92 protein-coding genes and 1 tRNA gene are annotated in these 115,343 nt (G+C 54.9%); 46 read left to right on the plus strand and 47 right to left on the minus strand.

From position 1 onward, the window contains the following. Positions 1-169: 169 nt before the first annotated feature. From ABD971_RS05730 to ABD971_RS05770, 9 genes are all read left to right on the plus strand, one after another. Positions 170-970 (plus strand): HEAT repeat domain-containing protein, encoded by an 801-nt coding sequence (locus tag ABD971_RS05730; RefSeq protein ID WP_345320279.1) that lies wholly within the window; start codon positions 170-172, stop codon positions 968-970. Positions 971-1,643: 673 nt separating this feature from the next. Continuing rightward, complete coding sequence (locus ABD971_RS05735) at positions 1,644-1,994, plus strand: hypothetical protein (protein WP_345320281.1); 351 nt, start codon at positions 1,644-1,646, stop codon at positions 1,992-1,994. Positions 1,995-2,152: 158 nt separating this feature from the next. Continuing rightward, complete coding sequence (locus ABD971_RS05740) at positions 2,153-2,623, plus strand: DUF7919 family protein (RefSeq protein ID WP_345320283.1); 471 nt, start codon at positions 2,153-2,155, stop codon at positions 2,621-2,623. 243 nt (positions 2,624-2,866) lie between these two features. After that, positions 2,867-3,109 (plus strand): hypothetical protein, encoded by a 243-nt coding sequence (locus ABD971_RS05745; protein WP_345320285.1) that lies wholly within the window; start codon positions 2,867-2,869, stop codon positions 3,107-3,109. A gap of 518 nt (positions 3,110-3,627) precedes the next feature. Further along, complete coding sequence (locus tag ABD971_RS05750) at positions 3,628-4,458, plus strand: hypothetical protein (protein WP_345320287.1); 831 nt, start codon at positions 3,628-3,630, stop codon at positions 4,456-4,458. 238 nt (positions 4,459-4,696) lie between these two features. Beyond that, positions 4,697-4,963, plus strand: coding sequence for a hypothetical protein (locus tag ABD971_RS05755; RefSeq protein ID WP_345320288.1), 267 nt, complete (start codon positions 4,697-4,699; stop codon positions 4,961-4,963). Continuing rightward, positions 4,960-5,247 carry a hypothetical protein gene (locus ABD971_RS05760; RefSeq protein ID WP_345320290.1) on the plus strand — a complete coding sequence of 96 codons (288 nt, stop codon included), beginning with the start codon at positions 4,960-4,962 and terminating at the stop codon, positions 5,245-5,247. Before ABD971_RS05755 ends, ABD971_RS05760 begins: the two co-directional genes overlap by 4 nt. Positions 5,248-5,799: 552 nt before the next feature. After that, positions 5,800-6,156, plus strand: a complete 357-nt coding sequence (locus tag ABD971_RS05765; RefSeq protein ID WP_339942164.1) for a hypothetical protein — start codon at positions 5,800-5,802, stop codon at positions 6,154-6,156. Positions 6,157-6,734: 578 nt separating this feature from the next. Continuing rightward, positions 6,735-7,064, plus strand: coding sequence for a hypothetical protein (locus tag ABD971_RS05770; protein ID WP_345320293.1), 330 nt, complete (start codon positions 6,735-6,737; stop codon positions 7,062-7,064). Between the two features lie 2,847 nt (positions 7,065-9,911). Here the strand turns inward: ABD971_RS05770 and ABD971_RS05775 are convergent. From ABD971_RS05775 to tatA, 3 genes are all read right to left on the minus strand, one after another. Beyond that, positions 9,912-9,985 (minus strand) — tRNA-Val (locus ABD971_RS05775). 237 nt (positions 9,986-10,222) lie between these two features. Further along, positions 10,223-10,492, minus strand: coding sequence for a Sec-independent protein translocase subunit TatA/TatB (locus ABD971_RS05780; RefSeq protein WP_339946825.1), 270 nt, complete (start codon positions 10,490-10,492; stop codon positions 10,223-10,225). A 1-nt stretch (position 10,493) separates the two neighbouring features. Further along, entirely contained in the window at positions 10,494-10,721 is a 228-nt protein-coding gene (gene tatA / locus ABD971_RS05785; protein ID WP_372722771.1) for a twin-arginine translocase TatA/TatE family subunit, read from the minus strand. 276 nt (positions 10,722-10,997) lie between these two features. Here tatA and ABD971_RS05790 point away from each other — a divergent pair, with 276 nt between their 5' ends. After that, positions 10,998-11,972 (plus strand): AEC family transporter, encoded by a 975-nt coding sequence (locus ABD971_RS05790; protein WP_339946827.1) that lies wholly within the window; start codon positions 10,998-11,000, stop codon positions 11,970-11,972. A 609-nt stretch (positions 11,973-12,581) separates the two neighbouring features. Here the strand turns inward: ABD971_RS05790 and ABD971_RS05795 are convergent. Further along, entirely contained in the window at positions 12,582-13,334 is a 753-nt protein-coding gene (locus ABD971_RS05795) for a gamma-glutamyl-gamma-aminobutyrate hydrolase family protein (protein WP_339946828.1), read from the minus strand. A gap of 361 nt (positions 13,335-13,695) precedes the next feature. Here ABD971_RS05795 and ABD971_RS05800 point away from each other — a divergent pair, with 361 nt between their 5' ends. The 3 genes from ABD971_RS05800 to ABD971_RS05810 all read left to right on the plus strand — a co-directional run bounded on the left by ABD971_RS05800 (position 13,696) and on the right by ABD971_RS05810 (position 16,710). Then, positions 13,696-13,824: a hypothetical protein gene (locus tag ABD971_RS05800; RefSeq protein WP_345320296.1), complete on the plus strand. Its 129-nt coding sequence runs from the start codon at positions 13,696-13,698 to the stop codon at positions 13,822-13,824. Continuing rightward, positions 13,814-14,920: a 3-oxoacyl-ACP synthase III gene (locus ABD971_RS05805; protein WP_345320298.1), complete on the plus strand. Its 1,107-nt coding sequence runs from the start codon at positions 13,814-13,816 to the stop codon at positions 14,918-14,920. Before ABD971_RS05800 ends, ABD971_RS05805 begins: the two co-directional genes overlap by 11 nt. 77 nt (positions 14,921-14,997) lie before the next feature. Continuing rightward, on the plus strand, positions 14,998-16,710 hold the full coding sequence (locus ABD971_RS05810) for an L-lactate permease (RefSeq protein ID WP_345320300.1): 1,713 nt from the start codon (positions 14,998-15,000) through the stop codon (positions 16,708-16,710). Positions 16,711-16,737: 27 nt separating this feature from the next. Here ABD971_RS05810 and ABD971_RS05815 read toward each other — a convergent pair whose 3' ends face one another. The 4 genes from ABD971_RS05815 to ABD971_RS05830 all read right to left on the minus strand — a co-directional run bounded on the left by ABD971_RS05815 (position 16,738) and on the right by ABD971_RS05830 (position 23,256). Continuing rightward, positions 16,738-17,088 carry a hypothetical protein gene (locus ABD971_RS05815; RefSeq protein ID WP_345320302.1) on the minus strand — a complete coding sequence of 117 codons (351 nt, stop codon included), beginning with the start codon at positions 17,086-17,088 and terminating at the stop codon, positions 16,738-16,740. Positions 17,089-17,141: 53 nt separating this feature from the next. Continuing rightward, positions 17,142-20,378, minus strand: a complete 3,237-nt coding sequence (locus ABD971_RS05820; protein WP_345320304.1) for an AsmA-like C-terminal region-containing protein — start codon at positions 20,376-20,378, stop codon at positions 17,142-17,144. A 210-nt stretch (positions 20,379-20,588) separates the two neighbouring features. Beyond that, positions 20,589-22,190, minus strand: a complete 1,602-nt coding sequence (locus ABD971_RS05825) for a hypothetical protein (RefSeq protein ID WP_339946833.1) — start codon at positions 22,188-22,190, stop codon at positions 20,589-20,591. 88 nt (positions 22,191-22,278) lie between these two features. After that, positions 22,279-23,256, minus strand: a complete 978-nt coding sequence (locus ABD971_RS05830; RefSeq protein WP_345320306.1) for a glycosyltransferase family 2 protein — start codon at positions 23,254-23,256, stop codon at positions 22,279-22,281. 434 nt (positions 23,257-23,690) lie between these two features. Between ABD971_RS05830 and ABD971_RS05835 the strand changes: the two genes are divergently transcribed. Continuing rightward, complete coding sequence (locus ABD971_RS05835) at positions 23,691-24,218, plus strand: hypothetical protein (protein ID WP_345320308.1); 528 nt, start codon at positions 23,691-23,693, stop codon at positions 24,216-24,218. Positions 24,219-24,430: 212 nt separating this feature from the next. Here ABD971_RS05835 and ABD971_RS05840 read toward each other — a convergent pair whose 3' ends face one another. Next, positions 24,431-25,705 (minus strand): lactonase family protein, encoded by a 1,275-nt coding sequence (locus ABD971_RS05840; protein WP_345320310.1) that lies wholly within the window; start codon positions 25,703-25,705, stop codon positions 24,431-24,433. A gap of 337 nt (positions 25,706-26,042) precedes the next feature. Here ABD971_RS05840 and ABD971_RS05845 point away from each other — a divergent pair, with 337 nt between their 5' ends. Together ABD971_RS05845 and ABD971_RS05850 are read left to right on the plus strand one after the other, a co-directional pair. Then, positions 26,043-27,935, plus strand: coding sequence for a glycerophosphodiester phosphodiesterase family protein (locus tag ABD971_RS05845; RefSeq protein WP_345320312.1), 1,893 nt, complete (start codon positions 26,043-26,045; stop codon positions 27,933-27,935). Positions 27,936-28,049: 114 nt separating this feature from the next. Beyond that, complete coding sequence (locus ABD971_RS05850) at positions 28,050-28,541, plus strand: MarR family winged helix-turn-helix transcriptional regulator (protein ID WP_339945010.1); 492 nt, start codon at positions 28,050-28,052, stop codon at positions 28,539-28,541. A 301-nt stretch (positions 28,542-28,842) separates the two neighbouring features. Here ABD971_RS05850 and ABD971_RS05855 read toward each other — a convergent pair whose 3' ends face one another. Then, complete coding sequence (locus ABD971_RS05855; protein WP_345320315.1) at positions 28,843-29,166, minus strand: hypothetical protein; 324 nt, start codon at positions 29,164-29,166, stop codon at positions 28,843-28,845. A 49-nt stretch (positions 29,167-29,215) separates the two neighbouring features. Between ABD971_RS05855 and ABD971_RS05860 the strand changes: the two genes are divergently transcribed. The 4 genes from ABD971_RS05860 to ABD971_RS05875 all read left to right on the plus strand — a co-directional run bounded on the left by ABD971_RS05860 (position 29,216) and on the right by ABD971_RS05875 (position 34,318). Continuing rightward, on the plus strand, positions 29,216-30,394 hold the full coding sequence (locus ABD971_RS05860) for a GumC domain-containing protein (protein ID WP_345320317.1): 1,179 nt from the start codon (positions 29,216-29,218) through the stop codon (positions 30,392-30,394). A 364-nt stretch (positions 30,395-30,758) separates the two neighbouring features. Continuing rightward, positions 30,759-31,424 carry a peroxiredoxin-like family protein gene (locus tag ABD971_RS05865; protein ID WP_345320319.1) on the plus strand — a complete coding sequence of 222 codons (666 nt, stop codon included), beginning with the start codon at positions 30,759-30,761 and terminating at the stop codon, positions 31,422-31,424. A gap of 206 nt (positions 31,425-31,630) precedes the next feature. After that, the gene (locus ABD971_RS05870; protein WP_345320321.1) at positions 31,631-32,920 is read left to right on the plus strand and encodes a polysaccharide pyruvyl transferase family protein; all 1,290 of its coding nucleotides are present in this window, start codon (positions 31,631-31,633) and stop codon (positions 32,918-32,920) included. 414 nt (positions 32,921-33,334) lie between these two features. After that, positions 33,335-34,318, plus strand: coding sequence for a protein-tyrosine phosphatase family protein (locus ABD971_RS05875; protein WP_345320323.1), 984 nt, complete (start codon positions 33,335-33,337; stop codon positions 34,316-34,318). Between the two features lie 216 nt (positions 34,319-34,534). Here the strand turns inward: ABD971_RS05875 and ABD971_RS05880 are convergent, their stop codons facing one another. Both ABD971_RS05880 and trpD read right to left on the minus strand, forming a co-directional pair. Next, entirely contained in the window at positions 34,535-35,863 is a 1,329-nt protein-coding gene (locus tag ABD971_RS05880; protein WP_345320325.1) for a 3-keto-disaccharide hydrolase, read from the minus strand. Between the two features lie 259 nt (positions 35,864-36,122). Beyond that, positions 36,123-37,133, minus strand: a complete 1,011-nt coding sequence (trpD, locus tag ABD971_RS05885) for an anthranilate phosphoribosyltransferase (protein ID WP_339945019.1) — start codon at positions 37,131-37,133, stop codon at positions 36,123-36,125. A 156-nt stretch (positions 37,134-37,289) separates the two neighbouring features. On the opposite strand from trpD, the gene ABD971_RS05890 reads away from it, so the two are divergent. The 7 genes from ABD971_RS05890 to ABD971_RS05920 all read left to right on the plus strand — a co-directional run bounded on the left by ABD971_RS05890 (position 37,290) and on the right by ABD971_RS05920 (position 49,926). Continuing rightward, positions 37,290-38,231 carry a nucleoside hydrolase gene (locus ABD971_RS05890; protein WP_339945021.1) on the plus strand — a complete coding sequence of 314 codons (942 nt, stop codon included), beginning with the start codon at positions 37,290-37,292 and terminating at the stop codon, positions 38,229-38,231. A gap of 145 nt (positions 38,232-38,376) precedes the next feature. Continuing rightward, positions 38,377-38,715 carry a hypothetical protein gene (locus ABD971_RS05895; protein ID WP_339945023.1) on the plus strand — a complete coding sequence of 113 codons (339 nt, stop codon included), beginning with the start codon at positions 38,377-38,379 and terminating at the stop codon, positions 38,713-38,715. Further along, the gene (locus ABD971_RS05900) at positions 38,712-41,012 is read left to right on the plus strand and encodes a hypothetical protein (protein WP_345320329.1); all 2,301 of its coding nucleotides are present in this window, start codon (positions 38,712-38,714) and stop codon (positions 41,010-41,012) included. The genes ABD971_RS05895 and ABD971_RS05900 overlap by 4 nt, the downstream gene beginning before the upstream one ends. Next, on the plus strand, positions 41,009-42,037 hold the full coding sequence (locus ABD971_RS05905; RefSeq protein ID WP_345320331.1) for an ABC transporter ATP-binding protein: 1,029 nt from the start codon (positions 41,009-41,011) through the stop codon (positions 42,035-42,037). The genes ABD971_RS05900 and ABD971_RS05905 overlap by 4 nt, the downstream gene beginning before the upstream one ends. After that, positions 42,034-43,623: an ABC transporter permease gene (locus tag ABD971_RS05910; protein WP_345320332.1), complete on the plus strand. Its 1,590-nt coding sequence runs from the start codon at positions 42,034-42,036 to the stop codon at positions 43,621-43,623. The genes ABD971_RS05905 and ABD971_RS05910 overlap by 4 nt, the downstream gene beginning before the upstream one ends. 136 nt (positions 43,624-43,759) lie before the next feature. Further along, positions 43,760-44,539, plus strand: a complete 780-nt coding sequence (locus ABD971_RS05915; protein ID WP_345320333.1) for a DUF3467 domain-containing protein — start codon at positions 43,760-43,762, stop codon at positions 44,537-44,539. Positions 44,540-45,291: 752 nt separating this feature from the next. Next, on the plus strand, positions 45,292-49,926 hold the full coding sequence (locus ABD971_RS05920; RefSeq protein ID WP_345320334.1) for a DUF4332 domain-containing protein: 4,635 nt from the start codon (positions 45,292-45,294) through the stop codon (positions 49,924-49,926). Between the two features lie 200 nt (positions 49,927-50,126). Here ABD971_RS05920 and tilS read toward each other — a convergent pair whose 3' ends face one another. Beyond that, positions 50,127-51,137, minus strand: coding sequence for a tRNA lysidine(34) synthetase TilS (tilS, locus tag ABD971_RS05925; RefSeq protein ID WP_345320335.1), 1,011 nt, complete (start codon positions 51,135-51,137; stop codon positions 50,127-50,129). A 682-nt stretch (positions 51,138-51,819) separates the two neighbouring features. Here tilS and rny point away from each other — a divergent pair. The 3 genes from rny (at position 51,820) to ABD971_RS05940 (ending at position 57,187) form a co-directional block, all read left to right on the plus strand. Next, positions 51,820-53,388, plus strand: a complete 1,569-nt coding sequence (gene rny / locus ABD971_RS05930; protein ID WP_345320337.1) for a ribonuclease Y — start codon at positions 51,820-51,822, stop codon at positions 53,386-53,388. 247 nt (positions 53,389-53,635) lie between these two features. Then, positions 53,636-55,705 (plus strand): AAA family ATPase, encoded by a 2,070-nt coding sequence (locus tag ABD971_RS05935; RefSeq protein ID WP_345320339.1) that lies wholly within the window; start codon positions 53,636-53,638, stop codon positions 55,703-55,705. 3 nt (positions 55,706-55,708) lie between these two features. Next, the gene (locus ABD971_RS05940) at positions 55,709-57,187 is read left to right on the plus strand and encodes a hypothetical protein (RefSeq protein WP_339945042.1); all 1,479 of its coding nucleotides are present in this window, start codon (positions 55,709-55,711) and stop codon (positions 57,185-57,187) included. A gap of 23 nt (positions 57,188-57,210) precedes the next feature. Here ABD971_RS05940 and ABD971_RS05945 read toward each other — a convergent pair whose 3' ends face one another. The 16 genes from ABD971_RS05945 to ABD971_RS06020 form a co-directional block, all read right to left on the minus strand. After that, the gene (locus tag ABD971_RS05945) at positions 57,211-58,548 is read right to left on the minus strand and encodes a DUF1559 family PulG-like putative transporter (protein WP_345320342.1); all 1,338 of its coding nucleotides are present in this window, start codon (positions 58,546-58,548) and stop codon (positions 57,211-57,213) included. Continuing rightward, a complete protein-coding gene (locus ABD971_RS05950) occupies positions 58,545-59,456 on the minus strand; it encodes a DUF1559 family PulG-like putative transporter (protein WP_345320344.1) in 912 nt (303 codons plus the stop codon). The genes ABD971_RS05945 and ABD971_RS05950 overlap by 4 nt, the downstream gene beginning before the upstream one ends. Before the next feature lie 71 nt (positions 59,457-59,527). Then, entirely contained in the window at positions 59,528-59,881 is a 354-nt protein-coding gene (locus ABD971_RS05955) for a hypothetical protein (protein WP_345320346.1), read from the minus strand. Continuing rightward, a complete protein-coding gene (locus tag ABD971_RS05960) occupies positions 59,878-60,396 on the minus strand; it encodes a type II secretion system protein (RefSeq protein ID WP_345320348.1) in 519 nt (172 codons plus the stop codon). The genes ABD971_RS05955 and ABD971_RS05960 overlap by 4 nt, the downstream gene beginning before the upstream one ends. Continuing rightward, complete coding sequence (locus ABD971_RS05965) at positions 60,386-60,781, minus strand: hypothetical protein (RefSeq protein ID WP_345320350.1); 396 nt, start codon at positions 60,779-60,781, stop codon at positions 60,386-60,388. The genes ABD971_RS05960 and ABD971_RS05965 overlap by 11 nt, the downstream gene beginning before the upstream one ends. Then, entirely contained in the window at positions 60,768-61,922 is a 1,155-nt protein-coding gene (locus tag ABD971_RS05970) for a type II secretion system F family protein (protein ID WP_345320352.1), read from the minus strand. Before ABD971_RS05970 ends, ABD971_RS05965 begins: the two co-directional genes overlap by 14 nt. Next, entirely contained in the window at positions 61,919-62,713 is a 795-nt protein-coding gene (locus tag ABD971_RS05975) for a type II secretion system F family protein (RefSeq protein ID WP_339945056.1), read from the minus strand. The genes ABD971_RS05970 and ABD971_RS05975 overlap by 4 nt, the downstream gene beginning before the upstream one ends. Further along, entirely contained in the window at positions 62,707-63,648 is a 942-nt protein-coding gene (locus ABD971_RS05980) for a type II secretion system F family protein (RefSeq protein WP_345320355.1), read from the minus strand. Before ABD971_RS05980 ends, ABD971_RS05975 begins: the two co-directional genes overlap by 7 nt. A gap of 259 nt (positions 63,649-63,907) precedes the next feature. After that, the gene (locus ABD971_RS05985; protein WP_345320357.1) at positions 63,908-64,996 is read right to left on the minus strand and encodes a hypothetical protein; all 1,089 of its coding nucleotides are present in this window, start codon (positions 64,994-64,996) and stop codon (positions 63,908-63,910) included. Positions 64,997-65,000: 4 nt separating this feature from the next. Next, positions 65,001-66,650: a flavin monoamine oxidase family protein gene (locus ABD971_RS05990; protein ID WP_345320358.1), complete on the minus strand. Its 1,650-nt coding sequence runs from the start codon at positions 66,648-66,650 to the stop codon at positions 65,001-65,003. Next, positions 66,647-68,170 (minus strand): polyamine aminopropyltransferase, encoded by a 1,524-nt coding sequence (locus tag ABD971_RS05995; RefSeq protein ID WP_345320360.1) that lies wholly within the window; start codon positions 68,168-68,170, stop codon positions 66,647-66,649. Before ABD971_RS05995 ends, ABD971_RS05990 begins: the two co-directional genes overlap by 4 nt. Before the next feature lie 9 nt (positions 68,171-68,179). After that, entirely contained in the window at positions 68,180-68,443 is a 264-nt protein-coding gene (locus tag ABD971_RS06000) for a DUF350 domain-containing protein (protein WP_339945066.1), read from the minus strand. Positions 68,444-68,457: 14 nt separating this feature from the next. Continuing rightward, positions 68,458-68,643 carry a hypothetical protein gene (locus tag ABD971_RS06005; protein WP_339945068.1) on the minus strand — a complete coding sequence of 62 codons (186 nt, stop codon included), beginning with the start codon at positions 68,641-68,643 and terminating at the stop codon, positions 68,458-68,460. 184 nt (positions 68,644-68,827) lie between these two features. Continuing rightward, positions 68,828-70,360, minus strand: coding sequence for a DUF4178 domain-containing protein (locus ABD971_RS06010; protein WP_345320363.1), 1,533 nt, complete (start codon positions 70,358-70,360; stop codon positions 68,828-68,830). Next, positions 70,357-70,872, minus strand: a complete 516-nt coding sequence (locus ABD971_RS06015; protein ID WP_345320365.1) for an S-adenosylmethionine decarboxylase family protein — start codon at positions 70,870-70,872, stop codon at positions 70,357-70,359. Before ABD971_RS06015 ends, ABD971_RS06010 begins: the two co-directional genes overlap by 4 nt. A gap of 203 nt (positions 70,873-71,075) precedes the next feature. Next, the gene (locus tag ABD971_RS06020; RefSeq protein WP_339945074.1) at positions 71,076-72,191 is read right to left on the minus strand and encodes an SPFH domain-containing protein; all 1,116 of its coding nucleotides are present in this window, start codon (positions 72,189-72,191) and stop codon (positions 71,076-71,078) included. A gap of 396 nt (positions 72,192-72,587) precedes the next feature. Here ABD971_RS06020 and ABD971_RS06025 point away from each other — a divergent pair, with 396 nt between their 5' ends. The 3 genes from ABD971_RS06025 to ABD971_RS06035 all read left to right on the plus strand — a co-directional run bounded on the left by ABD971_RS06025 (position 72,588) and on the right by ABD971_RS06035 (position 74,824). Beyond that, positions 72,588-73,634, plus strand: a complete 1,047-nt coding sequence (locus ABD971_RS06025) for a nucleoside monophosphate kinase (RefSeq protein WP_345320367.1) — start codon at positions 72,588-72,590, stop codon at positions 73,632-73,634. Positions 73,635-73,796: 162 nt separating this feature from the next. Then, positions 73,797-74,378, plus strand: coding sequence for a TetR/AcrR family transcriptional regulator (locus tag ABD971_RS06030; protein WP_345320369.1), 582 nt, complete (start codon positions 73,797-73,799; stop codon positions 74,376-74,378). 41 nt (positions 74,379-74,419) lie between these two features. Further along, the gene (locus ABD971_RS06035; protein WP_345320371.1) at positions 74,420-74,824 is read left to right on the plus strand and encodes an ACT domain-containing protein; all 405 of its coding nucleotides are present in this window, start codon (positions 74,420-74,422) and stop codon (positions 74,822-74,824) included. Between the two features lie 41 nt (positions 74,825-74,865). Here the strand turns inward: ABD971_RS06035 and ABD971_RS06040 are convergent, their stop codons facing one another. After that, the gene (locus ABD971_RS06040) at positions 74,866-75,600 is read right to left on the minus strand and encodes an AraC family transcriptional regulator (protein ID WP_345320372.1); all 735 of its coding nucleotides are present in this window, start codon (positions 75,598-75,600) and stop codon (positions 74,866-74,868) included. A gap of 137 nt (positions 75,601-75,737) precedes the next feature. On the opposite strand from ABD971_RS06040, the gene ABD971_RS06045 reads away from it, so the two are divergent. The 5 genes from ABD971_RS06045 to ABD971_RS06065 all read left to right on the plus strand — a co-directional run bounded on the left by ABD971_RS06045 (position 75,738) and on the right by ABD971_RS06065 (position 80,979). After that, positions 75,738-77,324, plus strand: coding sequence for an aldehyde dehydrogenase (NADP(+)) (locus ABD971_RS06045; protein WP_345320373.1), 1,587 nt, complete (start codon positions 75,738-75,740; stop codon positions 77,322-77,324). Between the two features lie 184 nt (positions 77,325-77,508). Beyond that, positions 77,509-78,468, plus strand: a complete 960-nt coding sequence (locus tag ABD971_RS06050; protein ID WP_345320570.1) for a dihydrodipicolinate synthase family protein — start codon at positions 77,509-77,511, stop codon at positions 78,466-78,468. Beyond that, the gene (locus ABD971_RS06055; protein ID WP_345320374.1) at positions 78,465-79,439 is read left to right on the plus strand and encodes a proline racemase family protein; all 975 of its coding nucleotides are present in this window, start codon (positions 78,465-78,467) and stop codon (positions 79,437-79,439) included. The genes ABD971_RS06050 and ABD971_RS06055 overlap by 4 nt, the downstream gene beginning before the upstream one ends. Beyond that, a complete protein-coding gene (locus ABD971_RS06060; RefSeq protein ID WP_345320375.1) occupies positions 79,436-80,695 on the plus strand; it encodes an NAD(P)/FAD-dependent oxidoreductase in 1,260 nt (419 codons plus the stop codon). Before ABD971_RS06055 ends, ABD971_RS06060 begins: the two co-directional genes overlap by 4 nt. A gap of 47 nt (positions 80,696-80,742) precedes the next feature. Continuing rightward, the gene (locus tag ABD971_RS06065; RefSeq protein WP_345320377.1) at positions 80,743-80,979 is read left to right on the plus strand and encodes a hypothetical protein; all 237 of its coding nucleotides are present in this window, start codon (positions 80,743-80,745) and stop codon (positions 80,977-80,979) included. 423 nt (positions 80,980-81,402) lie between these two features. Here the strand turns inward: ABD971_RS06065 and ABD971_RS06070 are convergent, their stop codons facing one another. The 5 genes from ABD971_RS06070 to ABD971_RS06090 all read right to left on the minus strand — a co-directional run bounded on the left by ABD971_RS06070 (position 81,403) and on the right by ABD971_RS06090 (position 87,039). Continuing rightward, the gene (locus ABD971_RS06070; protein ID WP_345320378.1) at positions 81,403-82,227 is read right to left on the minus strand and encodes a haloacid dehalogenase type II; all 825 of its coding nucleotides are present in this window, start codon (positions 82,225-82,227) and stop codon (positions 81,403-81,405) included. 293 nt (positions 82,228-82,520) lie between these two features. Next, on the minus strand, positions 82,521-83,087 hold the full coding sequence (locus tag ABD971_RS06075; protein WP_345320379.1) for a carboxymuconolactone decarboxylase family protein: 567 nt from the start codon (positions 83,085-83,087) through the stop codon (positions 82,521-82,523). A gap of 271 nt (positions 83,088-83,358) precedes the next feature. Continuing rightward, positions 83,359-84,105, minus strand: coding sequence for a hypothetical protein (locus ABD971_RS06080; RefSeq protein ID WP_345320380.1), 747 nt, complete (start codon positions 84,103-84,105; stop codon positions 83,359-83,361). Positions 84,106-84,232: 127 nt separating this feature from the next. Beyond that, positions 84,233-85,366, minus strand: coding sequence for a M24 family metallopeptidase (locus tag ABD971_RS06085; RefSeq protein ID WP_345320382.1), 1,134 nt, complete (start codon positions 85,364-85,366; stop codon positions 84,233-84,235). Between the two features lie 92 nt (positions 85,367-85,458). Further along, complete coding sequence (locus tag ABD971_RS06090; protein ID WP_345320384.1) at positions 85,459-87,039, minus strand: GntP family permease; 1,581 nt, start codon at positions 87,037-87,039, stop codon at positions 85,459-85,461. A gap of 374 nt (positions 87,040-87,413) precedes the next feature. On the opposite strand from ABD971_RS06090, the gene ABD971_RS06095 reads away from it, so the two are divergent. From ABD971_RS06095 to sdhB, 3 genes are all read left to right on the plus strand, one after another. Beyond that, positions 87,414-88,304: a succinate dehydrogenase cytochrome b558 subunit gene (locus tag ABD971_RS06095; RefSeq protein WP_345320386.1), complete on the plus strand. Its 891-nt coding sequence runs from the start codon at positions 87,414-87,416 to the stop codon at positions 88,302-88,304. A 101-nt stretch (positions 88,305-88,405) separates the two neighbouring features. Continuing rightward, a complete protein-coding gene (gene sdhA / locus ABD971_RS06100) occupies positions 88,406-90,370 on the plus strand; it encodes a succinate dehydrogenase flavoprotein subunit (protein WP_339945101.1) in 1,965 nt (654 codons plus the stop codon). A gap of 133 nt (positions 90,371-90,503) precedes the next feature. Continuing rightward, the gene (gene sdhB / locus ABD971_RS06105; protein ID WP_345320388.1) at positions 90,504-91,358 is read left to right on the plus strand and encodes a succinate dehydrogenase iron-sulfur subunit; all 855 of its coding nucleotides are present in this window, start codon (positions 90,504-90,506) and stop codon (positions 91,356-91,358) included. Between the two features lie 220 nt (positions 91,359-91,578). Here the strand turns inward: sdhB and ABD971_RS06110 are convergent, their stop codons facing one another. Together ABD971_RS06110 and ABD971_RS06115 are read right to left on the minus strand one after the other, a co-directional pair. Continuing rightward, the gene (locus tag ABD971_RS06110) at positions 91,579-92,025 is read right to left on the minus strand and encodes a response regulator (protein WP_345320390.1); all 447 of its coding nucleotides are present in this window, start codon (positions 92,023-92,025) and stop codon (positions 91,579-91,581) included. Between the two features lie 36 nt (positions 92,026-92,061). Beyond that, positions 92,062-92,544 carry a hypothetical protein gene (locus ABD971_RS06115; RefSeq protein WP_339945106.1) on the minus strand — a complete coding sequence of 161 codons (483 nt, stop codon included), beginning with the start codon at positions 92,542-92,544 and terminating at the stop codon, positions 92,062-92,064. Between the two features lie 948 nt (positions 92,545-93,492). Between ABD971_RS06115 and ABD971_RS06120 the strand changes: the two genes are divergently transcribed. Beyond that, positions 93,493-94,200 carry a hypothetical protein gene (locus ABD971_RS06120; protein WP_345320392.1) on the plus strand — a complete coding sequence of 236 codons (708 nt, stop codon included), beginning with the start codon at positions 93,493-93,495 and terminating at the stop codon, positions 94,198-94,200. A 324-nt stretch (positions 94,201-94,524) separates the two neighbouring features. On the opposite strand, the gene ABD971_RS06125 is transcribed toward ABD971_RS06120, so the two are convergent. Then, positions 94,525-96,306 carry an SMP-30/gluconolactonase/LRE family protein gene (locus ABD971_RS06125; RefSeq protein WP_345320394.1) on the minus strand — a complete coding sequence of 594 codons (1,782 nt, stop codon included), beginning with the start codon at positions 96,304-96,306 and terminating at the stop codon, positions 94,525-94,527. An 82-nt stretch (positions 96,307-96,388) separates the two neighbouring features. Between ABD971_RS06125 and ABD971_RS06130 the strand changes: the two genes are divergently transcribed. Further along, the gene (locus ABD971_RS06130; RefSeq protein WP_345320396.1) at positions 96,389-97,159 is read left to right on the plus strand and encodes a rhomboid family intramembrane serine protease; all 771 of its coding nucleotides are present in this window, start codon (positions 96,389-96,391) and stop codon (positions 97,157-97,159) included. Positions 97,160-97,358: 199 nt separating this feature from the next. Here the strand turns inward: ABD971_RS06130 and ABD971_RS06135 are convergent, their stop codons facing one another. The 3 genes from ABD971_RS06135 to ABD971_RS06145 form a co-directional block, all read right to left on the minus strand. Next, complete coding sequence (locus ABD971_RS06135) at positions 97,359-98,708, minus strand: DUF1552 domain-containing protein (protein ID WP_339941231.1); 1,350 nt, start codon at positions 98,706-98,708, stop codon at positions 97,359-97,361. A 57-nt stretch (positions 98,709-98,765) separates the two neighbouring features. Further along, positions 98,766-101,090 (minus strand): DUF1592 domain-containing protein, encoded by a 2,325-nt coding sequence (locus ABD971_RS06140; RefSeq protein ID WP_345320400.1) that lies wholly within the window; start codon positions 101,088-101,090, stop codon positions 98,766-98,768. 79 nt (positions 101,091-101,169) lie between these two features. Then, positions 101,170-102,897, minus strand: a complete 1,728-nt coding sequence (locus ABD971_RS06145) for an ABC1 kinase family protein (RefSeq protein WP_345320402.1) — start codon at positions 102,895-102,897, stop codon at positions 101,170-101,172. Between the two features lie 185 nt (positions 102,898-103,082). On the opposite strand from ABD971_RS06145, the gene ABD971_RS06150 reads away from it, so the two are divergent. The 3 genes from ABD971_RS06150 (at position 103,083) to ABD971_RS06160 (ending at position 108,282) form a co-directional block, all read left to right on the plus strand. Beyond that, entirely contained in the window at positions 103,083-104,582 is a 1,500-nt protein-coding gene (locus tag ABD971_RS06150; RefSeq protein ID WP_345320404.1) for an ABC transporter permease, read from the plus strand. Between the two features lie 93 nt (positions 104,583-104,675). Beyond that, positions 104,676-106,778, plus strand: coding sequence for an alpha/beta hydrolase family protein (locus ABD971_RS06155; protein WP_345320406.1), 2,103 nt, complete (start codon positions 104,676-104,678; stop codon positions 106,776-106,778). A 406-nt stretch (positions 106,779-107,184) separates the two neighbouring features. Then, positions 107,185-108,282, plus strand: a complete 1,098-nt coding sequence (locus ABD971_RS06160) for a DUF1570 domain-containing protein (protein ID WP_345320408.1) — start codon at positions 107,185-107,187, stop codon at positions 108,280-108,282. A gap of 72 nt (positions 108,283-108,354) precedes the next feature. Here the strand turns inward: ABD971_RS06160 and ppk2 are convergent, their stop codons facing one another. From ppk2 to flgK, 6 genes are all read right to left on the minus strand, one after another. Further along, positions 108,355-109,251, minus strand: coding sequence for a polyphosphate kinase 2 (gene ppk2, locus ABD971_RS06165; protein ID WP_339941392.1), 897 nt, complete (start codon positions 109,249-109,251; stop codon positions 108,355-108,357). 4 nt (positions 109,252-109,255) lie between these two features. Then, a complete protein-coding gene (gene pstB / locus ABD971_RS06170) occupies positions 109,256-110,077 on the minus strand; it encodes a phosphate ABC transporter ATP-binding protein PstB (RefSeq protein WP_339941243.1) in 822 nt (273 codons plus the stop codon). Positions 110,078-110,087: 10 nt separating this feature from the next. Next, the gene (gene pstA / locus ABD971_RS06175; protein WP_339941245.1) at positions 110,088-111,002 is read right to left on the minus strand and encodes a phosphate ABC transporter permease PstA; all 915 of its coding nucleotides are present in this window, start codon (positions 111,000-111,002) and stop codon (positions 110,088-110,090) included. Next, positions 110,999-112,054, minus strand: coding sequence for a phosphate ABC transporter permease subunit PstC (gene pstC / locus ABD971_RS06180; RefSeq protein ID WP_345320410.1), 1,056 nt, complete (start codon positions 112,052-112,054; stop codon positions 110,999-111,001). The genes pstA and pstC overlap by 4 nt, the downstream gene beginning before the upstream one ends. Before the next feature lie 26 nt (positions 112,055-112,080). After that, positions 112,081-113,151 carry a phosphate ABC transporter substrate-binding protein PstS gene (pstS, locus tag ABD971_RS06185; RefSeq protein ID WP_345320412.1) on the minus strand — a complete coding sequence of 357 codons (1,071 nt, stop codon included), beginning with the start codon at positions 113,149-113,151 and terminating at the stop codon, positions 112,081-112,083. A gap of 294 nt (positions 113,152-113,445) precedes the next feature. Continuing rightward, positions 113,446-115,134 (minus strand): flagellar hook-associated protein FlgK, encoded by a 1,689-nt coding sequence (flgK, locus tag ABD971_RS06190; protein ID WP_339941251.1) that lies wholly within the window; start codon positions 115,132-115,134, stop codon positions 113,446-113,448. Positions 115,135-115,343 lie beyond the last annotated feature (209 nt).

Below are 115,343 nucleotides of genomic sequence, written 5' to 3' on the forward strand. Positions count from 1 at the left end.
GACGCACCATTTACCTTCCCGTTAAGACCGGTCCACTGTCAACTTTTCGTGGGCAATTCCACACCTCGGCTCTTTGGCAACGGGCCATGGCCTTGGTACAATTTTTCGTAGTTCAGACATCGCGTGCTTCGTTTAGGGCGGTGTCGGCAAAACCCACCGTTGTGTGCTCATGGATGTCAGCAAGGTCCCCGAATTTCTGCGCCCTCTTGTGCCGTATGTTGAACGATGGACGGCAATTGGCAACGATGAGGTTCAAGCCCGCCTGGCAGCTGCCCGGTCGGATCAAGCCAAAATGGACGACACCCGTCGATTCGGCGAGCTGTTTACTCCTGAGCTTCAGGAAGAATGCGCCTTATGGACAGACCGAGAACCTATCACTGAGTCAGAAGAAACGAGCGCATTCTACTTTGCCATTGGCGTCCTCGATGAGTTAGATTTACTGCAATCCGACGAGGACCGGAACACGGTTAATAGCCACATTGAGGCACTCACGAAATTCGGTTCGTACCGCCTGGCTTCCGAGCGAATGCACGCTGCAAAATTTTTGGCAGATTTTGGCGATCATGCTTCCAGTGCGATAGAGCCGCTTCGGACCGCACTCGATGATGAGGACCACCGAGTACGCGTTTGGGCGCACTATGCGCTTTACAAGATCGGCGGAGGCGATCAAGCCCACATTGAATCCATTCGCGATTACCTACACGACGCTGACAACGAAGTAAGAACAGAGGCGGCACCCGCTTTAGGCCGGATTGGACCGGATGCGGCTTGCGGAATCCCTGTTCTAGTCGACCTGATTGAAGATCCACGACAAGATGATTTCGACGTTCCAGTTTTCATGGAGACACTCGCGTCGATTGGAGCGGATAAATCACTTGCAAAAGAGACGATTAAACGAGCGACCCAATCGGATAGCGAATGGATACGAAAAGAGGCTTCGGAAATCTTAAAATCAATGACGGACGATTGAGTGGCACACAACAAAACATGTCGGCGAGGATGCTTCGCAATCGCCGCTTCGGTTTATTGACTCCGTCCGGTTCATTACAATTATTGGCAATTCAAGGTCGTGCGTTCGGATGACGGCGGCGACCGATTGGCGATTGGCACATCGAGCGGACGTTTTGACATCATTGAAATCAGTGCCTAACCAACCCTTACCCGCCAACACGACGCGGGCGGTGACGCTACTCTGCCAATATTTAAGGCGAGTCGCTTCGTGGCAAGGATGCGGCTGGATGTTAGAGCTAGCTCGGTTGACGCCACCAAACGTTTGTCGCGGCATGAAGCATTCAGAGTACTGCGATGAGATGTTTCGTTGGGTATCGCCTTGTCACGCATTTAGAGGAATACAGGAAAATGGGTGACAGAAAAATGATGTTGCTGTAATTTGGGGCTGACCATTTTTCTGTCCCTCATCTTCCTGTAAATTCACTTTTGCTTGATTGATAACTGAAGCAGTGCTTCGCGAAGCCGATTCTTACACAACCAAACATTGCAGCAGCTCACAGTGCGTTGTCCAAAATATCGCCTAAAATCAGAAGTCTAAGAAGCGAGCCTTCAGCGTGGAGTCTCCCCCCTCATGAAGTACGGCACCGAGTTGATCATAAGTCCGTTATTTGCCACAGGTCGTTGGTGCTTCTATGGAGTATTCTGGATCAATCGACCTCGATGGGTTGATCGACCTCGACTCGCTCGCCGCCAACGGTGCCTATCACTGGACGTTTCTGGCATTCCCAACGTCTACCGTGAACGAGCAGGGTGTTCCATCCGATCCAGACGCTCAGCGATACATCGCTGCCGTCCAATCTTCTGGTGTTCCCGTCGGAATTTGGTGCAACTCACCTGTCGATGGGACCGCGTATGCGGCAGTGACACATGACGTGATTCCTCAACTTCATCGTGCCATCAAGGGCCTAACTCAGTATCAAGCGTCGTTTGCCGCAGACTTGAGCGAACGGTTGTTGGCGGAATCTGGCTCGTCTGGCACATAAAAATGTGTGGTCGCTGAGTTGCGGCATTCATGCCGCAAACGCCTTCCTTCTTCATTCCACGCGGGGCATCGTTGTATAATCGACTGCGTGGTGAACGTCTTGCGTTTCGATCAGAGGCGGCGTCGGCCAAACAACCCGTAGGACACTAGCGTTTTCCGATGGCACACTACGCTGACCTTGCACCCTGCGACTACTTCACGTCGGATCACGATGGCAAGCTTGTTGCTGTCGGCTGGCTCGCTCGCGGTCACGAATTTTCGCGTGGTGACGTCGACTCTGATCTCGTTACCCGTATCCACCAACTCCTCGTGAACCCGTGGCAACCCTGCGTTGCAATGGGACCGCACCCCTGTGACTTCTGCCGCGTTTCGGGCGGCCCCGGCCAAATCACCATGGACACCATCTCCGCAACGCTAGGTGTCTCCAACCTTTTCGTCCCTGCTGATAATCGGCTGTTCGTCGCTCCGTCGCTGATACTTCACTACATAGACGCCCACGATTATTCGCCGCCCCAAGACTTCTGCGATGCCGTGATGGCGTGTCCTGAAATGCGATCCATCGACTATCTCAAACTCATTCGCAAGGTTGCGCCGCCTGCATTGTTTTCTATCAACGAGACCGTAATGTAATGCCCCGTGCCCTACAGCTTGTTAAGGTTTGGGGTCAGCGAGGAGCGAGCCTGATCCCAAGCCCAGCGTTCAAGGCGAGCCGCTTCGTGGCGGGAGACGGCTGGATCGCTAATGCGACGTCGTATGACAATACGAAGCCTAGTGGGAGCGCATCGCGATGCATCGTAGTGCCATGGATGAAGTGCTGCATTCTGCGGGAAACAGGAAAATGATGAATTTGTAAGTTGGGGGCTGACCATTTTCATGTTGCATTCATCTCGCTGGCTCAAGGAACAAACACGGGACGAAAGTAAACAAGACGAAGTGGAATTCGGTAGCCGGTTGGTGTTGATCTTGTGCTGCGTTTGCGGAAATCTGATGGGGATGTGTCTATCGGGGCTTCAGGTCGTTCACGTTGTTTGTACGGTGTCTCAGGTCTCAGTGCTGGCTAAAATGCAGTCCCGCATTTTTAATGCATTAGTGGGGGCGTCGCGTCCGGGTAACTAGGGAGCCGGCGATTCTGATGCCATTCGCGTACAGGGTCTGCTTGGCAAGTCGCGTCTGTGAGAAACCATAATTCCCTTATTTGGGGGCGGATAAATAGGAATTCCGAGACGAGGCCCTACCCGCACGGTTCCGTGTCGGGCATCGGCGTTAAAAGCAAATGCCCCAGCACCGATCCCGGAGGTCCTTTCGGTGTGCCCCCGCGCGGGGCGTCGCCCGTTCATCGAGGACTATTGTGGCGTGCACTCCCAACGAAACCCAAGTACGTAAGTTCCTATGGTTCGTTGTCCCTGGTGCGGGATTTTGTGGCAACGTTTCGGCTGTGCGGGACGAACGGTTGCGTCGGCGGAACAGAACCCTCACAATTATGGTCCGCGGGCCAGTCACCCGCGGATCTGAAACACCGCCGGCTGACCTCGGTGGTTTCCAAGGGTAGGCCGCTCGCTACGGTCGGACGATTTAACCGGCCGTTGTTGTCCTTTCTGGCGCGGTCGTTGAGTCGGCCCGCAACGAAAGAAGTTATGGATCAAGCGAAATATAATGAATTGATGTTGCGGTGTTTTAATATCCCTAAAATCGAATCGATGCTGGTCTACTTTATTGATTCGCTCTCAAGGTTCATCGAAGCACACGAGGAGGATCTTCATACGAATTGGGGAATCATTCACCAGCTAGGTGAATGGCTATCTAAACACGGGGAAGACGATCGTGCACCGGAACGCGTTGTCGTTGAAATGAAACCTCCGAAGAACCCAAGCCTACCGAGCGAAATTACTAATCGCATTGGAGCCGAAATGTGGGAAGCTGTGTTGCCCAAATTTAAGCGAGTCGCTGAGCTAAAGAATCAGACTGATAGGCTTCTCGGTCGATCAGACTATGCTGCGAATTGTGAGTTTCGGCGGTTGCTAATTGAACGCAACACGGCGATGGATGATGTTCTTAACCTCTACCGAGACTATCGAGTCGGGTGCTTTTTGATGCTCGACGAAGTCCGTAAACAGAGAAAGGACCATAGGGTATCGACGGCAGTGGAGTCGAATGCACCCGAGGGGTTTCTCAAACTAAAACCGGTTGTCCAACGGTGGTTGGAACTTCCTAGCAAACTAGGAGGACCCACAAAGACTCAACACGACTTTGTTTTATACCTCGTAGAGCAAAATGGGCGCGCTAAACCTGCGGACATCTCGACTGCATGCGGATTGGATTACGAAGACCCCCGCGATGGTTGTCGGAAGATGGTCACGCGAATTCAGGGGAAAATTACCGATACCCAGCCGTGGGATATCACCGCGGAGGATCGGGGCGAAGTTGCGATATTCGAACGTCCCCAGAAGGTCCTCAAAACGTCCTAAACGCGTCTCTGATTCGTCGGACGAATTTTTGGACATTAAGCCTCTCTCGAATTGGAGGCTTAACCAATGCAACAAAAACAAAAGCGGGGTCGGTCCCCGTTCGACTGCATTCTTGACGCTGACGTTGTTCGTTGGCGATTGCAGTCGGTCCTGACCGAAGCGAGTCGACTGCGTTTTCTACTTCGCGTTGCAAGCGAAGTTGAAAGCGGTTCTCCCCTCGATGAACCGGAGGCTGGTCATGTCTGATCATAACCTACGGCTCGTGATTGCCACCGCACGTCGTCGTTTCCTTCGACGTTTACAAGATGGCCCCGCCACGTTCACCGACGCAATTAGCGGTATGGCCCTGCCTGAGGGCATGGACGGCCGCATGTTCGGTTTGATGGTCCGCGAGCTGCACCGGGATCGGATCATCAGGCCCGTCGGGTATGTCCCGTCGTCAAATTCTTGTTGTCATTCACGACTTTGGGAACTTGTCGACGACACGAAGGGCGGTGCGGAGTGACCTCTGTGGAACTTGAAACGCTTGCCGATGCGGTGGTGGATGGTGTTGATGATCGCTTGGCTAACCGCCGGCGATTGTTGCCCCGCCATGAACTGGACCGAGTGATCGGCGTTTCGGTAGCGTTGCTAGTTAAGATGATGCGAAACGATGAATCGCCGGTAGGTTGTTGCGGATGCAAGGGGTTGTGCGTTCCGTATGCAGTGATGACACTCATTGTCGATTGCATGCGAGTCATGCGACTGCAGTGTGGACGCCCACCTCCGGCGGCGTTCGTCGCCGACTAGGCAATGAAAAAGATCGGCTCGAGACCGTTATGGTTGGAGCCTCAAAATATTCTGTCTTGAAGCAATTGCGGTCGGCAACTTTCCAAACGATGTCGACCGCAATTCTCTGCCGACCCATAGTAGCTGCTTGGGAAAGTAAAGTCTCTCCAGATGGATTGTGAGCGAGAAACATGCGGTGTCCCCCTGCGTCGTTCTATGGGGCAAGCTGCCGTCGGATGCACCTGACGCATTCCGTTGCTATCCGCTTTACCAAGCGGTAAGTAAATTACAGGAAAATGGGTGACAGAAAAATGAGGATGCTGCAAGTTTGGGGGCTGAGCATTTTTCTGTCCCTCATTTTCCTGTAAATTCACCTTTGCTTGATTGATAACTGAAGCAGTGCTTCGCGAAGCCGATTCTTACACAACCCAACATTGCAGCAGCTCACTGCACCTCTTCCTAAAATATCGACTAGAATCGGAAGCCGAATAAGCGAGTCTCAAGCGTGGAGCCTCGCAACCTTTAAGTACGACACCGAGTCGTACATTACGACCTTGTGCGGCCTATGCTCGAATGAGTTTCAATCCGTACCAATCGCCAGACTCGAGCCCCGTCGAAGCAGAGCACCGCCCATCGCGTGATGGCACTCGTGCCGTACGCATCGCGATTTATTCCCATCTAGTGATCGTAGCGCTAACCGGAATCGCGATGACTCACGATACAAGATCGGTGATCTGGTCTGAACGCTGGGAACCGTTCCTGGAACTTGCACTACTGATCGGGCTAATCGGACTGTTCATTTGTCCTGTCATGTTGTTGGTCGCGGTTTGGCGTTCGTCTCTGTCGCCTTTTCGTCGTTTCGCAGCTCTAGCAGTGGGTGGCGGAATCGTCTTCGCCCATTTCATCGCCCTAATCCCCAGCGTCCAGTAGTTGACGGCCGCATATGATGGTTCTTACGCAAGGTCTGCATCGTGGCGGGGATGCGACAGGATCGTTGACGCAATGTCAGTCGATGATAAAGAACCTTAGCTTTTGGTGCAGTCAGATGCACCTGACGCATTCCGTTGGCTATCGCGTTATCTCGCGTTCAGAAGAAAACAGGAAGATGGGTGACAGAAAAATGATGTTGCTGTAATTTGGGGCTGACCATTTTTCTGTCCCTCATCTTCCTGTAAATTCACTTTTGCTTGATGGGTGTATGAGGCCAGGTCTCGCGAGCCGATTTTTCGTGCAGCCGAACTTTGTAGTTACCCTTAGTACCTCGTCAAAAAAATTGACGGAAATCGGAAGTCTAAAAGCGAGTTTCTGTCTAGAGCCGCCACCCATAAGGTGCGGCAGCCAACACCTCTCAGTCGCACTGTTGGGCATCCATACCGAATCGCCTTGATCGTGCCGCATCATTCCGTCTTTGGTAGACTGAGCGATGTGCACGGCTGTTTGGTGTCGCGGACTGCGGCGATGGCGGTGCGGATCCGTTAGTAGACCCTCGTTCGATGATGTTCACGCCGATGCCTGCACTGATCGACATGCGTGGCAATTTGATTGCCGCTGCAATCCTGTTGGTGATTGGCGTCGTCGTGTTCCGGTTTGTTCGCCCACCATCTGCGGCGACCTCGTCGCGTCGTTGGCTTCCGATTGTTGCTTTTGTCTGTGGTCCCGTGGTCGCGTTTCTCTGGACAATCGCAGACGTATTCTGGATTCAGCCCGGCTCGTATCTCAACTTCGCTGAATACGTCGAAACATTGATTCCCGTGCTTATCATCGGCGTCATCGGTGGCGCGGTCGGGGCGTTCGCTTTTGGGGTGGGCGACCGTATCACGCTTCATCGCCGACGCTAATATGGTTTTACGCTAGGTCTTCAGCAGGCCTTCTGCTGTTTGGCGACGTCAGCAGGCCTTGGTAAAATTTTTGGCAGTTCAAGCTCACTCGCTTTGTTCAGGGTGTGTCGAAAAAAATTTGCTGTCTGACTCAAGTGCTTGCGGCAGTTGCGGGTTCCTGTTGGTACGGATTAGTGCATATCAGTATTCGGTTGTCTTTGGCACTACCGCACGCTCATCACCACTGGTTACCACAAATCGAGATTGGATGTGCCAGACGACGATGGCACGATCACGTCGGTCGATGTTACCGAACGGTAGGTTGAGACGCAGTTAGATGCGTCTGACTCCGTCTTTTGGAGTCCGCGTTGTCCGGCGGTCAGAGGATTACAGGAAGATGGGTGACAGGAAAATGATGACGCTGCAGTTGGGGGCTGCCCATTTTCCTGTCACTCATTTTTCTGTAAATTCCGCCTTTGCTTGATGGGGGTACGAAGCCAGGTCTCGCGAGCCGATTTTTTTCGCAACCGAACTTTGTAATCACCCACAGTGCCTCGTCAAAAACAATCGACTGAAATTGGAAGTCAAAAAGCGAGTTTTCTGCATGGAGACGCAACCCGTAAGGTATGTCTCCGTGTCGTATGTAAAAACCTAATTGGGCGGCTCAAGTGCTTGCGGCAGTTACAGTTCCTAACCGTGTCGATTAACGCGTATCGGTGTTCGCTTTGCATTGCCTGTGCCGAACACTCATCGCCACTGGTTACTACTGGTCGAGATTGGATGTGCCGGGCGGTGATGGCACGATCCCATCGGTTGGTGTCACTGAGCTTTAGGTTGAGGTGCAGTCAGATGCACGTGACTCAATCTGTTGGAGTCCGCGTTATCAGGCGGTCAGAAGAATACAGGAAGATGGGTGACAGGAAAATGTTGATGCTGCAGTTGGGGGCTGCCCATTTTCCTGTCACTCATCTTCCTGTAATTTCACTTTTGCTTGATTGGGTATGAGGCCAGGTCTTGCGAGCCGATTTTTTTCGCAACCGAACTTTGTAATCACCCACAGTGCCTCGTCAAAAACAATCGACTGAAATTGGAAATCAAAAAGCGAGTTTTCTGCATGGAGACGCAACCCGTAAGGTATGTCTCCGTGTCGTATGTAAAAACCTAATTGGGCGGCTCAGGTGCTTGCGGAAGTTACAGTTCCTAACCGTGTCGATTAACGCGTATCGGTGTTCGCTTTGCATTGCCTGTGCCGAACACTCATCGCCGCTGATAGGCACTAATCGAGATTGGCTGCGCCAGACGCTGATGGCAAAATTACGTCGGTCGATGTCACCGAACGGTAGGTTGAGACGCAGTTAGATGCGTCTGACTCCGTCTTTCGGAATCCGCGTTATCAGGCGGTCAGAGGATTACAGGAAGATGGGTGACAGGAAAATGGTGATGCTGCAATTGGGGGGCTGCCCATTTTCCTGTCACTCATTTTTCTGTAAATTCCGCCTTTGCTTGATGGGGGTACGAAGCCAGGTCTCGCGAGCCGATTTTTTTCGCAACCGAACTTTGTAATCACCCACAGTGCCTCGTCAAAAACAATCGACTGAAATTGGAAATCAAGAAGCGAGTTTTCTGCATGGAGACGCAACCCATAAGGTACGTCTCCGTGTCGTATGTAAATCCGTGTCGTATGTAAAAACCTAGTTGGGCGGCTCAAGTGCTTGCGGCAGTTGCAGTTCCTAATCGTGTCGATTAACGCGTATCAGTGTTCGCTTTGCTTTACCTGTGCCGATCACTCCTTGCCGCTAATTGGCGCATATCAGGATTGGTTGTTCCAGGAGGCGATGACACGATCAAGTCGGCGGATGTCCACCAAACGCTAGGTTGAGACGCAGTCAGTTGCGTCTGACTCCGTCTTTTGGAATCCGCGTCGTCAGGCGGTCAGAAGAAACAGGAAAATGGGTGACAGGAAAATGTTGATGCTGCAGTTGGGGGCTGCCCATTTTCCTGTCACTCATCTTCCTGTAATTTCACTTTTGCTTGATTAGGGTATGAGGCTAGGTCTCACGAGCCGATTTTTTTCGCAACCGAACTTTGTAATCACCCACAGTGCCTCGTCAAAAACAATCGACTGAAATTGGAAATCAAGGAGCGAGTTTTCTGCATGGAGACGCAACTCGTAAGGTACGTCTCCGTGTCGTATGTAAAAACCTAGTTGGGCGGCTCAAGTGCTTGCGGCAGTTGCAGTTCCTGATCGTGTCGATTAACGCGTATCAGTGTTCGCTTTGCTTTACCTGTGCCCAACACTCATTGCCACTGGTTACTACTGGTCGATATTGGATGTGCCAGACGACGATGGCACGATCACGTCGGTCGATGTTACCGAACGGTAGGTTGAGACGCAGTTAGATGCGTCTGACTCCGTCTGTTGGAATCCGCGTTATCAGACGGTCAGGAGAATACAGGAAGATGGGTGACAGGAAAATGATGATGCTGTCGGTTTGGCGCTGAGCATTGTTCGGTCGTAATGAACGTGCTGTCTCCGGCCTTCTGGCTCCGCGAAGGAGGAAAAGGAAGAACGTAAACGAGGGCCGGGGTGGATTCGGGTGAAGGACGCCAACTCCAGCGATTGCAGCTCGCTAGCCGTGGCAGTCAGCCAGAAAGGGCGACGCGTTTCGTTTGGGATTCAGGCGAATCAAAATGGGCCAAGATCGAGATCGTTGCTGGCCGTTGTGGCAAACGCTTTGCCTGAGGTATTGGTTGGCCTGAGATATTAGTCGACCAGAGAAGTTTGTGCCGGTTCGGCGGCATCGCTTTTCGCGGGAACGGCAGATGGTCAACTAGCCTCGTTGGGCTATCAACCTGCGTTCAAAAGAGTGGGCGATACCGGATTCGAACCAGTGACCTATGCCGTGTGAAAGCATCGCTCTAACCAACTGAGCCAATCGCCCGCTTTTCTGTCGTCGCTTCGTTGGCCGGGAATCTCACAGTCGTTCACAGAACTTGCGGTCGATTCCTTGGCGCCGACAGGTCACCAAGCCTAACCGGAGATGCGAATCGATTCCAGTGGGCCGGCAGCAATATTTGCTCCCGATTCTTGGGCGTCTTCGCTGTGAACCCAAACCGAGTGGCCGGAAGCTTGCGCATGGCAGTGGCTTCCAGCCTGGGGCTTTTATCCAAGCGGTTCGTTAGGCCGGGGGTTTGAACTTGGGAGCCGATGGCTCTTCGGGTTCGTCCTCGGGTTCATCCAGCTTGGTTGATGCAGGTGTGTCCAGCGTCAACGCTCGCTTGGCTTCGTATTCGGCCTCACGAAACTGTTGTTGGACATCGTTGAGAGTGCGTCGCACATCGCGGTAGCTGCTGCCAAATTTGCGGGCAACCTCGGGGAGATTGCCGCCAAACAACACGACTGCGATGACTCCGATCACCATCAACTCAAATGGTGATAAACCAAACATGTTACGCTTTCCCGCTTGGCGAGTGAGTCTCGTCCTCTTCTTCGTCCGTCGTTTCCGCCATACCCCGTTTGAACTCGTTCGCACTGCGACCGAGGTTTCGCATCAAACTAGGCAATTTGGCTCCGCCGAAAAGAACCAGTGCAATCAACAGCACCACCATCAATTCGGGAAGTCCAGGGAAACCGAATGCCAGTACCATGCACTGCGTAAACATCGACATCATTAACATTTTTTGCTCCGCTACCGAGGCTCTTGAAGGAGAATCCTGACGCAAACTTCGGCGAAAGCGGGTAGGTCGATCGACACACAAGGGCGCCGAACACCTCCTGAACCGATGGTCGGGGATGGATGGGGGGCGAGCAACTTCGCTCGCATTGCCCCCATTGTATTGTCCGGCCGCCGAGAGTCAAAGTCCCGTGGCCCAAAAATCAGTTTGCGGGTCTATTTGGGGTCGGATTTTGACGCCTTTCCTCGATCATGTCGCCCCCACGGGCGAGCCAACGCAATGCTTTCTGATTTATGGCCCATCATTTCGAGTGTTCTCGGCGTCTTTCTCGTCATCGGTATCGGCGCCCTGTGCCGGCAAACCGGTTGGTTGACGCGTGCGGCGGACCAGTCGCTTGCCAACCTGACCGCCAAAGTCCTGCTGCCCGCTCTGTTCGCTAACCGGATTTTGACGAGCGATCAAATGAGCCAGTTCGCGACCGCTTGGTTCCCGCCGGTCTTCGGCTTTGGCACCACCGCTCTGGGGTTTCTGATCGGGTATTTGATCGCCCGATTTCTGGGGCACTGGATCGGTTTGGACAGCGATTCCAAACAACGAACGTTTGCACTTTGTGTCGGTATCTGTAACTACGGTTACATCCCACTACCGCTGGCGCAGCGGTTTTATCCCGACGCCGAAGTCGATCTGATCTTGCATAATGTCGGAGTCGATATGGCGCTTTGGAGTATTGGGATTGCGGTGATCGGGGGCGCCAGCGGAAGCGGGTGGCGGCGAGCCGTGCTGAGTGCGCCGGTCGTGACCGTCATCGTCGCAGGATTGATGCGACGATTCGGTCTCGAACAATGGATCCCCGATTCCTGTATGAGCGCCATCGAGATGCTTGGCAATTGCGCGATCCCGATGGGGTTGCTGCTCAGCGGAGCGATCATCATCGACTACCTAAAAGAAACCACGTGGTCCGGATCCGCCCGCGTCGTGTGCTGGGCAATCGGAATTCGGCAAGGCCTGCTGCCACTACTGCTGCTGGCCATTGCCACCGTCATCGCGAATCTTTCGAATCAGATGACGCTGGATATGAAGCAGGTCGTGATGCTCGAAGCCGCAATGCCTGCGGCGGTCTTCCCGATTGTGTTGGTGCGACTGTATGGACGCGATACGTCGACGGCATTGCGAGTGGTGCTGTCGACTTCGATCGCCGGCATCCTGCTGGTGCCGGTTTGGTTGGGAATCGGCAAGTGGTGGTTTGGCGTCTAAGCCACGGGGCGACTGATAAGCCAAAGGGTGCCCGATAAACCAAACGGTGCCCGATAAGCCAAGGGGTGACTGATGCCGCTGCGGTTCTGTTTACTCCAGTGCTGCGGTGCTTGACCGCGCATAAAAGAAGCCGGGCGTGCCTCAACTCGGTGCACGCCCGGCCTCATTGTTTAGTCAGCCGTGACTCTCCGTCTTAGTTTAATTTTCCAGCGAAACAACCGTAGCTTCCAAGCTTGATCCACCTGCCATCCTGGCTGGCGATTGCCATCTGTGCTTCTTGCATTTCAATCCTGGGACATCATGTCCTGTAAACGCGAATCCGTGCGTCGAGCGAAATGTTCGTTGCGGCAATGAAGTTCGTTTTCAATCTCCCTAATCACCCGTCCGTGCGTAGCTTTTCCTTGAATTGGGTTTCGATTCGACTCGCTGCAAGCTGCAGACTCCTTCCGCGATACAGACTTGAGTAGAATCGAAGACGACATTCTTTCCATTGATTCGCCAGTCCTTGCAAACGAAATGGAAAGTGATGTTGTCTATGATTGGCAGCTCGAACAGGTCGCCAATCACGCTTCCTCCTGAAGCGTGATCACGGGGTTCGAGCGAATTGGACTAGGCAACCAGTCGAAGGTCTTCTTGCATGACGCGATCACGCACGCCATCAATGAATTCTTCGAAGATGCGGATGTCAAGCGCCGATGCGGCACCACACTCAGGATGGAACTGAGTGCCCAAGGCAAACCAATCCATCATTTCGCTTTCGATCGCTTCGATCACGCCGTCGGGGCAACGAGCGGTGACACGGAAACCAGGAGCGACTTCGTCAATCGCCATGTGGTGACGGCTGCTAACACGGATTTCACCATCGCCATAGACGCGGCCGACCAACGAGTCGCTTTCGACGTTCAACGTGTGGCGATGGTTGGGGTCGTGAGGGTCATGGTGAGGCACTGCGTTAGGCAGATCCTCTTTGATGTTCAAGAACAGGTTTCCGCCCTGGTGAACATTCAACAATTGCATTCCAGTGCCAATTCCGAGCACAGGGACGCGTCGTTCGGCCAGCTCAGCAATGATCAAACGGTCGCTGGTTTCGCGAACGGGATCCAACGGGCGAACCGAAGGATGCAACATAAAGCCATCGTTGCGTGGATCCAAGTCGGCTCCGCCGATCATGATAAAGCCATGCAAATTTTCAATCGCGGTGTGAATCGATTCCGCGTCATCCATAGGCGGCAAAACAACTGGAATCCCTCCCGCTGCGATCACCGATTGAAAGTATCCTGCTGCAATGTAACTGTATGCGGGTACGTTACGAGCGGCAGCACGAAAGTCGGCATTCATGCCGATCAAGGGCTTACACGTCATCCGAAAGTTCCTCTTCGAAGATCGCGAGTGATAAAAAACGCGTTGCAAAAATCATTTCGCAACATGTGGCGACAGAAAACAATTCAGAGAAGATTTTTTGAATTCGAAAAGGAATGCTTGCGATGTCAGTGAGTGCCATCTTGGCTTTCATCCCATCGTGACGTTTGGACAAGTCCTACTAACATGTTCCCCAAGAGGAGCGATGTTGTTCGGCGATCCCATCGTTGTTTTCCGCCGGAAGTGACACACGCCGTGTCACTTCTGGTGCGGCGAAACTTTATGCGGGTATGCGAACAATGCAAACCCTTTTTCCTAGCTAGGCAGAATTAGCCGTCGCTAGCACTACATGCGGTGCTAGCAAATGCCGCATTTGCTAGCAACCGGCGGATTTCCGCACCGATTTGAGATCCTGGTCAGCCGCGGTTTTGTTCGTTATAAATGCACCAACACCAATGCAGCCAACGACTTAGGACTTGAGCGTGAGATTTAGCAACGTTTCCCTTGATGCGATCGGTACCGAACTTCCCCAAGAGATTTGGACGAGCGACGACCTCGAACGGAAACTCGAGCCGCTCTATAGCCGCTTGAAACTTCCCGAAGGACGCTTGGCGTTGATGAGCGGGATTAACGAGCGGCGTGTCTGGCAGCCCGGAACGATGCCCAGCGAGCCGAGTGTTCGCAGTGCTCGCCGCGCGATGGAGGCGTCAGGTATCGCCCCCGAGCGGATCGGTTGCCTGATTCACGCCAGCGTGTGCCGTGACTTTCTAGAGCCCGCCACCGCGTCGCGGGTTCACCATGAATTGGGGCTGCCATCGAGTTGTTGGGTCTATGACGTTTCGAACGCCTGTCTAGGCGTGATGAATGGTGCCGTACAAATTGCCGCGTTGATCGAAGCGGGGGTCATCGAAGCCGGCATCGTGGTGGGAACCGAAAACAGTCGCCCGTTGTTGGAACAGACCATTGCTCAATTGAATGCCGATCACACGCTGACTCGGCAAAGCGTGAAGCCCGCGTTTGCTTCGCTGACGATCGGTTCGGGCAGTTGCGCATGGTTATTGACGCATCGTGATCTCGCCCGATCTGATGCCGCCAATGGCGATCGGCAGCCGACGCTGCTGGACACCGCGATCGCAGAGGCGCGTACCGAGTTCCATGACCTGTGTCGCAGCGACCAGGACTCGGCCGGCGCGGGGATGACGCCGCTGATGGATACCGACTCGGAACGTTTGATGGCCGAAGGGATTGCCACCGGCGCTGCGGCGTTTGACCGTTTGTTAGAAGCATCGACATGGACGCGATCGACTATTACGCGAACGGTATGTCATCAAGTCGGTTCGCGACATCGAGTGGCGATGTTGGAAGCGATGGGACTTTCCCAGGACAACGACAGCATCACGTTTCCGTTCTTGGGCAACACGGGGTCGGTTGCTCTGCCGTTGACACTTGCCGCGGCTGCCAAGCGAGGTGATCTTTCCAGCGGAGACCAAGTCGCGATGTTGGGGATCGGCTCGGGGATCAACAGCGTGATGATTGCTGCAAAATGGGGCGATACGAAGGTCAGCGGCAACATTGATGCGATTCTGTAGGTTAACGTGGTGCCGATCGCACACGCCGACGTATGCGTGTTTGCACTAGTACCCTCGTTAGAACGGGACACCCCATCGTGAGCGACGAAGTACTGGCGTTTTTGTCATTGCTGCCGATCATTGCCGTGGCTGTTTTCTTAGTCATGCTGCGCTGGCCGGCCAGTCGTGCGATGCCGCTGGCGTACATCGTTGCTTGCGGATTGTCGCTGTGGGTTTGGCAGGTGGATGCGTGGCAAGTCGCAGCGGCGAGCGTGAAAGGACTGATCGTTGCGGCGGAGTTGTTGTATATCATCTTCGGCGCGATTTTATTGCTAAACACGCTGCGTCAAAGCGGGGCGCTACGAACGATCCGAAAGTCGTTTCAGGACATCTCACCCGACCGCCGCATCCAAGTCATCATCATTGCATGGTTGTTTGGATCGTTTATCGAAGGAGCCGCCGGTTTCGGGACGCCCGCAGCCGTCGCGGTGCCACTGTTGGTCGGTCTCGGCTTTCCCGCGATGGCGGCAGTCGTCTCGGGCGTGGTGATTCAAAGCACTCCGGTCTCCTTTGGCGCCGTTGGCACGCCGATCCTGATTGGCGTTAGCAGCGGTTTAGCGGGGGAAGGGACGATCGATGGATTTGCGCAAAGCCATGGATTTGCTGACGGAGGGACGCTGCTATCGTTGATCGGTTTGCGAGTGGCGATGCTGCATGCGATCGCTGGGGCGTTGATCCCGCTGTGGTTGGTGGGGTTGATGACGCGATTCTTCGGCGAAAATCGCTCCTTTAAAGAAGGCTTGGCAGTTTGGCGTTTCGCTCTTTTTGCCGCGTTTGCGATGACGATTCCGTATGTCTTGGTTGCTTGGTTGTTGGGTCCCGAGTTCCCGTCGCTCTTAGGAGGGCTGTGCGGTTTGGCAATCGTGGTCCCCGCCGCGAAGGCTGGGTTCTTGATGCCCAAAGCGGACGCGATTTGGGATTTCCCCGCTGCGGACAAGTGGCCGGACGATTGGCTGGGACTTCCGCTGGCCAATCCGCCGGAGGACGCCAGTGCTCGCGACGACGCGAGACCGATGGGATTGATCGCGGCATGGTCGCCGTACGTGATCGTCGCCTTGCTGCTGGTGCTGACCCGGCTTGACTCGTTGCCGGGACTGGAGGGATCACCGGCACAGTGGGTCAAGTCGTTTGCGGTGCCCGTGAGCGAAATCTTTGGCACTTCGATCTCCGAAATCATCCGTCCCGTCTATCTGCCAGGCACCGTGTTTGTGATCGCGTCGCTCATCGCCGTGTTGTTCCAGCGAGTGCCGATGCGGTCCTGCGCTGCGGCCTGCGGCGATTCGTTTCGCACCATTCTGCGAGCCTCGGTGGCCTTGGTCTTTACCGTGCCGATGGTCCAGGTATTTATCAACAGCACCCACGGGGCGGCCGGGTACGAGTCGATGCCCATCACATTGGCCGAAGGAGTCAAGAACACGGTCGGCGACGCATGGCCGGTATTTGCGACTTTCATCGGTGGTTTCGGGGCATCGATCGCCGGCAGCAATACGATCAGCAACATGATGTTCTCATCGTTCCAATTCAATGTGGGCGAGAAGCTCGGTGTCGATCCGGTTTGGATCGTGGTGTTACAAGCTGTTGGCGGCGCGGCCGGTAATACGATCTGTGTCCACAACGTCGTGGCGGCGTCGGCTGTGGTCGGGTTGGTGGGCAAAGAGGGCGTGATCATCCGCAAAACGTTGTGGGTGTTCACCTACTACGCATTGCTGCTAGGGACCATTGGCTATGGGATCGTGTGGTGGGGGCGGTAAGGAACCCAGCGGCGTCTGGCCGCTGGATCAAGCACTGAAATCGATGTGCGGCGGTGGTTCCTCGGGATGGGTTGGCGGTGTTACATCGAGATCGGTGGCCTCCTGTTCCGCGGCGGCTTCGTCGGGCTGCGTTTCTTGTTCGTCGTGCTCTTTGGCTCGTTCGAAGGTGTCGTACATTTGCCGACCGTCTCCGCCGCGATCATGCGTTTGTTCGCTCGAGTCGATCGCACTCGCCTCGGCGGTTTTGCCACCTGGGTTCTCGGCGGTCGCTTGCCGCTTGGTGGCTTCGGCGGCTTGCGAGTCGGCCTCGCCTCCGCGGGCGGCGGCTCGAGCGGTGCCTGCGACAGACGCCGCGGCGGAGCTAGGATTGACTTGCATGATCACTAACCTCACTGATTTCGAGACGAAGGAGGTTCGAAAAAGGGATCGCGCTAACGAAACCAGTTTCCAAATCCGCGTGGTGACGATTCGGCCGCTTCGGGGGCGACGTCAGCAGGGTTATTTATACCAGGATTGGCGTTGGTGATCGTCGGAATAAATCGTTCGAGCGTCTCGCCAACCCCTTCGAAGGCACGCCGTTCAATCGTCGGAGCGTGAATCGGCCCCTTCACGTCAATTGTCCAGAGCGTGTACTTTTCGCCTCGCAAGGGGCGAATGATTTGCGTAAACGCGTTCTGCGGGCTGACCCGAGTATTAAATGAGAGGTCCAGTTCGCGACGTCCATCGAGCGACCCACTGCCTTCCAGTGCAACCCAGTCGCCCCACATTTTCAGTTCGTTGAAGTTCAGCGTGTCGCCAAAAACGCTGAACTGAACCGTGCCATCGGTGAACGCTACATCTTCGGTCGGCTTGATCCGCAGTTGGTTCAGGACCTGCACGATCAGCGGCAATTGATACAGGTTTGCTTTGGTGACTTGGGCGGTACCAGTGCCTTTGAGGAATTCGAGTGTTCCCAAGCTGCCTTCGAGTGACGCGTTTCCTGAGAACTCGCCACTAATTTCATTATCGATATGGCCAAAGTCGGCAAGAATCGTCGGCACTTGAGCATCGCGCACGGCGATGTCGACATCAAAACTGCCGGAGGAAAGTTCCAAGTCGCCACGCAATTCGATAACGCCATCAAACACTCGGCCGGTGATCGACCGTGTCGCGGGGGTCGGCGACGGCGCCATGTTGGATCCGGCCAAATGAGACGAGGCAAGGTTGCTGCGAACGCCTAATTTCAACACATCGTCGACCACGGTAAAGGGCCCTTGGATCGACGTGATTTGCAGATCATCGACATGCATCGAGTCGATATGCACATCGCCCGCCGCACGAATACCTTGCTGGTCACGGCTCCCGACGACCGAAATTTCACCTCGCAGCGAGTGTACCGGGCCGACATCCGCGATCCGGTTCCCCTCGAGTTGCAAGGCGATGTCCCAGTGAATCAGTGGTTCGATGTGATCGGCGTCGGGCAACGTGATTTTCGTCTGCCCTCGCAGGCTGACAGGGCCTCGCAATTGCAATCGCCGCATCGCTTCCCGCATTTCATTAGGCAACGCGGAAATCAATTCGGCATCGGGGTTCAGCCGGCTGCCGCCTTTCATGTTCAGCGTTAAATCCCAACGCCCCGTGGGTCCTTGGACACAAAATCCGTCGGCGGCCAACCGTGTTGCGCCATGTTGTCCATTAAGCGAGTCGATGTAGACCTTGGATCCATCGTAGCGGACCGTGCCGCTGCTGATGTCGATGCGATAGGGAAGCGAACACGGTCGCAGACTGAGCGTGCGGTTGTTGATCTGGTTGGCGTAGATTTGCCGAGCGGTCAAATCGATCTGCAGCGGCCCAGCATGCTCTTGTTGCGTCACCCAAACATCGGCTTCGTCTAAAACGCCGCCCGGCGCGAGCGAGTCCCAGGTGTGTTGGGCTGATTCGGGAAGCGAGGATCGCAACGCATCGTCCATCGGGATGTTGGTCGTTTGGAACACCAATGCAAGCTGAGGCGGCACTTCGATCCCGCTGCCTGAATCGGAGATACGAAACAGGTTCGGGTCGGGCGACGGTTTGGGAATTCGGTAGGTCCCTTCGCAGCGAACCACCCCCGAATTGGCGCTCAACCCTCGGAAATCGGTGATCCGCACGACATCTTCGTTGACCTCGATGCGGCCATCAACGTTGTACAACGGGTAGGCAAATTTTTCGTAACGCAAATGACCATCGATGATCCGCAAATCCAATTGGCGGGTATTCCGTCCGCTCGCGTCGGTGCCAAACATCGCACTGGCCAAATGCACGGCTCCGCGAGGTCGCAGCGAGCGAACAAACGACTCGAGCGCCGATTGGGGCGCGCCGCGATGCGACAGCGATTTGATTAACGTGCTATCGATGGCAATGGGGCCATCCGCAGCCATCACAAACGTCTTCTCGTTGGTGATCCCCGGACGAATGGGCAAACGAAATGCACACTGCATACGGTGGCTGTCGATGCGACCGTTCAGCGAATCGCTCGAGGCAATGCCATCGCGGACTTCGATCCGGCCGACCAATTGGTGTACGGGATAGGGGAATTTTTCATAGCGAATGTCGACCCCTTTGCAGACCACCTCGGCATCCGCGTCCCAGATTCCGGTGCGGCAAGTCACGTCGGCTTTGACATCGATACGGCCGCGGGGCTGCAAGTGATCCCAACCGCGACGTGACGTGTCGGGCAGCACCGAGGCAAATTGGTCATCCAGAAGCAGCCCATTGGTCGCGACCTTCAAATCGGCGTCCAGCGGCCAGCGATCGCCGCGTAGTTCGCCATGGACACGGACGACCGCTTCTCCGAGAGAGGCCTGGGAAGCTTCGATCTGGATCAATTGCGGTTCCGCAACAAACACCCCTCGCAGCTGAGTGATCGGTTTGGGCAGCTTGGCGTGAGTGAATTGGCCTTCGTGGATCGTCGAGCGGACACGGTACTTCAAGTCGCGACCGGGTGCATGGAAAACCGAGCACGAGAGGTCACATACACATTGCAGCCCACGCACATCGACCAATGGCTTTTGCAGCGTCGCGGGTAAGCGGTTGAACAGTTCACGGTCAATCTTGACGCCACGCACCGAACAGCGGACGTCGCTCGCGGCGTTGACGCTATCCCATTGGACGTGAAACGCGTCCGCCAAATCGCTCGAACCGGTGGCGGTCACGGTGCGGTCAACGCCGCCATCGAGCCGCTCGGTATTGACTAGACTTAGCTTGGCAATCTCGGTGCTGACCGGCCGCTGGCTCGCCGATGGATCATACCAATGGATTGTTCCCCGCAGCAGATCGATGCGAGGAGCCTCGGGACCGAGTTTCGGTAGCGGCATTAGATCCATCAGCGACGGCGTGCCGTCGTCACTCAATGTGACGTTGGCATGAAAGCCGTTGATCGCAATTCGATTCGTCGTCAGCGGGACTTCTTTGTCCAGCAACTTTTCGGGATGAACGTTGGCAACGACGACCAGTTGTTCAATGCGAACGAGCTCGCGAAGCGGAGCGGCAATCGCCGCAGGATTCGTGATCACGATGTTTTCAAAAATGATCCCCACCGAACTCTCGAAACGGCCCCGCCCAATCGAGACATCATACCCAACGTAGTGATCTCGCAACTTCTTTAGTAAATGACGCCGAGCTTGTTCCCCAAGCGTATCGGGGGCCAGCATCGGGACAACCGTAATGAGCGCAGCTGAGATCAGCGCAGCCCACACCCATCGCGCTAATGCACGCGACGTTTTCGGTTTCGGATCGGATTTGGACCCAGCCAATCGCAAACAGCCTATTCACAAACCAAGGGCATCCATGTCCCCTGATGCCGGGGGGCCGTAAAAGACCGCTCAGCACGAGGTTAATCTGTCGCGATACTAGCCCGAGGCTCAGCCGCCAAGCCACCCCAAAAACGACCAGAACTGGTAGATCCACGGCGATTGCCAAGGAGTTTGCAGGGCGGTCGACATCGAAAACACACTGAGTGCTAGCATCGCGTGGAAGATGCCTCGCTTCTGTGCCTTTCCTGCATACTCATCAAGAACAGGTGCTAGCATTAGCAGCCACATCGGCGTGAACCATAACACCCAGCGAAAACAGCAACTAACGCCCCCGTAATTACGGTCAATCAGCGGTCGGGCGAGATAGAACAGCAAGCAAACGACGCTAGCAATTAAGACAGCTAGCGTAAACCGACGATAGTCGTGAGGCCCGAACGAGAGTCCTTTGATCAATCCAATCGGGACGAGCAAGAAGATGGGAGTGAGCGAAAAAATTCCGTGATGACCGATCGTCATATTTAAAAAATAGACGATTCGAGAGGGTTCACCCAAGTCGACGCCCCTCCGTCGACCATCTTGCCAGTAGCTATTGGGGTACTCGTACCAATCGTCCCAAAAATGCAACGCCCAGTTTCCGCTCGCGGTTCGGGTCAACGAAAAGAGTTGGTCATCGTCGCTGCGAACACTCCAACGCCCTTTTTCATCGGACGGTTTGACAGTGATTTCCTGCGACGGTTGGATCAAATTGCGTTGCACGATTTCATGATGAATCTGCTCGCTGGGAATCGAATCGAGCGACGCTTCGATCTCGGCAATCAAATCGCCGTTGCCGCGATGCGCATAGGGCGGTCGCAAACTGCCATGAGCGGCGTAGTTGGTCCCAAAAAATCCTGCGGCCACAATGATCAATCCTGCCGCAAACGGCAGCAGCGATCTCGTGTCGACCCAAGCAAATAGCACGAACCACAGCACCATCATCGACAGTGCCGGCAATTCGTTGGCCGCGGTGAACGCGGCTGCCAATCCAGCCAACAGATACAACCCCAACGGCATCACGGTGGAGGTGCCAGTAACCGAGTCATCGAGTTTCTCACAAGCCAACAAGTAGATCCACATCGTTAGCGCGGTGAAGGCGGCGGCGACCAGATGATTGTTCAGCGTCATCGAAAAGGGCAACAGCATCGTGCCGAAAACGATCGCCAACGCGAGCGATTGCCGAGCCCACGAATTTCCACATACACGTTCAATCGAACCGATCGTGCAAAAGTAAAAGATCGCCAGCAGCGGCAGATTCACCAGCGCCAACACAATCCGTGTCGCATAGATCGGATGCTCGGTCATCGAGAGCCCGAGCAAGCTATTGACGAAAAAATAGACGCCTGCCACCAAGGTTGGAAACAATGGCGGTTTGCTGCTGTAGTAATGCAATTTGCCGTCATCGCCACGATGACGCACCTTGTCGATCGTGTTCCACGGGGTGCGGTTCTTGCCGCCTCGGATGGTGATTTGGCGATCGATCTCGTACGTGCGATCTTCGACCAGCGCGGCGACGGTACACCAGCGACTGCGATCATTGGCACTCAAGAAGGCGGTGTCTCCCTCGCGGCTGGTCACGGTTGCGATTCGGCCTGCCGCGATCCCCAGCCCGATCAAAATCAACAAGAGGTAGGCGGTGCGTCGTTTCTTACGTTCTTGCGTGTCTTTGTGCATCGAGGTCGATCGTGGAGTGAATGATGGGAATGTGGGGTGGCGTTGTCGTCTTTGCAAAAATCAAAGTCGGCAATGGCAACGTGACATTTTAGCTTTGCGTGTTTTGGTCACCGATTCGTTTGGCAACACTAAATGGCGTCTGTGTGTCGCGAGAAAGTGAAACGATCAACTCTGCCAGTAGGCCTGCAAGCAGAAACTGGGCTCCGAGTAGGACCGCAACGATGCAGTAATAAAAGATCGCTGTTTCGTGCAGATGAATATCGCGAATCGATGCACTCGCGCGGCTGATCACCCACCATGCGGACAAGCCAACGATGCCCAGGCCACCGAAGCTAAAGAACAGCATTCCCGCGGTGCCAATCAGATGCAGCGGTCGCCGCGAGTATCCGGTCAGAAAGTAGATCGTCATCAGGTCGAGAAATCCCTTGATCAGCCGCGACACGCCATATTTCGAGCGACCGAACTTGCGAGCATGATGCTCAACTTCGATCTCGCCGACCCGCCAACCTTTGGCCGCTGACAACACAGGTACAAAGCGATGCAACTCGCCGTACAGTTTGACTTCGTCAAAGATCTCGCGGCGGTACGCTTTGAATCCGCAATTGTGATCGTGCAAATGAACCCCCGTCATCCGGCTGACCAACCAATTGAACACTCGGCTGGGCAGCACTTTGTGCCAAGGGTCGTGCCGTACCCGTTTCCAGCCGCTGACGACATCCTTTTGCATGTCGAGTTGTTCGAGAAAACGTGGGATCTCTTTGGGATCGTCCTGTAAGTCGGCGTCCATCGTGATCACGATTTCGTTCTTCGCCACTTCGAAACCTGCCGACAAAGCAGCGGCCTTGCCAAAATTGCGGCGAAGTTTGATCGCACAAACGGAGGGATCTGCCGCTGCAATCGCTTCGATCACCTGCCATGAATCATCGTTTGAACCATCGTCGACAAAAATGATCTGACGCTCGATTTGTTCCGCCTGGCAAACCGCCGCGATGGCGGTATGCAGTGCGTTTAACGATTCGCTTTCGTCTAAAACCGGAATGACAAAGGAGACGCTGTGGACAGGCAACGGAGTTCTCGATATCGGGATCACAAAGTAAACGTTTCCTGCCAAGCGGAGGGGGTAGGCTGCATGGGTGCAGGAAACAAAACGCCACTGTACCGGTTAGTTGGGGGGCTATCCATGGGACTTTGGGATTCCAGAAACCGGGGACGTCTCTTTTTTCGAGTGGACCTCGGCTGGCATGCGAGCATTTGACGGCCTCATTTTCGTTCATTTTGGCTCCGTTTCGAGCAAGCAGTTGTTGCGTTGGTCCGTATTCTTTTCCGCAGTAATATCGCTAGATCGGGGAGAATCGCAGAGCGAGTCTGCGGGAGATCACTGCGGTACGCGACCGGCACAGCAAATGCATTCTTGCAAGGGTGCGATTACGGTCGCCAGCCGTTTCGATTCTTCTCGCCACGGCTGTATTCACTCTCAAATTGAATATGGGAAATGAGGCGATGGCTAATAAAAACAAACGAGTTGAGAATGCGCGAACCGAAGAGGAACGCGAAGAACTGCGAAACGAAGATCCCATCACGGGCGAAGCGGGATCACATCCGGTGGGTACTGGTGTCGGAGCCGCGCTCGGGGGCGCTGCGACCGGTGCTGCCGCTGGCGCCGTTGCCGGTCCCATCGGCACGGTCGCAGGCGCCGTGATCGGAGGGATTGCGGGCGGTTTGGCAGGCAAGGCGGTCGCTGAAAATATCGATCCCACCGTCGAGGTGGCCTATTGGCGAGACGAGCATCAAAACCGCGAGTATTACAATGACTCCTACAGCTACGACGACTACGCTCCGGCGTATCAAGCCGGCTGGGAATCGTTCGATCCGGACGTCAACGAAGACTGGGCCGATCGCGAGCGAATTGCGCGTCAGCGTTGGGAGGAAGAAGGGGGCGCCCCCTTGATGCCTTGGGACGACGCCCGACCCGCGGCCGAGGATGCCTACACTCGCGTCCGAAACCGCACGGTCAATAAGCCTCGCTAATAATAAGCCCCGTTAATTCGCGAGGACGCAAGTCACTGGCGCCGTGGATCTTACACGGCGGCAGTGACTCAATCGGAATTCAGATTGCAATTGTGAGCCGTGGGCTGTAAGGCACCGGGTCATGCAAACGCCCCGGCCGCTTACTGTCGCGGCTCACAAATGCGTCGGTCGGTGCTTTGACGTCCCCGGCACAGCTTGAGATGCTGAATGCTTTATTTGCTCCTGCTGGCAAGATCCAAAAACACGACGCACGATGGGTTGCCAACCGGAACGTAGTGGTCGGTAAAGACCAAACCGCCGCTGGGGCGGTCGACGCGGAACACCGCAATGTGGTCAGCGCGTTGATTGCAACAATAAAGAAAATTGCCAGCCGGATCGAACTGAAAACTTCGCGGGTAATTGCCTCGCGTCCACTCTTCGCCCACATAACTCAGTTCGCCATCGTCGCCGACCGAGAAGATCCCGATGCTGTCGTGCAATCGGTTGCCTGCGTAAACAAACTTGCCATCGGCAGAAACCAAAATTTCAGAGCAAAAATTGCTGCCAGTAAACTCCGGTGGCAACGTTGAAATGGTTTGCCGTGCGGTCAACCGGCCCGTTTGCTTGTCGTAATCGAACAACACAATCGTCGATCCTTCTTCTTGGATCGAATAGAACCAACGACCGTTGGGGTGGAAATGGAAGTGTCGTGGACCGTCCCCCGCGGGCAAAGCGATCGCCGCAGGATCGTTAGGCGTAAGCACACCTTTTTTCGCATCAAACTTCCAGACAAAAATCTTGTCTAATCCCAAGTCCGCATGTAAGACAAAACGCCCCGAGGCATCGGCTTGGATCATATGGGCATGAGTGCGGTCATGGCCGCTGATGGCAAAACTGCCCTGCGGGGCATGCGTGGCCGTGGTCGGCCCAATTTCGCCCTCGTCGACTTTAACGTCGCTGGCGTCACCCAATGTTCCATCGTCCAAGATCGGCAGCACGGCGATGGAACCGCCAAAATAGTTGGCGACCAACACGTGTCGACCGGTCGGATCGATACTGACGTACGTCGGTCCGGCGCCGCCTGAGCGGACCGTATTGAGCATGGTCAATTGACCACTGGGGCGATCGATCGCAAAGGCACTGACGGAGCCTTGTTTGTCCGCGCCAACTCGATCGGTCTCGTTAGCCGAGTACAGCCGACTTCCATCGGCGCTGATTACTAGACTGCTGGGACTCGTGCCCATTCGGTAAGTCCCGACGGGCGTCATCGCTCCGCTGGCACGGTTGATCTGGAAAATATGAATACCTCGGCCATTGCCTGGTGGCAGATCGACTTGCGTAGGTAACACGTCACGAAGCGGCGAACTGAATGTGCCGACGTAGGCGAATAGCGGTTTCTCCGCGTCTGCGGACTGGGCCTGCAGCGAGCGGGCAAACAGCGGCGAGGCTAGAAAAATAACGGCAAGGATTCGCAGCAAGAATCCAGAAGGGTGGTTTCGTGTCGTCATGGCAAATTCGAGGTGGGTAATCGAGGTGGGTAATTTCTCGTCCGCGGACGAGCAGACTGCTGATTCCGTCAGCCGTTTTGACGTTAGCCACGGTTTCGTCACCCTTTAAGATGTCGTACTAAATCAGCTGTCTCACAAGGGGTGGGGTGTCGCGAGCTGAGCCCTACTATAACCGATCGATTGTCGATGATTGCTCCGCAATCACAACGTTATTTTTCAATTCATGACGGCATGGCAATCGAATCAACCCATAGAATAAAACCGTCATCGAATTCGTTGAATCCGGATTTCGGATGCGTCCTGCCCCCATTGCCCCAACCTTAGCAGCGGTCTCGCTATGACTTTGATTTTCCGCCCCCTGATCTTCGTTGCGATGTTTGCCGCCGGGCCGTTGGGTGTGGTGACCCAGTGGATGGTTCCTCAAGCAAAGTGCAACGCGGACGAACTTGGTTGGATTCAGGTTTCCGCCGACGGCAAAGGATTTTCGTTGGCCGATTCGGACGACTCCTTCATCCCCTGGGGATTCAACTACGATCACGAAGGTGACGGGCGTTTGATCGAAGATTACTGGGACGACGAATGGGACAAAGTCGAGTCGGCGTTTGGCGAGATGAAAGAACTTGGCGCGAACGTGGTTCGTATCCATCTGCAGTTTGGCAAGTTCATGGAAAGCCCGTCGAACCCTAATTCGCGTTCACTCAAGCAACTTACCCGCCTCGTTGCACTGGCCGAAAAAACGAGACTGTATCTCGATCTAACCGGACTCGGATGTTACCACAAGCAGGATGTGCCACCGTGGTACGATAACCTGAGTGAGCAAGAACGCTGGGCGGCGCAGGCGGTGTTCTGGGAAGCGATCGCCAAGCAATGTGCCCAAAGCCCAGCCGTGTTCTGTTACGACTTGATGAACGAACCGGTGGTCCCCGGCGGAAACACAGCACGCACTGACTGGCTAGGCCCAGGGTTTGGTGACAAACATTTTGTGCAATTCATCGCACGGGATCGCCAAGACCGAGATCGCACCGAGGTTGCGCAGGCTTGGATTAAAAAACTCGTTGCAGCAATCCGTCAACATGACGACCGTCATTTGATCACGGTCGGACTCGTACCATGGAGCCTGGATCGCCCCGGAATGACCTCGGGCTTTGTGCCCGAACGAATCGCAGCCGATCTCGACTTCATCGCGATGCACCTATACCCCGAAAAAGGAAAAGTGGACGAGGCGATCGAAACGCTCAAAGGGTTTGCTGCTGCGGGCAAGCCGGTCGTGATCGAAGAGCTGTTTACACTGAAATGTGGGGCCGACGAATTAGGCCAATTTATCGACGAATCCCGTTCGTATGCCTCGGGTTGGATCGGATTCTATTGGGGAAAAACGCCAGCGGAGATACGGCCTGCGGCCACGATTCCCGACGCGTTGACCTTGGCGTGGCTCGAGTTGTTTCAGAGCAAGCGTGAATCGATCCTGGGACCACCGTCGTTGAAATTCTTGTCCAACGGCGTGACGGCGCATCGCGGTCATTCAGGCGAGTTCCCCGAAAATACGCTGGCCGCCTTTCGCAGCGGTATCGACGTCAGTGCCGACTGGATCGAATTGGATATCCTGCGTACTCGTGATGGGCAGTTGGTGGTCATACACGATCGAACGACCCAGCGTGTAGGCGATGCCGATCGAGTGGTTACCGAATCAAACTATGCGGAACTCGCCGAGATCGACGTTGCGACTGATTTCAGAAAACGCAGAGGCAAGTCGCTTATCGAATGTCCGCCCGCGAAAATACCGCTGTTAAAAGACGTGTTGACGATGGTGAAGTCGCAGGGACAGACGCGAGTCTCGATCCAGCCCAAGATGGATTGTGTTGCGGATGCGGTTTCGCTGGTCCGATCAATGAACGCCGAGCAATGGGTGGGATTCAATGATGGGAATCTTGAATACATGATTGAGGTAAAGCGGATCGCACCCGAGATCCCTGTGTTTTGGGATCGCGGCAAAGACACCGATATTGACAGAGACATCATGGTTGCGAAACAGCAACAATTCGAGTCGCTGGTGTTGCACCAGGATGGCATCACGCCAGAGAAAGTCGAACAGATCCGCGCGGCGGGAATTGAAGTAGGAGCCTGGACCGTCAACGATCCCGCGTCGATGCAGCGTCTATTGAAGATGGGCGTGCAGCGAATCTACACCGATCACCCAAGTTTATTGTTGTCGCTCAAAGCAGGACCATGAAGTCGCAAAAGCATTGCACGCGAGTCCGGGGGGGCGGGTGATCCTACTTGCCTTCTAAATTGATTAGCGATAAACTAAATACGGTACGTATGAAATCATTAGGAGGCGGGAGACTTGGCGAGCGGCGGACAGAAACGATCAACCGAAAAATGGCGTGAACTGGGTACGATCCAGGAGACGGTGGTGGTTGATTTGCGGCGGACCGACGACCAGTTCCAATATCATTTTGGCCGGCTGTTTCGAGAATATGGGCTGACCGAACCGCAATACAACGTACTGCGGATCCTTCGCGCGGCCGAGGAACCGCTCCCCTCGCTTGAAGTCGCCAATCGCTTGATCGCAATCACCCCTGCGATCACCAATCTGCTCGACAAGCTGGAGAAAAAGAATCTGATCGCGCGCAAACGATGCAATCAGGATCGGCGAGTCTGGTTTATCTCGCTGACGGCCAACGGAAGCAAATTGCTCACGAAAATGGACAAACCCGTTGCGGCTCTCCACCAAAGCGTCTGCGAAGGGATGTCCGAAGCGGAGTGCAAACGGCTGATCAAATTGCTGGCCAAAGCACGTTCGTCACGAGTGATTGCCGAACAGAAACCCGCCTAGCCGTTCTTTTGAATTGAGCTCCTAGCTTTATCGCTAAATCATGGGAAGCAGAGCTAGCTTTCACAACGCATCTGGAAGCATCGTTAGACGTATAAACGACGGTCCCCTCGCGTATTCGCACGACCGGTCCTGGGCTAACGCTTGGCACGTTTCTCAAGCAGGTTAGAAAACGGTAGGTCAGAGATTAGGAAGACATGCCGCTAACCACATCCGCGATGGCCCCTTACTGTTTTCTTCTCTGATATTTTAATCAATCGATTGCATCCGGCCGCCATCATGCCCGACGCCATCGGCTCGCCCACTAAGTCCAGGACGGCCGGCTCGACAGACAAATGAAGGCGAAAACTAAAAAGACCACCGGGGACGTGAATGAGCAATCGTAGGGCTTGCTGAAATCGTTGACGGCGCTGGCATTGCCGGGCTTTGGAATGAAGCGAAATGCGTCTCCCCTGCTAGACCATGTAGCATTCTGCAAATCGACCGAGTACCATGTGGGGGGGCTGGCGGTACCCAGCGGCAATTCAGAGATGCGGGCGTTTTCTTTCAAAAAAAAATATGATGGTCGCTTTGCGCCCTGATTTGATTTTGAGTTCGCCGTTTTGGCCAGCGGATCAATGAACTGCACTCCGTAGCACCAAAATCCTATTCACATCCTTTTGGAAGCAGGTTTGTTTATGTCCGAGACAATTGATTCAGAAGACCGAATTACAGCACCATCGCGTCCCAACCCTTGGAGCCCTTTGCGTTCGCTTCGCCGTTGCGGTCGGTGGGCCGTGCCAGCGGGAATCGTGCTGGCAAGCATCGTGGCCTTTGCGACGCTGCGATTGTTTGAGCCTCATTATGTTGGGGCATCCCTGTTGGGGGCCAACAACCAATTGATGCCTTTTCCAGGCGTAGGTCCAACGATTCAAGACTTGGCTAAATCGGAAAAGGACATCCTGTTTAGCCCCATCGTGCTCGAACCTGTTCTCGCCGATCCGAAACTGCGAACGGCCCCCAGTCTTTCGAATCCAAAATATACCGAGGTAAATCTCCTCAAAAACCTGTCGGTCACTGAGGCTGGAACAAAATCACGAATGATTGTGTCTTACGAGGATACGGACCCCGAAGCAGCAGCGATGGTTTGTAATGCAGTCGTCGATTCCTACCTGAGGCAGCGAGATACATTTGCTCGTCAACGCATTATCAGCATGGAACGCGAGCTTGAACCCGAGATCCAGCGTTGGCAGCAGGAGGTTGAACGAGGGCAGATAAAGGTCCATAAGCTGAGCAAAGATTTATCAGGTTCTGCGATAAGCCACCCGGCAACCGCCGCCGTAACCGAATCTAACTTACTGTTTCTTTCACAGCTCCGCACTCAGATCTCGGATGTGAAAACACGGCTTGAAGTTCTCGATGCGCAAGCCGCACTCGACGAGCCTATTGCGGAATCGCAATCGAACGAGGATCAATCCCAACTTGATCCTGAACGTGCGAGCTGGGCGAAGAAAATGAAACGAAAGCGTGCCCTTCTGGCAATTGAACTTGACGTCCTCAATAAAAAATATGATGAGGAACGATCGCAACTAGAGCGATTAGGCGGTTTCGATGCGCAGTTGCAATTTGCCAAAGCCGAACTCGAAATAGCCACAGATGTGCTGAGTAAGCTAAGTTCGAGGGCCGCAGCGGTTCGCACCGAGAGTAGACAAGTCGAAACCGTGCAGCTATTGGCTGCCGCGACACCGCCACATCAGCCGCTGCATTCGCTACCGCTGAAACGCGCCGCTGCATTTTCCGGCGTTGCATTTGCTTCGCCGCTGCTGCTTGGATTCCTGCTGGGGTTCAAACGGGATGACAACGACATCCACGATTAAGCAGGTGGGCAGAATGGATTGGGTGAAATTCTCTTAGCCGCTTGGGCGATAGCCCCGGCTGAACGTTGGAACCGTGGCTAGCGCTGGCAGCCCCGCATTCCGCTATCGTCGTTTTGCGACGGAGGGAGTCGGCACGTGTGTCACAGGTGATTGCGGACGAAGAACACGTTTGACCATTCTTCCTTATTGGCCCAATATTCGGCCGCCGGAAGCCTGGTGCTGCGTCAGGACTAGGAATTGGGGTGGACGCTAAACCCAAACTTAATAACGGGACGAAGTACTGGGAACGCACCGAATGCGGTAACACTCGGCGAGTAACGTCGCATTTACCCTAGCACTCCAACACATCACCAGAAAAACCAAGATGACAAGTCTGAAAGAGCAAACTGACGCACAGTTTGCGAAAACACGTCAAGCCAAGCCTGAATTTGCCCAGTCGATCGACGAACTTCTCGCGAAGGCTCGTGAGTTCCAAGAAGGTGGCAAAGCGATCGCTGTGGGACAACCGGCACCCGAATTTGCGTTGCCCAATGCGCAGGGCAAAACGGTCGCTCTTTCCGCTGTGCTTGCCGATGGACCGGCGGTGGTGATGTTTTACCGAGGAAGTTGGTGCCCGTACTGCAATCTGCAATTGCGGGCGATGCAGGCTCGGATGCCAGAGATTCGCGAGCTCGGTGCACAATTGGTTGCAATCAGCCCTCAGATGCCCGACGAGTCGTTGACACAGTCAGAACGGGACGAGCTTGAATTCACGGTGCTCTCGGACCAGGACGCGAGTGTTGCCGCAACATATGGTGTCGCATGGAAAGTTCCCGATTTGATTCTTGAGCATATGCGAAACGACCGCGGCCTCGACTTGTCAGCGATCAACAACGGCAACGGTAGTGTCCTGCCAATCCCAGCCACCTTCGTACTCTCACGTGACGGCGTCTCAGGTGACGGCGTCGTGGCTTGGCGATACGTCAATGTCGACTATCGCACTCGCGCCGAACCCAAGGACGTGATTGCAGCGATAAAGAACCTCGCTTAACTCGCGGGGCACACAATCAGTGGCGTGCTGCCATCACCGCGTCTCGCTCACGCATAAAAAAAGGGAAAGAAACGCAGGCAATGCGCGATTGCGATTGTGGAATCCGGGCGTGGAATCGATCAGAATGGGTGCCCACAGTTTGCCCACCCTCCTGCCCGCATCCATGCATCTTGGGATGCCTTCCTGACCACCCCTACAACTCTTCAATGAATCACAACCGCCGTCACTTCCTTGCTCAATCCGCTGCCGCGACAATCGGCGTTTCATTGGGCGCCGGTCTCAATGCTACTTTTGCCGACGACAACGCCAAACCCAAACGGATCCTGCTTCGTTCGTCGTGGCAGACCGTGAATATCGGCGACATCGCTCATACCCCTGGATTGCTGAGCATTCTGGAAACCCATCTGCCGGATGCCGAGATCGTCCTCTACCCTAGCAACGTTGATAACGGCGTCGATGAACTGCTTCGATCGCGATTTCCGAAACTCAAGATCGCCAAAAAGGGATCGCCGGAACTCGCCGAAGCTTACCAAACATGCGACTTCATGCTGCACGGGTCTGGTGCCTCGCTTGTCGCCGAGAGAGACGTTCGTCAGTGGCGTGACGAAACGGGCAAACCGTACGGCATTTACGGCATCACGCTTCCACCAAAAATGTCGCATGCCACCACCGCGACTTCGGCTGATTCACTACGCAAGACGGTCGATGTCCTTAGCGGAGCGAGCTTTGTCTATTTTCGCGATTCGAAATCGCTGGCGTTTGCGAAACAACTTGGGGTAAAGAGTCCCGTGATGGAATTTGGGCCCGACGCCGCCTTTGCCTGCGATCTGCGAGATGAGGAAAAAGCCAACGCGTTTTTACAGAAACACGATCTGCAAACCGGAAAATTCCTCTGCTGCATTCCCCGGCTCCGCTACACCCCTTACTGGACAATCAAAAAAACCGCAAAATTTGACAACGACAAACACCAACGCAACGGGATGATGAAGGAGCACGATCACGCTCCGCTTCGCGAAGCAATCATCCAAGTCGTCAAGCAAACTGACTTGAAGGTGTTGGTTTGTCCCGAGGACCGCACGCAAATGCAGGTCGGCAAAGAAATGATCTACGACAAGTTACCCGCGGAAGTTTTGTCACGGGTCGTGTGGCGGCCGGACTACTGGTTGACTGGCGAAGCAATCAGCACGTATGTCCGCAGCGCGGGACTGTTTGGTAACGAGATGCATTCGCCGATCATGTGTATTGGCCATGGAGTCCCCGCGATTGTTTGTCGTTTCGACGAACAGACGAGTAAAGGATTTATGTGGGAAGACATCGGGCTGGGGGATTGGCTGTTTGACCACGATGACGAATCACGCCGCCAACAGCTCGTGTCTACTGTTTTGGACATCGCGAAAAATCCCGGGGCGGCGAAGGACCAAGCAGCTCAGGCACGCAAGTTCGTTGAAAAACGGCAGCGGGAAACGATGCAGCAACTGAGCAGCGAGCTGGGCTAAACAGAAAGTCCATTGGGATGCGAGCGGGCGACACGGTTTTCCCGGTGCGTTGCGAATTACCCGTGCGTTGCGAGAGCGTCTAGATTCAGAACCTCCGTTGCACCTGAATCCACTAAGCCATCAACATCATAATCCGACACGCGAGCGAGGAAATCTCGATCTTGATGCGGTCCCGCGCTCACGCGTCGGGCTCTGTTTTTTCTAAGCTGGATGCTCTCTTACGGTCCACGACTCACTTCATTTCTACTGGACGCTGAAATGGGGGTGATGGAGAGGCGTGGACAAAACTCTTGACGCGTTTCGCTGCGGCCGTGGATGGGGCGGTGGATGGGGCTGCGTGCACACTGCTGTAGTGGTTATGATGCATGAACTTGTTCCCTCCACAAAATCGCCTTCCTACCGCTCTCTGATCCGATGAACACAACGGCAACGCGACTCTCCGCCGCTTTCTTATGTCTTTCGCTGTGCAACATGCACGGCATTCGCAGCACGGCGGGCGAAGAAACAGCGGCCTCGACCCAGTCTGCGAGTCCCACGCCGGCTCCGCCGCTGCGGATCGAATCGCCTCCGCAAGATTCGTCCTCGCATCTTCACAACCTCTTCCAATTGACCGAGCGGATCTATTCGGGGGCGCAGCCGGACGATGATGCCGCCTTTGCCGAGATTGCCAAATTGGGCGTTCGCACCGTGGTCAGCGTCGATGGAGCTCGGCCGGACGTGGCGGCGGCCAAGCGGGCGGGTTTACGTTACGTGCATATCCCAATCGGATACGATGGGTTGGATCAAGCCGCAGGCGAATCGATTGTCAATCTCATTAAAAACGCCGAGGGCCCGTTCTACATCCATTGCCATCACGGCAAACATCGCGGCCCCACGGCAGCCGCCGTCGCGTGCATTGCGGATGGGTCGGCCGACCACGAATCGGCAATGCATATTTTAGAAAAGGCAGGCACCAGCAAGCACTACCCAGGTCTGTGGCGTGACGTCAAATCTTTCAAAATGCCCGCCGACGATAAACCACTGCCCCCGCTGGTTCCGATCGCTCCGATCGATTCGATGGCTTCACTGATGGTGGCAATCGATCAAGCCAACGAACACCTCCATTCGTTTGCCGATGAGGACTGGGCACTTCTGGATTCGCATCCTGATTTACGTCCCGCAGGCGAAGCAACCCTGCTTCGCGAAGGTTTCCGAGAAGCTGTGCGTTTGAGATCATCATCCAAAACGAACGATCGAACCGGCGACGACGACGCGTACTGGAATCAAATGATTGCCGCTGAAAAAGTCGCGGCGAAGCTCGAAGACGCGATCCGAAATAGCGACCACACATCGGCGACTCGCCACTTGGATCAAATGGGCACTTTGTGCACAAAGTGTCACGAACAATACCGTAATTGACGGTTGACGTTGCTAGCGTTCAGGCGGCACAGCGAGAGCCGTCCGGTTGCAGCGTGAAAGACGTTCGATTTCGACCGGGCGGTCTGCGCCGCACCGCTACAAAAACCACCTGCAACCTCCGCCGAGACACGCTTGGGCGGAAGATTTTTTCACGGTCTGGATTCCCTACGAGTCCACGCCACTGGGGGCGTGGACTGTAACGATGCACCGAAAACGTTAGTTCGACGCCGCAGCAGTGTCGGGCAATTCACGAATCGAAACGTCTCGGAATTCAACGGGATCACTGTGACCAGCGAAACCGAAGTAACCCGACTTGCGATCCTTGCCCGGATGCGGTCGGTTGGCCAAGAATTCGGTGACATCCGCGACATCGCCGTCCAAAATCACGTTGCCGTTCAGCTCCACTTTGATTCGGCTGCCATCGACGGTCACTTCTTGGAAATTCCACTGGCCGGTTTCTCGCAAATAACCTCGTTTTGCTGCAATCATTCCGTAAGCACTGCCGTGATATTGGCGTGGGTCAAGCTTGGCGTACTTAGGGTGCTCTGAATCAAGAACCTGCAACTCGGTCATCGCTTGGTAGGCCGCATCGCCGCTAAGTGGCGAGCGAATTGCCAATCCGTTGTTACCACCAGGTGGCAGACGGAATTCAACGCGAGCGACGAAGTTGCTGTACTCGTCGTCGGTCAACAACAACCCACCGTGGCCGGCTTTGCAGCGAATGGCACCATCGACGACCTCGTAGTTATCCACGGCTCCTTGCCATCCGTCCAAATTTTCGCCGTTGAACAGCGACTTGAAAGAATCGTTATCGCGGCGGCTGAGGATTTCGTTTGCTTCGTCGCCACTAAACTCGCGAACGAACAGATTGCGCCAACGGATTTCGCCACCATGGGTTTGCAATTGAATGGGTCCCTCGACCGCGAGCGGCGATTTGCGATCCCAAAAGTTTTCCATGATCGCGTTATCGACGACCTTTTCGCCGTTGAGCCAAACGCTGGTGCGAGCACCAATTTGGCGAATTTTGAACGAATTCCATTCGCCGAATGGCTTGTCCGCCAACTTGGCGGGATCTTTACCGGGGGCGCCGGCGCTGTTGTTCCAAAGTCCACCGCTGCCGAGTCCCGCACCGATCTTGAATTTAGCTTCCTCGGTCGAATCCCAGATTTGAACTTGAGGCGTGCCCTTTAGGTAGATGCCGCTATCGGCGCGAGGCACGGTTTTGTATTCGAGCAACAATTCGTAGTCACGAAAATTGTCGTTGGTGGTCAGGTAGGGGCCCTTGCCGTCGTTAACCAATTCGCCGTTTTCGATCGTCCAGTGCTGCTTGGCTTCCGACATCCACTGCGATTGCTTCGCTTCTCGCTCCTCGGCAGGCATGTTGGCCAGCTCGGTGGGATTGAAGTGAGGACGAGCTTGCCATCCGTCGAGGGTTTTGCCGTCGAAGATCGCACGATAGCCTTCCGGAGGGGCTTCGGCTCGAACAACGCCGTTTGCACACAGAGCGAGCAAGGTCAAGGTAAGCGAGGCAAACATTCTTTTCATGGGTGGGTTCCTGGGAGGGAAATTAAAGGCTGGAAGCCAACAGTCTAGTTCAAAGGCACCGAAAAATGTTGCACCGATGCGTAGGAAGCATTGAAGATTTCCAAAGCGTGGCATTTGCAACGATCACGAACCACAGCAGGATGCTAAGGGCAAGGTCAATAGACTTTGCAGGAACGAAAAAGATCGCTCTTCAGCGAGCGAGTTTAACGAGAATCGCACTGCTGCAAACCAGCGTAAAAACGGGGGCGCAATGATGGCCCTAGTGACCGACTAAGGACGCCAGCTTGTCTTTTGCAGCCCCGGAATCGATCGTTTCAGCCGCTTTCTTGACCCCATCGCGAATATCACTCGCGACGCCCACCAACACTAGTGCTGCGGCGGTCCCCGCCAGCACGGCATCGCGGCACGGCCCGGATTCACCGTGAAAGACCCGGCGAATAATTTCGGCACTTTCGTTCGGATTCGCCGCCGCCAAAGCGTCTCGGGTCGTCTCTTGCAGCCCAAAATCGGCGGGCGTCCAATCGTAGGTTTTGTTTTCGGACGCTTGCACGTCGATGACATGCGTGGCTCCGTCGAGCGAGACTTCGTCTTGTCCATCGGCAGCATGTACGACAAACGAACGGGTGGTTCCCAGAGCTCCGATGGCGGCAGCCACCATGGTTTGGGTTTCGGGGGTCGAGGTCCCAAGCAATTGGTGGGTCGCCCCGGCGGGGTTACAGAGGGGGCCGAGCAAGTTGAATAAGGTTTTGACGCCCAGCTGACGCCGCACTCCAATCACATGCCGCATCGCCGGATGCAACTTGGCGGCAAAACAGAAACAAATACCATCACGATCAAGTCGCTGAGCGACCGACTCGGCGTCGGATTCGATCGGCACCCCCAAGACTTCGAGCACGTCGGCCGACCCGGTCAAACTGGTCGCGCGGCGATTCCCATGTTTCGCGACAGCGACCCCTGCTGCGGCGGCCACAATCGCCACGGCAGTGCTGATATTGAACGTCCCACTGCCGCTGCCGCCCGTCCCACAGGTGTCCAGCAGCACACGGTGAGAATGAGGAATTTGGGTCATGTGGCGACGCATTGCACGCGAAGCCCCGACCAGCTCGCTAACCGATTCCCCTTTTTCCTTTAGTGCAAGCAATAAATTTGCGACATCGCGTTCCTCGGCCTCGCCACGCAGCATCGCGTCAATCAAATCACTGGTTTGGTTTTCGTCCAGATCGGTCCCGGAATTGGCTTGTACGATTGCGGCCTGAAAAAGTGATGCCATAGCGAGATCTGAGGGTTCAACTAGAGAGAGGGAGGGAAGAGAATTTGAGTTAGGTCAAGTTTATACTGGGTTTAATCGCCATGATACGATATCCTTTTCGCTCATGCTGCGACGCCCCCCTCGCTCACGCCACGGTATTGAAACCAAAGAATTTCCATGACACGCAAAATCATTATCGATTGTGACCCCGGTATCGATGACGCCACGGCATTGTGTATGGCACTTTTTGACCCGAGGTTAGAGGTGTTGGCGATCACTGCAACTGCGGGTACGGTCGATGCCGATCAAGCCACGTCCAATGTGATCGCGGTGCTCCAACAGCTTGACCCCACCAAATATCCGCGGATCGGCAAAGCCGGGCATCCCGAAGATGCACCGGTTGTCGATGATCGCCATCTCAACGGCAATGACGGGCTAGGCGATTGCAACTTTCCCGAATCGGCGCGTCAACATTTGCCGGCAAGCGAAAAAGTCATCGCCGAACTCGCTCGCAAATACCCCAACGAAGTTACGGTGGTGTGCTTGGGACCGACGACGAACATCGCTCGCGTTTGTCGCCGAGATCCGGCGGTATTGCCACTGTTAGACAAAATTGTGATTGGCGGCGGATCGGTCTCGCATTCGGGCAATGTGACTGCGTCGGCCGAATTCAACATGTACTTTGATCCGGCGGCGGCCCAGGACGTGTTTGAATCCGCCACCACCAAGAGCTTGATTCCCCTTGATATCACCGATGCGATGAGTTTCGGGGTGGATCTGTTGGAAAAATTGCCCGCACGTTACTCCCGCGCCGGAAACTTGTTACACAAACTCATCCCCTTTGCGTTTCGCGCCGCGCATCAATTGCTCGGACGCGAACTGATCCCGTTGTACGATGCTACCACGATCTTGTCACTGATCGAGCCCGATCTTTTCACCTGGAAATCGATGGCAGGGAAAGTGGAAACCAATGGCGAATTGACCCGCGGCGTCACCGTGTTCGATCAACGTCTGCGACCGGAATGGCCCATCAACATGGAAGTCGCTGTGGATGTCGATGCGGACGAAGCTCATGAAATGATCATTCGTAGTTTGCGTTACGCGGGACAGCAAACATAGCGGACCCGCCGCACGATCGACAAATTCCAAGACGCAAAAATCGTATCAGAGAGCGTAAAAATGGAACACGTGGGGTTTCCGAAACCAGTATAATCATCGAGCCAGAGTTTCCCTCTCTCTTCACTCGATTGCAATCTTATCTTTCATGCCTAGTGCGAAACCCTCTTCGGCGCAACCGGTCGTGCGCAGCCGATTGCTTCCTCGCATCTCATTCCGCTTTGTTTTCGCGATCACCACATTGGCGGCGGTGATTGCGGCAGTGGCCCGTCAAGCCGGAAGCGGCGGCGCCTTGGCAACCGCGGCAATCCTTGGTTTAGCCGTTCCGCTGCTCTGTTTTGCCTTGTTTGCCTTGACGTTCCTATTTGCTTGGGCCGTTTCATCGCTGTGGTTCCATGCCGAAGATGAACAAACGCTAAAAGGCAGCCCGTTTGCCGCAGGCCAATTGCCTCCGCAAATCATGCCGCCACGGGAGCACAACGCATGATCTGCACTCACCGATGCTGGTTCGCCTTTCCTGCAGTCACGACGCTGCCCCCGGTCACGACGCCGATGCGATTTATTGCGTTGTTGATCGCGATTGTCTGTTTTGCAGCCACCGTTTTAGCGTCGGCGGCGCAAGCCGATGATAGTCAACCCGATGACGGTCAATCCGATGCGTCCGTAGCAAGCTCAGCCGCAAATCCCCCCTCAAGCAACCCCAATCCGACTACATTGCTTGACCCGTTGTTGCCGCCGACCAGCGGAACGGTGCGATTGCCAACGACCAAAGCCAATACGCTCGGCTTCACTTTGCACATCGAACTCGCGAAACAGCCCTCCTCAGGCAGTGTTCCGGTCAACATTATCGCCCGTTCGACCAGCACGTTTGCGGCGGACCGTCGATTGACGATCCGTTTTCGCTCGGACCCCGACGGGCAATTGCCGCCCACCAACGGGTTGCTCATCGATGTACCGCTATTACTTCCACAGGGAGCCACCTCGGCACGTGTGACCCGCTATCTGCCGAAATTTTCGGCTGGCTACCAGTATCAACTTGCGGTCTACGAGCAGGACAGACCGCTAGAGGATTGTGTGGCAAAAATCGGCGCCGCGGATACCGATTTTTACAGTCATGAACAACACCTGAATTGGTTGTTAATCACCGATAGTGACGTCGTCGATTTTGCCGCGCTTCCCGATCTGCGCCCGCTTATCTACCAAGACCCTCAATTTGCCGCATCGTCGTTTCGCGGCACCATCGGAGCCCCCCGCGACGACCCTCGCTTTTACGAATCGGTGTTTTCGAACGGTCCCCATGGCGTGGCGGGGCAATCCGAATTGCCCACCGATTGGCGAGGTTACCAACACTATGATTTGATCATCGTCGATCCATCGGCCGTGAAAGCCGCGATTCAAAACGGCAAATATCAAGCGATTGAGCAATGGGTGCTCAACGGCGGATCGATCGCCCTTTACGATTCCGCATCGGAGCAATCTTTTGTGGACACGCTCGAATTAACAGCCGAGCGTCCCAAGTCATTGGTACTAAATTTCATCACTCCGGAAAGCATGTTCAACGAGAACATTCGCAGACCTGTGGATGAAAGCTGGAACCAAAAAATTTGGTTACGTCCCCTTGGTGCGGGAATCGCTTTTGGATTGCGGAAATTGGATGACGAGGAATTTCCCAGCGGGCGGCAATGGTGGGTGGTCGAACACACGCTTGGACATCGCGTTTCGCCGATGTTGCGGCGTGGGGTCGACCCGATTCTCGGCGACCGGCGTTTCGGTCGCTGGTTGATTCCCGGTGTCGCCCAACCGCCGGTCTACACATTCATGGGACTGCTTGCCTTGTTTGTCATCTTGGTCGGCCCGGTTGCCTACCGCAGCACCGCGAAACGAGGCCGTACCTATCTGATGTTTTTGATTGCACCTGTGTTGGCAATCGTGACCACCGCATTGATGTTCACTTACGGCATTCTCTCGGATGGGTTTGGAACCTCGGCGCGGATCCGTCAATTGACGTGGGTCGATGGCGTTTCGGGAAACGCGGGTGAACGAGTCCAATCGACTTATTTTGCCGGACTGCGACCGACCGAAGGTTTGTCGTTTGCCGGCGATGCCGAAGTGATGCGTTATAGCGACGGCAGCGCCGGGTCATGGGAGGAACTGACCGAGCGGAGCCCTGCGATTCTTGGGAACATTCGCCTTGAATCGGATCAACAAGTCTTTGACAGTGCGTTCCTGCCGTCACGTCAACAGCGTCAGTTCATTGTCCACCAACCTCGCGAGCAGATTGGGACGCTGTCCATTGAAGCCGAGAAACTCGATCCGCTTGCTCCCTCCGCCACGATCACCAATCGCTTTGGCTTTGCACTGCGTCAATGCATCATCCGCGACTCGGACGGTGATTACTGGTTCGCCGACCACGTTCCCGGCGACAGCGAGAAGGTTCACTGCATCGCGATTACGCGAGCGAAATCTTCGAAACTGATCGGCGATTTGTACAACCAATTTCGACCGATGGAGGAGGACTTGTATCGCTCGCCGCAACGCAATTACCGGCGGACGACACGGGACTTGATCATCACCATCAGCGAACAAATTAAACATCAATCGATGTCGCAAACCGACGTGCTGTCGGGTTCCTTCGAACATTGGTTGAATCAACGGATGCAATTGGAAGGAGAAATTCCGCATGATCATTTTGTGGCTGTCTCGGACGTCAGCAGCGACGTGGTCTTGGTCTCGGGAACCGAACTTGTCGATAGCGTCCGTTACGTGTTTGGAACACTCAAATGAATACGACTCCCTCGTTTGCGATCCCCGGTTCCGGTGCAAACGGTAATTTGACATCGGCATCCAACGCGACCGGCGGGGTGCATCACGGCGAGACCGATTGCATCGAACTGCGTCGGCTGCATCGTTTTTTTGGGAAAACGAAAGCGGTCAATGACATTTCGTTCACGGTGGCTCGCGGCCACGTCTTTGGTTACATCGGCCCCAATGGCGCAGGCAAGACCACGTCGATGCGGATTTTGGCCACGCTCGATTTACCGAGTTACGGAGACGCGTTTGTCGATGGGTTTTCCGTCGTCAACGATCCAGAACTCGTCCGTCGACGACTTGGTTTTATGCCCGATTCGTTTGGCACTTACCGCGATGTTAATTGCAAAGAGTATCTCGATTTTTTTGCCCGGGCCAACGGACTGGTGGGACGCGAGCGGAACCAACGCCTTGACTGGGTGCTCGACTTTACCGGCACCAAAGGTATGGCTGAAAAACCGATTCGCGGCTTGAGCAAAGGCATGAAACAACGGCTGTGTCTGGGACGCGCGCTGATTCACGATCCCTCCGTGATGATCTTGGACGAACCCGCCGCAGGACTTGACCCGCGAGCTCGTATCGAGCTTCGCAAAATGATTCGCGAGTTAGCCGATCGAGGCAAAACGGTGCTGATCAGTAGCCATATTTTGACCGAACTAGCCGAAATGTGCGACTCAGTTGGCATCATCGAACAGGGGTCATTGCTGGCAACCGGCAGCGTGGAACAGATTCAACGGCAACGAGAAACGCATCGCGAATTGTCGATTCGTTTGCTTGATCGAGTCAGCGAATGTGCGGAAGATATCTCGACCCGCGAGAGCGTTGAAAAAATGATCATTGATGGCGAATGTTTGCGATTCGAATTTGAAGGAGACGCAGGCGACCAAGCCGACTTGGTCGCCTGGATCGTGAGTCGCGGGTATCGCGTGGTCGAAGTCTCGTCACACAAAAAGAGTCTCGAAGATGTTTTTTTGCAGGTCACCGAAGGGTTGGTCCAATGAGTGGAAGTGTATCCATCCCCACCGCGTCGATGCCCAAGATGAACGCAGCAAATCGCTGGGATCGGTTTGATGATTGGTGTGAAGCCATGGGGGATCGGCTGAACCCGATCCTGGTCAAAGAGACTCGCCAAGCACTGAAGAGTCGCCAATTTGTCGTCACGTTTTCGGTGCTGTTGTTTGCTGCGTTCGCCTGGACCGTCGTCGGCAGTTTGTCGCAAATGCCACAAATTTACACGACTCCCTCAGCCGCACGTTTGATGATTGGCTACTACGTGGTGCTGGCGATCCCGATGTTGTTGGTCGTACCGCTGGCCGCGTATCGTTCCTTAGAAGGCGAAATTGACGACGGCACGCTTGAGTTGCTATCGATCACGGCACTGAGCCCTTGGCAAATCGTGCTGGGAAAACTCGCCAGCGCGTCGCTGCAAATGATGATCTATTTTGTGGCCTTGTTCCCATGCATGGCGTATGCCTACACGCTACGTGGCGTCGATTTGCCGACCACGTTGATCATCATCGCCGCGTTGTTGGTGGCCGGATTGGTTTTGACCGTGGCGGCGTTGTTCCTTGCTCCGTTGGCACAAAGCCGGACCGGTCGCATCGCCACGCTGCTGATGTTGATGATGATCCTGTTGTTCGCTGAATATACGATCGGCTATCTCGTGATCGATCTGATCCTCAACGGCAACGCGTTAACGAGTGACTGGATCTTTTTCCTCTGTACGTCCACGCTGCTGGTGTCATTATCGGCCGGCCACTTGATGCTGACCGCAACAGCGGCGCAGTTAACCCCCGAGAGTGAAAACCGCTCGACACACCTTCGCATTTCGATGATGGTGTTGTCGATGATCTTGGTGGCAATCGGAGCCTATGCGATCAGAGGACTTGACCAGAGCGGAAGCGTTTTCATCTTGATTGCGGTCGCATTGGCGGTCATGTGGACTGTATTTGGAAGCATGCTGGCGGCGGAATCCCCCGTGATGACTCCGAGGATCCGACGCGAGTTACCGCAGAGTTTTTTCGCACGTGTGGCGTTGACTTGGCTGACCCCAGGCCCGGCAACTGGATTGGTGTTCGCGACGGTTAACATCGTGGTGTTGACCGGGTTCGTGGTGTTTGGCGTTTTTGAATACCGCCAACAACCAGCGAGCTTTCGCGCGTCCGACCTACAATCACTATTTCGTCTCAGCATTTTGTTTTCGAGTTATTTAGTGGCCGGTTTGATTGCTGTCCGCTGGATCGTCGCGTTGGTGCGAATCAACAACCATCCACGCGTCGAAATTGGACTCGCCGCGATGGTCACGGTACTCGTGTTATCCGCGTTGGTGCCCTATTCGATCGGTTTGCACCTGAACGACTATCGAAACTACTCGTATTCGCACTGGCAAATCACCAATTGGGTGTGGACGCTTGCCGAAGCCACTCCGAGTGGAACGGTACGAAATCTCGAGGTTTTTGGTGTTGCCGTCGCGGTGATCTTTGCCTTTGTCATCTGTTTGCTGACAATGCCACGCACGGTCTTGCCACGACGGACCGCGACCCCGGAACAGGTCCAGCGGGAACAAAACAAAGTAGCCTCCCCGTGAATCGTCCTCGGAAACGGACTAAAATTCGGGTTTATGCGGGCGACGCATTGAATTGATCCTGCGGACATCGCTACAACCATGGTTCAAGCGTACGCCACCGACCCAAGACTTCATCTCACGAAACGGCTTCCCTGGTATGACTTCCGAATCAGAATCGTCTCCCGATCCCGCCGACGCCAACCCGGCGCTGCGTGCGAGAGTGCCCGATCATGTTGCCGAAGGCTGCTTCAGCACCGGCGCGATCGTGATGACTGGACCGAGTGAATTCATCATCGATTTCCTGCAAACGATTGGCCGCCCGCATCGTGTTGCCTCACGCGTGGTGATCCCTCATCCCGTGATGCCGCAATTCATTGACGCATTGCAGACCAACCTTGATTTGTATCGCAACCGCTTTGGGGATCCTCCATCGCCACCCGCCAATCCGCAACAAAATCAGCCACGTCGCCCGACTCCGCAAGAGATCTACGATGATCTAAAGATGCCCGATCATGTGCTCAGCGGTGTTTACGCAAACGGCGTGATGATTGGTCACGGTGCAAGTGAGTTTGGATTGGACTTTCTCACCAGCTTCTTTCCGCAGAGCGCCGTCAGCTCGCGCGTGTTTGTTGCGGCGGGGCAAGTCCCTCGGCTGCTCGATTCCCTCAAAGGCGCCGTGCGTCAGCTCGAACAACGCCGGCAACAACAAACGGAAAATCAAGCCAATTTTCCCGGCATCGGCATCGATCCCGCGAATGGACCGTCCGACCCAGGCGGCAACCCGAACAGCAGCGACTTGGGTGCCGATGGCGGGCAGCGTCACGACGGCACAAGCGGTGAAAACCAGAATCCCGACTCATCCTCGGGCGGGCCCGACTCGGGCGAGCAACCGCCTAACAACGATCCCGAAAACGGCGACTCGGAACCCAAAACATAGGATTTCGCCGTAGCGGAAGTCGTCAAGACTTTCGTTTTCTGGCATGACCGAAACTCACGCGCGAATTCCGCTACCTCAGTAATTGAATCGAAGTTTCTAGCGATCCATCGTAATGATCGCTGGGGACGTGCGATTTATAAGTTGATGTTATAGCCCAGAGGACGGCACAATTCCTGCCGGGGGTGTTAACCCCCGGACTGCGTCACCACCACCCCCTTCTCGCGTCTGCGATTGGCGGCTTCGCCGCCAATCGCAGACGCGAGAACATAGGCTAAAATTCGGCACCGGTGGCTTACGCCACCGGCATGGGATGTGTCGGCCTCCGGCCTAAGACTACAAATCACGCAACTTATAAATCGCACGTCCCAAGCGACACTTGGCGTCGATGTGAGGGCCGTTCGTTGTTTAATAGCATCCTGCCGCCGCTTTGCAATTTTGCGTTCGTATGGGGGCGATCCGACTCCGAAAGTCTTCGCGACTTTCGCTACGTGAAGCCAAAACTTACCCAACTTCCCACGTAAATCGCCCACGTTTCACGCCTGGAACGCAAGTTTTTTCGGGAAAAGCGTCTTGGACGATTGAGTTTCACGATTTCTCTATTTCAAGAAAATGGGGATTTCGATTAAAGTCCCCTCCACATCCCGCAAATGTACCAGGATGGTTCGCTCGGATTAGGCAGGGCCGCATGACGATGGCTCCTCAAACAGAACCATTCTCCTGAATGACTCACGTGGCCATGGAGGCGCCAGACCATGTTATTAGAACGAATCGATATTGATGCACACGGTCCACTGAATCGTGTCGAACTTGGCCCGTTCTCGGAACATCTGAACGTCGTTTGTGGCCCCGAAGGCTCCGGAAAAACTGCGATCGCACGATTCGTTCGCGACTCGCTTGTCGATCGCGAATACCCGCTGGGCATGATGAGCTCGTCGTCGGGTCGCGTCGTATGGGCCGATCGCAATGGGCTGCTCCATTGTCGCCGCGAACAAGATGGATCAAAACAGGGTCGTCGCTCGGTCGAGTTTGAATCGCGTGGCGGTTCGTCCTACGACAGCTACCTGCACGATCATCCCTGGCTCGGATCGACGGTTGCCGGCGGGCTGGACCATGACGCATCCCTGCGTGGTGTCCAATCCGACGCCACCCGCGCCGTGCATTCGATCCAACTTCCCGAAGCGATCATTGACGCCGTAATCACCGACACCGCGATCAATCAAATCGCTCGTGTTGTATCGGCTTGCATCCGTTGTGGGCTCGATTCCCCTCAAACCTATCGCTCACTGCCGTTCCCCAACGCTCATCTCGACAATCCGGCTGGCTACGCCGCCCATGATGGTTTCACTGCTGAACCGGTGCCAGCAAATGATCGTCAAGTTCGCTTAGTGCGTTCGCAATTGGCCGACGTGGAACTAGAACTATCCCGCTTGGAACCAACACCGCTGCGAGAAGAATCGCTGCTGGCTCGTCGAGACGAATTGACGCAACAACTGAACCGTCGCACCGCGCGAACCGCTGCTGCAGCACCTCGATATGATCGTGACCGCATCGAACGTCGTTTGGCGGACCTTCACGATCGTGCCACGCATCTGCGTGCTCGCCAAAACGAACTGCGTCGATGGGTCGCCGACCTCGATTCTCAATTGCACGCGTCACCACTCAACGCGGGCGATGTGAATCCCATCGATACCGTAACCGACAACTACAAACAACATTGGGCCATGCGTGACGAATCGCTTCGTCGCCAATTGGATGATCTCGACGCCCAAATGATCCGCTGGCGTCGTGCATTGTTGGAAGTCCGAGGGCTTCGCGACGCGATCCTTGCCACGCGTCAAAACCTGCGTTCGGCCGGTCACCCTTACTCGGTCGACTTTGGTCCGCAAGACGCAGCGATTCTGCGCCGTCGACGCTTGGACGGTTTTCTTGACGCGATCGACCGCTTTGATCCGTCACGCGGATGGAACGAATTTTATACCGACACGTACTTCTCTGACGATCTGCATCACGCCTCGCGTGTCCGTAGCGAAGCGGACGTTTATCGCTCGCGAACCGGCAGAGTGATCGATCCAATTCACTCGCTCGATGAACTCGACCAACGGGTCGAATCCGCCACCCGCCAAATTGATTGGTTGCTGCAACGATACGCCAGCAACGAACAATTTGATCACCAGTGGTACCAGACGGCTGGCGAATCGTCGGCGTTTGGCGGCACCACGCTCGAAGAAACCTTGCGGACCATCCGAAACGATCTGGTGCATGCGTCACGTTACGCGGTGAATCAGAAATATGACTCGCTCCGCGATCCCGCCATCCACTCTGCTGCAGTTAACCCGGCAACGGCTGACGATCTTCGCGAACTGAACCGCAGTGAAAAGTGGCTGGTCAATGCGATTGATCAGATGATGCAGCATCGCGAACGGATGTTGAATCGCTACACGCCATCGGAGATGAAGGAAACACAGGATTGGGCGCGACATCGCGAATTGCTGCAGTGGCGTTACCAAAACGAACGTGCCGATCGCGTTGCCGAACTCAACCGCACCTCACGCGAACTCGAAACCTGTTTGGCCGACGTGGCCCGACTGCGTCGCGACGCACAAGCATCGATCGCTGCCGAAACAGTTCGTGAAAATGAACGTCAAGACGCGATGGCTCGCGAAGCGGCAGTGCAAGAATTGCGAATCATCGACAGCAAATTGGCACGTCTGTCACGCGTTCGTTGGCTCCGCAGTCGCGCGAAAGAACTGCGAGACCAACTACGTGCAATGCGAACTCCGGTTCAAACCGCATCGCCCCTCGGACAAGCCGCCAGCCGTTGGCTTGTTCGACTGTCCGGCGGCCGACTTCGCACCGTTTCTTGGCAAAACGAGCGAATTTCGCAGCCGCTGGCACACGAAGCAGCCACGCACCCCGGTCTATCCGCCCCCGCGGCGCACGACATGACTCGCGTTTTTATTGACGGACGCGACGAATCCCGCTGCAGTAACACCGAACGTGCCTTGACCGTGATCGCAGTCCGCATGGCTGCGGGTGAATTACTCGCCCGGCTCGGCAAACCGGTTCCCGTGGTGCTCGAGATTCCTCGTTCGTTGGCTGCCTATGTCAACCACCGCGTTGATGGCGATCGGCCAGCGAACGCCCATGACACCTCGTTTTATCATCACAGCAATGATGGCCGTTTGAATCATCCGATTGCCGCCGCGCTTCGCGACTATGCCGCCGCAGGGCGTCAAATCGTGTTGCTGACGAGCGATCAAAATTTGGCAGACGAACTGGCCCGTGTCGGTGGCCGTTCATTTGCACTGCGAGCGGACCGAGTGGTGCATGCTCACCGCCCCCTTTGGCGACCGCACTACGCACCCGAGCAATACAGTGGCCCTCATCCTCACACCTATGGCGACCACATCGTGGGCGAACATCCTTCGTATCGTGCTGACGACTATCGCGTTAACGATATTAACCGTGATCTCGATATGGCCTGGCGAGAAACGTACGGAGCGAATGCCAACGCGGACACAGCCGGATACACGTCGCGTCATCCGCGAGCAATCCGCCGTGACGAATATCGCCGTGACGATGCACCTGCCAATGAGGTTTACGACAGCCATCGCGTGCGAACCGATGCTGCTCGCGATGGTGCAGCCTTTCGCGATGGCTACTACTACGCTGACACCTACACCACCGACGCTCCGCACTCGATCGACGCGACCGTCGTGCCACGTGGAAATAGCGTGTCCCGAAACCGCGATGTCATCGATCAAGGCCACCTCAGTATGCTCCGCCGCGGTGAGTCGTCGGACCCTGCTTTTTTTTTAACAGTCGACAGTCCTATTGATCAGGCGCCTTCGATCGACGCGGTCGCCGCCGCACGACTGCGTGGATTGTTGGTCACTCACATCACCCATTTGATGCAGCAAGACCCCAACCGTTTGTCCGATGCATTGGGGCTCGCTAGCGTCGATGCGTCGACCATCCGCCGTTGGCAGAGCGAGTGTCGCTTGGTTTGCCGCGTGCCCAAACTACGCGGCTTTGATGCTCGCGTCTTGGTAGGCTGCGGTGTGACCGACCCTGCTCAATTGGCGTCGATCCACCCCACCGACCTGCTGCAACGTGTCGAAGATTTCTTGGCGACCGAGCAAGGCCAGAAGGTTTTGTTGAGCGGAAGCAGTCGCGAACTTTCCCGGATCACCAGCTGGATTGCAGCGGCAAACAGTTGGGGCCCCGAGAAAGGCCCTCGCTATGTCGATGGTCGAGCCATTCGCAAGACCGTTCGTCAGGAACGACGGTCCAGTGGAGACCGCGCTCGGTTTAGTGACCGTCGCGAACTGGATTACGATGACCGAAACTACGATGATCGGGGCTACGACGATCTCGACAATTCTGAAGTTCGCTACGGAATCGGCACAATCCGCGGTTACAGCCGAGACCGAGATGGCATTCGTGTTACGCGAGGTCGCGATCGCTCCAGTTCAACTCGGGCCAGTTCAAGTCGGGCCGATTCAACTCGGGCCAATTCAACTCGGGCACTTCGCCGAGACCGCACGAGCGATTCGAGTCGTCGCCGTCACTCGGAATCAAGCGACTCGCGTTCGTCGCGTCACGCCAGCCTAAAAACTCGCTCGGGCGACCGCGAAAACGGACAAACGGAATCGAATCGCGAATCAAATGTTGACTACTCGCAAAACCGCAGCGGACGAGGCGAAGGCCATGCAACGCACAACGGTTCAAATCAGCATTCCAGTAGCGAACGATCACGTCGCCGCCGCTCGAATCGCAACGGTTCATCATCAAATCGCGAAGTCGTTCGTTTGTCCGATCGTGACAACCACCACGAGTCGCGTTCACTGGACCGCACAGAACGCGAGCCTCGCGAAACGCGTTCGATGCGAGATTCATCCGAGACTCGTGCCGTCAAATCACGTGAACCACGCGATACCGAATCGGAACTTCGCTTCTACCTGCAACGAGACAATCCGGTAGTCGATGCCCCGTCGATCGGACCACGTATGGCCGATCGGCTGAGCAAGATCGGGATTCATACCGTCGACGATTTGCTGAACGCGAATCCCGAACGCGTTGCTGAGAAACTTGGCAATCGCCGCATCGATGGCGACATCGTGTTGGCGTGGCAACAACAAGCCACCTTGGTTTGCCGAATCCCGATGCTGCGTGGACACGATGCCCAGCTGCTAGTCGCGGCGGAGATCACTAGCCCCGAAGAATTGGCGACCCAAGACGTCGAGGACTTGTTCAGCCGAGTGGATCCGATCAGCCGTAGCCGCGAAGGCAAACGAATCATTCGCGGTGGCAGTCTGCCGGACATGGAAGAAATCAGCGAATGGATCCGTAACGCCAAGGTGAACCGAGAACTGTTGGCTGCCTGAAGAGATCCCGAGTCAGAGTAGAGCCTGAGGAACTAACGGGAACCTCCGGAAGTACCGTCCGGTCTCCTGGTTCCCAGGCTCTGTCTGGGAACCCATTGCCTTGCAGGCTCGCGCCGCACCGCTGTAAAAACCATCCGTTCGGTGTCAAAGCAGATGACATTGGGCCATCGCCGTCGGCTTGTCCCAAATCCATGTAGACATCACGCATCGCGTTGCAACACAACGCATCCGTCTATCGATTCCATTCGGACCGTTCCGGGCAGCACGCAAACTCCGGCCAGAGCGTCGCTAACGTATTGATACAGCTGCTGCCAATGCGTGTGTGACATGCTTTGCATTGGCCACCGTTGTGTCGACCATAACTGCTGCATCGCGGTGATGATCACAGTCGCATCGGTCTGGGTGTCGCAACGAATGACCACCGTGTCACCGATATGCACGTGCTGAGTTCGCCAATTTTCCGCCATCGATTCGATCGTCTGAACCCAATCACGCTGGGTCCTAGCCGCTCGGAAAATGGCCTCATTTGCATCGGGATACTTCGACTGAATCAACGGCATCAATTCGTGTCGAATCCAATTGCGTCGGTAATTCCGACTTGCATTGCTGGAATCCTCGCACCACGGTTGATTGATCGAGCGGAGTGCCGTGCGAATGCGATCCCGCGAGACATTCAGTAGCGGGCGAATCAACACCGTATCCTCCCCCAGCGACCGGTACGGCCTGATCCCCGCCAATCCTCTTGGCCCCGTCCCGCGAAGCAGGTGATGCAAAACGGTCTCGACGTTGTCGTCCGACGAATGTGCAACTGCGACATAACGAGCCCCCGACTGCTCGGCCGATTCCTTTAGAAATCGCAGCCGCATTTTTCGCAGCGATTCCTCGTCGCGGGCGTCCACACACTCGGACCGCCGCCCGACAAAAGGCAACCCGAGCTGCGCCGCCAATGCTCGGACAAACAACTCATCTCGCTCGGATTCCTCGCCGCGGGTGGCGTGATTGAAATGGGCTAGCGTCAAGAAACCGGTCGGCGGATTGGCCGCGGGTAGGCTTCGCAGATGCTGAAGCGCTCGCACCAACGCCACACTATCGGCACCTCCGCTACAACCGATCACGACCCCGACGCTGCTCCAACGAGATCGAGGCCACGTGTGCTGGATCGATTGGCAAAACGCGTCCCAATTTTCAGGTGGCGGCACGGCAGTGGACATGAATGTTTGTGGGGGTGAGATTGATTCGCGTCGACGTCTAAAGAGAGGGCCTAAGGATTTCGCCGATGTCATCAGCATGGCCGCTAATCGGGTGGATCCGTTCATCATCCCGTCACTGTTACAACCGTTACAACAAGCGGTTCCCGCCATCGACCACCCCCCTCTTTCGATGGGAGCCGAATAGCGACACGTATACAAAACACCACGTCACAAATGCGAACTTGTCCCCATCTGGGAAACTTTGTTTTGAATCTGTTTCGCGGACACTCGACAGTTGTTAACCTGAGACATCCTGAGACCCATTGCATCGAATCATACCGGATGCGACTGGATTTTCAGAGCTGACTGTAAATAAACAAGACTCAACATCGACTCCTCTGAACAACAGAATCCCCCCTCTTCTCGATTATGTTCCCTCTTCTCTTTCTGCTAGTCGCCCGAGTGACCACATGGAAGCAACATGCTTGCTCTGTGTCGTTGTTTGCTCGTGCCGAATCGGCAGTAAAGCATATCCTCTGCTCCGCTGAGCTTGGAGTGAACCGAGGAACTTGCGAGTGGAGTATCCCCACCGAACACCGCCCTTATCAGCAGCGGTCAAAAACACGTCTGCACTCCGAACGTGTCAATAAGTCTGGGAATCGCAAGGGCAGATTCTATTGTTCTCGGTACCGAGGACATATACATGCTCGCATCTTCCGAAACCACGATTCTTTACTCGGCCTTTTCATTTTTGGTCGGGGCCGCGATCGTTTGGGGTATCACCCAGCGAATCAATGCGGTTCGTCGCACCGTCCAACAACAGGCGGCTGAAAAGCTCGTCGAGGCGGCACGCCGCGAAGGCGAAACGCTACGCAATCAAGCGATCGTCGATGGCAAAGAGTCGGTGCTCAGTATCAAGGCGGAAGCGGAAAAGGAAATCGCCGCCGAACGCAAACAGTTGCTGCAGCGCGAAGCCAAACTCGATCGTCGCGAAGAGACGCTCGAACAGCAAGAAGACGGTCTTCGAAAGCAACAACGCGGACTCGAGAGCACGCAGCAGCGACTCGATACGCAGCTGCGCGCTGCCACCGAGCAGCGAAACCGGCTCGAAGAAACGATCAAACAACAGCAAGGTCTGCTCGAAAAGGCGAGCGGGATGACTCGCGAAGAGGCTTCGCAAACATTGCTCTCGTCGTTGGAACAGGACCTTGAATCCGAAATCGGCTCGGTGCTGCTGAAGCATCAGAAACGGCTTAGCGAGACCGTCAAGGCGCAAGGTCGCGAGATGTTGTTGACTGCGATCCAGCGTTTCGCATCGGCACATACCGCGGAATCCACGACCAGCACGGTGGATGTCCCTAGCGATGACATGAAAGGCCGCATCATCGGTCGCGAAGGTCGCAATATCCGCGCGTTCGAAAAGGCGACCGGCGTCGATGTCATTATCGATGATACGCCAGGAGTCGTGATCGTCAGCGGGTTTGATCCGGTCCGCCGCGAGATCGCCCGTCAATCGCTGACACGACTGATCAGCGACGGGCGAATCCACCCCTCGCGAATCGAAGACGTCGTCGAGGAAACGGCCAAGGAGATCGACGATCTGATCATCCAAAAAGGGCGTGAGGCGGCGGATGAAGTCAACGTCAGCGGATTGCACGACCGTGTGATTCAAATGTTAGGCCGCTTGCACTTTCGTACCTCGTACAGCCAGAACGTGCTGCGGCACAGTGTCGAAGTCGCCTTTATTTCAGGTTTGTTGGCAGAGATGTTGGGGATGGACGGCGATTTGGCACGCCGCTGTGGATTGCTGCATGACATCGGCAAAGCCGCTGATCATGAACTCGAAGGCGGCCATCCCAAAATCGGTGCCGATATTTTGCGACGCTCTAACGAGGGTCCCGAAGTCGTTCACGCGGCACTGGGGCATCACGATGAAATCGTCACCGAGCATCCTTACACGATGTTGGTCGCCACCGGGGACGCGTGCAGCGCCAGTCGCCCGGGTGCCCGACGCGAATCACTCGAGCGGTACATCAAACGGATGGAAGAACTCGAATCGATTGCGACCCGCTTTAACGGTGTTCGTCAAGCGTTTGCGATCAGCGCCGGCCGTGAACTCCGCGTGATCGTCAACAGTGACCGCACGAGCGATGAAGAGGCCGCCACGATTTGCCGCAACATCGCCAAAGCGTTCGAGAAAGAATTGACCTATCCCGGCGAAATCAAAGTCACCGTACTGCGTGAATCACGATTCACCGAAACCGCCAAATAGCGGCCCCCCCATGTCGTTGATCGCTCCCAATGTCGCCAATCGCTCCGCGATCACAACGTCTATCCCGTAGTGGATCTTGCTAAAGATCCTTCAAGCAACGGCACTATCTTGATGACAGGCTGGAAACCTATCCCACGTGGCGAAACGTTAACGCAGTGCCCCGGCGCGGTTGAGATTCGGTAAACTTTGATGCACCGCAACGTGGTGTCTCGAAACCAACCTTCTTTTCTTTCGGAGCGTTCTCGCCTTGGCCGCAAACGAATGGGCATGGTTGCCTACCCCTCGCAAAGACATTTTGCCAACCATCCAGGCAGCACTGCGTAAGCGGTTCGTGTTCTGTGACGTGATCGCGGACCTGTTGTCGGCGGCGTGCTACGAGCCATGTAACGTGTTGCTCTGGGGGCCTGGGGGGCACGGAAAATCGGAAATGGCGGTCACCGCGCTTCGCGCACTCGGGCTGCGTGACGAAGAGATCTTTATTCAATCGTTTGGCGAAGGGATGAGCGAGGACCGATTGTGGGGCGGCCCCGACATGGCATCGCTTGACACCTGTGTCCGATATGACACGACACGCTCGTTTTTGGCGCCACAATACAAAGTCGTCATCTTCGAAGAACTGTTTGACGCTCCGGCGCAAGCCCTGCTGCCGCTGAAAGATGTTTTGACTCGCCGCGCGTTCATGAACGGCACCGAGCGTGTTGAGATGTCAGCCAAGGTCGTGATCGCGTGCACCAACAAAGACCCACGCGAGTTTGCCGAAGGTAGCGATGCGGTGCAAGCGCTGATGGAACGTTTTCTGCTGCAAAAAGAAGTCCGCTGGCCCGGCTACGAAGCCAAACATTACCGCGAACTGTTTGCCAAAGTACGACGTGGTTCGAGTATGGGTGGCAAACAATTGCAAACGATGCTGTCCAAGGTGATTGCGGGACTCAACGAAGAAAAAACGTTCATCATGTCGCCTCGGATGGCGATCCAATCACTCGAAGTCGTCAGCAACGCGGCCAAGATCCACGGCGACATGACGATCACCGCCGAAGCATTTCAGAGCATTCGATTTGTCCAGGGAATGCAGTCCTATACGGCCGATCTGGAGCGGCGGATTGAACGCCAATTGCCTGACGAAAAAATTAGCATCCACCTGACCGACGCCGATTTTTCTCACAACGATGCGGGTCCGCTGAAAACCCCGCGAACCGAAATCCCTGCCCTTATTTCCGACAGCTTGTCGTCACGCTTTATCCATTGTGACGAGATCGTTCAAGTGTTGACGCATGCGTTTTTCCAGCCGTGCAATGTGCTGCTGTGGGGCCCCGGCGGTCATGGCAAATCCGACATGGTGATGACGGCGCTGAAGAAATTGGGGTACCTCGAAAACGAAATTTTCTTGCAGTCCTTTGGCGAAGGGATGACCGAAGACCGTTTGTGGGGCGGCCCCAACATCGCCAAGCTGGACGAGTGCCTCGAATACGATACCGATCGTTCGTTCCTGCCGTTCGAAGTCGTTATCTTGGAAGAGATCCTTGACGCGTCGTCTCAAGCACTGCTACCGCTAAAGGATGTGCTGACACGGCGAGTTTTCATGAACGGCAACCAACCGGTGCCGATGCGGTCTCAGGCGATTGTGGCTTGCACGAATAAAGACCCTCGGCAATTTGCCAAAGACAGCGATGCAGTCAAGGCATTATTGGAACGATTTCCGCTGCAACTAGAAGTCCGCTGGCCCTCTTATGATCAAGCGGACTACGAGGCCTTGTTCAGCAAAACCAATCCCGATGCGGGGCCGGACCGCCGCAAACTCAATCGCATCTACGCTCATGTGATCGCGAACTTGAACGATGACCGAGAGAGCGGTTTTCAAATCTCGCCTCGAATCGCCCTGGGAGGGCTACGGTTAGCAGCCAACAGTGTCGGACGTCATCAGCGAAAAAAGATGATCGTCGATGACATTCTGACGATCCGCAACGTGCAAGGAATGGAGTCCTACAAGAAGGACGTTGAATCGCTGATCCGCTCGGCGTTACGCGAAGGCGGCGTGGAAGTGCTGCTCAGCGACATCGACGAGCGTGCCCGACAACTGCGTGGTAAGATGCAGGACATCAATCTCAAATTCGCCTCCGCCAAAGATCTCGATGACGAAGCTCGCGGCGACGTTAATGACGAAGCGATATCGGATATGGTCGATTTGATGAGCACGATGGATGCACTGAAACATGAATTGTTCAGCATCGAAGTCTCCGATCCGATGCTGATCAAATGGAAAAAACGCTCCGAAGAAGCGGTCGACGAGGTCGCTGCGGAAATCGAGGCGGGGAGATAGACAATGACGCAAGTTCATGTCGCTCGCAAGTTTCGAGACTTCATTCGCTTCCACACGCACATCACCTATCCCGAATCGAGCGAACGACGTCAACAAATCAATACCGCCGAGGTGGTCAAGAAACTTGATGCAATCGGAATGGGGCACGTTCATGTGCCGATTATTTGGGACGGAGTGCACTTGGTCGACGAAGGACGCCTAGCAGGTGCAAATGAAATTGAGCGACGCGTTCGGCTGACGTATCGCATGCGGATGTGGAAGTTGACAACGTGGATCGATGAAGTATTCAGTTGGTCGGCGCGGGATGTGGATCTGTATCTGCAACTTGCTCAAGCGCTACGCGAGGTCGATTTCGAGCATATCAAGGGACGTACCGACGTCGACCGCGCGATTGCGAACATTGCCATCATCGCCACCGCCAAACGCTCGATCGCGCAAGGCATTCCGCCCGACACGATCACGTGGCAAATCAATTGGGCATTAAAACAGGTCGGCGGACTCGAGGCGGACGAGGTCGAATTGCTTGAGTGTCTGCCGGACGAGAGCATGTTGAAATCCGCTGACAAAATCGATCACGAACAGATGTCACGTGACCGCGGTATCTCGTCGATCGCATTGGTCGAAAACATTGATACGCGTGGCAAGATCGCATCGCTGTTTGCCGATTGCTTTGGCGGCGTTCGGCGAGACACCGAGAAGAAGGAAACGCATCCATTGTCGGTTCGTCGGCTCGATGTCGCGTCACGGTTATTGGCGGAACCCGGCATGGAAGCGCTGCTGCGAATCTCGCGGATTGCCAACGAATACGTGGCATTTCAGCCGCGGTTCGAGAAGAAAATGACTCCGGCGGTCGATGGAGATCAAACGAGAATGAGGATGATGCAGTCCTATGATGAGCTGCCGAAATTGGCCCCGGCCGCCTGGGCATTAAAAGTGGCGGCCCCAAAATACTTTCGTTATCGCTTGGCAACGAAAAGTTTTATGGTGCGCGAGAAGATCAAACGCAGCGACAAGAAACAGTTTTTTTACGCCATGCTCGACCGATCCAAATCGATGCAGCAAGGCGAGCGGATTTACAAGTTGCTCGCCATCTTGCTGAATCGTCTGCGTGCCGTGGGTCGACGCGAAGCGATCCTGGGGTACAGTTTTTTTGATTCCGTTGTTCACGAAGAGGTCATCGTCCGTGAAGTTGCCGAGGCCCGTGAAGAGATCCGGCGAATGCATTACGAGTTCTTTACCGGCGATGATACGGACATCAATTTGGCGCTGCGGGAAGGCATCAAACGCATCAAAAATTTGGTCGATGACCAAGAATCCGAGCAACCCGAATTGATCATCGTGACCGATGGTGACCACGGTATCAATGTCCGCCCCGATGAATTAAAAGGCATCATGTTGCACGTGTTCGTGGTCGAAGAAAGCAACGACGACCTGATCAAACTCGCCCATCACACCGGCGGCGTCGCACTGGACGGACTGTAGGCCGGAACGCTTGGCGACTTTCGCTACGGGATTAGAGACGCGGGGGGCAACAGGTTCAGCTCGCCACTGGAACGTGTTCCCAGAGCGCCCCACAATCCGTACGGACTCTTGCTGCCTGGCGGATTGGGGCTTCCCGGATAAACCGAACTGCGACGGGTGTCTCCCGTGTCGATACTGTCCGTGATGAACCGCACGCTGCCGTCAGCAAAACAGACATGCACTCCACTTTGATGTCGACTGCTGGCGGTTAATACGCCCCAGCTATCATCTTGATCGTGTGCTAAGGTGATCTCGCGATTGGGTGGCAGAATGGTATTGAAACCGGAATACAACGGCATCCCATCGGCCCAACGAAACCCTCGCCCGGTGTCGCTGGCCAATTCGAACTCAGTGGCAACTTCCTCAACCGCCCAGAACTGCGGTCGTTGGGGATCGATCAGTTTCGCGTGATCGCGAGCCCAATTCGGATGATCACGTAGTTCCAGTCCCGGCCCCACGATCGGATTTGTGCGATTATCTCGGTCATTAAGATCGGTGGCCATTTCCCCCAGCATGATCGTGTTGGACAATCCATCGGTGACATCACTCAGTCGCGTCACCACGCGTGGCACAAATACACCTCGCATCGCCGCGTCGGTCTGCTCGGCCAACGTTTCGTCATAAACGAACACGCCGTTGACCTCTTTGAAGGGGCCCGAATCCGCGGCCACCATGCCATCACCAAAACAGGCGGCATAGTTGATCCGTCCGTATGACGGCCGCCCCATCCCCGGGTCACTTGGACATCGATAAAGCGAAAATTCCCACTGCCAAGGTTCGTAAGCCTCGACGAACGGTTCCGGACCGCCCGCGACCCAAGGTTGTGGCGACTCATCCGACGTCCCACCCTCGCCAGTCTCCTCCTCCATCAACTCCTCAAAGTCCCAATCGGATGATTCCATGCCCATCGAGTAGTAAAAAGAATCATCGAGGTCGCGTGTCGTATGGATTTCATCCCAGACGGCGTTGTGCCCCAGAAAGGGCAGTAGCCCCACAAAAATGCTAAGTCGACGATCATTATCTTGCCCCGCCGCGATACTGCCGTCCGTCCCCGATAACTGGACCGGAAACTGTGCGAACGCTTCATGATACGCCTGGACGCCCAACCCGACTTGCAACAGGTTATTCGCACAACTGGTTCGCCGTGCTTGTTCACGAGCCGCTTGCACCGCGGGCAACAACAGCCAAATCAAGACGGTGATAATCAACAACACACCGAACAACTCCACCGTCGTAAAACCGCCGCGACGTGCATTGTTAAGACGATGTTTGCCGACGCATGCGGTGGTGAGATTCAGCGGCCACCAGCTCGATGATGTCATTCGGAAACCTCGTTGGTTGTCTCGCTCGATTTCGAATCAGCATACGGCTCATCCGATTTCCACTCACTCGGGATCTCGCCATCGGCACGCGAACCGAGCTGTTTCAAAATCGTGGCGTCCATCGATGGATTGCAAAACCGATAGCTGCCATTGCCCAGCAACACATTCGCTCCGTTGGGATGATCGCTGGCAATCCCGCCCACGTAGGTCGCCGAGACCTCTTGTTCAGGTCCCTGAGGACCGCGAATCCGAGCGAGTTCCGCGTTGATCGCATGTCCCGTGTTGCGAAGACTCGAACGTGTACCGCTGATCCAGCCCAAATCCTCTTCGAACCGAGAAAGTTTTTCACCAACAAACGCGGTGTAGGCCAAACCGTCGGTGATGTCGGAATCGATCACTGGCACGTTCAAAAACAACACTCCGTCGTTGTCTTCGTCGATCGGCGTTTCGGTCGACGCGTGAATTCCGGCGTAACAGCTCGTGTTTTCTCGCATTCCCGTTTGCGATGGACATTGCAGCATCGGAAGCGACAAACTTCGCACCTCCGCATTGGCAGGTGCATAGACACTCTGGCTGCGATCGATTGCTTCATAAACGCTTTGTGCGTCCAACATCGGCAGCAATCCGCTGATCCAATTGTGGTGATACCCTAATGGTTCATTTAGAATCGGCCCGCTGGGATTGACCGTGCCCATTGGGTAGTGAACATTGCGAAGCGAATAAGACGACAAGGCAAGCGACAGCTGAGTCAAGTTTTGCTGACACGCCGTGCGCCGCGACAGTTCACGCATGTTTTGCATCGCAGGAAGTGCCAATCCCACCAACACACCGATGATTGCGATCACGACCAGCAACTCGACCAGCGTAAAACCGCCAGCCAATCGCCGCGGTGAGGTAGCGAATGTCACCAAGACGTTCGGTCCAGTTGATTGAAACGATAATCCTCGGAACTTTTGACGAGTTCCACTACTTGGTTGTGTCATTTTTCGGACTCCGATACTGGCTGCTGTCTTGTAATTTGATCAACCACGTGATCGCCCCGCATCCAGCGTGCGATGACGCGTTGATCTCCGTCGGACGTGACGACGATCCGTTCTTGATTTGCTTCATCGAGAGGCAGTTCGATGGTTTCTTTCTGTAACACGCTGACCGCATCGATTGCGGCGATCATGGTACGAACTCGAGTACGCTGGACCTCTGATTTTCGCAGTGAAAACTCGCCGACCAACATCGTCCGAGTCGCCTCGACCACCACCATCAACACGACGACGACCAGCAACAGGAATGCGGCGCCTCGGCGGACCTGCTTCTTACGTTTTGTATTGCCACTCATTGTTCAGCCTTCTCCGGATTGGGTGCCTCAGGAGCGGGCTGCCGATGCACCGCCTCGACCACGAACGAATGCGACGCCGGTTCGGTATCGATGACGACCGTCACTTGGTTCTCGCTGGTTCGCAGTACGGCGTTTCGTTCTTTTCCGATCTCAAATGACTCTACACTTTTGATCTGACCCGATTCCAATCTCGTTCGCCTCAATGATCCCTGTTCGGCACTCCACTCGTACCGCACTTCGAAATCACTTCCCAGCAACTGCAGCGGCCACGCTTCGGTCGATGACGGCAATTCGTTAGCTTGATGCACATCCGTTCGCAATTGGGTGGCAAATCGCTGGATCGCATCCCGCTGTTGAACCGAGGCATTCCCTCGCCGACCGATCTTGGTGACCGACGACATGATCGTAGCTGAGGAAATTCCGATCGCGAGCAACACCGAAAGCGTTCCAATGACCTCGATCAACGTGACGCCATGACGCGGGACACGGGACGATTGCTTTATTTTAATTATCATCATCCAACCGCCAATCGTGAAGGGTGACATGCACGTCGGGTGAACAGGTCGCTTCGATACGAAGATGCGTTCCCGACCGCGATTGCGACTGAAAATCGTTGACCGTTACCTTAACGTCACATTTCGTTTGTTCGGTGATCGCCGCCGCGACTTCGTCGGCACTCGACTCTAATTCGTTCGCAGTGACGTCGCGCAGACGTTCGAGCGTGTTTTCGGCAGCAAGCGTCGCCACCAGTCGCTGGTCCGCTTGCTTGGAAAGCACCGCACTGCTTTGCGCCAACTTCATCAATGCCACAACGGCCGTAGCGAGCAAGACGAAACAAATCGCCGCTTCCACAATAAGACTGCCGCGGCGTCGAGCATGGCGATGACTAGCTGAGCCCATTGATGATCTCCGACAACGATGCGAACAATCCAGCCGCATATGCAAGCACGAGCAGTCCCAAAATCACAATCACAACGGGGAAAAAGATCCCCAGCAACCAACGGCTGTTGGCGTTGGCATTGCGTACGCTTTGATCGGCAATGGAACGCAATAATTCGCTCATCCGTTCAGGCGATGCGCCTTCAATCCATTTGGCTTCGGTTGCCGTCAACCATTTCGCTTGCTGCATCACCGCCGCGATTGAGTGACCAAATTCAAGTCGCATAAATGCTTGGTGCATCTCATTACGCTGTGACGCCCAACGCGAGATCGAATGACCAATACGAATCGCCTGGTCCAGCGGCATGCCCGCGTCAATCGCGTCCGCGAAGCCATTGAGCACTTCGGCTTTTCGATTCGCCCGATGGGGCAGCATCGGAACCCACTGCGGCAACCGCAATCCAAAAATCCGTCCGCGACTGAGTGCAGGAACAATCATGCCACACAGGATCACTAAACCAACCAGTACCCAACCGGATGCAAAATTGGTTAGCAGAACCCTCGAACCTCGCGAGCTGAAACTAAATTCTTCCAGCATTTTCTCGAGGGTCGGTGTGATGAATAACGCTAAGAACGTCAAACAGAGATAGACCATCAATCCGACTGTGATCAGATAAATGAATTGACCGTACGCCGGAATTTCACCGGAATCAATATCCGACAGTTCGTCGCAGTGCTGGACCCAGCGGTCGTGTGAATCGCGTGTCGTTCGCTTCACTTTGGAATCGGGTTTGCGAATGGTTCGCAAAGCAATTGCGGTGGAAAAGAACAGCGGTACGCCGGACGCTTCGGCAGCGTGAACCGGATCCTCCCCCGCCCTTAGTCGGTACAGATATTGACGACATTGGATTCGCAAAGGCCCCGATCGTGAAAACGCAGCCACCACGTTCTCAATATGACCATCATGCCGCTGAATCGAACCGATCATCTCATTGAATGTGCGAGTGGCGTGTTGCCAGCGACGCCGCCGAAAATCTTCAAAGCCCACGATCACTAACGTCGCGAATAAAACGCTAACCGGTGTCGGCAGGACCAACAACAACAGGACAAAGAAGACGAAGTAGCCAAAAATCCGCAGCCCGGTGGCGAGGTAAGGGTTCATGTCAAGCCTCCGATCATGCTGGACACCGTATACCAGAACCAACCGAGCGTGGTCGACACTGCGATCCAAATCAATCCGCCGGCAACCACGGTTGAGAACAATGGCATCAACTGAGTCAGCAAGACCAAGCGGCGATGGGCGACATCGTCAAAATGCTGCGACGCAATTTGCCACTGGCGTTCGGGGCTGACCGTCGCTCCATCGACAATCGCTTCCAACATGGCGGCATCGCCACGTGACCAGGATGTTAAACCGACTTCGGATTCGCCTCGCTCTAATCGCCGGATCGTGTCGTTTAACCAACCATACGCCGTTCCTTGTTTGACGACACTGGCAGCCGCCGTGAACGCTTCGGAATACGTGTACCCGGCCGCCAACAAACGAGACACCGCATCACTTACCGCCGCCCACTGAATTGCCGATTTCGTCGACCGATACCCCGGCAATGCTCCCCGAACAATACCGACCAAGGCAAAACCGATTATCAACACCGACATCACCACGGTGAGATAGGGTACCCACAACACACGTTGTGGCGTCTCGACATCACCGAACAACCCATCGGTGGATGTCGTGAGGGCTTTCACATCGATCGAAATTTTGATGGCAACAAGACTCGCAACAATCCCCGATGCAATTACAAACAACCACCCACCGGTGGTTGACCAAATTGCACGCTTGGTCATGTTGCGTCGTTTCTGTTGTCCGTCCAACCACTGCAACACGCTTGCTTCGTGTTGGGTGCCGGACGCCATCAACCGCTGTGAAACGGCATCGAGTTTTTTTACCACAACGCCACCTGACGATAGACCGGCCCGATCACCCAAGCGATATAGGAAAACACAAACAAAATTCCGAACGAAACGATCGCAAATCGCGGCACCAGGTGCGTCCAAAAATATCGCTGTCGACGTGCTCGTTCAAGGTGAATCGTGGCAAGATAGCGAAGACGAGCGACCAGCACCTCTTTGGCCGCGACCTCCGGAACTTCGATCGTTTCCATGGTGACAGGCGAAAGCATCGATACGATCTCAGGGCTATTCATACTCGGATTCGACAGCGATGAATACGACTTCGCGCCTGATAACGCCGCGGCATTTTCGATCGCGACATCGTCTGGCACGTCCAGCGCGATCTGGTCGGCCAACGATTCACAAAACAAACCGAGCCGAACACTTTTAGGAAACGGAATGCGACTGCGAAAGTAAATCGCCGCAGCAACAATCACTACAACAAAAACGATCGCGGGCCAAATCCAATAGACCGACAACCATTCACTGAAATGCACCACTGGATCAGGCCAGCGGATGTCGGGCGTGTTGTTGCTCAGTACCATTCGCGTCATCAATAGCACTAGCACGGCATAGGCAAGGACAATCAACATCACCGGATACACCCACGCCAATCGAATATTGCGTCGGTAATCCGCTTGTTTACGCAGTAATCGAGCGAGTCGATTCAACAGCCGAGCGTCACCGGATTGCTCGCATGCGCTCACACACGCGGCAACTTGAGCGTGGTTCGGCAGCCCTGGCGAATCGAGTGCCTTCGCGATGGTTTGCCCCTGCTCGAGTTTTTCCGCAATCTCACCCGCCAACCGCCCGACTCGCCCCAACCGACTGCGTTCTAATCGGCGAAGTGCGTCTGCGACCGAAACATCACGACGCATCGCGCTGGCGATTTCTTCCAGCAGAGCAGCGAGTTGAAGCTGAGAAAGTTTTGCCACGGGGAATTTCGCCGCATTCACAGACAAGTGGAGGAGGATTCAGTGCCATTACAATAAGCATGTCGCGGAGGCAAAGCAAGCATCACGCCGCGGACAAATGCAATCGGCGCCCTATGGAGGCCGGTCCGCAGCGAAGCGGAGACCCGGCATAACGGTGAAATAAAGAGTGAGGATTGAGGAGGATGGAGCAAGGAGTGAAAAAGAATGAACCTGCCCAAAACAAGTTTCGGAGGGGTCAGATCTCGCAGGCCTGCGTCGCTCAGGAGACCATCTCGGAAAGTCGCCGACTCGTCTTTCGCCGCCAAATAAATCCGTCGAGCACGTAATGCGTGATCTGAGGGACGGCTAACAAGGGAACCAACGCGATGTCGATCCCCTCGATGTTGCCTAAAAAACCGAAAACACTCGAACCCCATAGCCAGGCTCGCTCTTGCCATAACCCGCTGTCCCAGAGCAATTCTTCGGCGTACGCCAGCAACCACACCAAACCCAAGAATTTGGCTACTCGCGTTGCAGCGACTCGCTTTGGATGATCGCCAGTGTCATCGGTTTGCCGCCAACGATACCAATAAACCAGCACCATGTAGGGCACGCCGTGGATAATCACGTTGGTCACGGTAAACGCGTAATCGGAATTCAGAGTGATGATGCCGACATACCAACACAACGCGGTCGTTAAAACCACGATGTCCTTTCCCGGCGAAAATTGCCCCTTAGCCAATCCACGATAACTCGAACGCACCGCGTACGCGATTAACGACAACCAATACAACGGCGCAATCCAGGCAGCGATATCCAGCGAAATCGTGGCAAAGTCCCCCTCACGAAACCACCAAAATCGCCTGGGCAAATGCGTGTGCCAATAAACCAGTGGGTATATTGTCGCTAAATAAATCACGCTGGCGTCAACCCACCAACCGATCCGACTTGTCTCGCCGCCACGAGAACGATACAGAGCGACCCAGCCATATTGTTGACGAATGAAATGGAACACCGCCAAATAAGCAAGTGCTCGCCAAAAACCGATCACGCTCTCGCTGTAGATCGCCCAACTGATTCCAAACGCCAATAACGGCGTCAACCCGTAAAGCCAAGGTCGGCGACGCAGTTCAGCACGATCAAAATAGACTCGAAACCCCGTGGCATAGACATGAGCCACATCGATCAACAAGATCGCTACGATCCAGGCCCACTCGGGCGTGTCCGAATGCAACCATCCAAACGGAATACCGATCGCCAACAGTGCAAACGCAATCAGGGCACTCCCTAAAAACGTCAGCAAATCCACTCGTGGCGAAAACAGCCAGGGAATCGATCGGCGAGACGCATTTTCGGACACCGTAACCATCCCTCTACAACAGTGACTCGAAGGGATGTTTGCGTTCGGCTAGCACTGCTTCGGCAGCACGCACGCCGTGATAAAAGGCTTCTTCCATTAATGCGACACCGCTCAAATCCGTACCGGCGAAATGCAGATTGGCAATCGGTTTCGCCGCGCTCAGACGTGCCTCACTAAACACAAAACCGGGGCGTGGCTGGATCATCGCGTGTCCCCAACGCATGATGTCGATGCGAGTGATCAACGAGGCGATCTTGGGATGTGGCCGCGACAAGTCCGCTAATACAATTTCGGCCCAGTCCGACCACGTCATCCCTAGTAGCTGCTGGCGTGAAACTTTGCCTTCGTTCGCCGTCATCGGATAGTACCACGTCAACACGGTTGCTCCGTGATCGAGCCCCGTTTGATGGGTCGACGTGACGTAGCCGAGCGATTTGCTTTCGTAAATCACATTGTCCCAACACATCGGCATCCCGTCTTCGCGCGGACGGTCTCGCAGATGAACATTCGCGACGATCCATGCTCCGTAACGAAACGCTGCCGTCGATCGATCGGCAATGCGGCTGAAATCGCGGATCAAATACGGAGCCAAAAACTGGGGGGCGGCAAAGATGACATGCTCGGCATCAAAGCCAACACTCTGGTCGGACTGGCTGTCCCAAGCGGTGATCTTCGCAGTACCTTTCTCTGATAGGGCGAGTTGGATGTCGCCGGCGGCGGTCGAAGGACGCAATTGATCTTGGACACGATTTACAAAATGCTTAACAAAACGACCGTTTCCCTCAGGCCAAGTCATCACATCCTGAGACGAGGTGCTGGTTACCCGAGCCCGCGAAGCAAAATAGAAGATCCCAGCCCACGCGCTGGTTTGATCCATCGTCAAACCATAGTCATCACGGCATGAATAATCGACCATCCAACGCAATCTCGACGAGGTAAAGCCGCGGTCGTCCATCCACTGCTGCATTGAAATTTGGTCCAGCGATCGAACGACGTCGCCATCGGCCCCGGTTGCGATCGGGATCGCGAACAAGCGTTTGCCGTCATCATCGCGGCGGGCGATCCATGCATCCATTTCGGCTTGAAATTTCTCGAGTTGAGCAAGATCGTCTGCGGACGCCCCGGATGCAGGATACAGTCCTTCGATCCATTGCCCATCGACAAACACGCGTTCCTCGGGATCGCGACAAAGGAATTGTTCCGCGACTCGTGGTGAACCATCCTCGGTTTTGCCGACCACCACGTTCATCTCTTCCAGCAGGGTCACCAATGCCCGATTTTCCTTCATCGGTGCGGGCACATAATGAGCACCCCAAGGAAACTCAAACGAAGCGGATTGTCCACTGCGTGACGTTCCGCCGAGGACCTTTTCGATTTCCAGCAGGCGAAAATTCTCGAGCCCTGCCTTTTTTAATCGCCAAGCAGCCGACAGCCCTGCGATTCCGCCACCCACGATCACGACGTCGGCATGCTCGCTAGAACTTGGGTCGTATTTCGGTCGCAACCCGTCGCGAATGCGGTGCCCGACCGAGAAATCAGGACTCAACCACTCGCCCTCCGGTGGCAGCGATTGCCGAGAGCATCCAATGGTTCCGGCGGCCCATGATCCGAGCAGCACGCTCATCAGCTCGCGACGACTTAACATCGGGGGCGAATCGCTCACTCGCTGCGACTCCATTCTTGGTCGTAATAACGCACAAGCACTTGGTTGTTCAATCGATTGAGTTCCGTTTCCATGGGGCGGATGTCGGACGGTAATTCAAACATCGATTTCAGTTGCGAGGGATTCAAAAACCGAAGCTCACCAACCTTATCCGACAACTCGATCACAGCACCGCTGGACGGTGTCATCGTGGCATAGGCGAATCCCCAAACACCAAACGAGGGCACCGATGCACAATAGGGTATTGCGTCAAACCCCGATTCCCTCAGCGTATTCAGCACACACCAGTATGAATTCGGTGCTACAAGTGGCGAGGTACACTGGATACTGAGACGTGCCGAATCGGTCAGATGCTGCTTTAGCATCTGAAAGAAACGAGTGGTGTACAATTTCCCCACTGAATAGCCGCTAGGGTCAGGAAAGTCGATCACCGCGACATCAAATTGCTTTTTCGTGTCGCGGACCCAAATGAACGCATCTTGATTGATCACCGTGACTCGGGCGTCGAGCAGAGATCGAGCATTCAAATCCACCATCAAACCAAATGTTTTAGCCAGATGGGTGATTTCGGGATCGATATCGACGAGCGTCACTGACTGGACCGACGGGTATTTCAAAATCTCGCGAACTGCCAAACCATCGCCGCCGCCGAGCACGAGCACATGTTTGGGGTCCGCCGCAGCGGACATCACCGGGTGCACGAGCGCCTCGTGATAGCGGTACTCGTCAGCCGAATTGAACTGCAAATGCCCGTTTAAATGCAGCTGAAACCCTTGCTGGTTCTGCGTGACGACAATGCGTTGGTAGGGAGTTTGTTTGGCGTAAACGATCGGATGGGATAACAACCGTTCTTCGGCGATCGTGGTTAACGAGTCCGCTTTGATAAAACCGACGACCAGCATTCCGATCACCAGTATGGCTCGCCCACGCAGCCCCCCCAACCCTTTGTCGCTCAGGATCGGCCGCAGCAAATACGTTCCCCACAACCCGACCGACGCGTTCAAGATACCAAACACCAATGACGTTCGCACCAAGCCCAATTGAGGCACCAACAGGATCGGGAACAACAGCGATGCGAGCAATGCGCCGATGTAATCAAATGTCAAAACACGAGAGACCAAATCGCTGAAATCGAGGTGCTCTTTTAAAATCCGCATCAATAACGGCAGCTCGAGCCCGACCAAAGTTCCGATCAGCAGCACGAGGCCGAATAGCGAGACTTGAAACCACTCGATCCAGGCAAACGCGACAAACAAAAACGGAGCCGACAAGCCGCCCACCAGCGCGAGTGCCAGTTCGACTTCGATAAACGTTTTCGCCAGCTTTTCTTCGATGTATTGCGACAGCCAGGAACCGACACCAAGTGCCGACAAATAGACGCCAATCACCAGCGAAAACTGCGTGACCGAATCGCCCAGCAAGTAGCTGGCAAGCGTCCCGGCAAGCAATTCGTAGATCAGCCCACACGTCGCGATGACGAGCACGTTCAGATACAGCAAAGCGAGCGGAGCACGATTCATCGACGTTGTTTAACCTAGAATCGCCGCAGCAATGATCACCGAAATTCCCAATACAATCGCGCCGACAATGATCGCGAGTGCTTGATTGTGATCCTCTTCGATTTCCTTGACGATCGAAAAAGGAGTCAACTTTTCCATGATCCACACAGCCGCAAACAGAACCAGAATCCCGACGATCGCAAACAGGACCGCGGCGATCAGGTGAACCCCTAATAAATCCATCGAACTCTCCGCCGCTTGCGCGGTTATCAATAACACCGAATGCATACTCATTTGAATTCCCAACACTATTTTCCGCCTCCCCAAGAACCGCCATACGATCGACCATAACCGCCGCCGGACACTCGCCCGGCCGCAAACCCGTCCACAAATCCGAGATTGGGCGCCTGCCAACCTTTAGCCGCAGCAACGGAATACCACGCGCAAACGCTCATCCCAAAACAGAGGTAAATGATGAGCAGTGTCTTTTTCATAACCAATTCTCTTTGACTAACAAGCCGTTTCGCCGTGAAGATCAAGCTGGAATTAACTGTCGTCTATTTAAGCGTTGACAGAGCGTACGGCCGGTTCCTACCGGCCGACTCCATCGATCCGTTAAGGACGGCCGGTGGGAACCGGCCCTACTCGAAACTGAACACTTCTTTCTGATCGCTTTGTTTAATCGCTGCTGGCGTAGGGGTTGTAATCACTTTCGGACCAACGTTGCCGTTCAAAGTTGTGGGCATAAAAGTGGAACGCGATAATCGGCAACGAAACAAACAACATCGCGTAAAACGTCATCCATCCATCGGCACGCATGAAAAACGCAAGTTGCACCAAAAGGATCAAACCCAGGAATCCGCCCCAAGACAAATAGAACTCTTTGCCTAATTTCGGACCGGGCTGCATCGGCCCCACACCCCAGGCACGGCGGACGCCGCTGATCCCAAACGCCGCTTCGATTTGCTCGGGATACAAGTAGGTTCCTTGTGAGACGTTCCGCTCCTCGGACGATTTCGTTTTCGATTCTTCGATCGACAGCATCTTGGGCGGTGCGATGTAGTCCGCGGTTTGCACCGAGTCACCGACCGTGACACGCCAATAAAACTCGCCCACGACGTACCGCACATAGGCAACTCCGCGATCGTAAATACGAAACGAATCGCCATTGTAGGTCACTTGGCTGCCAAAGGTGCTGCCCATAAACGACACAGGCTCGACGAAAGACCAATGATTTTGGTTTTCCACCAACCAGCGAAACCCGAGTTCGTGATTGTGCAAAAGATACTCCATCCATGGATACGTTTTGCCTTCATAGAGCGCGAAGCGTTCCATGATTCCGATCACGGTATACTTGGTTCCAAAGAAAACACCTTCGCTGCCGATCGGAACAACCGGATAGATTTCTTTGGCCTTTAGTGTTTGCAGATAAGCGAGTTTTCCGTGATTGGCATCGAGCAAGGAATGGCAATTGGGGCACGTCACACGCTCGGTTTCATCGGGCGTCCGCAACAACAACGTTCCACCACAATTCGGGCAGTTTAGCTGGAGCGCCGCAACCGGCAGCTTTTCGCTCTCGGGATCCGCTCCGCTGGTGTCGACGCCCAAGTCCGCCAACAAGATTTCTTTGCCAATAAACACGCTTGTTTGCTCGCCATATTCAAGCGTTGCAAACGTGCCCTCGGCGCCCTGCAAGTCAGCGAATTTATGTTCCGCACCGGGATGAACCGCCCAAGGAATTTCACCTTCGGCAGCCGCGACCGTGGCAATCCCTTTCTCTCGCACCGAAAACTGGCTGCGTCCCAGTTCCACTTGGCTGTCGAGCGTCACCGAGTCGTATTCAGGCAGTATGATTTTGCTGGTTATTTGACGCTCGAACATCAAATAGAACTTGCCTTGTGCCTCGGTAAGCCAGCCCCACTTCTCGCCCGGGAACACCAAATACCATTCGTCCCAGATGCCCCCCGCCGGGTGCGAATAACGGACACGTCCCGAAATATAGAACCCACGTTTATTAAACGAGCCTGATAAACCGAGCCGCAGCCCCGAGTTGGTTTCGCCGACGTCCGCGACCTTACCGAAATCGGCAACGTCCTTGTCTCCTCGCGCCACGGCGGTTTGACAAAAGTCACAGATCGTGACCAGAGACGAACCGGTCTTGAATTCGACCGGACCACCACACGACGGACATGCTGCGCTGCGATGCTTCATCCCTGATCTCGCTGTACGTTTAGTATGATCGCAACTGTTTGGTCAGCGGCCGTTTTTTGGTCAGCGACAGTTTTTGGGTCAGCGACAGGGCCTTGCTTGGCCGAGTGGGTGCCTCGCACGACCTTACGCACGACCACCTCGCTAGCATGCAAACGCGACGCCAGTTGCTGCTGCCAGCCCCACGCCGGGCGATCACTACAACAATACAGATTGAAGGTTGCCAAGCGATGCTCGGGGTAGGTGTGGCAAGCGAGATGCGATTCGCTAAGCATATACATCGCGGTGACACCGCCATGACCTGGAAACGCATGCCGCTGCGGCTCGCCAACGACTTGCAACCCCAGTTCGGCGACCACGTCATGGCAAATCCCAGTGACGATTTCAAGATCGCGTAACGCCGTCTCGCTGCATCCGTAGGCATCCACGATCCACTCGGTCCCCACACGTGCCGACACGGCAATTGGGGAATCGACAATCGGAATGGGAGGCACGTCGTGCGCTGCGGTTTTCATGTTGCGAATCAGTGATTATTTCTCGTTAGCGGCAGGACGTGAGCCCTTCGGTCGTTTGGACGTTTTACTCGCCGCAACCGGGCGGCTTGCGCCGCACCGCTACTAAAGTAGATGGCATTGGGCTTGTGCGGCGGCGGTTGTGAATCGAACTCTCGCGTTACTCGGCGTCTTACGCCCCACGGCTGACAAGCCCCGGGGGGAGACTAGGCTGGCGGCGGAGGTGGTGGGGTTGCGGCAGCAAACAGACTCGCTAACTGTGGCACCGCCGATGCAGCCGCCCAGCCTTGCATGCCTGCGGTCCAAACCACCGTGTCCGCCTTGACTTCGCCACTGCTGACTCCCGACGCCATCTGTTGCAACGTAAATGGGCCTCGCGTTTCTCCGTTCACGGCAACGTGCCACGCGCCCGCCGGCGGTGGCGGAGGAGGACCTCCCGCGGCTGGAGCGGTTCCGGGTGCGCCGCCCATCTGCGGCATCATGCGGCTGGCCATGGCAAAGCCCATTCCGAGCCCCATTCCTTCGGCCGCGCCCCCACCACCGGGGTTCTCCGCAGCGGCAGTCATCGCTTGCCCCATCTGGTACTGCTGGAAACGATTCATATCGCCGATCACCCCCATACTGGTACGGGTATCGAGTGCTTTTTCGACCGCTTCGGGCAGCGAGATATTAACGACAATCAACTGAGGACAGTCGAGTCCGTACTCATCATCAATCTGTTCGACCACCTCCGCTCGCACGGCGGCAGCAATTTCCTGATAACGAGACGCCAGATCAAGCGCGGGAATGTTCAGTTTTCCGATCACGTCGGAAAACGAGGATGTGATCATCGAACGCAGCAATCCGGTGATTTCGTCCGACTGAAAATCACCATCGGTGCCAACGATTTCGCGAAGCAGCGCTTTGGGTTCAATCGCTTTGAGTGCGTAGGTGCCAAACGCGCGAATGCGGATCGGCCCGAACTCGGAATCCCGCAGCATGATCGGGTTGGGGGTGCCCCATTTCAGATCGGTGATCTGTCGCGTGCTGACGAAATAGACCTCCGCTTTAAATGGACTTTCGAATCCATATTTCCAGCTTGCCAGCGTCGTCATGATCGGCATGTTTTGAGTTGTCAACTCGTAATGCCCGGGCTGATAAAGATCGGCGATCTCGCCATCGTGCACCAGCACCGCGACTTGTCCGGGACGGACGATCAAATGAGCCCCGTTTTTGATTTCATTGTTGTAGCGAGGGAACCGCCAAACCAAGGTGTGGTTGGAATCATCGATCCATTCGATGATGTCGATCAGTTCGCCACGAAGCTTGTCAAAGAGTCCCATGTGCCTACCGCTTATCGATTGAGTATTTGCAGTCCAATATTAACGGTCTGCGAGTGATCAGCATACCACGCGACGAATCGCCCATGGATTCCCAGGCGTCAAAAAAATCGCGACAGGGCGCGCGAAGTGCCAAGAAAACCAATCTACGCGAACTGCTGCGATTGTTGCGTACACGCTGCGAGCGAAATTTAACGCAACGCAAGTTGAACGGGATGGATGGGTCAGCAGCGACACCGCGATCGCGGCAAGGGAGATGGCGGTCGTTGGCGACCTGCCACAAGCCGCGCAACATCCCCCGGCGGCTCACAGGGCTCCGCACAAAGGTTATGATCTAGGCGAACGCTGTTCCCCCAACGCCATCAATTAACGCCATCAATTAAATCGTCAAGAGAACCCATGGCCGAATCCAACGAATCCCGACCGAACACTTTCTTTATTGAAGTCTCCGGAGCGGGGCTTCCCGAAGTCGATGGTCTCTTCGTCCCTTCGACGGCACCTCCTGCGAAATCGGAATCGGGGACGGTTTCGAGCATCGGCTACTGGAACGGCAAATTGGCGTGGGACCGTGCCGACGGAAGAGCGGCCCGAAGCCCCGCACTCTCCTATTCCAACAGCTACAAGTCGTGGCGAATCTGCCGCCTCGATGGGCACCTTGCCTACGACATCACTTGCGACGATGACCTGCCGCCGACCGACCGAGAATGGCACGTCTACAAAAAGGGAGTCGCCCCGGCTCCGAAGTTAACGCTGCACCACTATGACCCTCGGCAACCCTGTCCCAAACCTAACGTCATCTTTGTGCTCGGAGGCCCCGGTGCCGGCAAAGGAACGATGTGTGAGCTGGCCGAATCGCAACTCGGCTGGACTCACCTCTCGACCGGTGACCTGCTCCGCCAAGAGCGACAAGCGGGCGGCCCCACCGCTGCCACGATCGACGAGTTCATCACGGCTGGCAAATTGGCGCCGAACGAAATCATCGTCGGACTGCTCAAAAACGCGATGGAAACGGTGACGCGAACGACCGGAAAGAACAACTTCCTGCTCGATGGATTCCCCCGCTCACTGGCCAACCTCGAAGCCTGGTACGAGATCTTCGGCCGCGATACCGAGCTGCCCAAGATGCTTTATTTCGAGTGCCCCTACGCTGTTTTGGAAAAGCGTGTCTTGGGGCGTGCCAAGTACACCGGCCGAAGTGACGACAATGTCGAAAGCTTGAAGCTGAGATTCGATACCTACAAGGCCGAAACCTTGCCCACCGTTGAATTGTTCAAGAACATGAATAGGTGTGTCGAAATCGACACCAGCCTTGACCGTCAAGCCGTTTACGCGATCGTCGCCAGCCATCTCGCCGAATACACCGACCAAAAATTGACTGCCCAACCACTCAGCGAAAGAGCGGAGATGCTGCTTGGGCTGAGGCCTTTCCCGAAGAGTGATGCGTGATCCGACACGCCCGATCAAACATAAAACAGTCGTGGAAATCACCTTGCAACCGCTCATCGTAGCTCGCAACCGCCCGCCGTGGCAAGAATCGAATTGATTTGACCGAAAGGTCTAAACAAGCTAAAATCGATGTGCACAATTCAACCAAGGAATTCGCCTTCCATGCCATGGGAAAAATCATTCGACGAAAAAGATGCCATCGACAAAGCGATGCATGTTTTTTGGGAAAAGGGGTACACCGCCACCTCCATTTCGGACCTGACTGCAGCGACCGGAATCCAACGCGGCAGTCTCTACAATGCATTCGCTGGCAAACAGGAATTGTTTCTTCAATCGCTGCTAAAGTATGACACGGAACAGCGACGCGTCTTGCTAAAACAGCTTGAAGCAATCGATGATCCGCTGAAGGCGTTTTCGGTCTTGTTCGATGCCATTGTTCAGCAATCACTCGAAGACCCTCAGAAAAAAGGGTGCTTCTTGGTCAACACATCCCTGACGCTCAGCGACCACGATGAGCCGACGCAGGAAATTGTGTCGGTTGCACTGAAGGAATTCGCTCAATTCTTTGAACGTCAGATCAAGCTCGGACAACAGCGTGACCAAATTCAGGCCACCGTCGCGGCACGTCCCACGGCGCGAGCACTTTTAGCACTGGTCGTCGGCATGCGAGTCATGGGCCGTGGCTGCTTTGACAAAGCTGCGTTACAGCAAGTCGCCAAACAAGCGATGCGTCTGGTTTCTTAGTCGTGGCCGACCCTACTGGCAAAACCCTCTTTGCATTACCGATGAACGGCGAAACCCATCTCCCGACCTTGCTGGAAAAGATGAAGCCCGAACTGCAAACGGGCGAGTTCGTGTTTTGCACCATGGCGCCCGAAGCCGCATCGAAGCTTCGTCTTTCCGCGATCGGTCAGTTTCTTGAACCCGAGGGTCTAACTCTGATTCTCGCGAAGGGGGAAGCCGAGACAAATGGACTCGAATTCGCGTATCCCTGCAGAATGATTACCCTGAAAATTCACTCCAGCCTCGAAGCCGTTGGATTCTTGGCTGCCGTGACCGACAAACTTGCCCACCGAGGCATCAGCGTCAACGCGATCTCGGCCTACTTCCACGACCATCTTTTTGTACCGACCGAACGTGCCGAGGAAGCGATGGACGTATTGAACGACATCGTCAAGGGCAGGACATAAATCCCAATCAGTTCTCAAGCATCAAGTCGCCGTCATGGCCGTTATTCTTTCGACCATCTCGCGGTTCGATATTCCCGCGGCGAGAGCCCCGTTGTCACGCGAAACTGGCGTGTGAATGCGCTTTGATCGGAATAGCCCGCCTCTAAAGCAACCGCTGCGATCGGAGTCTTCGATTCTGCCAGCAGCCCTTCAGCCAAATCGATCCGTGCCTTCATCAACCATTGCCCGGCGGTGATCCCGAAAATGTGACGCATCCGCCGGTCGAGCTGGTATCGAGACATCTCTGCAATTGATGCCAGCTCCTGCACCGAAGGCGGCGCTGACAAGTTTGCTTTCGCGTACTTAAGCGCTTCGGCGATCTGACTGTACTCTTCCGCTTCGTTGTTAGGCACTCGCAGGTCCTGGGAAACGCCAACTAACCCCACCACGGTGCCGCCTGGCTTCTTTAGCGGTAGTTTGGTGGTCATGCACCACCCCACGGCCCCCGAGGGATAGATGTGCAGTTCCAACTGGGACAATAACGGCTTTCCTGTGCGAAGAACTCGCTCGTCTTGGTCCGTAAACCGTGCTCCCAACGGAGCACGCAACAACTGTTCTGCGGTGCGACCCAGCAAATCCTGCTTACTTCGCACGCCACACCGATCCACGAGCGTTTGGTTGACAACGAGATACTGACCCTCGGTGTTTTTGATAAAAAATACACAATCCGAGAGATGATCGAACAATTCCTCACCGGTAAACGGTTCTCCTAACTGACTCAGAATCTCAGCAATCATCGTTGACACTCCATCTCGAAACTATGCGCATTTTCTAGCCAGTACTTTACACACTGGCAATAAACAACCAGCGATTTTGAAGTATAACTACCGCAGCAATTTGAACCCAATCGTCCTCCAGCACCACGTCAACAACTATGCCAATTGCACACATCCAAGGGAAACAGCTGATTGGCGCAGACGGGTCTGCCACCAACGCGGATACATTTGTGGCAACCGATCCTGCCACTCAGGCGGTCTTGGATCCGCCATTTCACGAAGCGAGCAGCGAGGAAATCGATCGAGCGATGACGTTGGCGAGCGAGTCGGCAGACGTCTTTTCAAACACTTCCTATGAAACCCGCGCGAAACTGTTAGAAGCAATCGCCGATGGGTTGATGGATGCTGGCCAAGACTTGCTGGATCGCTGTCACGCGGAAACCGCTCTTCCGATGAATCGTTTGCAGGGAGAACGGGCGAGAACGGTCAACCAAACCCGACTGTTTGCCGAAATGATTCGAGAGGGCTCGTGGGTCGAAGCCAAGATCGATCACGGGGACGCTGACCGCAGCCCCGCTCCGAAGCCCGACGTCCGCAGCATGCTGATCAGCATCGGCCCCGTCGTTGTATTCGGCGCCAGCAACTTCCCGCTGGCCATTTCCGTTGCGGGAACCGACACCACCACAGCCTTGGCCGCGGGGTGTCCAGTCGTTTGCAAGGCGCACCCGGCCCATCCGGGAACCTGCGAAATGATTGGAAAAATCATTTGTGATGCGGTCAAAGCGACGGGTTTACCGGCGGGGATTTTCTCTCTGCTGCAAGGACAATCGCATCAGGTAGGCCACTCCCTCGTAGAACATCCGGCGACCGCAGCGGTGGCATTTACGGGATCGATCGCAGGCGGCCGAGCTTTATTTGACACTGCAAACCGCCGCCCCAATCCGATTCCCGTTTATGCGGAAATGGGCAGTATCAATCCCGTATTTGTACTGCCGGGTGCGATCGCAGAACGTGCCGAGCAAATTGCCCAAGCGTTTATCGGATCCTTGACGATGGGCGTGGGACAATTTTGCACCAACCCCGGATTGATCTTGATCCCCAGCGGTGACCAAGGCGATCAGTTGGTCCAATCCATCGCACAGCATGCCGCCGCAGCAGCCCCAGGGACAATGCTGCACTCGGGAATTCACGACGCGTTTACAAAGGGAGTGGCGCGAATCAAGGACACCGACGGAGTGCAACTGCTTTCTCAAGCCAAAGGCCCTCGCGAGCAAGCCTGCTGCACGATCGCGGTGACGGACTTCGCAGTGCTCCAGCGCGAGCGATCGCTGCTGGAAGAACTATTTGGCCCTTGCTCAACAATCGTTCGCTACGAGAACGCGAACCAAATGATCGAGGTCGCACAAGCACTTGAGGGCCAGCTTACCGCCACACTACATGGCAGTGACAGCGAATTATCAGAGCACCAACCGCTGATTCGGTCGCTTCAACAAAAAGTGGGCCGGCTGATCTTCAACGGCTTCCCCACGGGGATCGAAGTTTGCCACGCGATGGTTCACGGCGGACCTTATCCTGCGACCAGTGACGCTCATTTCACTTCGATCGGGCCAGCGGCGATTAAGCGTTTTACACGCCCGCTCTGCTTCCAAGACTTCCCGAACGACTACTTGCCAGCCGAATTACAAGATGCCAACCCGCGTGGCATCATGCGAATGGTCAACGGTGTTTTCACGCGTGATCAGTAACATCGATTCGATTGACGCATCAACATACTATGCGCAAATTGTTATCTTGGCAGACGAAATACGCCAAGAAAATAGGGATGGCATTCCTATCCTAGGGCATCGGCCTAGCTGGCAGCCTTAGCCGACCAACGATTCCTTATTGATTCCATTTCAACGCCTCGCGGCGTCCCCCAAAAAAACCTCACTGGAGAGATGCGTGCCTGATAGCTCAACAATTTTTCGTGGTTGCATACCCGCGTTGATGACCCCGTGTAATGCCGATCGCAAACCTGACTTTGACGCACTGGTTCGCAAAGGCCGTGAACTGATCGATCTGGGAATGCGTGGGGTGGTTTACTGTGGATCGATGGGCGATTGGCCGCTGTTGACCGATGCGCAGCGTCAAGAAGGTGTCCGACTGCTTGCCGAAGCCGGCGTCCCGGTCGTCGTCGGAACGGGTGCCCAGAACCCACAACTTGCTGCAGAGCATGCCGCTCACGCAAAGCAGGTCGGCGCGGCTGGATTGATGGTCATCCCTCGCGTACTTTCTCGCGGGACCTCGCCTGCAGCCCAGCGGGCGCATTTTGCCGGCATCTTGAAGGCGGGCGAAGGAATCCCCTCGGTCATCTACAACAGCCCGTACTACGGATTCGAAACCAAAGCCGATCTGTTTTTCGATTTACGTGCTGAGTTTTCAAACCTGGTTGGCTTCAAAGAATTTGGCGGCGCCGCCTCACTCAGCTATGCCGCCGAACACATCACCAGCGGCGATCCGGATCTGACGCTGATGGTCGGTGTGGACACTCAAGTCTTCCACGGGTTCGTTCGCTGCGGGGCAGCCGGTGCAATCACTGGCGTCGGAAACGCCTTGCCAGGACCGATTCTGCGATTGGTCGAACTATGCCAACAGGCCGCCGCGGGCGATGTCGAAGCACGGCGACTTGCCGAAGAACTCGATAACGCGCTTGCCGTGCTGGCGAAATTTGATGACGGCCCCGACTTGGTGCTGCATTACAAATATCTGATGGTCTTGGAAGGCAGCCCCGAATACGCGCTGCAACTCAACACATCGGATGCGTTGTCGACGTCCCAACGAGCGTTTCTGGAAGACCAATGGAAATTGTTCCGCACATGGTGGGACAACTGGTCCGGGAGAGAATCTTGAGCAAGATTGGATTTGTCGACGCTCACACCGAAGGCGAACCGACCCGGATCATCGTCGACGGCGGTCCCGACATTGGGGACGGACCGCTGCCCGAGCGAGTCGCTCGCTTCGCCAAGTTCGCGGACGATTTCCGGCGATGTGTGATTCTAGAACCACGCGGCTGGGACGCGGTCGTTGGCGCTCTGTTGTGTGAACCGACCGATCCGACGTGCGCTGCAGGCGTGATTTTTTTCAATAACGCCGGCTATCTTGGAATGTGCGGCCATGGTGCGGTCGGCGTCGCGGTGGCGCTTCACTACCTTGGCAAAATCGGCCTCGGACAAAATCGCCTGGAAACCCCCGTGGGGATCATCGAAATCGATTTGCACAATCCCAACCAGGCGTCGATCCAGAACGTACCGAGTTACCGACTTCACCGCAGCGTTCCAATTGAAGTCGACGGACTTGGAACGGTCGTCGGCGACGTGGCTTGGGGAGGCAATTGGTTCTTCCTGATTGGCGAAAGCCCGGTGGATTTGATTCTCGACAACGTGGACGCGCTGATGGATGCATCCGGCCGCGTCCGAGATGCACTGCGACGCAATGGAATCACGGGCGCCAATGGCGCCGAGATTGATCACATCGAATTCTTTGGACCGCCTCACGCGGCCGATGCTGATAGTCGCAACTTTGTGTATTGCCCGGGCGGCCAATATGATCGTTCGCCATGTGGAACCGGCACCAGCGCCAAACTTGCCTGTTTGGCAGCCGATGGCAAACTGCAACCCGGCGAACAATGGATCCAAGAAAGCATCATTGGCAGCCGATTTACTGCCAACTACGTCCGCATCGACGAACACAACATCGTGCCGACGATCGTGGGGCATGCGTTTATCTGCAGCGAAGGCAACTTGATACGTCAACCGCTCGACCCATTTATCAGTGGAATTCGATGCACCACCGCGAATGAATCCGAAGAAAGGCTTGTATGATACGCAGTGCACACCGAGGATCGGTCGTCGTGGTCGGCGCTGGAACCATTGGAATCGCCTGCGCCCACTATCTAAACAAGGCTGGATTGCAAGTCACCGTGATTGACCGCGGCACCGTTGCATCGGCCTGCTCGCATGGAAACTGTGGGTACATCTGTCCGAGCCACGTACCGCCGTTGACCGAACCAGGCGCATTTGCTGTTGCATTAAAATCACTGTTTAATCCACAAGCCGCGTTTCGGGTGAAGCCGCGACTCAGCCCAGCGATGTGGAATTGGATGTGGCAATTCGCCCGCCGCTGCAATCACCGCCAAGTTTTAACTGCAGGCAAACACCTGCAGACGATCCTCGACGCGTCGATGGACGAGTATCGAAATTTGGTCCAACAAGAATCGTTGGTTTGCGAGTGGAAAGAGAACGGGCTGCTGTATGTATTGCAGACGCAGCGTGGCATGGACGCGTTTGCCAAGAACGACAAGATGCTGACCGAACACTTCGGTGTGTCGGCGAATCGGATCGAAGGCGATCGGCTTGCCGAATTCGAACCAGGATTAAAATCGGGACTCGCCGGCGCGTTTCACTACCCCAATGATACGTCGGTTCGACCGGACCGATTGAACCAACAATGGGCCGAGCGTGTTCGCAGCAACGGGGTGCAATTTATTGAACATTGTGAACTAACGAACGTTCACAAAACCGCGGGACGAATCTCGCATCTTTCGACGACGCAAGGGGAACTGCAAGCGGATCATTATGTGTTCGCCATGGGGGCCTGGAGCACACGCTGGTCGAATGAACTGCACTGCCCGATTCCAATCGAACCTGGAAAAGGTTACTCGGTGACGATGAACCGAGTCGAAAACTTGCCCACGCATCCGATCCTGTTTCCCGAACACAAAGTGGGCGTTTCGCCTTTCGAAACCGGGCTTCGGCTTGGTTCGATGATGGAATTCGCTGGCTACGACACCTCAATCCGCAGCCAACGCATCGAGCAACTTCGCGACTCAGCCCGCCCCTACCTTGTGGCATCGGTCGATGGCGAAGCAAAAGAAACATGGTACGGTTGGCGACCGATGACGTGGGACAGTCTGCCGATCATTGGCGTTACGCCGAATCTGGACAACACGTTTCTAGCGACCGGCCACAACATGTTGGGCCTGAGCTTGGCACCAAGCACCGGACGACTGATCGCCGAACTGGTTACCGGCCAACCGACTCACATCGAGGCGGCCCCATTCTCACCAACGCGTTTTTGATAACAGACAGGGCGGAGCGCCGGGCCAAAGCCGGTAACCCCAACGTTGTGAAGCATTTTCTCGTAGCCATCTTCGACAGCAAGGTGGTGATTCGCATTTCCGCGGCAACCATCCACGCTCTGGCAACCATCCACGCTCTGGCAACCATCCACGCTCTGGCGAGCGTAGCCACGAAACTCAAATGGCGTAATTTGCCGCTTCTAAATGTTTCCACGCGTTGCGGTAAACCGAACAAGACCTGCTACGTTGAGCAAGCCCGCAAAAAAATATCGAGCGAACTTTGACACCATTCGCTGCCGAGCTGAGCATCGCAGCAGGTGCCACTGAAACGGTAGCCTAGTAAAGTCACGACATAAAGGTTCGCGAAACTCAGGCTACCAAGCCGAATCGATGATTAAATCGCAAGGCACGGTAGTATGCGTACCACGCTCGTTTCGCACGATTCTGGCTATGCCGGCGTTTGCGTTTTCCATCTGGCATGACTTTACCCTCCTTCCATCTGCACCATAATTTTGGGTTCGATGTTGTGACGATAACTCAATAAAGCAATTGCCATGCCAATTCGCAAACCGCGCGGCCGCCAGGGCGTTGCGGTTGGTCCATGCCCTTACCGCCGCAAAGGAAACGACGCGTGCCAAACAAGGCAGCAACACGCGTTTGAGCCGAGCCGAGTGAAGGAAAACTCGCGTAGAACGCCCCCTGCTCGGTCACTCATTCTTAGCAGATAGATCGGCTTGCCGCAGAACATGGACAAGCTCCTGCAGATCGTTGACGACATAGTCGGGTTTTGCCACGTTCGGATAGAGTGCCTTGCCAGGGCGAGTGATGAAGGCGGTTTGCAGACCGACGTTTTTGGCGCCGGCCAAGTCCCAGGCGTGGGCGGCCACCATCAACACGTCTTCCGGTTTGACGTCCAGATCGGCAAGCACCATGCGATAGGTGTCGGGATGCGGCTTGTACTTCTTAATGGCTTCGACGCTGTATCGCTTTTCAAAGAATTCAGTCAAGCCTGCGTTTTTAAATTGAGTTTCAACGCCGACGTTGGACGAATTCGTCAGGCTGACGATTTGGTAGCCCTCGCTCTTGAGCGTCTGCAACCCTGCGACAACATCCGAGTGTGGCGGCAGTGACCGAAGCGGTGTCACGATCGCCGCTTTAGCCTGATCATACTCAAGGTCAATCCCTTGTGTTTTTGCAACCATCATCAGTGCGGCGGTGCCGATTTCACCAAAACTGTGATACTCGCCACTCAACGTCTCGACCAATGAATAATGAAGCATCGTCGAGAACCACAGCGGCAAAAGATCTTCGCGGCCGCCGAGTGCTTTTCCAACGGATGTTTTCAGCGGAGCAAGATCGAGCAGCGTTTCATTCACATCAAAAATAATGACCTTGGGCCGAGACACGACTGATCCTGATTCAGCTTGATGCTCTACGCCTTCGTCGGCAAGGGCAAAATGCGCAGACGAGCCGTTACCAGTAAATTCCAAAGCCAATAAAGCAAGAGCAAGTAATACAAATTTAAAGTTCATGCCGTTCTTTCGTGCGAGTAAGTGTGAGTTGTCGACCCCTCGTGCCAAAATCGGCCTTCCTCGAACGAAAGACGTGGGCCACCGCGATGGGACGTGGTCCGAATTGTTCTGATTCAATGCGGAAAGCCGTCTTGCATCCGACACCCACGCTCGACATTTTCGAGAAAAATTAACTCTCCCGAACAAGTTCGCTACCGATTGGGCCAAGGCTGATTCGATCGAATCAGACGTCAGCACGGTCGCTTTCAGCCGTGCCCAAAACACTCGTCGATTTTCGTGATGCCACCCCACATTCAGTTGGCGGGTTGCGCGTCGGCACTCCACTGGTTTTTGGCGAACGCTTTGTCAAGCGGCGTCTGCGCGACGTGATTGGTGTAGTTCGACAGAACCTTGAAGGCAGTTCCCACGATCACGTCGAATACCGTTTGCTTGGTGTAGCCAGCAGCCAGCAGCGCCTCGATGTCGCTTTCGTCAGGCCAGCCACGACTAAGGTTGACCTTCTCGGCATACACCCGCAGCGCTTCGAGCTTCGGATCGGCAATCGGAGTGCCTTCACGAAGCGACGTGATCACATCCTCGTCAACGTTCAATCCCTGCATGATCGACGTGTGTGCGGCCATGCAGTAAGTGCAGCCGTTCAGACGGTTGTTGGTCATGGCAATGATCTGGCGCTCGGTTGGGCTCAGATCCGTTTTGTTGTCAAAAATCTCGGCGACCGTTCGGTATGCTTCCAGCAGCGCCGGCGATTCGGCCATCACCGCATGCAGGTTCGGCACAAAGCCGTACGCCTTCTTGCTCTCTTCCAACAAAGGCTTGCTGTCGCCAGCGGTTTCGATCGTGTGAACGGCAAAGTCAGTCATCGTTTCAATCTCCTGAACAATTTGACCGGTCGGTCAAAACTAGAGTAAAAAAAGAGAGAAACCAAACGGACCGTCTGGATTCTCGGGTCGTCTGGATTCTCGGCTCCCCGTGCCGCCGAATTCAGCTCGTGTGATCCATCTACTATACGGGTCTGTACCGACCGGTCAAGACTATTTTTTTCAAGCGAACAGGTAGACAACCGCGGCAGCGAGTTCCCCTCCGTGTGATTGGCTCTGTCGCGTCTTTTATTTAATCGTTACTCAGGGCGATTCAATCATCGCCCATGGCACCTTTGACCAACGCGACAAATCCCAGCACAAACAGGATAGGTGGGTAGAAGAAGATCACCCCTGCGGCCAGCCCGCCGAAAAACCAGATTAAGGCGGCAACCATCATGAACAGCCCGCCCATCGTGCCGCTACTGAAAAATGAGCTGCCCCCGCGGTCAACGCTGTCTCCATTTCGACGTTCCTTGGCGAGCTGACGCTGAGCATCCGCCAGATGCGTGCTGGCGGTCGCGTGAGCCGGAGCCTGCTGCGAATGGCCCCCATGCTGCACTGCGGGATTCGCGTACGGGTGTGGCTGAGCCTGCCTCACCATGCCAGCGGCAGAGGGATAGGCCGCAGCCGCAGCGACGGGCAGATCCTCCAGCCAATCATTCACGACAGCCGCCGGCGGTGGAGCGGCCGCCGCCACAGGGGCGGCGTGCATAACCGCTGCGGCTTGGACGTCCGCAAGTGGCACTTTGCTGACGTGCCCGCAAGGACAACGGACCGACTTGCCACGCGCTGACAGCGGAGCCGCGAGGCGTTTTCCGCACGCACATGAAAGCGTCACTTTTCCATTGACGGACGACGTGCCGCCAACGGCAGCGGCCCCCGAACCGGCGGATGCACTACGGCCATTGCCGCCGGGGACGCGAAATTGCTGGCCACAGGTGCATTTGACTTTTTTCCCTGCCAATTCAGGCTTGGATTTCAAAACACGACGACACGCAGGACATGCAAATTGCGACATAACATTTCACCTGAGAGCGAACCGCAAACAGGCGTCCCCTGCCGCGTGGTGCAAAGGATACCCACCCGAACTCGCTAGGTCAAATTTTTTACTGCACCATGCCCCGCATGCTCAATGCGGCTTGCACTCAGGTCTTCCAATCGAGTCCGTAGGGCAGCTGATTCAGGCATTCAGGTTGGCCCTCGGTGACAACCAACATGTCCTCCACTCGGACTCCGCCGACTTTGCGACCGTATAGACCTGGTTCGATCGTAAACACTTCGCCTTCGAGCAATTCGCCTCCGCCGTGATCAAGCAGAATGGGCTCATGGACATCCAGTCCGATACCGTGGCCCAAGCCATGCTGAATACTCGCCTCGTCGGTGATCTTGCCGCGTGAAAGCTTGTAGCCGTGCTGTTTCAACACGTCTTCGGCCGCTTGATTGACGTCGCTTGCCAAATTACCAGCGACCAACAATTTCGCGGATTCAACTCTGGCGAGGACAACCGCATTGTGCATTGCCGCGACGGTTTCAGACACTTGCCCGTTGACCACCGTCCGCGTGCAATCCCCGTTGTAATAGGTTGTTTCGTCACGGGGATACAGGTCGACGATAATCGGCTGCTCGGTCAACAGTGGCCCAGTGCCGCTATGATGACAATCAGCAACCTCAGGCGCCGACGCCACAATCGCACCGTGCGACATGCTGAAGCCACGCTTCATGAATTCAATCGCTGCCAGGCTTCGAATCGATTCGCTGGTCAGCACTTCGCTGTCGTGACAGAGTTGCCCCTGCGCATTGACGCTCGCATTGGCAATTCGCTCACACATCATCCGCATCACCTCTTCGGTGACGGATTGGGCTTTGCGAAGGTACTCGATTTCTTGGTCCGATTTGACGCGCCGATCGAGGACTCCCAGGTCTTCATCGTACTGCAATTCAATTTCAGCTTGTTGCAAATGCCAAGCAAAGATAAATGGCAACGAACGATCGGCTTTGACCCGTTCAACACGTTTGGAACGCAGCACTTGAACCAGTGCTTGCGCCGTCGCGGTTTCGCGGTCCGCACTTAAGCCAAGCGGGGGCTCGTGCTCGGGGGGACAGGTCACGTGATCAGCACCACTGTGCTTGCGGACTCGATCCATTTCAAGATCGCGGACCAGGGCAATCGTGTGCCCCCCCAAATCAATCCAGGCGGCGGGGTCACCCAATGGCACATGAAGCCGCCGGTACAGCGACGGATTTTTATTGGGAAAGCCGGCAAGAACAGAAGCATTCATAATCAAAGAAACGTTAATGGAACGAGAAGCAGGAACAGGAAACTTAGATGAGGCTGGGGAGCAAGCCTCTAGGTTAACAATTCATCTCACTTCTAGCTAATGCCGGGGAAGCAATAGGCAAACAGGATTGTAAAAAACAATGCCGAGATCCCCATCGCTGTCGACATCGGCGCGATCACGCGAAGCCCTTCGGATTCGGTCATCCCGCTCATCCGGGTGATCACCCAAAACCCGCTGTCGGTCATCCACGAAATGGGCTTGCTTCCGGCACCGATCGCCATCGCGAGATAGACCGGATGAAACGGAAGTGAATCGGAGCTGGCAAACCCTTGCAATACACCCGCTGCCGTAATCATCGCAATCGTCGCCGACCCTTGCAGCGTACGAATCGATGCAGTGACGAGAAACGCGAGCGGCAACAGCAACAATCCAGGCACGTCACCGGCCAACTCGCTGACCGCCTGCGCGATACCCGCCTGATACAGCATCGCTCCGAAGGCACCTCCAGCAGCGGTAATCAAAATAATATTTCCAGCCGAACTCAACGAACGATTGACGAGCGATTTGCGTTGGTCCGCCGGGCAATAACGAATTAGCGACATGGCAAATGCCGCCCCCACTGCGATGGCAATATTTTTATCACCGACGAATTCCAGCAAACGAGCGAGCCCGACAGACTCGATCATTCCCGCGTCGCTGAAATAGATTCCCACCGATCCGATGCCGATCATCGCGACCGGGACAAGGATCGGCAACACCGACGCCATCAACGACGGCCGTCGCGATTCGCGATCGACGTTTGCGATTTCCGCTTCGGAATTTTCGGATCCTTCGGACTCGCCCTCGCTGATCGGTCGCAGCGGCACTTCGACAAGATGGTTGATGATTCGGGCAGAGATCAACGAGAACACACTGCTGCAACCTCCGATGGCAAGCCCGGCGATCATCATCGTGCCGACGTCCACACCGATAATCTCGGCAACCTGCAGGGGTCCCGGCGTGGGTGGCACCAACGAATGGGCAATCGAACCGCCCGCCATGATCGCCATCAGAAACAAGACATAGTCTTTACCGAGTTTACGGCGGAGCGAGCGTGCCAGCGGAACCATTAAATAAAAGACGGTATCAAAATAGACTGGAATCCCGATCACGAATGAGCTGGCGGCAATCGCTTCGGCCGCCCGCCGCTCGCCTGTCATGCTTAAAATCGAATCGACGATCCGCGATGCGGCGCCCGATTCAAGCAGACATTGCCCAATGATGCTGGCCAACGCGATTAAAATGCCGATCTTTCCCGCCGTCTCGCCAAACGCGGTCGCCAAGCGAGATTGTGGCGATTGAGATGTAAATGAAGCAGCTGCTTTTGCGGTCATCTTACCGCTGGCAAGTTGCGACTGGGCATAGCGATCAAGATTTGCATGGCTCGACAAACTGGCAACCAGTAAACCTGCTAACAACAATGTCAAGAAAGCGTGAAGGCGAAATACCAGGATCGCAACCAAGACGACCACGACCGAGATGGCGACCACCCACCAAACATCAATCCCTGCGTGTAGAAGGGAGATGTCTGTGACGGAAGCAGCAAGCGACTCGGATGTGACAAGCTCTTGAGGAGCGATGTTTGCGATCGTGGTGCAGAAATGTATTAATAATTGACCGAACATGTGTGGCATTGTGTCCAATATTGACTTCCTGGGATGATGCTGTCCTTGGCGACGGTGCCGTATCGCCTTAAATTGACGTGCGTGCTGGACTTCTAGTACAAAACGCCGCAGAACACCTGACATGCAACCGCGTGCCGATGTCGCTTGCTTGCTTCTCTCCGCGGAAGCTCTCTAGCAAACCGACTGGAAATGAGTTAGCAGTAGTGTGAGCCCATTTGCTCACCCTTAATGGACGAGCAAGCGTGCCCATCCTACCATTGCGTGGCAGGTTATTGCGAAGCGGCTAAGATAATTTGTCAAGCAGAGACGGAATGCTGCGATAATCCGTCATTTCGCACTTGTTGCGGCCTAACCTCTTTCACATGCAAAGCAAGACGACCGACGTGGCTAACTTGACTACCAACCCATCATTCTTTCTTCGGCACGAGTTCGCGATTCGCCGATTCCATTCCTTGATTGGAATCGTGCCTCTTGGGCTTTATATGGTCATCCACCTGACGACCAACGCCAGCCTGATGAACAGCCCTGAAACGTTTCAGCGTGCGGTCTATATGATCCACAGTGCTGGCAAGGCGCTTCCGTTAATCGAATGGGGCGGAATCTTTATTCCATTACTGTTCCACGGCATCCTAGGCGTCTGGATCGCGAAGAATGCGAAATTGAACACCAGCCATTACCGTTTCGCGAGCAATCGGCGGTATGCGTGGCAGCGATATACCGGGATCGTTGCCCTGGTTTATCTGTTCTTTCATATTTTGCATTTGCATGGATGGTTCCACTTTGGGCCGTACTTGGAAGTCATCCGTCCGCTGCAATTTGCTGCGTTTAAACCATACAACGCCGCCAGCACGCTGGTCGAATCGATGAACCAGTGGGGCGGATTTGTGTGGCCCGCGTTTTATCTTGTTGGCATGATGTGCTGTGTCTATCACCTCGCAAACGGACTGTGGACAGCGGGAATCACCTGGGGATTGTGGATCACACCGGCGGCTCAGAAGCGAGCTTCAAAAGTTTCGGTGGTGTTTGGTGCTGTTCTTTCGGTTATTGCTTTGAGTGCTTGGTGGGCCGCTGTGGCACCGGGCCCCGAAGAAGCCGCCCAATACCGGGAAATCGAAAACCGTATGTACGATGCGAACCTCGAGTCCGGCGTCATCTCGGATATGCCCGAGAAACGCTACGAAGAACCGGCTGCGGAAGCTTCGGTTGCCCCCGATGCTCAATCGCCGCGTGCGAACGCCCAAAAGGCGGATTCGAACGACTCGAATCCACTTTAGTAATCAACCCAACCCTCTCGATGACCCAACTTGAAGTTCCCCATCCAAGTTTGCGTCACAAGACCTATAAGCTACTTCCACAAAATTGTTTGATTTGAATTATGTCTGAGCATCGTGTTGTCGTAATTGGTGGTGGACTTGCCGGACTCGCAGCCACCATGAAGCTAACGGAGTTGGGGGTGAAGGTTGACTTGCTCAGCCTGACTCCGGTGAAACGCTCGCACAGCGTGTGTGCCCAAGGTGGCATCAACAGCTGTAACGATGCGACGCGGCAACTTGGTGATGACGAGTGGAAACACTTGGACGACACCGTGTACGGAGGTGACTTTTTGAATCACCAACCGCCAGTCAAAGAGATGGCGTATTGGGCTCCCAAAGTCATTGACTTGATGGACCGTCTTGGTGTTCCATTTAATCGCACCGGCGAAGGCTTTATCGATCGCCGACGCTTCGGTGGCACGCTCTACAAACGTACCGCGTTCGCAGGTGCAACGACCGGCCAACAACTGCTATACGCACTGGATGAACAAGTGCGTCGCGCCGAAAACGAAGGCATGGTCAGAAAGTATGAATTCTGGGATTTCTTGGCGCCGATCAAAGACGACGACGGACGCTGCCGCGGTGTGGTCGCTCAAGACATGGTTTCGATGGAAATCAAGGCATTCCCAGCCGATGCCGTGGTCGTTGCGACCGGTGGCTGCGGACTCGTTTACGGACGCAGCACGATGAGCGTTTTCTGCACCGGCAGTGCTGCGAGCCGCTGCTTCCAAGCGGGTGCAAAATACGCCAACGGCGAGTTCATCCAAGTTCACCCGACTGCGATTCCCGGTAGTGACAAACTGCGATTGATGAGCGAATCGGCGCGGGGCGAAGGCGGACGCGTGTGGGTTCCACGAAAGCCGCAAGACCCGCGTGAACCCAAACAGATTCCAGAAAACGAACGCTACTACTTCTTAGAAGAACGTTATCCCGAGTACGGCAACCTCGTTCCCCGCGACATCGCCACTCGCGAAATTTTTGACATCTGTGTCAACGATGGCTTGAGCGTCGATCCCGACAAGATGTGCGTCTACCTTGACCTGACTCACATCGAACGCTCAGAACTCGACCGTAAACTCGGTGGTATTCTCGAGATTTACGAAAAATTCCAAGGCGTTGACCCTCGTGACGAACCGATGCGGATCTTCCCTGCGGTCCATTACAGCATGGGTGGATTGTGGGCCGATTACGTCAAGAGCGACAACGGTGGCCTTGAACCGGGTGCTCCGCAGAACCACATGACCAACATCCCCGGTTTGTACGCGATTGGTGAGTGCGACTATCACTATCACGGTGCCAACCGACTCGGCGCCAACTCGCTGCTGTCGTGCATCTTCACCGGCTTGTTCACCGGCCCTTCGATTCTGAACTACGCCAATAGCCAATCCAGTGGCAGTAACGACGTGCCCGCGGCGGTGATCGACGCAGCGGTCCAGGCACAGACCAAACGACATCAAGATCTGCTGAACGGCAATCCCGGCAGCGACGAGAACCCGTACCTGATTCACCAAGAATTGGGGGATCTGATGACACGCGTGGCAACCGTCGTTCGCCGCAACGATCAACTCGCCGACGCGATCGAAAAGATTCAAGAACTGCACGAGCGTGCGATGCGAGTGAATCTTTCGGACACGGGCAGTTGGACCAACCAAAACGTGATCTTTGCCAAAGCGCTTCAGGACATGTTCCCCCTGGCGAAAACGATCCTCAAAGGTGCGCTGCAACGCGACGAGTGCCGAGGGGCTCACTTCAAGCCCGACTTCCAAAAACCATCACTGACATCCGATGATCCCGTCGAGCGACGTCAACAAGCCGAGGCTTGGTGTGATGAGTTCGAAAAGAACAATCAAAAATATCTGAAGTCGACGGTGGCGTCCTGGAATGCTAACACAAAGATGCCCGACATCGTTTACGAAGATGTCGATACCTCGTTGATTCCACCACGGCCTCGTTTGTACGGTCTTGTCGGTGCCGAAGAGATTGAAAAAGTTTGGAACGAGCGGGCCAAAGCCGCACTGGCTCAATAGCGGCTCAATCGAACGGGAAACCGAGTCAGCCCCGGGTGTCACGACGAACCGAACTGACTTGATTCCGACGCTAGAATATTATTGTCTCACTGAAATTCAAATTCACCATTTTTGCCATTGTTAGGATCGACGGATGAATGCCCTCGAACCCAATTTGAAGAAACGTCCCGAGTTCATCAACGTTCGCGTTCGTCGACAAGACGCTCCGGGTAAAGAACCGTACTGGGAACTTCACAAGATCAAGTACGAACCCGAATTGAACGTGATCAGCGTGCTGCAACGGATCGCGGCCCAAGCCAAGACGTCGGACGGCAAAAAAGTCAATCCGGTTGCTTGGGACTGCGGATGTCTCGAAGAGGTTTGTGGCGCTTGCACGATGGTCATCAACGGCCGTGTTCGACAAAGCTGTAGCGCGTTGGTCGATCGACTGCTGGCAGAAAACAGCGACGAACTTGTGCTTGAACCGATGAGCAAGTTCCCCGTCGTGCGTGACCTGCAAGTCGACCGCGAACGCCTGTTCCACAATCTGTCGCGAGTCAAGGCTTGGGTGCCCGTCGACAGCTATTACGACATGGGACGCGGTGAGCGAGTATCGCGTGAAGACCAAGAGCGAAACTATCCGCTCAGCCAATGCATGAGCTGCGGATGCTGCTTAGAAGCCTGCCCTCAATTCTTGAAGGTGGAACTGGAGCGGCGTGTGGGCGAATCGGACGAAGCCTACCAAGCGCGTAAGGATGCGGAGTTCGACGAAAGCTTTGTCGGTCCCCATGCGATCTCGCAAGCGATGTTGTTCAACAACCACCCCACCGGAAAAACGCTTGCCGACGACCGCCTCGAAGCACTCACCGGCCCAGGCGGAATTCAGGTTTGCGGCAACGCGCAGAACTGTGTTGCGGTATGCCCGAAAGAAATTCCGTTGACGACATCAATCGCAAGAACGGGCCGCGCGACTACGTTGTATGCGATCCGCAAGTGGTTCGAGAAATAAACCATGCGTTGATGTCGGTTGGTCGATCGTGAGCCGAGTGCCGCAAGGTACCGGGTGCTGTGTGGGCCCCGGCCGCTCACGCTTCGCGGCTGACTAAGTCAACAGCGATACCCACGCGTTTCTCATGGCTAGTCGCCTAGCTTCCAATAGCCAAACAGGATGATGCGTCATCGCATTCGATGTGCGAATGCGACGGCAAGAGCGTGTGATTTGCGGAGCGTTACGCCAGTACAGGCGTCGAGTGGACCATCAAACGTTTGTGGTCACGCACCACGCGCATGAATTCGTCTTCGTGGACCGGTTTACGAATGTAATCGTGAACGCCAAGGGCGTTGCAACGTTCGCGAATGCACTCATCTTCGTTGGCGGTTAAAACCACCGTCGTCAATGCTTCGGTGTTCACATCGCTGTTTTGCAACAACTCGATCACATCGATACCGGAACCATCCGGCAAGTTCAGATCGAGCAAAAGCAAATCGGGCTTTGGTGCCCGCGCAAAGACACCTTCTTGACGCAAAAACTTGATCGCTTCGCTGACACTACGCACCAACGTCAAACGATGATGAACTTGACTACGGCGAAGTGAATGGATCGTAACGCGTGCATCCATCAGGCCATCCTCGACCAACAAAATCTCCATCGGCTTGAAACGTGAGCCTGAATGCATATGGGAAGCTCCCCTATTTGAATCGTCTAAATGTGATCAACCTGCGTTGAGCGAACCCTCGATCAATCCATTCTCGGCTTGCTCGTGCTCTCGCAACTTTTCGTCAAATGCCTGAGTTTGATCCACCAACTCTTGGACACAAGCTGCATTAGCACCTCGATACTGAAGCTCTTCGGCTTTCTCGATCAGTTCGCTTAATTGCAAATACAAGGAACAATGCTGAGCCATGGCTTTTTCAGCAGCATTCACTTTAGACGAACTGAACTCGGGTGCGACTTCGATATACCCATACGCTTCTTCGAGAGCAAACTGCAGCGACATTTGATCCCGAAGATCATTCAACAGCCGCACTAAATTTCGCGTCACATGTGACGGCTCATCCATGTCTTCACAGACCTGTCGTACATTGTGAAGGGTATGCCAAAATTCAGGATGGCTCTCTTTAATCTCTTGAAGAAAAGCGGAATTAACCACCAGCGTCTTTTTCGCTGCACGTACCGTCGATACGACTGTAGCCATGGAATTGCCTCCGTGAATGTGAAACGCTACGGCACAGGGTGAGAATAGGTGCAGGTCAAACACGGAGCAGAAGATACGTGTTCCCGCTTTACCGCTCATTAAATTTTAACCGCTCGTGAGAAGCAGGGTCAAGCATTTCGCAAGATTCTGCTCGCGAAGGCCGTTATCACCTCAGCACGCCGCAATTGCATCCCCGAAGCAGAAAACCCAGTATTTCGCCGGGCCAAAACAAAAACACCCCCTCCCACGAAAGCAATAAACAGCCCCTTCGGGGGACACCCTATCCCCGCCACCCAAGCAGCTGTATCGAGTCGTTAGTGGCCACATGCTACGCCTAACCGGCGATGGGACGACACCCGCGATTCGCGCCAGCGGCGGTCGTGCCATCATGCTCCGCTGCATTGCCCTTGAAAAATACGGTTGCTAAATGCCCAATCTCAACCTGCGTCGTTCTCCCGTCCCGTCCCCTTTTTTAAAGGTCTTTTTTATTGAGCAAGATCGATAACTTGCGGCCTCCTAAGGCCTGATGACAAATCAAATTGAATTACAGGCCGTCGCAACATCGCATCTTCCCCAGTAGCAACCCCTCGCTCACTCATGATGCAAACGCATGAAAAAAGAAACTCAGTTTGCGGCTATCCGCACCACGATCGCGTCTCATCTTTGTTACAAAAAGCGAACGGTAACACTCGCGAATGATCGTTGCGATTGCGAAGTCGCTAACAAGCCGATCATGCTAACAACCTCGTCCGTTGCAAGTACGCATCTGCTCACTCGCTGACTCAACAACTTCCTCGCTGAGTCAGCGCAGTCGGAACTGATTCGAATGAGATGGGGAACAACGCGATGCGTTTGTCGCCAGCGTTTTCATGCTTGTGTTTGCATTACTGATTAACAGGCACTCATAAAAAGACGACGAGCAGCCACAGCATCCTGAGGGACGCTATGATGAGCAACATTCAACTCGGTGACATTCAACTCGGTCTCACCCCACGCAAGCATCCGAGACCGTTATCATCACTGTTTGTCCATCACTGCATCACACATTCATCAACAGCCCAGATCAACAGCCCAGATCAACAGCACAGATCAACAGCACACGAACTCAATGACCGAATAAACACAAGCATGATTGCCAAAAACAAACCTCCTCGCGCTGCTAGCTTTCCCGTTGTTAGCGAAGATGATTGTGAACCTTTATTATCAAAGCAGCCGTGCAACAGGGGCATGCGCGAGAACGCAGAGAGTTTCGTTTTGGCTGCACTCGGTCGTACTCACCAAGCAAACTCTGTAGAGCATACAATTCAAAAAAAAGTTTATGTGAGCAACGTGTGTATTTTGCGGAACTTTCGTCGTGATTCGCGACTGCTTTGGAAAACTCTTTCCGGATTGTTGTTGACATGGGAAGCGAACGTCGCCACATTCACGCACGATCTGAACGTTGACTTTCCATCACTGATCAGCACGACGATGAAGAGTTGCTTGCACATGACTTTTCTTAAACAAATTGTCCGAGAGCTCTTGATGCAAAGCCAGAATGACCTAAGTATACTTGTCACTCGGATCCCCCTTATCGACGAAAACTCATCTCTAGGAATGTTGCCTAGAACAATCAAACGAAGCGATGGACCGAGCGTTGATTTGATTACCACTTAATTAGATAACCACGTACCCCGAATGATTCAGGGTATCGCAAATCGTTAAGAAGGACCCTAACGACAAGCAATTGGGAGCTTCCACTGATGGATCGATCGCGAAATGAGTCGCCCACAACTCATGCACATGGATGTCGCTCCCATTTTTTTACTGTTTAGTTGCGTTGAATCGAAGTCGCTAGCGGCTTCATCGTTATTCAGCGCAACAGACGCACGATCGGTTGGCGAAGGATCACCAACCGACCAGAACGTCGAATAGTAAATCGCGAAGCTGGCGGCGCATGACGCAATGCCAGCTCGCGTTTTTTTTTGCCGCGACTTCTCTCTACAAATGCGGCTTCGCAGGAACCACTGATTCCTGCCACGGTGCGAATCCTTCGATCCGCGTGTTGCGACGAAACACTCGGGTTCCACAGGTCACGTACAACGTCATCCCGTCAGGTCCGCCGAACACGCAATTTGACAAACGTCCCTGCGAGCTTGGCCGATCGATGATCACGTGCACACGTCCCGGTTGATCAAACACTTGCACACCGAGCGAGGTTGCGACCAGCAGCGAACCATCTTTGGCCATCGTGACGCCATCCGCCCCGGTATTCAGTTCGTCTTGCGGTTGATGGACGTAATAGTACGGTTGTCCAAACGACAGTTTGCCGGACTGCTCAATCCGGTACGACCACACGTAACGGCCCGTGGCATCGACGACGACCAAGAAACGCTTGTCAGGCGTGACAGCAATGCCGTTGGGTTTACCAGGAAACGAGCCCGCATCGCCACTAGCCACCACGGTGGGCTCGCCTCCATGCGGCAGATACCACACGGCGGGCTTCAGCGGATCGGTGAAATAAATTCCATCTTCGAGCACGACGAGATCGTTGCACCCGACATCCGTCGCGATCACGGTCTGCGTACCCTCAGGCGTGATACGCGAGATCTTTCGCTCTTTGTTTCTCGCGGCGTACAAGTTGCCTTTTGCATCGAACATCAAGCCGCTGACTCCGCTAACGCCGTCGACGAGCTTGGACGCTCCCTTGCCATCGGCATTCACTTTCCAAATTTCTGCCGCAGGGCCGTCAATAAAAAAGACGCTTCCATCGGGCGCAACGGCGGGCCCTTCGGTATAGCGATGCCCTTCGCTTACCAGTTCCCATGTCTCGCCAGGAATCAAACGATCTTTTAATTCGGGATGTTCATCAATCGTCACTTCGATCGGTTTGTCAGCGTCTTGCCAAAGCCAACGCATCGCATCGGGCATGATGGCTCCGCCATGCTTACCGTTGTGGCCTCCGTCGCCCCACTCGTTTTTGACTTGATATCCCGCCCACTGCAGCGCCGAGAGCATCGTCTGGTTAGCGTTCCACCAACTGCCGGCGTAAATGTCGAGATCGTTGCGACCGTCCTGCAGAAAAACGCGAAGCGGCTTGGGCTCGGTCTTGCGTACCAACGTTGGATACTCGTTACCGCCTCGAAGTCCCACGTAGGTTCCAACCGTGCTGAAGACACGACGGAATTGGTCAGGCCGGTGCCAGGCAACGCCAAACGCTGCGATCGCGCCGCTGCTGCTGCCACCGATCCCACGCAGATTCGGATCGTCCGTGATGTTGTATTTTTGTTTGACGACCGGTAACAACTCGTCGATCAAAAACGTGGCGTAGCGATCGCTGACGCTGTCGTATTCATAGCTGCGATTGAACCGCGACTGTGCACCGTCGCCGCCCGGCACGACACCGGGATTGACCATAACGGCAATCGTGACCGGCATTTCTCCTTTGTGAATCAAGTTGTCAAAGACAACGGGCACACGCCAATTGCCTTTTCGGTTGATGTAACCACCTCCGTCTTGGAACACCATCAACGCCGCAGGCTTGGCCGCATCGTATTGCGCCGGAACATAGACGAAATAGTCTCGCTCGGTTCCCGGGAACACGCTGCTGTTGGCGAAGTGAAACGATTCCACCCGGCCTTCGGGAACGCCGCTCTGTGTTTGTGAATCAGGATGCAGAGGGTAAGATTCTTCGGCGTGCAGGGTGACGGCAGCCGTGACGAGAACCAGCGAGAGGATTCCCAACAAACGTGTCAGACGGAGAGCGACAATCGTTTTTCGCATGTGCAATTCCTTGGTAGGTTGTTCTAGAAAGGGAAAGGAGGGAGGGTTGTCTTTGTTTCAAAGCACATGATAATCAAACGCGATGATACCACTACGCGACAGCATACCGAGCCGCACGATTCCTGTGATCAATTACTTGATCATCGCGTTGTGTGCCGCCGCGTTTCTTGCTCAATTGGCATCGCAGCAGCGTGGCGATCGAATCGCAGAACGCTTTGGCATGGTGCCAGCAAGATTGTCTGGCGTGAACCCAGATCCCGAAATCAGCGAACGCGTCGGGGTCCAAACCCAGCGTGGAATCGAAGTCCGCACGATTACTCGCAAACTTGCTCCGTCACCGATCCCGGCGTGGATGACGTTGATCACTTGCATGTTCTTGCATGGCGGATGGATGCACTTCATTGGCAACATGTGGTTTCTGTATATCTTTGGCGACAACGTCGAAGATCGTTTGGGGCATTTCGGTTACGCGTTGATGTATTTAGGGACCGGGATCGCCGCTTCGCTATCACACTATTTCACCGATCCATCGAGTCCAATGCCGACGATTGGCGCAAGCGGTGCGATCGCGGGTGTGATGGGAGCTTACGCGTGGCTGTATCCGCACGCGAAGGTCCAGACGTTGATACCGCTGATCGTGATCATCCAAGTGATCATTCTGCCAGCACCATTGTTCTTGGGGATTTGGTTTGCCTTGCAAACGTACAGCGGCATCACGGCAGTGGCCGGTGGCGCTGCAACCGGAGTGGCATGGTGGGCTCACATCGGCGGCTTTGCCGCCGGAGCACTCGCAGCAATCATCATCGGACGCACGCCGCTCGGACACGAGGCGGTGACAGAACGACGGTTTTGATTCAAGCAGTCAGGCAGGTGTCTTTCGGTAGATTAGCCATTTTGGCCAACGCTGTGCAGCATTTTTTCTTTTAGGGATTGTGCTAATTTCGCGTAGCGGAAGTCGTCAAGACTTTCGTTCCATGGTGTATGCTCCCCGAAACTCTTGACGAGTTCCGCGACCTCGGATTGATTCGATTTCAGTTGCGATAACCAACGTGTTAGCCGAGATTCTTTAGCACGCCGTTGCTGTCGCCAAACTTGTCTGCCTTGACGCCCATCTCTTTGAGCATCCAGAGATACAAATTGCACAGCGGCGTGTGGTTCTCATAGCGAATATGCTGCCCCGTTTTGATTCGTCCATTGCCGTTGCCGGCCAACAGAATCGGCAGGTCATCGTGATTGTGGCGATCCCCGTCGCTGATACCGCTGCCGTAAACCAACATGCAATGATCCAGCAACGTTCCATCCCCTTCGCTGATCGAACTGAGCCGCTTCAACAAATAGCCAAATCGATCAATGTGGTATCGATTGATCTTTGCGATCTGAGCTTGCTTGTGCTCGCTTTTGCCATGATGCGACAATTCATGATGCCCCTCTTTGACGTCGATGTCGGGATAGCTTCGATTGCTGCCGGCATTGGTAAACATGAATGAAATGATTCGCGAGCTATCGGTTTGAATCGCCAGCGTGATCATATCCATCATCAACTCGGAATGCTCTTTCAATTCTTGTGGCACACCGCTGGGTCGAGGGTAATCAGGAACACCGTCCTCCGAGATACTCAGCCGTTCCGCACCAGCCAATCGTTTTTCGACATCGCGGACGGCATACAAGTATTCGTCCAATTTTCGCCGATCGATTTCAGGCAGTGTCTTGTGCAGTTGCTTGGCATCCTCGAGCACAAAATCGAGCACACTTTTGCGGTACTTCTCACGAACACTCTTGGCTCGCCGCGTTTCTTTTGAAGTTTGTCCGGCGAACAAGCGATCGAAAAGTGCGCCGGGATCGACTTCTTTGGCCATCGGATTGGTGGGTCCACGCCACGACATGTTCGATGCGTAGGCGCAGCTATAGCCGCTGTCGCAATTTCCTGCCTGAGCGCTCGCTTCGAGCCCAAGTTCGAGCGAACCGAATCGCGATTGGCTGCCAATCTGTTCCGCCGCCACTTGATCGACCGAGACCCCGTTTTGGATATCCGCGCCGTTAGTCTTCTTTGGATGCGCCCCGGTTAGAAACGCGGCGACACTACGAGCATGATCGCCGCCGCCGTCGCCATGGGCACGGGCTCCGTCAAGCGTTAAACCGCTCAATACATTGAATTTGGATCGATGCTCGGCCAATCGCTCCAGCGTTGGCGTCATCGTGTACTTGTCGCCCCCTTCGATCGGTTTCCAATCGGGCATGTGCATGCCGTTGGGAACGTAAAAGAATCCCATCCTTAGCGGGACATCCGCAGGATTGGACGTCGCCGCCAACAAGCGTGTCGACGACATCGAATCCAATAACGGCAATGCCAGCGAGGCTCCCACACCGCGTAACAGCGTTCGTCGCGAAAGTGAATTCAACATTTTGGATCGCTTCTTTTTAAAAAGGTGGGAACGTGTTTATCCGCAGTACCAAGACCATTATTCTCGCGAACCTTGTCTTTGGAACGGCTCGCTTTCGATGATCGCAACGATCAGATAGGCAAACCGATACTGGTTGCCTTTCAATTCTTGCATGACTTTATCGATGGCGCATTTATCATAATATTCGGTGCCTCGCCCGGTCGCATAAATCAGCATCTTCTCTGCTAAACAGCGAACAAATTGCTCGCTCCGCTGACTCGACAGCAGTTCGCGAAGATCCTCGACCCCTTGGAATTCGGTTCCATCGGGCAATTTGCCCGACGCGTCAATCGTGTCACCTCCGTCACGGGTGCGCCATTGCCCGATCGCGTCAAAATTCTCCAACGCGAAGCCAAGCGGATCCATCATGTTGTGGCAAGCAGCACAGGCGGGGTTTTCGCGATGTTGCTCCATCCGTTCGCGCAGCGTCCCACTCAATTTGCCTTTGTCCAATTCAGGAACATTCGGGGGTGCTGGAGGGGGCGGCGTGTTGAGCAGATTGTCGAGAATCCATTTGCCCCGCTTCACAGGACTGGTTCGCGTCGGATTACTGGTCACGGTCAACACACTTGCTTGCGTTAACAATCCACCTCGCGGAGTGCCTTCGAGCGAGACTTTGCGGAACTCGGGCCCGGTGACCCCTTTGACTCCATAGAATTTTGCCAGATCCTCGTTCAGATAACTGAACTTGGCGTCCAGCAGCGCCGTCACAGGCAAGTTTCCTCGCATCACTGCGGCAACGAAAGTCAGCGTTTCACGCCGCATCAAGTACCGAATTTTATCATCGAATTCAGGAAATTGACGTTTGTCGGGATCGACATTATCGAGGTTGCGAAGCTGCAGCCATTGCCCGGCAAAGTTTTCAATGAATTGATTCGCACGAGGATCAACAATCATGTCGCCCACTTTGCGTAGCAATTCGCGACGGTCGCGGAGTTTGCCTTGATGCGCCAACGACAACAACTCGTCGTCAGGCATACTGCTCCACAAGAAATACGAAATCCGGGTTGCCAATTCGTACTGGCTTATCAGCGGCAGTTCTCCCGATGCATCCGCCGCCGCGTGCTGCTCGACTTTAAACAAAAAGTGCGGCGACACCAAAATCGCCTGCAGCGCCACCTGGATCGATTCTTCAAAACTTCCTCCATCGGCACGCACTTGCGAGGCAAGTTCGGTCAGTCGCCAAACTTCGCTTTTCGTTGCCGGTCGTCGAAACGCGCGACTAGCCAACGGCGCTAACACTTGTGCAGTCGCTTGCTCTGGCGAAACTTTACTGCTCGGCCGTGTGAATATGATTTTCTTATGCATCGCCGGCAATTCACCCACGGAAACCGGCAGCGACGATTCCTCTTGAGCAAACACATGCACGTGATAGAGATGAAAGTTGCGATCGATTTTTCCCGCGACGTAGAAATCGTTGATAAAGCTGATCTCGATTTTTCGCGTGCCGCGAATCAGACGAAATTCGACCTCATACTTCTCCATCTTTTCACTAGGAATATCAACGACTTGGCTTTTCCTGCCGTCATCGACCTTAATTTTCACCGGTTCATCGCCGCCCTGATCTCCACCAGCGGAAAGCGTCAACGTGTACTGTCCGGTGAACGGAGCCTCCACTTCAAGCGTCACCGAACCGTGGCTGGACATGCTGATCCGGTGACCACGTTTGTACTTATCCGCTCCGGCCAACGCCGTCGCGGCCACATCGACTTCGTAGATTCGTGGCGGAAGCGGAGTGCGAATCGTTTCCCCGGAAATCGTTTCCGCGGCGTCCAAGTATTTTTCTAACAGGATCGGCGGCAAGGACAGCACATCACCAATGTTGTCAAAGCCGTATCCCACGTCGTCACCGGGGAATCCAGCGGCCGGTTTGTAGTCGACACCTGTCAAGTCCTTGATCGTGTTTCGATATTCGACGCGATTCAACCGTCGCAAAACCACCTTTCCTGCATTCGGGTTTTGCACGCAGTTGACGGCGTTTGCGACTTCATCGATCAAGGTCAGCATTCGCTGACGCGTCGCCGCGTCCATCATCTCGCCGTCTTCGGGTGGCATGCTGCCTAGTTGGACTTGCGCCATCACGCGTTTCCACATGTTTCGATTCGACTGAATCTTGGCTGCCGAGTCGTCATCGACCAACGATAACTCGCTGCCCGAATCGTGACAGTCAACACAGTAGGTGCGTAGTAGTGGCGCTAATCCATCACGGAACTTCACTTCACTTGACGCTTCATCGGCGGCAACGCAAACCGAAAGCGACAAGATCGCGACAACGACCTGACTGATTCGCAGAACGGCATTAGGCAGCCGATTCGTGCTCGTGTTGAAAACGAACTCGATCATTCGTACTCGCAGGGTGGGATTTGGGGGGGCGCAGGTGGGTTGGCGCTTCATTATAAGAAATATTCTGTGGCGATGGCAATTAATCTTCGTTGCTGCGGGTCAAATGGCCACTGCGATTGATCGCAAGCAACAGCCACATCATCACGGAAAAGCTCATCATCATGCCCACCAATCCGAAAATGCTCATTTCTTTCATGCCCAACACCGATTGCTCGGGAAACAGCAGTGGGGGCACCTTCATCGCCAATAGCAGGGAGGATCCAAGGAAGACCGCACTGGCCATCAGCCCCAACACCATCCGGTTCACCGTCGGCCCGATCCGTTGATGTTCCAAGGTCAGCCGCATTTCGCCACGGCGGGCTTGTTGTAGCAGCGTCAGCACCTCGTCAGGAACGACTTCGAAAAAGTGCTCCGCTTCGAGATAGATCCGGCGTGCTTGACGCACTCTTCGCCGTGGACTCAACCGTCGCAGCATCGATTTACGGACAAATTGGTGAACGATATCCAACGAATCAAATCCGGCACCGAGCTCTCGCAGGGTCCCTTCGAGCGAAATCAACATCTTCAACAGCAGTGCCGATTGGCTGGGCAATTTAATCACGTGCCGATGCAGAATGTCGCTCAATTCGTTGAGCGCACCAGTCAGATCAAAATCACTCAAATGTTGTCGGCCGTAGGTCCCCACAAACTCGGCGACGTCAATCGCCAGCAATGATTCGTCAAGCGTCGGAGGGGCATCCCCGATGCGGCGAATCAACCGGGTCAAACGGTTCTGGTCCCCCGTGGCGATACAGCCCATCATCTCTTCGATGCTTTCGCGAAGCGTTTCGTCGATGCGGCCCACCATCCCAAAATCGAGAATCCCCAGTCGTCCGTCGCTGAGCAACAACAGGTTTCCGAGGTGAGGGTCCGCGTGAAACAAGCCTTCATCAAAGATCATCGTTAGATAAATGCGGGCGATCGATTCCGAGAGCTGATGCCGCTCGCCGTCCAAACACGCATCGACCGTCAACACACCACCGTGATGGCTTTCCGAAAGCACTTTGGAAAGCGGCTCGCCTGCTAATTCGTCCATCACCAACACGCGGCGAGTACAGAGCTCGCGTACCGGTTTGGGAATGACGACCTTGGCACTTTGCGATGAAAGCATCTCGGCAAACACTTCGAGGTTCTGTCGTTCGCGGCCAAAGTCCAATTCACGCTGCAGCATCGTGGACATTTGGGAGACCATTTGGCATGGCCCCCATGCGGCAAAACCTTCCACACGCTCGGCGAGCTGGGCAAGCCCCCCGAGCACTTCCATGTCTTGACGAACCGTCCGCTCGATATCGGCGCGTTGGACCTTGATCACGACGCGTCGACCATCGTTCAAGGTCGCTCGATGGACTTGTCCGACCGAGGCAGTCGCGAGGGGTTTGGGGTCAATGAATTGAAACTGACTCAGATATTGTTCGCCCAATTCCTTGGTCAGCGTCTCACGCACTTTCTCGATCGCATCGGGCTGCACATCTGCACGCAACCGTTTGAGCTCGTGACCAAGTTGCGGTCCGACAATATCGGGTCGGGCCGCCAAGATCTGGCCTAGCTTAATAAAGGTGGGGCCGAGATCGGTCAGCGCCATCCGTACCCGTTCTTCGCTGGAATATTGGGACAGCGGCACCCCGCTGGGATCTTTAAACGAATCGCGAAACGGCAGACTCTGATAACGGCTCAGCCAATCGGCCAGACCATACCGACGCAGCACCGCCAAGATCTCTCGCCACCGCTTCAAATTGCGGTACAGTTGCGGGATGGCAGTGATTTTCATTAACAAAACGAAACGCCGATAGGTGAGAGAAACGAGGCTGAGAACCACTCAAAAACGCGAACGAGTCCCACTAGCCAGGGGGACTTTGTTACATTCACACCATTCTAATGTGAAACGATATAAAACCATTCGCTGTTTGCCAGGAGATCTTGTCTTTGGATTGGTGGGAACCGCTTTTATCGACTTTGCGGCTCATAACCGTCACAATCGTTGGCTCGTTAGGCATTGGCATCCCCGCAGCCTGGGCTGCAGCGACGCTGGCCCGCGGCGAAAGACCGGGGCGGGCCGTCGCCGGGGCGTTCATTATGGCGGCGATCGCAGCGATTGCCATTCCCATGATCCTGCACGCGGCCGCCTGGGAAGCAACGGCAGGAAAGTTCGGCTGGCTGCCGCTGACTCAAACGGCAACACGCTCGTGGGGCGGGTTCGCAGGTCTGGTTGCCTGCGGATGGATCCATAGCATTTTTGGTGCGGCCATCGTCGCAATCGCCACCTGGCACGGGACTTCGCGTGTCCCCGTTTCGATCCTCGAAAACGCCTCGATTGACACCACACCGCTGCGTTGTTGGTGGACGATTCAATTGCCGCTTGCGTGGCCGTGGGTATTGGCCGCCACGATCCTGAACGCTTCGCTGGCCGCGACGGAGATGACCGTCGTGGATCTGTATGGGTATCGCACGATCGCCGATCAGTTTTATTTGCTGTACGCGGTCGATCCCAATCTGACCTCGATCGCCACCACCACGGCGCTGCCCCTCGGTTTCGCAGTAGCGATGATCACCGTGTTACTGCGTCGCATCGGCAGGCGACAAACGGACTATCGCGGCGAGCACTTGGCCGGGCACACATCATCGGACCTGTTCGAGCGGCCTTCGCGTGGCGAGTGGATCGTCGCATGTTCGATTTTGGCGTTCTGCACCCTGTTGATGATTGTGATGCCGGTCACGGGATTGATGGCCAAGGTGGGGCACGACGTGATCATTGATGGCGATCAGCGAATTGCTCACTGGTCGATCTCACGGGCAGTGCACGAGTTGGCTGCCGCTCCGAAAACGTTTTCAGCGGAGTACCAATGGACCACGATGCTCGGAATTTGCACCGGCATTTTCGCGACTCTCGTCGCTTGGCCACTCGCCGCAGTTGGACGCCAACACTCGCGTTTCGAATTCCTGGTGGATGCAAGCACGGTCATTCTGTTTTGTATCCCCGGCCCATTGATCGGGATGCTGATCGTCCAAATATTTCAGCTTCCGGTCCCCGGTTTTCGTTTTTTGTATGAGATGACGATTCTGCCGACAGTGTTGGCAATGTCGGTCCGCGCCAGCACAATTGCGTATTGGATTCTGCGATCAGGGTACCACGGCATTGCCGAGAACGTGTGGCTCAGTGCCCGGTTGGACCTGAGTCTTGGTCGCCGTGTCTGGCAGATCGACCGACGATTGATGGCCCGCAGCGTTGCGATCGCCATCCTGACCGCCGGCATCATCGCCTCGGGCGACGTTCCGGTCACGTTGCCGGTCGCCCCGCCGGGGGTGTCAACCGTGGGGACTCGCTTGTTTGGACTATTGCATAGCGGAGCTCGTTATCAGGAAGCGGCGTTGGCATTGTGGTATTTAGGCTTCATCGGCCTCGGCATCACCTTGATCCACACCTTGACCCGCTTCCGATCTGCTAGAATCAAATGACGTGTGGTGTATAGACTTCCTCCGGTAAGCGTCCCACGCTTGTCTAGCCACGCCGTCCCGCCCGATCCCATCCCCTCCTTGGTCCGACTCGCCATGCACTTCCAAATTCGCACCGCGTTTGCCCTTGGCATCCTGTTTTTCACGTCTCACGTTACAGCAAACGACCGACGTAATTCTCCTAAAAACACAGCATCCGAGACGATCGTCGATACGAGCCACGGCGATCAACGGGTTCACGAGTACTTTCGCCGCGAAACCGAAACGATCTCGGCGGCCACGTTTGCCGACATTAAAACGCTCGAAGACTGGGAAAACCGTCGTCAGGGTTACCGCGATCAACTGCATGAGATGCTTGGGCTTTCCCCGCTGCCCGAACGTACGCCGCTATCGCCTGTGGTCACCGGTTCGGCGACTGCCGAGGACGTGGTTGTCGAAAACATCCAATTCCAATCGATGCCCGGAGTGTACGTGACGGGCAACCTTTACCGCCCCGCGAAACAAGACGGCCCGCTGCCAGCAATCCTGTACGTTTGCGGTCATGGCAAAGTAAAGAAGGACGGAATCAGCTATGGCAACAAAACCTATTACCAATATCACGGAGCTTGGTTCGCTCGTAACGGCTATGTTTGCTTAACCATCGACACAATCCAGTTAGGCGAAATCGAAGGGATTCATCACGGCACGTATCGCGAAGGAGCATGGTGGTGGAACAACCGCGGCTATACCCCCGCCGGTGTGGAAGCTTGGAACGGCATCCGGTCATTGGATTACTTGCAATCCCGTCCCGAAGTCGATGGCGAACGGATCGGTGTCACCGGTCGCAGCGGAGGCGGTGCCTATTCGTGGTACATCGCGGCGTTGGACGAACGCGTCAAAGCCGTCGTCCCAGTTGCCGGCATCACATCGCTCAAAAATCATGTCGTCGATGGGTGTGTCGAAGGCCATTGCGATTGCATGTACATGGTCAACACCTATCGTTGGGACTATCCGATGGTCGCCGCACTGATCGCACCACGTCCGCTGTTGATTTCCAACACTGATAAAGACACGATTTTCCCACTCGATGGAGTGGTCGATGTCTACAGCAAAGTGCGTTCGATCTACAAGCTTTACGACCAGGAAAAAAACATCGGGTTGCACATCACCGAGGGCCCGCACACCGATACTCAGGAACTTCGCATCCACGCGTTTCGGTGGTTCAATCGCCATCTGCGAGCGGACAACGAACTGATTGACAAAACCGCAACGCCGATGTTTGACATCAAGCAGTTAAAGGTTTTCGAGTCGTTACCATCAGACGAACGCGTGACCACGATCCATGAAACATTCGTTCCCAAAGTGTCGCCCGATACTGCAGCCAAGAGCAGCAAAGAGACATCGCAACAGCGTGATCAATGGATGTCGTCATTAAAAAGCAAAACGTTTGGCGGTTGGCCCGAAGTCGCAGATTCACTTGATACGACGACGATCGCCGAGCGGGAAGTCGATGGAATGAAAGTGGCGGCGATCGAGTTCACGTCGCAGTCGCCATACCGTTTGACGATGTTCGCGGTGACTCCGAAGTCATCAAAGAACGCGAAATCGGTAGACGTGGTCGTATTGGCCCCACAAACATGGCAGAGCGTTGCGGCTGGATTGGCCGTCCACTTGCCGGACACGCTTCCCGGCGTCACGCCCGACGAGCAAGAATGGAAACGGTTGCAAGGCGACTCGGCAACCACACCGACCGTCTATGTTGCTCCTCGCGGGGTGGGGTTAACCGAGTGGACTCGCGATCCCGTAAAACGGACTCACATCCGCCGCCGCTTCATGTTGCTCGGCCAAACCGCTGCGGCAATGCAAATCTATGACGTCGTACGAGCGATGCAGGCGATTGAGGCGTCGTCGCCCTTTGAAAACGCGAACTTGACGCTCCGCGGCAACGGAGACGCCGCCCATTGGTCGCTGCTGGCCTCCCTTTTCAACGACCGCGTCACCCAGCTCGCGCTGACCGATCTGCCGTTACGCAACCGCGACGCTCCCGATTTGCTGAACATCAGCCGGTTCATCGAAATGCCCGAAATTGCTGGGATGGCAGCCGATCGAGTGGAAAAGATGGAACTAAGCGGGAGCAATACGGTGCAATGGAAACGCGAGTTTGCTGCGTTTGAGCAGGACGACGTGAGCGTCACTTTTTCCGAAGTGCCGCTAAATTGACGATGGATTGGCTGCATTCTCGCTGAACGCCATCGCTGGTTCCCAGGCTGCTGCCCGGGAACCCAATGAATTGCAGGCTCCCGCCTAGCAAGCGTAGCTACGAAACGCAAATGCCGTAATTCGTCGCCTCTAAGCACCTCGGTAGAGGTCTTTTGGCCTAACCTCTCAAGACGGCGAAGCTGCAAAACGTAACCTAGGCTTCCAGCCTTGGAGGTCAGATCGAACCCAGGCTGGAAGCCTAGGCTACGTTAAAACCCGGCATTTCTGTGGCGAGATTGGCCGCTAGGGGGTGTTCTCTGGCAAGATTGGCGTTGCGAGGACTACAATGAGTTGGGAATCGCTTGATTGGCTCGCAAATCAAGCTCCCGCTGCTCGTCGTCAAGCTCCTCGAAGGAATATGTCACGGATGCGTCAAACCGTTACTCAACTTCTGTTCACCACCACTGCCCTGATCGTGCTCAGCACCAGCAATTTGCTGGCATTTGAGACGATTGAATTTAAACAGGGAACGGATTCCGACGGCGCCGCAGCGACCCGAACCGTGGTGGGCGAGTTGTTGCTCGAGGCGCAAGACGGGGGGCTTTTGATTCAGGGAGATGACGGACGCATCTGGACAATCCAGCCCGAAAATTTGGTCAAGCGAACAAGCAACTCGGAACCTCTCGTCCCGGTCAGTGACGAGCAGATGATTCAGAGGATGACGAAGGAGATGCCGGCGGGATTTTCGGTCTATCAAACGGCAAACTATTTGATCGTTCACAACACCGACGAAAATCATGCCAGGTTGGTCGGCAGTTTGTTCGAGCAACTGTATCGCGGCTTCTTTTCCTACTGGAAAAACCAACGATGGGATCTGCCTGAACCACGATTCCCCTTGGTCGCGTTGCTGTTGAATGATCACGATTCGTTCATGCAACATGCGAAAGGTGAAATTGGCGAATCCGCAAATTCGGTGATTGGTTATTACCATCTCGCCAGCAACCGGATGACAACGTTCAACGTTCCCAATTGGGAGCGAAATATTGCCACGATCATTCATGAAGCAACCCACCAACTCGCCTACAACTGTGGGCTGCAGCGACGTTTCGCCGACAACCCGATGTGGGTCAGCGAAGGCTTGGCAATGTTCTTTGAATCCCCCGACCGCCACAACTCCAAAGGCTGGCGTGGCATTGGACGCGTCAACCAAAAGAACCTGGCACGTTGGAACAGTTATCTACCGAGCCGCCCCGAAGAATCATTGGCGACGCTGATTGCTGATGACTCACGATTCCGTAGCCCCGCCACCGCAGCCGACGCTTATGGCGAAGGTTGGGCGCTGACCTATTTTCTACTCAAGACGCAGCGTGAAGAATTTGTCAAATACCTGCGGCAGCTCAGCCAAGTCAAACCGCTGGTGGAATTGAGCAAACGAGAACGGATCGCGATGTTTGAAACGGCGTTCGATACCACGCTCGAAAAGCTTGACAAGCAATTTCTGACCTACATGCGACGCGTTCACTAAAAAGTTTGCAGCAATCGTTCGCCGCGGATTTCTGCACGAGTTAATAGAGTCTCAGGTTAATAGAGACTTGAATTAAAAGAGACTCGGAACAAACATTCGCTCGGGCATCGGAATGCGTTGGTAATCATCGCTTCGTTCACGTGGTGGCAACTCGATACTTTTGCTCTGAACCTCGGTGTAGGGAACTTGGCTCAAAAAGTGACCGATACAATTGAGTCTCGCTCGCTTCTTGTCCACCGCATCGACGATCCACCAAGGTGCCTCGGCGGTATGTGTTCGCTCGAGCATGATCTCTTTTGCGATCGTGTACTGTTCCCAACGTTTTCGCGATTCCAAATCCATCGGACTCAATTTCCACTGTTTTAATGAGTCATTGATGCGGCACTGAAACCGAAATTGCTGCTCTTCGTCGGTGATCGAAAGCCAGTATTTAATCAGAATGATCCCCGAATCGACCAGCATTCGTTCGAATTCCGGCGTAGTGCGAAGGAATTGTTCGTATTCTCGATCGGTACAAAACCCCATCACTCGCTCGACGCCGGCGCGGTTGTACCAACTGCGATCGAACAACGCGATCTCGCCTGCGCCGGGTAGATGATTGACGTAGCGTTGAAAGTACCACTGGGACTTTTCACGCTCGCTCGGTGCGGGCAACGCGACGACACGGCAGACGCGTGGATTTAATCGCTGGGTGATTCGCTTGATCACGCCTCCTTTGCCTGCGGCGTCACGTCCTTCGAACAGCACGGCGACACGTGTACCGGTGGCGACCACCCAATCTTGCAACTTGACCAATTCGAGTTGCAGTTTCAACAGTTCGACAAAGTATTGGCGACGAAAACGCGTCTCACGATCGGCCAAATTCGGACGTGCGTTCTCGGTCGACGCATCCTCAAGCTCTAATTCGAGTTCTTCATCGATCGAATCCAATATCTCGTCGCGAATCCGTGAATACAGTTCCTCGCTCATCACACTAACTGAACTCACCGCTGATGTATTGTTTTGTCGCATCTTCTTGTGGCGAATCAAACAGTTCATTGGTATCGCCAAACTCGACCAAGTAACCGGTCCGCCCGCCGCCGCTGGTGTCGACGTACATGAACGCGGTTTGATCGGCAACACGCTTGGCTTGTTGCAAATTGTGAGTCACGATCGCAATCGTGTAATTCTCTTTCAATTCCTGCATCAAATCTTCGATGCGGCGAGTGGCGATCGGATCCAATGCCGAACACGGCTCGTCCATCAATAACACTTCGGGCTCGGTCGCGATCGCGCGGGCAATACACAGCCGTTGCTGCTGTCCCCCCGAGAGCGAAAGACCACTGTTTTTCAGTTTGTCCTTGACCTCGTCCCACAACGCAGCACCCCGCAGTGCTTTTTCAACCTTTTCGGCGATGTCGCCGCGATAACGGTTTAAACGCAACCCGAAGGCGACGTTGTTGTAGATGCTCATTGCAAACGGATTGGGTTGTTGGAATACCATTCCGATGTAACGCCGTACCGCCACGGGATCGACTTTGGCGTGGTAGATGTCTTTACCACGAAAGTGCACATGGCCTTCGAAACGAAACCCGCGAACCAAATCATTCATCCGATTCAAGCAACGCAGTGCACTACTTTTCCCACATCCAGATGGGCCGATAAACGCAGTGATCGAACCGCGATGGATCGGAATGCGACTGTCACGAACCGCACGGAAGTTTCCGTAATACAGGTTTTCGATATTACAATCCAACAACAACGAACCATGGCCGTTGGCGAGGATATCGTTTTCAACTTTGGGAGAAGCTATCACGTGGGTTTTCCTAAGAGGCTTTGGAGCGACTCGAAATGATTTGACCGAAAATGTTGATCGTCAAAACCATCAACACCAAGATCAAGGAAGCGGCCCATGCCATTTCGATTTGGTTCTCGAAAGGCATGCCGGAAAAGTTGTAAATAAACACAGCAAGCGAAGCGGTCGGCTCCATGACCTGAGAACTTCCGTCCTCAAAAATCCAGTAGTTACTAAACAGTGCGGTAAACAGCAACGGAGCCGTTTCACCCGCGGCACGCGCGACGGCCAACATCACGCCGGTCAAGATCCCAGGCAGCGCGGTTGGCAGGACAATCTTCCAAGCCACCTGAGTCGGGGTACAGCCCATCCCAATCGCAGCTTCTTTCATCTTGACCGGTACCATTCGCATCGATTCTTCGGCCGTCAAAATCACGGTCGGCAACATCAACAACGCCAACGCCACCCCGCCGGCCGGTGCGGAATACCCGCCGGTCGCAATCACGATCGCGGCATAGGCGAACACACCCGCCAAAATCGATGGCAATCCGGTCAATGTCTTTGCACAAAAGCGGGCGATTGACGCCGTCTTGCTCTGCGGACCAAATTCGGCCAAGAAGACCGCGGTCAAGATGCCAAAGGGGATCGCGATCGCGGCGGCAATCGAAACGATCACGATCGTTCCGACAATCGCGTTGCCAAAACCGCCTCCCTCTTCGAATGCCGTCGGGGGCAACTCGGTAAACAAAGCCAGCGAGATCTTTTTGCCGCCTCGCCAAATCAGCATGATCAAAACGCTGAACAGTGGCACACATGCGATGATGGTGGCGATCCCGGTTCCAATACTCAACACGATGCTGAACAAGGTTCGCGGATGACGCAGCGAACGCTCTAAGCGAGGAAAGTCCACGTCGTTAAATTCGGTGGTGATTTCAGCAGCGTTCATTTTGCACCTCCTCGCATACGGGCCGAAGCGTGCTTTAACACAAACGCACCGCAAATGTTCACCAGCAACGTGATCGCCAACAAGATCAGAGCGGCATACATCAACACCGGCTCTTCGCGTTCCCCCGCTTCGGGGAAATGATTCGCCAGCAGCGCGGCCAACGTGTTGCCGGGCGAGAAGAGCGAAATACTCATCTGGTTTGAATTTCCCACCAGCATCGCCAATGCCATCGTCTCGCCCAACGCGCGGCCAAAGCCAAGCACCAGTGCGCCGAAGATGCCGGTCGACGCCGTGGGCACGATCACCCCGATGATCGCTTCCCAACGAGTGGCTCCCAATCCGAAAGCCGCTTCTTTCAATTTTTTCGGCACGTTGCTCAGCGCGTCGCGAGAGATCGCCGAGACGGTGGGCAAAATCATGATCGACAAGACCAATGCCGCAGGCAACATTCCCGGACCCGACAGCGAGGTTTTGAAGAACGGGATCCAGCCCAGATTTTCATGCAACCAAGTCGCGAACGGACGCAACATGGGGATCACGACAAAGATTCCCCACAATCCGTAGACCACGCTGGGAATCGCCGCCAACAATTCCACAATGTTCTTGAAAGCCCACTCAACTTTGTGAGGTAAGAAGTCTTGAGTTAAGAAGATCGCGATCGATACGCCGAAGAATCCACCGATCAGCAAGGCCAATAGCGAACTGTACAGTGTTCCCCAGATCTCTGGTAAAACGCCAAACTCTTCGTTTTGCACATCCCATGTGGACGAGGTCAAAAAACCAAGCCCGTGCTGGCTGATCGCTGGCATCGCTTTGGTGGCAACTTCATACACCACCAAAAACACAACCAACACGGTCAACCAAGCAAAACCTCGAGTCAATCCGCGAAACGCTCGATCCTTCGCAATCTCCATCGATGACGGAGGCGAAGAGATTGACGCCGATTCCGCGAGATCGGAAAGCGTGGCATTGGCCATGGGGTCGCCTAGAAAAAAAGCTGCAAAACGAGGACTGATCGACTCGGCAATCAATCGCCGTGACGGATGAATCATCCATCACGGCACCTCTTGTCGTTAAACTACTTGATGGTCTCGAGTTTTTGGGTCACGGTCGTGACAACGTTTTCCGGTAGCGGGATGTAGCCCATTTCCGCACTCGACTTTTGCCCCTGGTGCAAGCACCATTTGACAAGACTCTTCAAAGCATCGGCTTTAGCCGAATCCTCGTACTTCTCATAGCACAGCAACCATGTGTAACTGACGATCGGATAGGCGTTTTCGCCGGACGGATCGGGCAACCAAGCACGCAGGTCCTCTGGCATTTCAACGCCAGCCAAAGCCGCGGTTGCATTTTCCAGAGTCGGCTCGATGAACTTGCCTGAAGCGTTTTCGAGTGTAGCCATTGGCAACTTGGCTTGCTCGGCAAAACCAAACTCGACGTAGCCGATCGCGCCAGGGGTTTGCATGATCGTTGCCGTCACGCCATCGTTCTTGGGTGCGGCGATGAACTTGTCGCTCTCGGGCCAGTTGACTGTTTTGCCAACTCCCGGGCCGTCGGCAAACTTCTTGCTGACGGCGCTGAGATGATTGGTGAACACGAACGTGGTTCCGCTGCTATCGGCACGACGGACCACGGTAACGGGCAATTCAGGAAGATCCACTCCTTCGTTGGTCGCGGCAATCGCAGCGTCATTCCACTTTGAGATTTCGCCCAAGAAAATCTTGCTGTAGGCGTCGCGTGAAAGCGACAAAGGTTTCTTCAGCTTGGGCAGGTTATAGGCCAAAACCACGCTGCCTGCGGTCATCGGCAACAAGACAACGCCGTCGTCGACTTGTGCGATCTCGCTGTCGTTCATCGCGGCGTCGCTGGCGGCGAAATCTACCGTGTGACCAATAAAATCCTTGATCCCGCCGCCGCTTCCCTTGGCTTGGTAGTCCACCTTCACACCCTCGGTCGCCGAGCTGTATTCTTTGAACCAGCGGCCATACAGTGGAGCAGGAAAACTTGCTCCGGAGCCTTGCAACTTGATGTTTTGGACCGGCGAACCGGAGCCGCCCTCGGCAGTGGAACTGGAAGAACTTGAAGCGTTGCAACCGACTAAAACGATTAGGGCGGTAAGACAACAGAAGCGATACACACTTTTGTTCACAGTGGGACTCGTACTGGTTCCGGGGGAGGCTATCTGAAACTTTTGAGCCCAGTTTTAGTCCCCTCTTTCTCTTGCCGGAACCTTCGCTCACCAACAATTAACACGCTCTTAACAAAACTCGGCGTTCTGGCCGTTGGGTGGTCAGATCCCACGAATCAGTGCGATTATGCGTGCGAAAGCCACCTTAACAATCGTCCAAATTGCAGAAATATGAAGACGCGGAGCGGCAAATTGCGGCATTAGCGTTCTTGCAGCGACGCTCGCCAGAGCGTGGATGGTTGCCGCGCTCTGGACTTACAGATTCATCAGAATGTCGAGCATTTCGGTCGCGGTCGAGATCACTCGCGACGAAGCTTGAAACGCACGCTGGTAGGCGATCAGCTTGATCGATTCTTCGTCGATGTTCACGCCGGTGATGGCAAGATGTTGCCCCTGGAGCGTGGCATAAAAGTCACGCAAGCCATCCGCCTCACTGCCTTGCAGGCTGATTTTCTGAGCCATGGTGGCAATCGTCGATTCGTAGATACCACGAATCGATCGCCCTTCGAGCTCGTCCACGGGGCGGTCCACCAAATCGAGCATGCGCGATAAGACATCGGTGTCTTCGCCAATTCCGCCTGCACTGATCGCTAAAAAATCACTATCCTTTTTCAACGCATCGTTGACATTGATGTCAACGGCACTGCGACCGACAAAGAATGTATTGATACCTGCTGCCGCCAAAAAACCGCTGGTATCCTCGCCAAACGTAAACGAAGAGGTTGGCGAGTCGGAAAGGATTTCGATTTGTCCGCCACTTGTCACACTGGCCGTAATACCATCAATCGCATCGATATCCGCCACGATCGAGCTGACCGTCGAATCGGTGACTTGGCCCAGATTTTTTACTTTGATCCGATGGGTCGAGATCACTTCACCCGACGCATCGACTAGATTCATATCAAAGGTGCCATTGGTGGGTGTCCATGCCAACCCCGCTTGATCGAGCGGCACAAAGGCGTCGGACTTGACGCTGGAAAGCAAATCTTGGAACCCTTCTCGGCCTTGCCCCTGCGAGTGCACTTCATTGACCGTGCGGATCAACGCGGACGCCATGCGATCGATCCCCGCGATGTATTCGCCAAAGACGCCGTCGCGAGCTTCCATGGTCGCGCCCAATTGGCCTCCGGTCGCATCCAGAGGCGAATCGGTTTCAATGATCCGGATTTCCTGTGCCTCGAGCTTCTCGCTGTAATGACTGTAAACATCGCGGCTGATTCCGTCGTTGACGAGATAATCCCCGCCCACGAAAACAGAAACGGCCCCACTCTCCTGTTCCTGAATGTTTAAATCGACATACGTCGCCAACTCTTCGAGATAGTTGTACCGCTGGTCCCTCAGTCCGGTGGCGTCGCTATCAATCAGCCCGCCGCCTTCGATTGTGGCGATCTCGAGATTGAGCTTCGCAATCCGTTGGGTGAGACGGTTGATGTCGCTGGCAACGTCCTTTAATTCGCCGTCCCACGCTTGCTGGCGATCGGACGCCTTGCTGCGAGCGTTGCGAATATTATTCGTCAACGTCTCGCCTTGTAGAATCACGAATTCACGTAGCGAGGCATCCCCCGGTTGGGTAGACAATTCATGAACGGCGTTGTTGAACAGCGAAAATTGCTGGCTGAGCCCCGTGTTATCGAGATCGGTCGACAATTCTTCGAGTTGAGCGTAGGCCTTTTCCAACGATTCGGCGCCCGACAACGCGGTCTTGGCATCGAGCATCCGCTCGAACAGCGCTTTATCGACGACTTGGACAATCCCGGTGGGGCGAACGCCATGCCCCTTAATCAAGTTGCCTTCGCGAACGGCTACCGCAGACGCCTGCTGTAACTCCTGACGTATATAGCCCGGAGTATTCGCATTGGCGACGTTGTTGCCCACGACCTGAAGGCCGATCTGGGCCGCATCGAGTGCGCCTTTGGATTGCTGGATTGTGCCGAGAAGGCCCATGCCGATGTCTCAATTGACCGAAAGAACCGTACTTTCAGTCTTTTATCGGCATTCCCCTACGCACAGTTGACCTAATCGTCAAAACCGGATCGTTATCGCTGATGATCCCGCACCGATGCGGCGGTGGTCTTCACATGGACACGCCAACTCAACGACGCCGCATGTCGCCGGCATCGGTATGCTTGCATCCAACTTGATCCCCCCTAACA

This window comes from Novipirellula rosea (genome assembly GCF_039541335.1).
GTDB lineage: Bacteria > Planctomycetota > Planctomycetia > Pirellulales > Pirellulaceae > Novipirellula > Novipirellula rosea.

What these genes read in the sequence shown, in the direction of transcription:
- ABD971_RS06110 (WP_345320390.1), bottom strand. Translation starts at nt 92,025, where the DNA reads ATGCATTCAGGCTCACGTTTCAAGCCGATGGAGATTTTGTTGGTCGAG.
- ABD971_RS05825 (WP_339946833.1), bottom strand. Translation starts at nt 22,190, where the DNA reads ATGCACAAAGACACGCAAGAACGTAAGAAACGACGCACCGCCTACCTC.
- trpD (WP_339945019.1), bottom strand. Translation starts at nt 37,133, where the DNA reads ATGGCATCACTTTTTCAGGCCGCAATCGTACAAGCCAATTCCGGGACC.
- ABD971_RS06160 (WP_345320408.1), top strand. Translation starts at nt 107,185, where the DNA reads ATGCGTCAAACCGTTACTCAACTTCTGTTCACCACCACTGCCCTGATC.
- ABD971_RS06115 (WP_339945106.1), bottom strand. Translation starts at nt 92,544, where the DNA reads ATGGCTACAGTCGTATCGACGGTACGTGCAGCGAAAAAGACGCTGGTG.
- ABD971_RS05945 (WP_345320342.1), bottom strand. Translation starts at nt 58,548, where the DNA reads ATGACATCATCGAGCTGGTGGCCGCTGAATCTCACCACCGCATGCGTC.
- ABD971_RS06035 (WP_345320371.1), top strand. Translation starts at nt 74,420, where the DNA reads ATGAACGGCGAAACCCATCTCCCGACCTTGCTGGAAAAGATGAAGCCC.
- ABD971_RS06070 (WP_345320378.1), bottom strand. Translation starts at nt 82,227, where the DNA reads ATGAACTTTAAATTTGTATTACTTGCTCTTGCTTTATTGGCTTTGGAA.
- ABD971_RS06030 (WP_345320369.1), top strand. Translation starts at nt 73,797, where the DNA reads ATGCCATGGGAAAAATCATTCGACGAAAAAGATGCCATCGACAAAGCG.
- ppk2 (WP_339941392.1), bottom strand. Translation starts at nt 109,251, where the DNA reads ATGAGCGAGGAACTGTATTCACGGATTCGCGACGAGATATTGGATTCG.
- ABD971_RS05900 (WP_345320329.1), top strand. Translation starts at nt 38,712, where the DNA reads ATGATCTGCACTCACCGATGCTGGTTCGCCTTTCCTGCAGTCACGACG.
- ABD971_RS05905 (WP_345320331.1), top strand. Translation starts at nt 41,009, where the DNA reads ATGAATACGACTCCCTCGTTTGCGATCCCCGGTTCCGGTGCAAACGGT.
- ABD971_RS06080 (WP_345320380.1), bottom strand. Translation starts at nt 84,105, where the DNA reads ATGTCGCAATTTGCATGTCCTGCGTGTCGTCGTGTTTTGAAATCCAAG.
- ABD971_RS05965 (WP_345320350.1), bottom strand. Translation starts at nt 60,781, where the DNA reads ATGGGCTCAGCTAGTCATCGCCATGCTCGACGCCGCGGCAGTCTTATT.
- tilS (WP_345320335.1), bottom strand. Translation starts at nt 51,137, where the DNA reads ATGTCCACTGCCGTGCCGCCACCTGAAAATTGGGACGCGTTTTGCCAA.
- ABD971_RS05820 (WP_345320304.1), bottom strand. Translation starts at nt 20,378, where the DNA reads ATGCTGGCCCCCGATACGCTTGGGGAACAAGCTCGGCGTCATTTACTA.
- ABD971_RS05735 (WP_345320281.1), top strand. Translation starts at nt 1,644, where the DNA reads ATGGAGTATTCTGGATCAATCGACCTCGATGGGTTGATCGACCTCGAC.
- flgK (WP_339941251.1), bottom strand. Translation starts at nt 115,134, where the DNA reads ATGGGCCTTCTCGGCACAATCCAGCAATCCAAAGGCGCACTCGATGCG.
- ABD971_RS05955 (WP_345320346.1), bottom strand. Translation starts at nt 59,881, where the DNA reads ATGAGTGGCAATACAAAACGTAAGAAGCAGGTCCGCCGAGGCGCCGCA.
- ABD971_RS05740 (WP_345320283.1), top strand. Translation starts at nt 2,153, where the DNA reads ATGGCACACTACGCTGACCTTGCACCCTGCGACTACTTCACGTCGGAT.
- sdhA (WP_339945101.1), top strand. Translation starts at nt 88,406, where the DNA reads ATGTCTGAGCATCGTGTTGTCGTAATTGGTGGTGGACTTGCCGGACTC.
- ABD971_RS05910 (WP_345320332.1), top strand. Translation starts at nt 42,034, where the DNA reads ATGAGTGGAAGTGTATCCATCCCCACCGCGTCGATGCCCAAGATGAAC.
- tatA (WP_372722771.1), bottom strand. Translation starts at nt 10,721, where the DNA reads ATGTTAATGATGTCGATGTTTACGCAGTGCATGGTACTGGCATTCGGT.
- ABD971_RS06015 (WP_345320365.1), bottom strand. Translation starts at nt 70,872, where the DNA reads ATGAAAACCGCAGCGCACGACGTGCCTCCCATTCCGATTGTCGATTCC.
- ABD971_RS05790 (WP_339946827.1), top strand. Translation starts at nt 10,998, where the DNA reads ATGCTTTCTGATTTATGGCCCATCATTTCGAGTGTTCTCGGCGTCTTT.
- ABD971_RS06135 (WP_339941231.1), bottom strand. Translation starts at nt 98,708, where the DNA reads ATGTTGAATTCACTTTCGCGACGAACGCTGTTACGCGGTGTGGGAGCC.
- ABD971_RS06145 (WP_345320402.1), bottom strand. Translation starts at nt 102,897, where the DNA reads ATGAAAATCACTGCCATCCCGCAACTGTACCGCAATTTGAAGCGGTGG.
- ABD971_RS05970 (WP_345320352.1), bottom strand. Translation starts at nt 61,922, where the DNA reads ATGAACCCTTACCTCGCCACCGGGCTGCGGATTTTTGGCTACTTCGTC.
- ABD971_RS05895 (WP_339945023.1), top strand. Translation starts at nt 38,377, where the DNA reads ATGCCTAGTGCGAAACCCTCTTCGGCGCAACCGGTCGTGCGCAGCCGA.
- pstA (WP_339941245.1), bottom strand. Translation starts at nt 111,002, where the DNA reads ATGAACGCTGCTGAAATCACCACCGAATTTAACGACGTGGACTTTCCT.
- rny (WP_345320337.1), top strand. Translation starts at nt 51,820, where the DNA reads ATGCTCGCATCTTCCGAAACCACGATTCTTTACTCGGCCTTTTCATTT.
- ABD971_RS05915 (WP_345320333.1), top strand. Translation starts at nt 43,760, where the DNA reads ATGACTTCCGAATCAGAATCGTCTCCCGATCCCGCCGACGCCAACCCG.
- ABD971_RS06005 (WP_339945068.1), bottom strand. Translation starts at nt 68,643, where the DNA reads ATGAAAAAGACACTGCTCATCATTTACCTCTGTTTTGGGATGAGCGTT.
- ABD971_RS06040 (WP_345320372.1), bottom strand. Translation starts at nt 75,600, where the DNA reads ATGATTGCTGAGATTCTGAGTCAGTTAGGAGAACCGTTTACCGGTGAG.
- ABD971_RS05860 (WP_345320317.1), top strand. Translation starts at nt 29,216, where the DNA reads ATGTCCGAGACAATTGATTCAGAAGACCGAATTACAGCACCATCGCGT.
- sdhB (WP_345320388.1), top strand. Translation starts at nt 90,504, where the DNA reads ATGAATGCCCTCGAACCCAATTTGAAGAAACGTCCCGAGTTCATCAAC.
- ABD971_RS06010 (WP_345320363.1), bottom strand. Translation starts at nt 70,360, where the DNA reads ATGAAGCATCGCAGCGCAGCATGTCCGTCGTGTGGTGGTCCGGTCGAA.
- ABD971_RS05800 (WP_345320296.1), top strand. Translation starts at nt 13,696, where the DNA reads ATGCCGCATTTGCTAGCAACCGGCGGATTTCCGCACCGATTTGAGATC.
- ABD971_RS05815 (WP_345320302.1), bottom strand. Translation starts at nt 17,088, where the DNA reads ATGCAAGTCAATCCTAGCTCCGCCGCGGCGTCTGTCGCAGGCACCGCT.
- ABD971_RS05795 (WP_339946828.1), bottom strand. Translation starts at nt 13,334, where the DNA reads ATGACGTGTAAGCCCTTGATCGGCATGAATGCCGACTTTCGTGCTGCC.
- ABD971_RS06130 (WP_345320396.1), top strand. Translation starts at nt 96,389, where the DNA reads ATGATACCACTACGCGACAGCATACCGAGCCGCACGATTCCTGTGATC.
- ABD971_RS06000 (WP_339945066.1), bottom strand. Translation starts at nt 68,443, where the DNA reads ATGAGTATGCATTCGGTGTTATTGATAACCGCGCAAGCGGCGGAGAGT.
- ABD971_RS06045 (WP_345320373.1), top strand. Translation starts at nt 75,738, where the DNA reads ATGCCAATTGCACACATCCAAGGGAAACAGCTGATTGGCGCAGACGGG.
- ABD971_RS06090 (WP_345320384.1), bottom strand. Translation starts at nt 87,039, where the DNA reads ATGCCACACATGTTCGGTCAATTATTAATACATTTCTGCACCACGATC.
- ABD971_RS05865 (WP_345320319.1), top strand. Translation starts at nt 30,759, where the DNA reads ATGACAAGTCTGAAAGAGCAAACTGACGCACAGTTTGCGAAAACACGT.
- ABD971_RS06075 (WP_345320379.1), bottom strand. Translation starts at nt 83,087, where the DNA reads ATGACTGACTTTGCCGTTCACACGATCGAAACCGCTGGCGACAGCAAG.
- ABD971_RS05765 (WP_339942164.1), top strand. Translation starts at nt 5,800, where the DNA reads ATGAGTTTCAATCCGTACCAATCGCCAGACTCGAGCCCCGTCGAAGCA.
- ABD971_RS06025 (WP_345320367.1), top strand. Translation starts at nt 72,588, where the DNA reads ATGGCCGAATCCAACGAATCCCGACCGAACACTTTCTTTATTGAAGTC.
- ABD971_RS05755 (WP_345320288.1), top strand. Translation starts at nt 4,697, where the DNA reads ATGTCTGATCATAACCTACGGCTCGTGATTGCCACCGCACGTCGTCGT.
- ABD971_RS05940 (WP_339945042.1), top strand. Translation starts at nt 55,709, where the DNA reads ATGACGCAAGTTCATGTCGCTCGCAAGTTTCGAGACTTCATTCGCTTC.
- ABD971_RS06125 (WP_345320394.1), bottom strand. Translation starts at nt 96,306, where the DNA reads ATGCGAAAAACGATTGTCGCTCTCCGTCTGACACGTTTGTTGGGAATC.
- ABD971_RS05890 (WP_339945021.1), top strand. Translation starts at nt 37,290, where the DNA reads ATGACACGCAAAATCATTATCGATTGTGACCCCGGTATCGATGACGCC.
- ABD971_RS05750 (WP_345320287.1), top strand. Translation starts at nt 3,628, where the DNA reads ATGGATCAAGCGAAATATAATGAATTGATGTTGCGGTGTTTTAATATC.
- ABD971_RS05730 (WP_345320279.1), top strand. Translation starts at nt 170, where the DNA reads ATGGATGTCAGCAAGGTCCCCGAATTTCTGCGCCCTCTTGTGCCGTAT.
- ABD971_RS05845 (WP_345320312.1), top strand. Translation starts at nt 26,043, where the DNA reads ATGACTTTGATTTTCCGCCCCCTGATCTTCGTTGCGATGTTTGCCGCC.
- ABD971_RS05960 (WP_345320348.1), bottom strand. Translation starts at nt 60,396, where the DNA reads ATGATAATTAAAATAAAGCAATCGTCCCGTGTCCCGCGTCATGGCGTC.
- ABD971_RS06085 (WP_345320382.1), bottom strand. Translation starts at nt 85,366, where the DNA reads ATGAATGCTTCTGTTCTTGCCGGCTTTCCCAATAAAAATCCGTCGCTG.
- ABD971_RS06155 (WP_345320406.1), top strand. Translation starts at nt 104,676, where the DNA reads ATGCACTTCCAAATTCGCACCGCGTTTGCCCTTGGCATCCTGTTTTTC.
- ABD971_RS05780 (WP_339946825.1), bottom strand. Translation starts at nt 10,492, where the DNA reads ATGTTTGGTTTATCACCATTTGAGTTGATGGTGATCGGAGTCATCGCA.
- ABD971_RS05770 (WP_345320293.1), top strand. Translation starts at nt 6,735, where the DNA reads ATGCCTGCACTGATCGACATGCGTGGCAATTTGATTGCCGCTGCAATC.
- ABD971_RS05995 (WP_345320360.1), bottom strand. Translation starts at nt 68,170, where the DNA reads ATGAATCGTGCTCCGCTCGCTTTGCTGTATCTGAACGTGCTCGTCATC.
- ABD971_RS06060 (WP_345320375.1), top strand. Translation starts at nt 79,436, where the DNA reads ATGATACGCAGTGCACACCGAGGATCGGTCGTCGTGGTCGGCGCTGGA.
- ABD971_RS05875 (WP_345320323.1), top strand. Translation starts at nt 33,335, where the DNA reads ATGAACACAACGGCAACGCGACTCTCCGCCGCTTTCTTATGTCTTTCG.
- ABD971_RS06140 (WP_345320400.1), bottom strand. Translation starts at nt 101,090, where the DNA reads ATGATCGAGTTCGTTTTCAACACGAGCACGAATCGGCTGCCTAATGCC.
- ABD971_RS05835 (WP_345320308.1), top strand. Translation starts at nt 23,691, where the DNA reads ATGGCTAATAAAAACAAACGAGTTGAGAATGCGCGAACCGAAGAGGAA.
- ABD971_RS05985 (WP_345320357.1), bottom strand. Translation starts at nt 64,996, where the DNA reads ATGGTTACGGTGTCCGAAAATGCGTCTCGCCGATCGATTCCCTGGCTG.
- ABD971_RS05920 (WP_345320334.1), top strand. Translation starts at nt 45,292, where the DNA reads ATGTTATTAGAACGAATCGATATTGATGCACACGGTCCACTGAATCGT.
- ABD971_RS06020 (WP_339945074.1), bottom strand. Translation starts at nt 72,191, where the DNA reads ATGGGACTCTTTGACAAGCTTCGTGGCGAACTGATCGACATCATCGAA.
- ABD971_RS05880 (WP_345320325.1), bottom strand. Translation starts at nt 35,863, where the DNA reads ATGAAAAGAATGTTTGCCTCGCTTACCTTGACCTTGCTCGCTCTGTGT.
- ABD971_RS05745 (WP_345320285.1), top strand. Translation starts at nt 2,867, where the DNA reads ATGTTGCATTCATCTCGCTGGCTCAAGGAACAAACACGGGACGAAAGT.
- pstC (WP_345320410.1), bottom strand. Translation starts at nt 112,054, where the DNA reads ATGATTCATCCGTCACGGCGATTGATTGCCGAGTCGATCAGTCCTCGT.
- ABD971_RS05840 (WP_345320310.1), bottom strand. Translation starts at nt 25,705, where the DNA reads ATGACGACACGAAACCACCCTTCTGGATTCTTGCTGCGAATCCTTGCC.
- ABD971_RS05870 (WP_345320321.1), top strand. Translation starts at nt 31,631, where the DNA reads ATGAATCACAACCGCCGTCACTTCCTTGCTCAATCCGCTGCCGCGACA.
- ABD971_RS06120 (WP_345320392.1), top strand. Translation starts at nt 93,493, where the DNA reads ATGAGCAACATTCAACTCGGTGACATTCAACTCGGTCTCACCCCACGC.